At 69.0% G+C, this 114,327-nt stretch carries 104 protein-coding genes (2 of these 104 running past the window's edge); 41 read left to right on the forward strand and 63 right to left on the reverse strand.

Annotated elements, in window-relative coordinates:
• A protein-coding gene (lhgO, locus tag AB0E69_RS08310) for an L-2-hydroxyglutarate oxidase (RefSeq protein WP_360141635.1) crosses the window boundary here: on the reverse strand, positions 1-286 show its beginning. It extends 926 nt beyond the left edge of the window; only the first 286 of its 1,212 coding nucleotides appear in the window; it begins with the start codon at positions 284-286; the stop codon falls past the left edge of the window.
• Between the two features lie 67 nt (positions 287-353).
• Here lhgO and AB0E69_RS08315 point away from each other — a divergent pair, with 67 nt between their 5' ends.
• Complete coding sequence (locus tag AB0E69_RS08315; protein WP_360141637.1) at positions 354-1,922, forward strand: DUF4139 domain-containing protein; 1,569 nt, start codon at positions 354-356, stop codon at positions 1,920-1,922.
• A gap of 69 nt (positions 1,923-1,991) precedes the next feature.
• Here the strand turns inward: AB0E69_RS08315 and AB0E69_RS08320 are convergent, their stop codons facing one another.
• The 3 genes from AB0E69_RS08320 to AB0E69_RS08330 all read right to left on the reverse strand — a co-directional run bounded on the left by AB0E69_RS08320 (position 1,992) and on the right by AB0E69_RS08330 (position 4,051).
• Entirely contained in the window at positions 1,992-2,303 is a 312-nt protein-coding gene (locus AB0E69_RS08320; RefSeq protein WP_360141639.1) for a hypothetical protein, read from the reverse strand.
• Positions 2,304-2,381: 78 nt separating this feature from the next.
• Positions 2,382-3,236 carry an alpha/beta hydrolase gene (locus AB0E69_RS08325; RefSeq protein ID WP_360141641.1) on the reverse strand — a complete coding sequence of 285 codons (855 nt, stop codon included), beginning with the start codon at positions 3,234-3,236 and terminating at the stop codon, positions 2,382-2,384.
• Positions 3,237-3,262: 26 nt separating this feature from the next.
• Complete coding sequence (locus AB0E69_RS08330) at positions 3,263-4,051, reverse strand: SDR family oxidoreductase (RefSeq protein ID WP_360141643.1); 789 nt, start codon at positions 4,049-4,051, stop codon at positions 3,263-3,265.
• Between the two features lie 124 nt (positions 4,052-4,175).
• Here AB0E69_RS08330 and AB0E69_RS08335 point away from each other — a divergent pair, with 124 nt between their 5' ends.
• The gene (locus AB0E69_RS08335; protein ID WP_360141645.1) at positions 4,176-5,303 is read left to right on the forward strand and encodes a LuxR C-terminal-related transcriptional regulator; all 1,128 of its coding nucleotides are present in this window, start codon (positions 4,176-4,178) and stop codon (positions 5,301-5,303) included.
• Between the two features lie 17 nt (positions 5,304-5,320).
• Here AB0E69_RS08335 and AB0E69_RS08340 read toward each other — a convergent pair whose 3' ends face one another.
• Positions 5,321-6,148 (reverse strand): GAF and ANTAR domain-containing protein, encoded by an 828-nt coding sequence (locus tag AB0E69_RS08340; protein WP_360141647.1) that lies wholly within the window; start codon positions 6,146-6,148, stop codon positions 5,321-5,323.
• Positions 6,149-6,164: 16 nt separating this feature from the next.
• On the opposite strand from AB0E69_RS08340, the gene AB0E69_RS08345 reads away from it, so the two are divergent.
• Positions 6,165-6,605, forward strand: a complete 441-nt coding sequence (locus tag AB0E69_RS08345; protein WP_360141649.1) for an RpiB/LacA/LacB family sugar-phosphate isomerase — start codon at positions 6,165-6,167, stop codon at positions 6,603-6,605.
• A gap of 9 nt (positions 6,606-6,614) precedes the next feature.
• Here the strand turns inward: AB0E69_RS08345 and AB0E69_RS08350 are convergent, their stop codons facing one another.
• The gene (locus AB0E69_RS08350) at positions 6,615-7,106 is read right to left on the reverse strand and encodes a hypothetical protein (protein WP_360141651.1); all 492 of its coding nucleotides are present in this window, start codon (positions 7,104-7,106) and stop codon (positions 6,615-6,617) included.
• Positions 7,103-9,541: a nitrate reductase gene (locus AB0E69_RS08355; protein WP_360141653.1), complete on the reverse strand. Its 2,439-nt coding sequence runs from the start codon at positions 9,539-9,541 to the stop codon at positions 7,103-7,105. Before AB0E69_RS08355 ends, AB0E69_RS08350 begins: the two co-directional genes overlap by 4 nt.
• A gap of 76 nt (positions 9,542-9,617) precedes the next feature.
• Between AB0E69_RS08355 and AB0E69_RS08360 the strand changes: the two genes are divergently transcribed.
• From AB0E69_RS08360 to AB0E69_RS08380, 5 genes are all read left to right on the forward strand, one after another.
• Positions 9,618-10,040, forward strand: coding sequence for an SRPBCC domain-containing protein (locus AB0E69_RS08360; RefSeq protein WP_360141655.1), 423 nt, complete (start codon positions 9,618-9,620; stop codon positions 10,038-10,040).
• Positions 10,041-10,130: 90 nt separating this feature from the next.
• Complete coding sequence (locus AB0E69_RS08365; RefSeq protein WP_360141657.1) at positions 10,131-10,763, forward strand: VOC family protein; 633 nt, start codon at positions 10,131-10,133, stop codon at positions 10,761-10,763.
• Positions 10,764-10,896: 133 nt separating this feature from the next.
• Positions 10,897-11,355, forward strand: coding sequence for a hemerythrin domain-containing protein (locus AB0E69_RS08370; protein WP_360141659.1), 459 nt, complete (start codon positions 10,897-10,899; stop codon positions 11,353-11,355).
• 8 nt (positions 11,356-11,363) lie between these two features.
• Complete coding sequence (locus AB0E69_RS08375; RefSeq protein WP_360141661.1) at positions 11,364-11,987, forward strand: hypothetical protein; 624 nt, start codon at positions 11,364-11,366, stop codon at positions 11,985-11,987.
• A 9-nt stretch (positions 11,988-11,996) separates the two neighbouring features.
• Positions 11,997-12,839, forward strand: coding sequence for a sigma-70 family RNA polymerase sigma factor (locus tag AB0E69_RS08380; protein WP_360141663.1), 843 nt, complete (start codon positions 11,997-11,999; stop codon positions 12,837-12,839).
• Positions 12,840-12,866: 27 nt separating this feature from the next.
• Here the strand turns inward: AB0E69_RS08380 and AB0E69_RS08385 are convergent, their stop codons facing one another.
• From AB0E69_RS08385 to AB0E69_RS08405, 5 genes are all read right to left on the reverse strand, one after another.
• Positions 12,867-13,190: a hypothetical protein gene (locus AB0E69_RS08385; protein ID WP_360141665.1), complete on the reverse strand. Its 324-nt coding sequence runs from the start codon at positions 13,188-13,190 to the stop codon at positions 12,867-12,869.
• A complete protein-coding gene (locus tag AB0E69_RS08390) occupies positions 13,177-13,473 on the reverse strand; it encodes a hypothetical protein (protein WP_360141667.1) in 297 nt (98 codons plus the stop codon). The genes AB0E69_RS08385 and AB0E69_RS08390 overlap by 14 nt, the downstream gene beginning before the upstream one ends.
• A 2-nt stretch (positions 13,474-13,475) precedes the next feature.
• Complete coding sequence (locus tag AB0E69_RS08395; RefSeq protein ID WP_360141669.1) at positions 13,476-14,705, reverse strand: divalent metal cation transporter; 1,230 nt, start codon at positions 14,703-14,705, stop codon at positions 13,476-13,478.
• Positions 14,702-15,133 carry a hypothetical protein gene (locus AB0E69_RS08400; RefSeq protein ID WP_360141671.1) on the reverse strand — a complete coding sequence of 144 codons (432 nt, stop codon included), beginning with the start codon at positions 15,131-15,133 and terminating at the stop codon, positions 14,702-14,704. The genes AB0E69_RS08395 and AB0E69_RS08400 overlap by 4 nt, the downstream gene beginning before the upstream one ends.
• Before the next feature lie 62 nt (positions 15,134-15,195).
• Complete coding sequence (locus AB0E69_RS08405; protein WP_360141673.1) at positions 15,196-16,212, reverse strand: DNA topoisomerase IB; 1,017 nt, start codon at positions 16,210-16,212, stop codon at positions 15,196-15,198.
• 43 nt (positions 16,213-16,255) lie between these two features.
• Between AB0E69_RS08405 and AB0E69_RS08410 the strand changes: the two genes are divergently transcribed.
• Complete coding sequence (locus AB0E69_RS08410) at positions 16,256-16,630, forward strand: VOC family protein (RefSeq protein ID WP_360141675.1); 375 nt, start codon at positions 16,256-16,258, stop codon at positions 16,628-16,630.
• Here the strand turns inward: AB0E69_RS08410 and AB0E69_RS08415 are convergent.
• Entirely contained in the window at positions 16,627-17,379 is a 753-nt protein-coding gene (locus tag AB0E69_RS08415; protein WP_360141677.1) for a ChbG/HpnK family deacetylase, read from the reverse strand. The genes AB0E69_RS08410 and AB0E69_RS08415 overlap by 4 nt on opposite strands.
• Positions 17,380-17,529: 150 nt before the next feature.
• Here AB0E69_RS08415 and AB0E69_RS08420 point away from each other — a divergent pair, with 150 nt between their 5' ends.
• A complete protein-coding gene (locus AB0E69_RS08420; protein ID WP_360141679.1) occupies positions 17,530-18,006 on the forward strand; it encodes a MarR family transcriptional regulator in 477 nt (158 codons plus the stop codon).
• 12 nt (positions 18,007-18,018) lie between these two features.
• On the opposite strand, the gene AB0E69_RS08425 is transcribed toward AB0E69_RS08420, so the two are convergent.
• Complete coding sequence (locus AB0E69_RS08425) at positions 18,019-18,642, reverse strand: hypothetical protein (protein ID WP_360141681.1); 624 nt, start codon at positions 18,640-18,642, stop codon at positions 18,019-18,021.
• 25 nt (positions 18,643-18,667) lie between these two features.
• Here AB0E69_RS08425 and AB0E69_RS08430 point away from each other — a divergent pair, with 25 nt between their 5' ends.
• A complete protein-coding gene (locus AB0E69_RS08430) occupies positions 18,668-19,585 on the forward strand; it encodes an LLM class flavin-dependent oxidoreductase (protein WP_360141683.1) in 918 nt (305 codons plus the stop codon).
• A 12-nt stretch (positions 19,586-19,597) separates the two neighbouring features.
• Here the strand turns inward: AB0E69_RS08430 and AB0E69_RS08435 are convergent, their stop codons facing one another.
• Positions 19,598-20,416 carry a M55 family metallopeptidase gene (locus AB0E69_RS08435; RefSeq protein ID WP_360141685.1) on the reverse strand — a complete coding sequence of 273 codons (819 nt, stop codon included), beginning with the start codon at positions 20,414-20,416 and terminating at the stop codon, positions 19,598-19,600.
• Positions 20,417-20,571: 155 nt separating this feature from the next.
• On the opposite strand from AB0E69_RS08435, the gene AB0E69_RS08440 reads away from it, so the two are divergent.
• Positions 20,572-21,507 (forward strand): hypothetical protein, encoded by a 936-nt coding sequence (locus tag AB0E69_RS08440; protein ID WP_360141687.1) that lies wholly within the window; start codon positions 20,572-20,574, stop codon positions 21,505-21,507.
• Between the two features lie 122 nt (positions 21,508-21,629).
• Here AB0E69_RS08440 and AB0E69_RS08445 read toward each other — a convergent pair whose 3' ends face one another.
• On the reverse strand, positions 21,630-22,157 hold the full coding sequence (locus AB0E69_RS08445; protein ID WP_360141689.1) for a patatin-like phospholipase family protein: 528 nt from the start codon (positions 22,155-22,157) through the stop codon (positions 21,630-21,632).
• A gap of 111 nt (positions 22,158-22,268) precedes the next feature.
• Here AB0E69_RS08445 and AB0E69_RS08450 point away from each other — a divergent pair, with 111 nt between their 5' ends.
• Both AB0E69_RS08450 and AB0E69_RS08455 read left to right on the forward strand, forming a co-directional pair.
• Entirely contained in the window at positions 22,269-23,225 is a 957-nt protein-coding gene (locus AB0E69_RS08450) for a DMT family transporter (RefSeq protein WP_360141691.1), read from the forward strand.
• A gap of 31 nt (positions 23,226-23,256) precedes the next feature.
• Positions 23,257-25,602, forward strand: a complete 2,346-nt coding sequence (locus tag AB0E69_RS08455) for an FUSC family protein (RefSeq protein WP_360141693.1) — start codon at positions 23,257-23,259, stop codon at positions 25,600-25,602.
• 13 nt (positions 25,603-25,615) lie between these two features.
• Here AB0E69_RS08455 and AB0E69_RS08460 read toward each other — a convergent pair whose 3' ends face one another.
• Positions 25,616-26,278, reverse strand: a complete 663-nt coding sequence (locus AB0E69_RS08460; RefSeq protein ID WP_360141695.1) for an alpha/beta fold hydrolase — start codon at positions 26,276-26,278, stop codon at positions 25,616-25,618.
• A 55-nt stretch (positions 26,279-26,333) separates the two neighbouring features.
• Here AB0E69_RS08460 and AB0E69_RS08465 point away from each other — a divergent pair, with 55 nt between their 5' ends.
• A complete protein-coding gene (locus AB0E69_RS08465; RefSeq protein ID WP_360141697.1) occupies positions 26,334-27,095 on the forward strand; it encodes a helix-turn-helix transcriptional regulator in 762 nt (253 codons plus the stop codon).
• Between the two features lies 1 nt (position 27,096).
• Here AB0E69_RS08465 and AB0E69_RS08470 read toward each other — a convergent pair whose 3' ends face one another.
• The 3 genes from AB0E69_RS08470 to AB0E69_RS08480 all read right to left on the reverse strand — a co-directional run bounded on the left by AB0E69_RS08470 (position 27,097) and on the right by AB0E69_RS08480 (position 32,586).
• Positions 27,097-29,304 carry a discoidin domain-containing protein gene (locus AB0E69_RS08470; protein ID WP_360141699.1) on the reverse strand — a complete coding sequence of 736 codons (2,208 nt, stop codon included), beginning with the start codon at positions 29,302-29,304 and terminating at the stop codon, positions 27,097-27,099.
• A gap of 100 nt (positions 29,305-29,404) precedes the next feature.
• Entirely contained in the window at positions 29,405-30,430 is a 1,026-nt protein-coding gene (locus tag AB0E69_RS08475) for a LacI family DNA-binding transcriptional regulator (protein WP_360141701.1), read from the reverse strand.
• A gap of 11 nt (positions 30,431-30,441) precedes the next feature.
• On the reverse strand, positions 30,442-32,586 hold the full coding sequence (locus AB0E69_RS08480; RefSeq protein ID WP_360141703.1) for a discoidin domain-containing protein: 2,145 nt from the start codon (positions 32,584-32,586) through the stop codon (positions 30,442-30,444).
• 247 nt (positions 32,587-32,833) lie between these two features.
• Here AB0E69_RS08480 and AB0E69_RS08485 point away from each other — a divergent pair, with 247 nt between their 5' ends.
• Both AB0E69_RS08485 and AB0E69_RS08490 read left to right on the forward strand, forming a co-directional pair.
• The gene (locus AB0E69_RS08485) at positions 32,834-33,778 is read left to right on the forward strand and encodes a DUF1996 domain-containing protein (RefSeq protein ID WP_360143006.1); all 945 of its coding nucleotides are present in this window, start codon (positions 32,834-32,836) and stop codon (positions 33,776-33,778) included.
• A gap of 67 nt (positions 33,779-33,845) precedes the next feature.
• Positions 33,846-34,406: a DUF305 domain-containing protein gene (locus AB0E69_RS08490; protein WP_360141705.1), complete on the forward strand. Its 561-nt coding sequence runs from the start codon at positions 33,846-33,848 to the stop codon at positions 34,404-34,406.
• Here AB0E69_RS08490 and AB0E69_RS08495 read toward each other — a convergent pair.
• The 4 genes from AB0E69_RS08495 to AB0E69_RS08510 all read right to left on the reverse strand — a co-directional run bounded on the left by AB0E69_RS08495 (position 34,393) and on the right by AB0E69_RS08510 (position 38,888).
• Positions 34,393-36,111: a sodium:proton antiporter gene (locus AB0E69_RS08495; protein WP_360141707.1), complete on the reverse strand. Its 1,719-nt coding sequence runs from the start codon at positions 36,109-36,111 to the stop codon at positions 34,393-34,395. The two genes, AB0E69_RS08490 and AB0E69_RS08495, sit on opposite strands and share 14 nt — an antisense overlap.
• 61 nt (positions 36,112-36,172) lie before the next feature.
• Positions 36,173-36,571: a DUF3224 domain-containing protein gene (locus tag AB0E69_RS08500; RefSeq protein ID WP_360141709.1), complete on the reverse strand. Its 399-nt coding sequence runs from the start codon at positions 36,569-36,571 to the stop codon at positions 36,173-36,175.
• A complete protein-coding gene (locus AB0E69_RS08505) occupies positions 36,568-38,151 on the reverse strand; it encodes an MFS transporter (protein WP_360141711.1) in 1,584 nt (527 codons plus the stop codon). The genes AB0E69_RS08500 and AB0E69_RS08505 overlap by 4 nt, the downstream gene beginning before the upstream one ends.
• The gene (locus AB0E69_RS08510; protein WP_360141713.1) at positions 38,151-38,888 is read right to left on the reverse strand and encodes a type 1 glutamine amidotransferase domain-containing protein; all 738 of its coding nucleotides are present in this window, start codon (positions 38,886-38,888) and stop codon (positions 38,151-38,153) included. The genes AB0E69_RS08505 and AB0E69_RS08510 overlap by 1 nt, the downstream gene beginning before the upstream one ends.
• Positions 38,889-39,054: 166 nt before the next feature.
• Here AB0E69_RS08510 and AB0E69_RS08515 point away from each other — a divergent pair, with 166 nt between their 5' ends.
• The 3 genes from AB0E69_RS08515 to AB0E69_RS08525 all read left to right on the forward strand — a co-directional run bounded on the left by AB0E69_RS08515 (position 39,055) and on the right by AB0E69_RS08525 (position 42,892).
• A complete protein-coding gene (locus tag AB0E69_RS08515) occupies positions 39,055-39,897 on the forward strand; it encodes an AraC family transcriptional regulator (protein WP_360141714.1) in 843 nt (280 codons plus the stop codon).
• A gap of 21 nt (positions 39,898-39,918) precedes the next feature.
• Positions 39,919-41,634 carry a CDGSH iron-sulfur domain-containing protein gene (locus tag AB0E69_RS08520; RefSeq protein ID WP_360141716.1) on the forward strand — a complete coding sequence of 572 codons (1,716 nt, stop codon included), beginning with the start codon at positions 39,919-39,921 and terminating at the stop codon, positions 41,632-41,634.
• Between the two features lie 94 nt (positions 41,635-41,728).
• Positions 41,729-42,892, forward strand: a complete 1,164-nt coding sequence (locus AB0E69_RS08525; protein ID WP_360141718.1) for an MFS transporter — start codon at positions 41,729-41,731, stop codon at positions 42,890-42,892.
• A 14-nt stretch (positions 42,893-42,906) separates the two neighbouring features.
• On the opposite strand, the gene AB0E69_RS08530 is transcribed toward AB0E69_RS08525, so the two are convergent.
• The 8 genes from AB0E69_RS08530 to AB0E69_RS08565 all read right to left on the reverse strand — a co-directional run bounded on the left by AB0E69_RS08530 (position 42,907) and on the right by AB0E69_RS08565 (position 50,082).
• A complete protein-coding gene (locus tag AB0E69_RS08530) occupies positions 42,907-43,578 on the reverse strand; it encodes a GAF and ANTAR domain-containing protein (RefSeq protein WP_360141720.1) in 672 nt (223 codons plus the stop codon).
• A gap of 56 nt (positions 43,579-43,634) precedes the next feature.
• Positions 43,635-43,808, reverse strand: coding sequence for a CsbD family protein (locus AB0E69_RS08535; protein ID WP_360141721.1), 174 nt, complete (start codon positions 43,806-43,808; stop codon positions 43,635-43,637).
• Positions 43,801-44,256, reverse strand: a complete 456-nt coding sequence (locus tag AB0E69_RS08540) for an SRPBCC family protein (protein ID WP_360141723.1) — start codon at positions 44,254-44,256, stop codon at positions 43,801-43,803. Before AB0E69_RS08540 ends, AB0E69_RS08535 begins: the two co-directional genes overlap by 8 nt.
• Positions 44,257-44,314: 58 nt before the next feature.
• Positions 44,315-45,994 (reverse strand): alpha-amylase family protein, encoded by a 1,680-nt coding sequence (locus tag AB0E69_RS08545; protein ID WP_360141724.1) that lies wholly within the window; start codon positions 45,992-45,994, stop codon positions 44,315-44,317.
• A 14-nt stretch (positions 45,995-46,008) separates the two neighbouring features.
• Positions 46,009-46,344: an ester cyclase gene (locus AB0E69_RS08550; protein ID WP_360141726.1), complete on the reverse strand. Its 336-nt coding sequence runs from the start codon at positions 46,342-46,344 to the stop codon at positions 46,009-46,011.
• Positions 46,341-47,513 (reverse strand): alcohol dehydrogenase catalytic domain-containing protein, encoded by a 1,173-nt coding sequence (locus tag AB0E69_RS08555; protein ID WP_360141728.1) that lies wholly within the window; start codon positions 47,511-47,513, stop codon positions 46,341-46,343. Before AB0E69_RS08555 ends, AB0E69_RS08550 begins: the two co-directional genes overlap by 4 nt.
• A 3-nt stretch (positions 47,514-47,516) precedes the next feature.
• Positions 47,517-48,074: a hemerythrin domain-containing protein gene (locus tag AB0E69_RS08560; RefSeq protein WP_360141730.1), complete on the reverse strand. Its 558-nt coding sequence runs from the start codon at positions 48,072-48,074 to the stop codon at positions 47,517-47,519.
• Positions 48,075-48,165: 91 nt separating this feature from the next.
• Positions 48,166-50,082 (reverse strand): acyl-CoA dehydrogenase family protein, encoded by a 1,917-nt coding sequence (locus AB0E69_RS08565; protein WP_360141732.1) that lies wholly within the window; start codon positions 50,080-50,082, stop codon positions 48,166-48,168.
• Positions 50,083-50,205: 123 nt separating this feature from the next.
• On the opposite strand from AB0E69_RS08565, the gene AB0E69_RS08570 reads away from it, so the two are divergent.
• Together AB0E69_RS08570 and AB0E69_RS08575 are read left to right on the forward strand one after the other, a co-directional pair.
• Positions 50,206-50,742 (forward strand): RNA polymerase sigma factor, encoded by a 537-nt coding sequence (locus tag AB0E69_RS08570; RefSeq protein ID WP_360141734.1) that lies wholly within the window; start codon positions 50,206-50,208, stop codon positions 50,740-50,742.
• Positions 50,739-51,503: a hypothetical protein gene (locus AB0E69_RS08575; RefSeq protein WP_360141736.1), complete on the forward strand. Its 765-nt coding sequence runs from the start codon at positions 50,739-50,741 to the stop codon at positions 51,501-51,503. Before AB0E69_RS08570 ends, AB0E69_RS08575 begins: the two co-directional genes overlap by 4 nt.
• A gap of 3 nt (positions 51,504-51,506) precedes the next feature.
• On the opposite strand, the gene AB0E69_RS08580 is transcribed toward AB0E69_RS08575, so the two are convergent.
• Complete coding sequence (locus AB0E69_RS08580; RefSeq protein WP_360141738.1) at positions 51,507-51,929, reverse strand: PRC-barrel domain-containing protein; 423 nt, start codon at positions 51,927-51,929, stop codon at positions 51,507-51,509.
• A 28-nt stretch (positions 51,930-51,957) separates the two neighbouring features.
• A complete protein-coding gene (locus tag AB0E69_RS08585) occupies positions 51,958-52,251 on the reverse strand; it encodes a hypothetical protein (RefSeq protein WP_360141740.1) in 294 nt (97 codons plus the stop codon).
• A gap of 266 nt (positions 52,252-52,517) precedes the next feature.
• Between AB0E69_RS08585 and AB0E69_RS08590 the strand changes: the two genes are divergently transcribed.
• Positions 52,518-53,288, forward strand: a complete 771-nt coding sequence (locus tag AB0E69_RS08590) for an NPP1 family protein (RefSeq protein WP_360141741.1) — start codon at positions 52,518-52,520, stop codon at positions 53,286-53,288.
• Positions 53,289-53,312: 24 nt separating this feature from the next.
• Here AB0E69_RS08590 and AB0E69_RS08595 read toward each other — a convergent pair whose 3' ends face one another.
• The 12 genes from AB0E69_RS08595 to AB0E69_RS08650 all read right to left on the reverse strand — a co-directional run bounded on the left by AB0E69_RS08595 (position 53,313) and on the right by AB0E69_RS08650 (position 69,839).
• On the reverse strand, positions 53,313-53,909 hold the full coding sequence (locus AB0E69_RS08595; RefSeq protein WP_360141743.1) for a helix-turn-helix domain-containing protein: 597 nt from the start codon (positions 53,907-53,909) through the stop codon (positions 53,313-53,315).
• Positions 53,906-54,829 (reverse strand): GTP-binding protein LepA, encoded by a 924-nt coding sequence (locus AB0E69_RS08600; protein WP_360141745.1) that lies wholly within the window; start codon positions 54,827-54,829, stop codon positions 53,906-53,908. Before AB0E69_RS08600 ends, AB0E69_RS08595 begins: the two co-directional genes overlap by 4 nt.
• A gap of 235 nt (positions 54,830-55,064) precedes the next feature.
• Entirely contained in the window at positions 55,065-57,539 is a 2,475-nt protein-coding gene (locus AB0E69_RS08605; RefSeq protein ID WP_360141747.1) for a X2-like carbohydrate binding domain-containing protein, read from the reverse strand.
• Positions 57,540-57,636: 97 nt separating this feature from the next.
• Positions 57,637-59,067, reverse strand: coding sequence for a glucose-6-phosphate dehydrogenase (locus AB0E69_RS08610; protein ID WP_360141749.1), 1,431 nt, complete (start codon positions 59,065-59,067; stop codon positions 57,637-57,639).
• 73 nt (positions 59,068-59,140) lie between these two features.
• Complete coding sequence (locus AB0E69_RS08615) at positions 59,141-60,406, reverse strand: hypothetical protein (protein ID WP_360141751.1); 1,266 nt, start codon at positions 60,404-60,406, stop codon at positions 59,141-59,143.
• A gap of 37 nt (positions 60,407-60,443) precedes the next feature.
• Positions 60,444-62,480 carry an AAA family ATPase gene (locus tag AB0E69_RS08620; protein WP_360141753.1) on the reverse strand — a complete coding sequence of 679 codons (2,037 nt, stop codon included), beginning with the start codon at positions 62,478-62,480 and terminating at the stop codon, positions 60,444-60,446.
• Between the two features lie 121 nt (positions 62,481-62,601).
• Positions 62,602-62,985, reverse strand: coding sequence for an immunity protein YezG family protein (locus AB0E69_RS08625; protein ID WP_360141755.1), 384 nt, complete (start codon positions 62,983-62,985; stop codon positions 62,602-62,604).
• Positions 62,982-63,638, reverse strand: a complete 657-nt coding sequence (locus AB0E69_RS08630; protein WP_360141757.1) for a DNA/RNA non-specific endonuclease — start codon at positions 63,636-63,638, stop codon at positions 62,982-62,984. Before AB0E69_RS08630 ends, AB0E69_RS08625 begins: the two co-directional genes overlap by 4 nt.
• 18 nt (positions 63,639-63,656) lie before the next feature.
• Positions 63,657-66,323: an alkaline phosphatase family protein gene (locus tag AB0E69_RS08635; protein WP_360141759.1), complete on the reverse strand. Its 2,667-nt coding sequence runs from the start codon at positions 66,321-66,323 to the stop codon at positions 63,657-63,659.
• A 96-nt stretch (positions 66,324-66,419) separates the two neighbouring features.
• Complete coding sequence (locus AB0E69_RS08640) at positions 66,420-67,769, reverse strand: ABC transporter permease (RefSeq protein WP_360141761.1); 1,350 nt, start codon at positions 67,767-67,769, stop codon at positions 66,420-66,422.
• Complete coding sequence (locus AB0E69_RS08645) at positions 67,766-68,722, reverse strand: ABC transporter ATP-binding protein (protein WP_360141763.1); 957 nt, start codon at positions 68,720-68,722, stop codon at positions 67,766-67,768. The genes AB0E69_RS08640 and AB0E69_RS08645 overlap by 4 nt, the downstream gene beginning before the upstream one ends.
• 100 nt (positions 68,723-68,822) lie before the next feature.
• Positions 68,823-69,839, reverse strand: coding sequence for a ferritin-like protein (locus AB0E69_RS08650; RefSeq protein WP_360141765.1), 1,017 nt, complete (start codon positions 69,837-69,839; stop codon positions 68,823-68,825).
• 94 nt (positions 69,840-69,933) lie between these two features.
• Between AB0E69_RS08650 and AB0E69_RS08655 the strand changes: the two genes are divergently transcribed.
• Positions 69,934-70,344 carry a cupin domain-containing protein gene (locus AB0E69_RS08655; RefSeq protein ID WP_360141767.1) on the forward strand — a complete coding sequence of 137 codons (411 nt, stop codon included), beginning with the start codon at positions 69,934-69,936 and terminating at the stop codon, positions 70,342-70,344.
• Here AB0E69_RS08655 and AB0E69_RS08660 read toward each other — a convergent pair.
• From AB0E69_RS08660 to AB0E69_RS08675, 4 genes are all read right to left on the reverse strand, one after another.
• A complete protein-coding gene (locus AB0E69_RS08660; protein WP_360141769.1) occupies positions 70,341-72,122 on the reverse strand; it encodes an ABC transporter ATP-binding protein in 1,782 nt (593 codons plus the stop codon). The genes AB0E69_RS08655 and AB0E69_RS08660 overlap by 4 nt on opposite strands.
• On the reverse strand, positions 72,115-73,866 hold the full coding sequence (locus tag AB0E69_RS08665) for an ABC transporter ATP-binding protein (protein ID WP_360141771.1): 1,752 nt from the start codon (positions 73,864-73,866) through the stop codon (positions 72,115-72,117). The genes AB0E69_RS08660 and AB0E69_RS08665 overlap by 8 nt, the downstream gene beginning before the upstream one ends.
• Positions 73,867-73,992: 126 nt before the next feature.
• Complete coding sequence (locus tag AB0E69_RS08670) at positions 73,993-75,039, reverse strand: M4 family metallopeptidase (protein WP_360141773.1); 1,047 nt, start codon at positions 75,037-75,039, stop codon at positions 73,993-73,995.
• Positions 75,040-75,114: 75 nt separating this feature from the next.
• Positions 75,115-75,567: a nuclear transport factor 2 family protein gene (locus AB0E69_RS08675; RefSeq protein WP_360141775.1), complete on the reverse strand. Its 453-nt coding sequence runs from the start codon at positions 75,565-75,567 to the stop codon at positions 75,115-75,117.
• Between the two features lie 74 nt (positions 75,568-75,641).
• Here AB0E69_RS08675 and AB0E69_RS08680 point away from each other — a divergent pair, with 74 nt between their 5' ends.
• Entirely contained in the window at positions 75,642-76,145 is a 504-nt protein-coding gene (locus AB0E69_RS08680; RefSeq protein WP_360141777.1) for a helix-turn-helix domain-containing protein, read from the forward strand.
• Here AB0E69_RS08680 and AB0E69_RS08685 read toward each other — a convergent pair.
• Genes AB0E69_RS08685 through AB0E69_RS08695 form a run of 3 tightly spaced genes read right to left on the reverse strand, consistent with a single transcriptional unit; the run spans position 76,110 to position 78,132 of the window.
• Complete coding sequence (locus AB0E69_RS08685; protein WP_360141779.1) at positions 76,110-76,526, reverse strand: hypothetical protein; 417 nt, start codon at positions 76,524-76,526, stop codon at positions 76,110-76,112. The genes AB0E69_RS08680 and AB0E69_RS08685 overlap by 36 nt on opposite strands.
• Positions 76,527-76,544: 18 nt before the next feature.
• Positions 76,545-76,904 carry a VOC family protein gene (locus AB0E69_RS08690; RefSeq protein WP_360141781.1) on the reverse strand — a complete coding sequence of 120 codons (360 nt, stop codon included), beginning with the start codon at positions 76,902-76,904 and terminating at the stop codon, positions 76,545-76,547.
• 43 nt (positions 76,905-76,947) lie between these two features.
• Positions 76,948-78,132, reverse strand: a complete 1,185-nt coding sequence (locus AB0E69_RS08695; RefSeq protein WP_360141783.1) for an ROK family transcriptional regulator — start codon at positions 78,130-78,132, stop codon at positions 76,948-76,950.
• Between the two features lie 189 nt (positions 78,133-78,321).
• Between AB0E69_RS08695 and AB0E69_RS08700 the strand changes: the two genes are divergently transcribed.
• The 7 genes from AB0E69_RS08700 (at position 78,322) to AB0E69_RS08730 (ending at position 86,697) form a co-directional block, all read left to right on the forward strand.
• The gene (locus tag AB0E69_RS08700) at positions 78,322-79,257 is read left to right on the forward strand and encodes an ROK family protein (protein WP_360141785.1); all 936 of its coding nucleotides are present in this window, start codon (positions 78,322-78,324) and stop codon (positions 79,255-79,257) included.
• A 51-nt stretch (positions 79,258-79,308) separates the two neighbouring features.
• Positions 79,309-81,030, forward strand: coding sequence for an ABC transporter substrate-binding protein (locus tag AB0E69_RS08705; protein WP_360141787.1), 1,722 nt, complete (start codon positions 79,309-79,311; stop codon positions 81,028-81,030).
• Between the two features lie 36 nt (positions 81,031-81,066).
• Positions 81,067-82,065 carry an ABC transporter permease gene (locus AB0E69_RS08710; protein WP_360141788.1) on the forward strand — a complete coding sequence of 333 codons (999 nt, stop codon included), beginning with the start codon at positions 81,067-81,069 and terminating at the stop codon, positions 82,063-82,065.
• A 4-nt stretch (positions 82,066-82,069) separates the two neighbouring features.
• Complete coding sequence (locus AB0E69_RS08715; RefSeq protein ID WP_360141789.1) at positions 82,070-82,999, forward strand: ABC transporter permease; 930 nt, start codon at positions 82,070-82,072, stop codon at positions 82,997-82,999.
• A complete protein-coding gene (locus AB0E69_RS08720) occupies positions 82,983-83,978 on the forward strand; it encodes an ABC transporter ATP-binding protein (RefSeq protein ID WP_360141791.1) in 996 nt (331 codons plus the stop codon). Before AB0E69_RS08715 ends, AB0E69_RS08720 begins: the two co-directional genes overlap by 17 nt.
• Positions 83,975-85,012, forward strand: coding sequence for an ABC transporter ATP-binding protein (locus AB0E69_RS08725; RefSeq protein WP_360141793.1), 1,038 nt, complete (start codon positions 83,975-83,977; stop codon positions 85,010-85,012). Before AB0E69_RS08720 ends, AB0E69_RS08725 begins: the two co-directional genes overlap by 4 nt.
• Positions 85,013-85,320: 308 nt before the next feature.
• Complete coding sequence (locus AB0E69_RS08730; RefSeq protein ID WP_360141795.1) at positions 85,321-86,697, forward strand: glycoside hydrolase family 9 protein; 1,377 nt, start codon at positions 85,321-85,323, stop codon at positions 86,695-86,697.
• Positions 86,698-86,715: 18 nt separating this feature from the next.
• Here AB0E69_RS08730 and AB0E69_RS08735 read toward each other — a convergent pair whose 3' ends face one another.
• Positions 86,716-90,309: a GH116 family glycosyl hydrolase gene (locus AB0E69_RS08735; protein ID WP_360141797.1), complete on the reverse strand. Its 3,594-nt coding sequence runs from the start codon at positions 90,307-90,309 to the stop codon at positions 86,716-86,718.
• A 129-nt stretch (positions 90,310-90,438) separates the two neighbouring features.
• On the opposite strand from AB0E69_RS08735, the gene AB0E69_RS08740 reads away from it, so the two are divergent.
• Entirely contained in the window at positions 90,439-91,896 is a 1,458-nt protein-coding gene (locus AB0E69_RS08740; protein ID WP_360141799.1) for an MFS transporter, read from the forward strand.
• Positions 91,875-93,839 (forward strand): heparinase II/III family protein, encoded by a 1,965-nt coding sequence (locus AB0E69_RS08745; RefSeq protein WP_360141801.1) that lies wholly within the window; start codon positions 91,875-91,877, stop codon positions 93,837-93,839. The genes AB0E69_RS08740 and AB0E69_RS08745 overlap by 22 nt, the downstream gene beginning before the upstream one ends.
• A gap of 3 nt (positions 93,840-93,842) precedes the next feature.
• Here the strand turns inward: AB0E69_RS08745 and AB0E69_RS08750 are convergent, their stop codons facing one another.
• Positions 93,843-94,304 carry a nitroreductase/quinone reductase family protein gene (locus tag AB0E69_RS08750; RefSeq protein WP_360141803.1) on the reverse strand — a complete coding sequence of 154 codons (462 nt, stop codon included), beginning with the start codon at positions 94,302-94,304 and terminating at the stop codon, positions 93,843-93,845.
• A gap of 148 nt (positions 94,305-94,452) precedes the next feature.
• Here AB0E69_RS08750 and AB0E69_RS08755 point away from each other — a divergent pair, with 148 nt between their 5' ends.
• Positions 94,453-95,760, forward strand: a complete 1,308-nt coding sequence (locus tag AB0E69_RS08755) for a peroxidase family protein (RefSeq protein WP_360141805.1) — start codon at positions 94,453-94,455, stop codon at positions 95,758-95,760.
• Here AB0E69_RS08755 and AB0E69_RS08760 read toward each other — a convergent pair.
• Complete coding sequence (locus AB0E69_RS08760) at positions 95,738-97,114, reverse strand: FAD-dependent oxidoreductase (protein ID WP_360141807.1); 1,377 nt, start codon at positions 97,112-97,114, stop codon at positions 95,738-95,740. The genes AB0E69_RS08755 and AB0E69_RS08760 overlap by 23 nt on opposite strands.
• A gap of 177 nt (positions 97,115-97,291) precedes the next feature.
• On the opposite strand from AB0E69_RS08760, the gene AB0E69_RS08765 reads away from it, so the two are divergent.
• Both AB0E69_RS08765 and AB0E69_RS08770 read left to right on the forward strand, forming a co-directional pair.
• Entirely contained in the window at positions 97,292-98,050 is a 759-nt protein-coding gene (locus tag AB0E69_RS08765; protein ID WP_360143008.1) for a class I SAM-dependent methyltransferase, read from the forward strand.
• 151 nt (positions 98,051-98,201) lie between these two features.
• Positions 98,202-101,264 (forward strand): S8 family serine peptidase, encoded by a 3,063-nt coding sequence (locus AB0E69_RS08770; RefSeq protein ID WP_360141809.1) that lies wholly within the window; start codon positions 98,202-98,204, stop codon positions 101,262-101,264.
• On the opposite strand, the gene AB0E69_RS08775 is transcribed toward AB0E69_RS08770, so the two are convergent.
• On the reverse strand, positions 101,236-102,117 hold the full coding sequence (locus tag AB0E69_RS08775) for a LysR family transcriptional regulator (RefSeq protein ID WP_360141811.1): 882 nt from the start codon (positions 102,115-102,117) through the stop codon (positions 101,236-101,238). The genes AB0E69_RS08770 and AB0E69_RS08775 overlap by 29 nt on opposite strands.
• 83 nt (positions 102,118-102,200) lie before the next feature.
• Between AB0E69_RS08775 and AB0E69_RS08780 the strand changes: the two genes are divergently transcribed.
• Positions 102,201-103,085, forward strand: a complete 885-nt coding sequence (locus AB0E69_RS08780; protein WP_360141813.1) for an EamA family transporter — start codon at positions 102,201-102,203, stop codon at positions 103,083-103,085.
• A 122-nt stretch (positions 103,086-103,207) separates the two neighbouring features.
• Positions 103,208-103,570 (forward strand): MmpS family transport accessory protein, encoded by a 363-nt coding sequence (locus AB0E69_RS08785; protein WP_360141815.1) that lies wholly within the window; start codon positions 103,208-103,210, stop codon positions 103,568-103,570.
• A gap of 35 nt (positions 103,571-103,605) precedes the next feature.
• Here AB0E69_RS08785 and AB0E69_RS08790 read toward each other — a convergent pair whose 3' ends face one another.
• From AB0E69_RS08790 to AB0E69_RS08805, 4 genes are read right to left on the reverse strand one after another with little or no spacing between them, the layout of a single operon-like run.
• A complete protein-coding gene (locus AB0E69_RS08790; protein WP_360141817.1) occupies positions 103,606-105,690 on the reverse strand; it encodes an alpha-galactosidase in 2,085 nt (694 codons plus the stop codon).
• A complete protein-coding gene (locus tag AB0E69_RS08795) occupies positions 105,687-106,499 on the reverse strand; it encodes a carbohydrate ABC transporter permease (protein ID WP_360141819.1) in 813 nt (270 codons plus the stop codon). The genes AB0E69_RS08790 and AB0E69_RS08795 overlap by 4 nt, the downstream gene beginning before the upstream one ends.
• A complete protein-coding gene (locus tag AB0E69_RS08800) occupies positions 106,496-107,347 on the reverse strand; it encodes a sugar ABC transporter permease (protein ID WP_360141821.1) in 852 nt (283 codons plus the stop codon). The genes AB0E69_RS08795 and AB0E69_RS08800 overlap by 4 nt, the downstream gene beginning before the upstream one ends.
• The gene (locus AB0E69_RS08805; RefSeq protein WP_360141823.1) at positions 107,331-108,623 is read right to left on the reverse strand and encodes an extracellular solute-binding protein; all 1,293 of its coding nucleotides are present in this window, start codon (positions 108,621-108,623) and stop codon (positions 107,331-107,333) included. Before AB0E69_RS08805 ends, AB0E69_RS08800 begins: the two co-directional genes overlap by 17 nt.
• Before the next feature lie 86 nt (positions 108,624-108,709).
• On the opposite strand from AB0E69_RS08805, the gene AB0E69_RS08810 reads away from it, so the two are divergent.
• Both AB0E69_RS08810 and AB0E69_RS08815 read left to right on the forward strand, forming a co-directional pair.
• Positions 108,710-109,918, forward strand: coding sequence for an ROK family protein (locus AB0E69_RS08810; RefSeq protein WP_360141825.1), 1,209 nt, complete (start codon positions 108,710-108,712; stop codon positions 109,916-109,918).
• Positions 109,919-110,009: 91 nt separating this feature from the next.
• The gene (locus AB0E69_RS08815) at positions 110,010-112,847 is read left to right on the forward strand and encodes a discoidin domain-containing protein (RefSeq protein ID WP_360141827.1); all 2,838 of its coding nucleotides are present in this window, start codon (positions 110,010-110,012) and stop codon (positions 112,845-112,847) included.
• An 11-nt stretch (positions 112,848-112,858) separates the two neighbouring features.
• Here AB0E69_RS08815 and AB0E69_RS08820 read toward each other — a convergent pair whose 3' ends face one another.
• A complete protein-coding gene (locus tag AB0E69_RS08820) occupies positions 112,859-113,527 on the reverse strand; it encodes an NAD(P)-binding domain-containing protein (protein ID WP_360141829.1) in 669 nt (222 codons plus the stop codon).
• Positions 113,524-114,327, reverse strand: partial view of an LLM class flavin-dependent oxidoreductase gene (locus AB0E69_RS08825; protein ID WP_360141831.1) — the 3' portion only. It continues 237 nt past the right edge of the window; the window shows 804 of its 1,041 coding nt (coding positions 238-1,041); its start codon lies off the right edge, out of view; it ends in the stop codon at positions 113,524-113,526. Before AB0E69_RS08825 ends, AB0E69_RS08820 begins: the two co-directional genes overlap by 4 nt.

The following is a 114,327-nucleotide window of genomic DNA, read 5'->3' on the forward strand; positions in this document are numbered from 1 at the left end:
CGGTGGTGGCGACGACGAGCTTGCCGGGGACGTCGAGCGGGATGCCCTTGCTCTCGCAGTACTCCCGGAGCGCGGCGCCACCGGCGACCGCGAAGCGTGCCTTGAGCGAGCCGGGCCGGTAGTACAGCCCGGAGTGCACGACTCCGGAGTTGTGCCCGGTCTGGTGGGCCGCCACCGACGGTTCCTTCTCCAGGACGATCACCGGCGTACCGGGGTCGCGCCGCTGCAGCGCCCGCGCCACGGCCAGCCCGACAATCCCGCCACCAACGACTACCGCAGTTCCCATCGACTCTCCTCAATGCTCGTCCAAGAGAGCCGGAAGCCGGCCCGGAAATACAGCTACTGTCGGGGGCATGGCCCAACTCGTCGTGGATGCTCCCATCGTCGCCGTGTCTGTGTACCCGGATCGAGCCAGGGTCACCCGGCGCGGCACCCTCACCGTGCCGGCCGGCGACCAGACCGTGTACGTCGAGCCGCTGCCGCTCGCGCTGCAGGACGACTCGGTCCGCGTCGCGGGCCGTGGACCGGCGACCGTGCTCGGGGTGGAGCTGGCCATCCAGCAGCACGCGCAGGCGCCGGACGAGACCGTGGCCGACCTGGAGCGGCAGCGCCGGGAGGCGGAGGCGGAGGTCGCCGAGCTCGCGGATGCCGACGACGTCCAGTCGCAGCTGGACGCGTTCTTGGCCCAGCTGGCTCGACGCGCCGGTGGGACGTTCGCCCGGACGCTGGCGGGTGGTGAGGCCGAGGCGGAGCTGGGCGGGTTCACGGAGTCGCTCGCTGCCCGGCTCACCGCCGTACGGTCGGCTCGGCGTGATCTGACCGGGCGGCGTCGCGATGCCGACGATCGTCTGGCCGCGGCTGAGCGGCGGCTTGCGGCCGTGTCGCAGCAGCGGCAGCCGGATCGGCGGTCCGCCGCGGTGTCCCTCGTGCTGGAGGCCGAGGCTGAGGTGGAGATCGAGATCTCGTACGTCGTGGCAGGGGCCGGGTGGACCAGCTCGTACGACGTGCGGCTGAATGGCGACCGGCTGACGCTGAACTGGTACGGGCTGGTCACCCAGCACACCGGTGAGGACTGGCCGGAGTGCGACCTCACGCTGTCGACGGCCCGTCCGACGGTGAACGCGAAGGTCCCCGAGCTCGATCCGTGGTACCTCGATCGCTTCCGCCCGCCGGTCCCGCTGGCCGCCGCCGCACCTGCAGGCATTCCGTCGGCCGCGCCGATGATGGCGGGCCGCGGCCGAGCGGACGCGGTCGTCCACGAGCAGGCGGCCTTCAAAGAGTCCGCCGCCACGGTTGAGCAAGGCGTGGCCGCGGCGACGTACACCCCGCCGCGGCCGATCGCCGTCCCCGCCGACGGTGCCTCGCACCGGGCGACGATCGCGGCGATCGACCTCGAGGCCAAGCTCGACTACGTGACCGCGCCGGTGCGGTCGACCGACGTACACCTGCGCGCCACCGTGGTGAACTCGTCGGAGCACACGCTGCCCGCCGGGAAGGCGTCGGTGTTCCACGAGGCAGAGTTCGTCGGCTCGGCGGTGCAGCCGGTGTGGGCGCCGGGCGAGGACGTCGAGCTGGCGCTCGGCGTCGACGACCGGATCCGGGTGGAGCGCAAGCTGGTACGCCGTACGGCGACCAAGGCGACGCTCGGATCCACGCGCCGGCGCGAGGTCGAGTACGAGACGAAGGTCGAGAACCACACGCCCCGCGCGGCCCGGATCACGGTCCTCGACCAGCTCCCGGTCTCCCGCGACCACGAGATCACCGTGAAACCGTTCGCGACGGACCCCGACCCGGCCGAGACCACGGAGCTCGGGGTCGTCACCTGGAAACTCGACCTGGCTCCGGGCGCGGAACGCACGATCAAGCTCGGCTTCCGGGTCGAGACCGGCAAGACCGTCGACCTCGCCGGCTGGCGCGAGTAGCCCCGAGTATCCCCCAGCGGCTCAGTCGATCGAGACCAGGAGCCGGAGCGTGCGCAGCAGGTTGAGGGGTCAGGAGCGGTCGTAGTGGCTCGGCGGGAACGGGTGCCGGTCCGTCAGCGGGTAGATCTCGCCCTCCGACTCCTCGCGCCGTACCTCGGCCTCGACCTCCTGGTACTCCTCCGACTCGGTCACGTCCGTCGGCACCGGGTCATCGGTAGCCGGCGGTAGGTCGTCCGGGTCGTAGTCGTCGACCCCAGCCTCGACCCGCTCCTGCTCGGTCCGGCGCGCCAGCGCGTCGTCGTCCGGGCTCTGCGGAGCGCCACCGTGCTCGCGCCGGTCCCGTCGCGCGTCTTCGGACGTCTCGAACGGCTCTTCGCTCATCGCTCCTCCTCAGCCGGCGCACTCCGATCGCCCACCACAGTACTCACTCGAAACTCACTCGAACCGCCGGTCAGGTGATCACTTCACAAACCGCTGGATGAAGTCGAGGGCGGTCTGCGCGACCTCCTGCCAGCCGCTGTCGATGGTCAGGGAGTGACCGCGGCCCGGGATCTCGGTGATCTCGGTGACGGAGTGCGTGTTCTTCTGCTGCCGGTGGTACGTCGCGTTCGCGATCGCCCACGGGACCTGGTGGTCGTGCTCGCCGGAGATGATCAGCATCGGGCCGCGGTCCGGGTTCTCGGCGTCGGCCTGCAGCTCGGTGCGCGGGTTGAAGTTCGCGAACGCCGCCTGGAACACCGGCACTCCCGAACCGGCCACGTGGAACTCGTCGTACAGCGCCCGCGCCTCGTCCTCGTCGACGGCGTTCGCGAACCCGTACCGGAACTGCTCGAACGTCAGTGCCACCGCCCGGTGCCGGTTCGCCGGGTTGAGCAGCACCGCCGACGACGCCTTCAGCGCGGACAACGGCAGCGGCAGCACGCCGCGCGACGGCGCCGGGTCGATCGCCACGGTCGCCGCCGCCAGCCCGCGGCCGGCCAGGATCTCGACCAGCAGCCCACCGAACGAGTGCCCGACGAGTGCCGGCTTCTTCTCCAGCCGCTCGATCACCGACTGCTGGTACGCCGCGACGTCGCCGATGCTCTTCCCGGCGAACACGTCCGGCTCGACCCGAGCTTCGCCCACGGTGGCCGGGTCATCCGGCCAGCCCGGCGTGACCGCGGCATACCCGTGCTCCTCGAAGAAGGCCGCCCACCGGTCCCAGCTGGTGTCGAGCAGCCACAGCCCGTGGACGAAGACGACAGGCGTCTTCCCGGACCGGTTGGCGGCTTCGACCTCGGCGAGTTCCTTCGCGGTCGGTGCGTAGGTAGACATGGGTGGTTCCCCTCCAGAGTGATGGTTCAGACGGTGGTGATGAGGCCGCCGTCGATGACGAAGTCGCTGCCGTTGACGTTGCCGGCGCGTTCGCCGGCCAGCAGCAGAACGATGTCGGCGACCTCCTGCGGAGTGGTGAACCGGCCAGTCGGGCTGTCGGCGGCCGCACCGGCCGCGACGTCCTCCGGCTTCACTCCCTGCGCGCGGGCGATGGTCTGCGCGACGCCGTCGGCGCCGAGCCAGAGATCGGTCTGCACGGGTCCCGGACTGATGGTGTTGATCCGGACCCCCCGGGGACCGAACTCCTTGGACAGCGACTTGCACAGGTTGCTCAACGCACCCTTGGCCGCGCTGTAGTCGACGACCGGCGGATCGGGCAGCCGGGCGTTCACCGAGCTGATCGTCACGATGCTCGGGTTCGGACGGCCCATCAGGTGCGGCAAGGCGGCCCGGATGCTGCGGACGGCGGCGAGGAAGTTGATGGTGAGCGTCGCGTCCCAGTCGTCGTCGGTGATCGCGAGGAACCCGTCCAGCCGGGGCCGGACCGCACCGACGTTGTTGACGAGGACGTCGAGCACCCCGTGCCGCGCGACCGCCTCGTCGATCAGGTACTGCGGTCCGCCCGCCTCGGTCAGGTCCACCTTGACCACCTGCACCGGGAAGCGGTCCGCGAGCAGGTCGAGCTCCTCGCTCCCGTGCAGTGCGCCGGCGACGACAACGGCCCCCTCTTCGGCCAGCGACCGGGTGATCGCGAGGCCGATGCCCTTGCTGGCGCCGGTGACCACGGCAACCTTGCCGGACAGGTGCAGCTCCATGACCGACTCCCTTCGTCGGCTCGAACGCTAGGCGACGGCGGCCCGGCGTACCCCACGTGAATGCGTAGTTCGCTTGCGACCCGCCTCCCCAGCAACGACCATGAGGGCGAGGTGGAGGGCGCACATGGGAGATGCGGGTGCCGTGCAGCACGTGCTGGACCGGCTCGAGGACGGCGGCCACGGTCCGGGAACCGTCTCCGACGCGATCCAGCTGTCCTGGCGGCGTTCCGCCGACGCCGGGCTACCGCCCGATCACGTGGCGGTGCCGTTCGACCCGGACGTCGACAACGAGAGCCGCCTGCGATGGGCGGCAGCGCCCGCGCTCTCCACGGTCAGCGCGGACCTGTCCGACGTACCGGTCGCGCTGCTGCTGAGTGACGGCAGCGGACACCTCGTCGAGCGCTGGGCGGGGTCAATTAGGACCTCGGACCAGATGGACGGCATCGGCGCTGCACCCGGCTACCTCTGCCGCGAGGAGCTGGTCGGCACCAACTCGATCGGCCTGTCCCTGCTGACCGCCGCACCGACGGTCGTTCTCGGCCACGAGCACTACGCCGACAACCTGACCGGTGTCTCGTGCGCCTCCAGTGCAGTGATCCACCCCGCCACCGGCAAGCTGCTCGGCGTCATCAACGCCACCTGTCCCGCCGACGCCTACCACCCGTTCCTGCCCGCACTGGTCGGCCGCGTGGTCGCCGAGACCCGCCAGCGGCTCCTCGACGACGGTCCGGTGCCGTCACCCGCTCTCCGCGCGGCCTTCGTCACCGCGCGACGCAGAGCCAAGGGTCCGCTGGCCGCGGTCAGCGCGAACACGATGTTCTTCAACACCGCCGCCGGACCGATCCTCACCGCGCCCGGAGATCGCGCGCTGTTGTGGGAGTGGGCCGAGCGGGCGATCCATCAGCACGACGGGAGGCTGCAGGCCGTCGTCACGTTCAGCTCCGGCCCCCGGACGACGTACTGCGAACCCGTGTACGAAGGCATGGTCCTCGCCGGCGCCCTGGTGCGCCTCGGCCCGGCGACCGCGAGCACCGCGAGCGGCTCGCTCCAGACCGACTTCGGCTGGTCGAAGCTCACCGACTCCGAGCGGAGCATCGCCGCACAGGTCGCTCGCGGACTCACCAACCGCGAGACGGCCGCCCTGCTGTTCATCTCGCCGCACACCGTCGACTACCACCTCCGCCAGATCTTCCGCACCCTCGGCGTGCAGTCCCGCGTCGAGCTGGCCCGCATCGTCGAGCGCAACCGCTGACGAGTGCCTCCCGGGAATCAGCCGAGGCTGAGGCCGTACTTGCGGAGCGCGGGGGCGAGGTTGCCGGCGTTCTGCGCCTCGACGAGCTCGAGGGCGAGCTGCCGGAGCTTGATGTTCTGGTCCTGCGAGCCGCGCTTCAGGACGTCGAGGGCGACGTCGGAGGTGATGCTGTAGCGGTGCATCAGTACGCCGGCCGCCTGGCCGATCACGACCCGGGTCGACAGCGCGGTCCGCAGCTGGTCGACGAGGGTCCGGCTGTCGTTGAAGAGCTGCACATTGTCGAAGGCCACGCCGGCGTGCAGCGCGAACAGCAGCACGACGTCGTACGACGTACTGTCGAAGGCGCCGGCCGATCCCGAGAACAGGCCGAAGGCGGCCGCTTCGGTCGCGGCCGGCAACGGGAGGAACAGGCAGCTGCGGTACCCCGCGTCCGCCGCCGCGGACGAGAACTTGGGCCAGCGGCCGTCCGACGCCAGATCGCCGATCCGGCGCGGTTCGCCGTACGCGAGCGTGTCGTGCAACGGCCCCTCGGCCGCCGACAGTTGCTCGTCGAGCACAGCCCGCAACGCCTCGGCGCCCTCCCGGCCGGAGAACCGCTCGAAGCGGGACGCGATCTCGGTCGTCTGCGCTGTCTGCACAGCGATCAGCGCGGCGTCGCACTCGGGCACCGTATTCACCACGCGCTCGACGAAGCGACCGAGCGTCGTCGCGACGTCGTCGTCCTCGACGAGCCGGCTCACCTCGGCAAGTTCGCGCGCCAGATCGAGAATCATCGCGTCCATGCGCACATCATCCGTCCAGGACCGACCGGCTGCCACCTCCGGCACGCACTCGGCGTAAGTCATCGGGTTAGGGTCGAGTATGCGGATCTCCGTCTCGTCGGACATGGACGCGCCAGTGGCTCAGGCACTGGTGACCGAGCTGCGCACGCGCGGCCACGACGTCATCACCCACGGTGCGTTGAGCCCTGGTGACGACCCACAATGGGCTGTCTGCTCCGAGAAGGCTGCCCGTGACATCCAAGCGGGTACGGCGGACCAGGCCGTGGTCTGCTGCTGGACCGGCACCGGTGCGTCCATCGCCGCCAACAAGGTGCCAGGTGTCCGCGCAGCTCTGTGCACCGACGCCTACACCGCCGACGGCGCCCGCCGCTGGAACGACGCGAACGTCCTGGCGCTCAGCCTCCGTCTGACGTCCGAGCCGCTGCTGACCGAGATCCTCGATGCCTGGTTCGCCGGCGAGCCCAGCCAGGACGCCACCGACCGCGAGAACGTCGCCCGCGTCAACGGGCCGCAGGCCTAGCACACCAGCTCAGGGCGTGACCATGATCTGGGCGGCGTGGATCTTCAGCGAGGCGTTGGCCCAGCGTAGCTGCCGGAGCGTCTGCGGATGCGAGGTCTTGGTCAGCTCCAGAAGCTCTTGATCCTTGAGCGCCTGCGCGGTCTGGGCAAGGATCTCCCAGTCCAGCGAGACGCCGGCCGCCTTGAGGTGGATCTCCCGGAGGTCCTTCAGCAGCAGCAATGACGGGTCGTGGTGTCCGTCGAGCAGCTCGGCGCCCTTCTGCCGCATGGCGGCGATCGGACCCGGCTCCTCCGCGGGCTCGGCGTCCAGGTCGACGCCGTAGTTGCTGCCGTGCTCGGCAAGCTGCCGGACATGCTCCTGCGACCACTTCGCCAGGTCCCGTCCGAGGTAGAACAGGTCGTGGTCGGTCTGGTGCCGGTCCGATGCCCTCAGCAGCGCGGCAGCGAGCTCGTTCTCCGACCGGTGCAGCTCGCGGATCGCCAATCCGACTTTGTTGCTCATCGCGGCCCCATCCACTCCTCGTGCACGACAGCGTCGGGACCGCCAACGGTTTCCGGTACGCCGGCCGGCACCGGCTTCGATCCCGTGGTCGTTGGTGCCCCCGACGGTCCGGCCGCGGCGCTGATCCGGTCGACCCGGGCGGCCGCCGTCTTGAACAGCGGCTGTTTCGACGCCGGATCCCAGTCGGTGACGGTCAACTCGTTCGCCGCCCGGTGCTGGTCGCCGTCCGGCGCGTCCCAGTACCCGTAGTGGAACGGCAGGAACAGCGTCGACCGGCGGATCCCACTGATCCGCAGGTGTGCCTCGACCACGCCGCGCGGCGTCGAGACGCGGAGCAGGTCACCCTCGTTCCAGCCCTCGCGCTCCGCGTCGTACGCCGACAGCTCCACCCACACGTCCGGCGCCGCCTTCTGCAACTGCGGTACACGACCCGTCTTGGTCCGGGTGTGGAAGTGGTACAGCGTCCGCCCGGTCGTGAGGGTGTACGGGTACTCCGGCGACGGCTGCTCGTGCGGCGGCAGGTACTCCGCCGCCTTCAGGACCGCCTTCCCCGAGGGGTTCATCGCCTTGTACTCGACCGGATCCAGCGGCGCACCTGTCACCAGGTCCTTGCCGTAGTCCTCGCAGTACGACGGCATGCTCCAGAACTCGCCGTTCTGGTAGAGCCGCTCGGTCCCGTCCGGGTGCTCCTCGTTGCACGGCCACTGGATCCCGCTGCCGCCGCGGAGCTTCTGGTACGACAAGCCGCTGTAGTCGCACGGACGGCCCTTGCTGCAGGCTTTCCAGCCCTCGAACGCGCCCTCGGCGTCCGTCCACTTCACCAGCGGCTCACCGTCCTTGTCCTTCAGCCCCAGCCGATGCGCGTAGTCGATGAAGATGTCGAGATCGGGTCGCGCGTCCCCGGGCGGCTCGACCGCCTTCTCGGACAGATGGACCGTCCGGTCGGCGTTGGTAAACGTGCCGGTCTTCTCACCCCACGCGGCGGCCGGCAGGACGACGTCGGCGAGCTGCGCGGTCTCGGACAGGAAGATGTCCTGCACGACCAGGAACAGCCGCTCCTGGGACAGGATGTTCCGGATCCGGTGCAACTCCGGCAACGACACTGCCGGGTTCGTGCCGCTCACGTAGAGGAACCGGATCGACCCGTCCTCGACGTACCGCAGCATCTGCATCAGGTGCGTCGGCGGTGCGTAGTGCGGGATCTGCGCCGGCTCGAGGTTCCAGACGCGGGCCAGGTCCTGCACGTGCTCGTCGTTCGCCCAGTTGCGGAAGCCGGGCAGGTCGCCGTCGGCGCCGCACTCGCGGGTGTTCTGTGCGGTCGGCTGCCCGTTCATCTGCAGGATTCCGCAGCCGGGTTTGCCGAGCATGCCCCGGATCACGTTCAGGTTGTTGACCTGGACCGCCGCCGCCGTCGCCTGGTGCGACTGGTAGAACCCCTGCAGCACGGTCGACAGCAGCGCCTCGGCCTCGCCGAGCAGCCGTCCGGCCGCGCGGATGTCGCCGGCCGGTACGTCGCAGATCCCGGCCGCCCAGTCCGGGTCGCAGCCGACGACCTGCTTCGCGAGCTCGTCGTACCCGACGGTGTGCTGGTCGACGTAGTCCTGGTCGATCCAGTCGTGCTCGATCACCTCGTGCAGCAAGGCATTCATCAGCGCGACGTTCGTCCCGGGCCGCGGCGCGAGGTGGATCGTCGCGGCCTCGGCGACCGGCGTACGGCGTGGGTCCACGCAGAGGATGCGCGGTGGGTTCGGGCCGGCGAGACGATCCAGGATGCGGGTCCACAGCACGGTCTGGGTCTCGGCCATGTTGTGGCCGAAGAGGGCGATCACGTCGGCGTGGTCGATGTCGGTGTACGAGCCCGGCTGACCGTCGCTGGCGAAGGTCTCCTTGAGCGCCTCGGCCGCCGTCGCCGTACAGAGCCGGGTGTTGCCGTCCAGGTGGTTGGTCCCGATGCCGCCGTGGGCGATCATGGCGAGCGTGTAGTACTCCTCCAGGAACAGCTGGCCCGTCGTGTAGAAGCCGACCGAGCTCGGGCCGCGCTCCTTCAGCAGCTCCTTGGTCCGGCCGGCGACCAGCGCCATCGCGGTCTCCCAGTCGGACTCGACCAGCTTCCCGTCCCGGCGGACCAGCGGGGTCGTCAGCCGGTCCGGCGAGTGGTTCGCCTGATACCCGAACAGATCCTTCGGCCCGAGCCGGCCGTGGTTGACCCGGTCGACGGCGCGACCCCGGACGCCGACCATGCGTCCGTCCTTGACCGCGATGTCGAGACCGTCGCCGTTGGAGTGCAGGACGGCCGCGGACTGCACCCAGCGGTCGACGTCGGCCTCGCTGACCCCGTCGTCGAGCCGGGTGTCGACCCGGACCGGCCAACTCTGCCCTTTCCCGTACGGCGTACGGCTCCCCCACGGTTCCGCGATCCGGTCGACGGTTCTCATGGGTTTGCGGTACCCGTGACCTGGGGAGACTAACTAGCCCGATTTGCGAGGTGGCTCCTGGGGAACCTGCCCCGGTATGGCGACCAAACAGCACAGAACACGTGCGGCCAGAGCGCCGCAGCTGAGGTATATCCGGACACTGGCCTGTGACGCCGACCGCCTCTGGAAGCTCCTCACCCGGCCGGAGTTGCTCGGCGAGTGGCTCGGAACGACCGTGCTGAGCGATACGCAGTACGGCGGGTTCACGGTGGCGACCGACGCCGGCAGGCAGCACACCGGCATTGTCACGACCTGCGAGCCCCCGCACTACTTCCAGGCCAGCTGGGACGACCCGCCGCACCCGCCGAGCACCCTGCTGGTCGACGTTGTCCCCGGCCGGCAGGACACGCACCTCATCCTCACCCAGGCAGGTCTGCGGCCCGCGCTCGTGGGCGACCACGACAGGCTGTGGAAGCGCGCTCTGGACCGGTTGACGCAGTACGTCACCAGGCAGGGGTGATCCGCGGGACCAGGGAATCTCACTGGTGTAAAGCCGGGCAAAACCCGGCAGAGTCGGTGGCACAGAACGAAAACCCCTCTGGAGGCACCGATGAGCACCCCCGTGGACCTCAAGTTCGAGGCCGTCGTGATCCCGGTCGCGGACGTGGACCGCGCCAAAGACTTCTACGCCGGCCTGGGCTGGCGGCTGGACGCGGACTTCGCGTTCGACAACGGTTTCCGCGTCGTCCAGCTCACGCCGCCGGGCTCACCGGCGTCGGTCCAGTTCGGCACCAACATCACCTCGGCGGAGCCTGGCACCGCGCAGGGTCTCTACCTGGTCGTCTCCGACGCGCAGGCGGCCCGCGACGACCTCGCCGGACGCGGCGCGAAGGTGAGCGAGGTCTTCCACCCGGGCGCACCGGGTGCCCAGTTCGAGGTGGCCGACCCGAGCTCGCGCGTGCCCGGCGTGGACGACAGCCACTCCAGCTACGGCTCGTTCGCGACCTTCGCCGACCCGGACGGCAACACCTGGCTGCTGCAGGAGGTCACCAAACGGCTCCCCGGCCGCGTGGACCCCGAGTCGACCTACTCCTCCGCCAAGGACCTCGAAGAGGCGCTGAAGCGTGCGGCCACCGCGCACGGTGAGCACGAGGCCCGCACCGGCGAGGCCGACGCCAACTGGCCCGAGTGGTACGCCGCCTACATGGTCGCCGAGCGCACCGGCACCGAGCTCCCGCAGTAAGACTCACCGAAAGACTCACCGAGGCCCGCCGGCTCCGGCGGGCCTCAGCGCTGGACGAGCGGTTCAGGTGAACCGTTTTACCGCGCCGCCGGACGGGTACCGAGGTGATTGATCGGGGGGTCGAGGAGGAGCTGTGGCAACTTTTGCGCCCGGCAACCAGGACGACCTGATCAGCGTGATCATTCGGGGCCATCGAGCGGCCGAGCAGGCCTTCCTCGAGCTGGCCTCGGGCCACGGTACGCCGCAGCACCGACGCGACCTGGCCGACCGGGTGACCACCGAGCTCACCCGGCACTCGGCCGCCAAGGCGCTGTACCTCTACCCGTCCGCGCGGAAGCTCCTGCCGGACGGCGACCAGCTCGCGGACGACGATCTCGCCGGGCACGCCGAGCTCGAACGTTCGCTCGAGAACCTGGCCGGCGTCGAGGCCACGAACCCGGCCTTCGCCGGTCTTCTCGGCACCGTGATCGCGGCCGCCCGGCACCACATCGACGAAGAGGAGCAGCAACTCCTTCCCCGCCTGCAGCAGGCCTGCGACGACGACGAACTGCTGGCTCTGGGCCGCCGATTCACTGCCCGCAACCACAGCTGACGAGCAGCATGCCGGGCGTTGCCCGGGCGATCCAGCCGGACGGCTCGATCGCCGAGGACGGCGTCCGGCGGGTGATCGACGCCGTGCACCGGGCGGCGACCGCGGCGCGCGATCTCCACGTTGACCGGCTCTACGCCTGTGCCACCTCGGCGATCCGCGATGCCTCCAATGCGACCGATGTCGCGCTCCGGCTGACCAACGAGACCGGTGTCCAGCCGCGGTTCCTGACCGGTGAGGACGAGGCCCGGCTGACTTACCTTGCCGTCCGCCGCTGGTACGGCTGGTCGGCGGGCCGGCTGCTGGTACTCGACATCGGCGGCGGTTCGATGGAGATCGCGCTCGGCCGGGACGCGCAGCCCGACTTCGCGGTGTCGCTTCCGCTCGGCGCCGGCCGCCTGACCAGGGCTTTCCTGCCCGAGGACCGGCCTGGACATCAAGTGCATCGAGGTGTCCCCGTGGGCGCTCCGCGAAGGCATCCTGCTGCACCACCTGGCGACGGTCACCAACCTGGAGCAGCCGCTCACCGTCGAGTCCTTCCAGCCGGTCGCCACGGTCGCGCCCGATCCTGCGGTGGTCACCAGCATCAACCGCTGAGTGAGTTTGGAGCGGTGAAGGTGGGTACCCGGAGGTGAGTCCGGTTCGTGGTCGAACATCCTGCCGCGCATCGCCGGACTGATGGCAGGCAGGACACCGCGGACATGCTGAGTGTTCCAGGACGCACCGAACGGACCGACAGAGCTGACGAGGCCGCGACGCTGGAGCGCTTGCTCCGGACCGCGCACGCGGCGAGCGGGCCAGAACGCACGAAGTACGTCGAGCAGGCGATCGTGGCCGGCGTACCACTCGCCCAGACGCTCGCGCGGCGCTACCGCCGCCGCGGGGTGGATCTCGAGGATCTCGAGCAGATCGCTTTCGAGCACCTGGTGAAGGCCGTGCACAACTACCGACCGACCGAGGGCTCCGACTTCCGGTCGTACGCCATACCGACGATTCGCGGCGGGATCCGGCACCACTTCCGGGACAACGCGTGGGCGGTCAAGCTCCCCCGCCGGCTCCAGGAGACGCAGGCCCGGGTGAACGCGATCTCGGCCGACCTCGCCGCCGAGCTGCAGCACTGGCCGACCCACGACGAGCTGGCCGCGGCACTCGGGGTCGAGACGCGCGAGATCACCGAGGCCGAGCAGGCGCGTGGTTGCTTCCAGCCCACATCCCTGGACACACCGCTGCACCGGGCGGGCGACGATCGCACCCTCGGCCACCAGGTCGCCGATCCGAGCGACACGTACGCGCTGATCGACCAGGTGCACTCGCTCCGGCCGGTGGTGAACGGGCTGCCGGAGCGCGACCGGTTCATCCTGCACCGCCGGTTCGTCGACCACTGCACGCAGGCCGAGATCGGTGCCGAGATCGGCGTCAGCCAGATGCAGGTCTCCCGCCTGCTCCGCGACATCATGGCCCAGCTCCAGCTGGCCCTCTCGGCCTGACGGGGGTCGGAGGGTCAGCTGGCGGGATCAGTACCGCGCCATCTCCTCGAGCCGTTTCAGGTCCGACCGGCTGGAGCGGATCATGACGTGACCGTCGGTGATCCGGTCGACGTCGGACCACGGGAGGAACCAGACTTCACCGAGCCGGGAGTGGACCAGGCGCCGGAGCAGCGCGGGACCGACGTGGCGCTCGTACCCGAACAGCCTGGTCGCGCGGTTCTCCACCAGGATCAGGCCGTCGACGCGCAGGACGCCGGGGGCCTCCTGGACCAGGCGTACGTCGGCGACGCCGCCGATGTCGTTGCCGTCGCGGTCGTGGACGCGGTGACCAAGGAGCTCATTCAGTCGCATCGCCGGCTCCGGGGATCTTGTCGATCACGTGCTTCTCGATCCAGTCGTCGTAGTAGTCGAGGTCGAGGCCCTCGGCATCGATCGTCACCGCCGAGTCGATCTCGGTGATCCGGTCGGCGGTGATCCGCTCGCGGCCGGACACCAGCGCGACCACGAACGGCGGGTCGGCGTCGAGGTCGAGCTCGACGTCGTCGACCTTGCCGGCCAGGTGGCCGTCCGCCCGGTCGATCAGCTGCCGGTCGAGGAGGTGCAGCTGCGCGTGGAGTACTCGTTCGTCCGGCATGGCTACTTCCCCGCTTTCGTGATGATCATCAGCGGAATGGCCGCGGCCGACGCCACCGTCAGCAGCGCGAGGTAGAACAGCGAGATGCCGTTCCGGATCCGTCCGTTCGTCTCCTTGCCGACGTAGTCCGGATCGTTGGCCACGATCAGGATCGGGAAGTAGGTCAACGGCAGCGCCATCGCGGCGAACACGACGGAGTACTCCGTCACCAGCACCGGGTCCACCGCCGTCAGCAGAGTGAGCACCGCCAGCACCAGGCAGACGATGATCACGACGTGGAACCGGGATGCCTCGCGTGGCCGGACGAACTTGCCCCACTGCCAACCGCGGTACTGCGCGATCGTGTAGCCGCACGACAACGCGGTCTCGAGCGCCGCGCCGAACGTGGCCGCGAACACCCCGAGCAGCACGATCGCGAGCCCGATCTTGCCCAGGGCAACGGCCACCGGGAGGGCGACCTGGCCGAGGGTTCCGACCTGGATGCCGGCCGGCAGGAACAGCACCGCCGCACAGCCCATGATCGCCAGCGACAGCAGCCCACCGAGCGGGAAACCGATGAACACGTTCGCCCGCTCGGTCCCGAGATCCTTCCGGTCCCACTTCTCCTCGACCCCGCCGGAGGAGAAGAAGAACACCTCGTACGGCGTCATCGCGGCGCCGAACAGTGCGATCCCGTAGTACGCGTACGTCGCCCAGCCCTCGTGACCGGTCGGGTGCGGCGCGGTTGCCTGGTGCAACAGCTGTCCCCAGTCCGGACCGAGCTTGAACAGCGCGACCGCGAAGACGATCAGCAGCAGGCCGAGTAACCCGAAGACCTGCTCCAGCCGGGAGAACTTGACCAGCCAGATCACCAGCCACACCGCGAACGCGACGAACGGCATCCAGAGCAGGTAGCTCACGCCGCTGGCCAGCTCGAACGCGAGCGCGACGCCGCCGACCTCGGCGATCAGCGTCAGCAGCGTGACGAGAAACGACGCGACGAGCGCCACCAGACCGGTCTTCGGGCCGAGCCGTTCCCGGATCAGGTCGAACACGGGCCGGCCGGACATCGCCACGACCCGGCCCGACATCTCGGCGTACAGGCAGATCCCGACGACGCCGAGCACGACCACCCAGGCCAGGTGCATGCCGAACCGGGCGCCGACGAGCGCGTTGGTGACCAGGTCCCCGATGTCGACGAACCCACCGATCGCGGTCAGGATCCCGAGCGTCACCCCAAGGACTTTCTTCACTTGGCCAGCTCCCCGATCCGCTCGAGATCCGTTCCCGACGTCCGCAGCGGGTCGAGCTGCCGCTCGGCGGCGGCGAGGTCGTCGTTCCCGAGCGCGATCCGGACCGCGGTCACCGCGTCCTCGGCATCGCCCAGCGCCTTGGTCGTCTGCTCGTAGAGCCGGGTCGACTCCCCGGTCGTGGGTTGCTGGGACGAGAACCCGCTCGCTGCCTTCCCCAGGCTCTTCTCGGCGTCCTTCACGATCTGCCCGGCCGGCTGCGGCCAGAGCCGGTGCGACCGCAGCTGCTCAACCGCCAGCCGGGTCGTGTTCACCTCGGACAGCGCCTCGCGCGCCGTCTGCGCAGCGTTGTCCCGCAACTTCTGGTCCGGGCTGCCGCAACCGGCCAGCACGAGCACCATCAGCAGTCCGCCAGCCATCCACCGACGCACGTTCACCACCTTGGTCCGATTACCGTACGAACCCCCGGTGCCCTTGACCATTCATGCCCGGGTCATGCCCGGGCGTCCTGGTCCAGCACCCGGTTGACAGCGCGCTCCAGGGCGGCGCGGGTCTTCTCGTTGTCCAGGTCCGAGCCGACGCGGTCGACCGCGGCCGCGATCGTGTGGCCGTGCTCGTACTGCTCGACCACCCGCGGATCGACGTACGAGCGGCGCGCGACCGCCGGGGTGTTGCCGAGGTGGTCGGAGACCTCCTCGAGCATGTCCTTCACGGCCGCGTTGAGCGCCTTCTTCGTGGTCGGCGGGTCCGCGTTCGCGAGCTCGATCGCGGCGTGCACGGTCGCGGTCCAGGTGCGCAGGTCCTTCACCGTGTACTCGTCCCCGACGAGCTCCTGGAACCGCTCGTTGACCATCGCGGCATCGATCTCGTGGTACTTCCGGCCCTCCCGGTAGACGAGCAGCCGCGGGCTGTGACTCCGTCCGCGCTTGAGTGCTTGGACCGCGGAGACGAGCCGTTTGTCGTCCAGCTCGATCCGCCGGTCCAGTCCACCCTTCGCGACGAAGTCGAACACCAGCTTCCCCTTGCTGATCCGTACGTCGTCGCGCAGCAAGGTGGCCGCACCACGGCTGCCGTGCTCCTCGGCGTACACCGTGTTGCCGGTCCGGAAGACGCCGTAGTCGAGCATCCGCAACGCGACCGCCAGCACCCGCCGCCGGTCGAGGCCGCGCAGGCACAGGTCCTTGTCGACCGCCTCGCGGAACGCCGGTAGCTTCCGCGCCAGCAGCCGGACCCGGTCGTGCTTGTCCGCGTCCTGCGACGTCCGCCAGTCGTCGTGGTACAGGTACTGCCGCCGCCCGGCCTCGTCCGTGCCCATCGCCTGGATGTGGCCGTTCGGGTACGGGCAGATCCACACGTCGGTCCAGGCCGGCGGGATCGCCAGCGTCCGGATCCGCTCGAGTACGTCGGTGTTCCGGATCGCCTTGCCCTTGGTGTCCAGGTAGCTGAACCCCTGCCCCCGGCGCCGCCGTGAGTACCCGGGCTCGTCGGTCTTGCTTCGCCGCAGTCGCACGCCCCGTCGGTACCCAGGTCCTACTCATGGCTACGCTTCGACCATGTACCCGGTGATTGCGGCGCTGGCCATCGACTGCCTGGATCCGGCGCGGGTTGCCGCGTTCTGGCAAGCATTGCTCGGCGGTGAGCTGCGGCGGAACCCGAGCCAGGACGACGTGCTGTACGAGTTGCGCGGAGGCGCGATCCGGCTGGACTTCGCCGGCGTCTCGGAGGGCAAGCAGACCGTGAAGAACCGGCTCCACCTGGACCTCTACGTGCGGCCCGAGACCAAGGAGCAGGCGATCGACACCGCGCTCGAGCTCGGCGCCTCCCGGGCCGACGACATCTACGACGGGCCGCTCTGGCAGGTCATGCGGGACCCGGAAGGCAACGAGTTCTGCTTCGTCTGGGGCGCTGAGGGTTCAGCCGAGGGCTAGAACGCCGCGCGGACCGTGGTCAACTCGATGCCGTGGGCCTCGATCGCCGCGCGGATCTCCGGGTCGGTGACGATCGCCTGGTCGGAGAGGCGGTACTCCTCGGCCCAGCGGTACGTGTAGTTGCCGGGGCGATGCAATGCGGCCAGCTCCGGCTGCGCCGCGGCACAGTGGGTGACCAGCAGGTGCACGCCCGGCGTGAGCTTGTCGAGGTAGTCGAGCACCCACGGCTTCTTCTCGGCCGCGTCCCGGTCGCTCAGCGTATTGATCGACGCGAGCCGCTTGGACTCCTCCGGTCCGTAGATGAACGGCTTCCCGACCGCCGCCGACACCTCGTCGTACGCCGAGGGTGCCGACTGGCCCATGTGCACGTCGAGGTAGTCGATCTCCACTCCCTCCGCCGCGAACTTCGCCACCTGGGCGGACAGCTCCGCGACCGCGTCCGCGTGCGTCACCGACGCCTTCGCCTCGTCGATCGTCCGGTAGAACGTCCCGTCCGGCCCGACCAGCGACGTACCGTCCGTCAACGGCCGCCAGCGCAGGAAGTCCCACTCACAGGTCAACGTCTGATGCACGCCCAACGGCAACCCCACTTCCCGCGCCAGCGCCGCGGCCTCGGTGAACCACGGACACGCCGCCATCGTCGACGCCTGCGTCAGGATCCCGTCCCGGAACGCCTCGACGGTCCCGACGTTCACCGCGTGAATCATCCCGAAGTCGTCACCCTGCACGATCAGCTTGACCTCAGCCACACCCAGCTCCCAACCATCAGCCGACAGAGACCCCCGACTGCGACCGTACCCCGGGAACCCCAACGACAGACCCGCGCGCCCGGTCGAACGTCCGGTCCTTGTCGATCGGTAGAGTGATAGTCACGATTCTTGACAGGCGGGAGGCTTGACTTGGTCAGCCGGGCGGAGCGGAACGCGACGGATCCCGACCTCGGGGTGCTGTCCGGTCGACTGCTGTTCGCCGTGCAGCAGGAGCTGTTCACCACGCTGTCCGCGCAAGGGTTCGACGACCTGAAGCCGCGGCACGGCGGTGTCCTGGCGTACCTCGATCCCGGCGGCGTCCGCGCGACCGAACTGTCCCGGCTCTCCGGGCTGCACAAACAGATCATCGGCACGCTGATCGACGAGCTCGAAGCCCTCGGGTACGTCGTCCGCGAGCCGGACCCGGCCGACCGGCGGGCCAAGCTCGTCTGCCCCACCCCGCGCGGGCTGAACCAGATGCGCGCCGCGGACAAGGTGATGGCGGCGATCCAGCGTCGGCACGCACGGCGGCTCGGGCAGCAGAACTACCAGCAGTTCAAGGTGATGTTCCGTGACATCGCCGAACACCAGCGCCAGGCGGTCACTCCGTCAGCTGACGGCACCTGACCTCCGGGCCCTTCAGCGGCGCACCAGCTTGCGGCCGAGGTCCTGCTGCAGGTGCACCTCGATGAACACCCGCAGGTAGGGATCCTTCGCCATCGACTCGAACCCGGCCGCCAGCTCGGGATCGGGAGCGTCGGTCAGCAGGACGATCCGCCACAGGTTGAGCGGGTCATCCTCGGGACCGGCGACGGAGTGTTCGACGTGGAAGAGCGGCTGTCCTGTGCCGGCGGTGAACACCCGTCCGTCCGGCGCCTCGAACCGCTCGGCGCCGACGAAGAACGCCTGCCGCTTCTCGTGGTCGAGCCGCACGTGCTCGATGACCAGCTCGTAACGGTCGGGGTCGGCCCACAGCCGCTGCTCGGAGATCCGGGTGAAGTCTTCGTAGTGACCGTGGCGCTCACTCGCGAACTTCTCGGCGCTGCCCGGCTTCACGACGGTCGGGATGTACTTGTCCGGCGCGGCAGCCTTGCGCGACTCCATGTCCCACAGCTGCGCACCGGTGTACGCGAACGGCGGCTGGACGTCGTACCGCTCCCGCAGTACTTCGTTGACACGGACCGGCGGGAGCTCGAGCTTGGTCGTCCGCGGATCGGCCCAGGCCTGCTCGAGAACCGTTTGGTGATCAATCTTGATAGTCATGATTCATGACTATACGCTGACCGGCATGGATCTTGACCGAGGAGTACAGATGCACGAGCTGCGGTTCGGGGTCTCGCTGACGCCGACCACCGACGTCGAAGCCAACCGGGCGTTCGCGGTGGCGGCCGAGGACGGTGGTCTGGACCTGATCGGGATCCAGGACCACCCGTACGTCGCCGGCTTCCTCGACACCTTCGTCGTGGCCGGCGACGTTCTGGCGAACACCAGCCGGATCAGCGTCTTCCCCGACGTGGCCAACCTGCCGTTGCGTCCGCCGGCAGTGCTCGCCAAGACCGCCGCCGCGCTCGACATCATCTCCGGGGGCCGGTTCGAGCTCGCGCTGGGCGCCGGCGGCTACTGGGACGCGATCACCCGCATGGGCGTCCCGAAGCGCACCTCGCGGGAGGCCAACCTGGCCCTCCGGGAAGCGGTCACGATCCTGCGGTCGCTCTGGACTCCCGGTCCGCGCTCGGTTGACGTCGACGGCGAGTACTACCAGGTCTCGCACCTCCAGCCTGGCCCGATCCCGGCCCACCCGATCGAGATCTGGTCCGGCGCCCAGGGCCCGAAGGCCCTGCAACTCGCCGGCGAGATCGCCGACGGCTGGGCCGCCCCGATCCCGTCGTACCTCCCGTACGAGCAGTGGCCCGAAGCCAACCGCATCCTCGACGAAGCGGCCACGGCTGCCGGTCGCGACCCGTCCGCAGTACGCCGGATCGCGCAGGTCGTCGGCACCGTCACCGACGCGCCCGGGCAGATCGCAGTAGCGAACGGCGACGCCCCGGTCCGTGGCACGGCCGACCAGTGGGCCAACGTGCTCGCCGACCTCGGCAGCAAGCAGCCGTTCACCACGTTCGTGTTCTGGCCGGAGCAGCAGACCACCGAGCAGGTCACCGCGTTCGCGGAGGGCGTCGTACCCGAGGTTCGTCGTCACCTCGGGTGACGTACTGCGAGCTTATTCGCTGACGCCGCGGCTGAGGAAGACGGCGGCGATGAAGGTCCGGTACAGCTCCAGCGGATCGTCATTGCTGATGGCAACCACCTTCTCCTCCCGGCGCTCGACGTGCTTCAGCGACTCGGCGAGGTCCGCGAAGGCGCGGTGGTGGTACCGGACCGTCAGCTCGGTGGCGGGCGTCGGCAGCGGGCTGCCGTCGAGCCGTCCCAGCGCGCGGCGCGCACCCTCGTGGATCAGCTCGCGCGCCCGCTCCGGGTGGATCGAGAGCGCGGCGTTGTGCGAGATCGAGTCCTTCACGACCACCGACTCGGTGGCGTGACAGAACGGTTCCGCCTCGTCGATCGTCACCTGGTCGCCGGAGATGAGCACGACGGGTACGCCGTACGACAACGCGACCAGCGCGTTCACGCCGGCCTCGCCGGTGATCACGCCGTCGAGGCGGACCTCGGCGATCGCGCGGGGGTTGTAGGTGTGCGGGAGGACGGACCGCGACGAGCTCGCCGAGCCGTGGTAGGAGATGAAGAAGACGGCGTCGAACGACGCGTCCAGGCCCTCCATCATGTACATCGGCTTGTGCTTGCCGGACAGGTAGCTCGCCTGGCCGTGCAGCTCGTCCGGCCGCAGGTTCTGCATCGTCGAGTGCGAGTCGTTGACCAGGAACTCGGTGGCACCGGCCACGATCGCGCCGTCGATGGCGGCGTTCACCTCGGCCTGCAGCTGGCCGCGGTAGTACTCGTACTCCGGCCCCGGCCCGCGGCACTGGCTCCAGTCGACGACCCCCGCCGTACCCTCCATGTCGGTCGACAAGAACACCTTCATCCTGCGACTCCTCTGCTCGATTCCTGCGCGTTTCGGTTCGTGCACAGCTTCGCAGGTCTCGCTTCGGACACGGTCGTCAACTTTTCGGCCCTGGCCGCGATCCAAGCCGGTGACGAAGACCAGAGGGGGTCTTCGACCAGGGGAGGACGGTCCAGATGTTCCGAAAGACCGCAAGTCTGGCTTCGGCCGGCGCGCTCGCTTTGACGCTCGGCGCGGCCGCGGTTGCGCCGGCCCGGGCTGCGCAGTCCGCCGGCACCACCGAGTCGGCCACCAGCGCGACCTGCGCACTCCGGCTCGGCTCGGTGACCAGCACGGGGGCACACACCAGCAGGATGATCAACGCAACCGCACCCATCACCATCGGGGGCGTCCGCGGGACGGCCGGGGTGTTCCCGGCCGGCGCGGTGCAGCACACCAGCACCTTCTTCGGTACGCCGCTGGGCAGCGAGGAGTCCCGGTCCGGACTGGTGGTGACCGGCGGGACGCTGTTCTCGAGGTCGTACGTCGTCGACGGTCAGGTGCAGGTCGACCCGAAGTACCCGAACAACACGCTCCGCGTCGGTGGCGGCTGGGCCGGCTACCGGTGGATCGAGCAGTCGATCAAGCCGGCCAGTGCGGGTTCGCCGGCACGGACGCTGCTGTACGGGCAGGAGACCAACGGGCTGCTGCGGCGCTGGGAGTCCAACGGGTCCGGCTGGCGCTCGACGGGTGGCGTCGGTGGGTTCAGCCAGGTGAAGTCGATGACGCTGATCAGCCGGGGCGCGGGGTACGAAACGTTCCTCGCCAACACCCGGACCGGGATGCTCGAGACGATCACCTGGCCGACCGGCTACCTGGCCGTCCCGAAGCACGCTCTGGTGCGTGGTGACACGTGGCAGGGCTTCGAGCAGCTGATCGCCACCAGCTGCGGCGCGAACGGCACCTTGCTGCTCGGCATCGACCGCGACACCAAGTCCGGGTACCTCTACGCGGTCGGCCACGCGGCCAACGCGAAGACGGTGATCCGGAGCCTCGGCAAGGTCCCGATGACCTTCTCCGACCCGCAGTACTTCCGCTGGGCCCCCAAGAACGACACTCTCAACGGCGCCTGACCTCACCAGCCGCCACCCGCGCCTCGCTCGGCAACTGCCGAGCGGGCGCGGTCACGTCCGAGGTCAGCTCTGACTCACGACCTCGCCCAGGAGCGCGGCTTCGGCCGTGCGGCGGCCGGTTTCTACTGCTGCTTGGAGTGGGATCGGGCGGCGTTCGGTGCGGGTGATGGTGACGTTGCCGGCCGGGGGTCGGATGACGAGCGCGGCTGGGTGTTCAGCCAGCAGCCGCTCCTCCTCGGCGCGGATCTCGACCCGCCGCAGCCACGGATCGAGCGCGCCGGGTCGTGCCGCAGGAACCACCGCGTCGTCACCAACCGCTCGGCCCGCGACGGCGCCGCCGGCACCTCGTCCATCCGGCGAGTCCGAAGCGGCACGACGTGCGTCGCACCCTGCGCCAGCGCCGTACGGATCGGCGTACCTTCACTCACCCCTGCATCGACGTACCGCCGACCGTCGATCTCCACCGGCTCGCCCGCCAGCAACGGCATCGCCGCCGACGCCCGCAACGCCGCCTGCAGACTCGCCTGATCATGGATGTGCGGATGCAGATCGACGCCCTTCCCGGTCAGAGCGTCCGTGGCCACCGGATGGATCGAGACCGGATTCTCCAGCACCTCCTGGAACCCCATCGGCATGATCTCGGTATACACGGTGTGACGTTCTCGTTCACGTGAAGAACGTACAAGACTTGGCGCGGTTGCACAGCTGATCATCAGAGGTATCTCCCCAGGCGTTTGCCTCTGACAACGATCAGGAATCACATGTCCGACCAGTCCGCCGACGGCGCCACGCCGTACGTCTATCTCCTGCTCACGATGATGCTGTTCGGTACGGCGTTCACCAGCTCGAAGGTCGTCGTCGCCGAGCTCCCCCACCAGGTCGCCGCCGCTCTGCGCTTCGGGGGCGCGGCCGTCGCGCTGATCCTGTTCCTGCTGATCCGGTCCCGGGGTTCCTGGACGTTCGTACGACGTGAAGTGGTAGTCGCGGGTGGTGCCGGCCTGGTCGGCGTGTTCGCGTACAACCTGTTCTTCTTTTGGGCCATCGCCCACGCGCCGGCCATCGACGGCAGCCTCATCGTCCCCGTGCTCAGCCCGGTCCTGACCACGGTCGCCATGCTCGTCGCCGGCCGCGACAAGGCCACCAGCCGCCGGATTGCCGGACTCACGATCGGCGTCGTCGGCGCGGCCGTCTTCTTCCTCGGTATCGGCGGCGGCGGTGAGGTGAGCGGCGCCCGCCTCGCCGGTGACTTCGTCTACCTGGGCGCTGCCGCGTGCTGGGCGGCGTACAGCATCATGTCGAAGAAGATCCTCGCCGGCATGGACCCGCTCCGCGCCACCACCTACGCGACCACCGCCGGCGCGCTGGCCCTCGCGATCACCGCGATCCCGTCCGTCCAATCGACACACTGGGACGCCGTCAGCAGCACGACCTGGGCGAACGTCAGCTTCCTCGCGATCGGCCCGACCGCCATCGCCTACCTCTTCTACTTCCGCGGCCTGCGCGCGGTCAGCCCGGTCACCGCCACCATCACGATGTTCACCGTCCCGGTCTTCGGCAGCATCTCCTCGATCGTCTTCCTGCACGAATCCTTCACACCGCTCCAGCTCACCGGCGCCGTGATCACCACCGCAGGCGCCCTCCTGGCCGTCGTCGTCGCTCCCACCCGCCGCGGTAAAGCGGGCCCGCGAGGACGCACGCCGATTCTCTCAACTCGGTGAGATCCGCCTCGCGGCGTGGCATGCTTCGGGGGTGAGTTCTGGAAGCGACCAGGCGACGGTCGAGGACCAGGGAACGCAGCGGCCACCGAGGCGGTCCCCCGACCTGCACCCGCGGCGCATCGCGGCCTGGCTACGGCGGCGCGACCAAGGCTTCGCTGCAACCAGGCGAGCCGCCCGCACGGCGCTCGTCATGCCGTCACTCTTCGCGATCTGCGCGGGCGTCTTCCACGCGCCCGTCGTTGCGACCTTCGCCGCGTTCGGCTCGTTCGCGATGCTGCTGCTCGTCGACTTCACCGGCAGTACCGTCCAGCGACTCCGCGCCCACCTTGCGCTCGCGGTCGCCTGGCTGGTCCTCGTCTCGCTCGGTACGCTCGCCGGTCAGTCGGTCTGGACAGCTGTCGCGGCGACCGTCGTCGTCGCGTTCGTGATCCTGTTCGCCGGCGTCGTCAGCTCGGTCCTCGCCGGCGCCAGTACGTCGCTTCTCCTGGCCTTCATCCTCTCGGTTTCGACGCCCGCGCCGGTCTCGGCCATTCCCCAGCGCCTCGCCGGCGTCGGCATCGCGGCGATCGTCGCCATGCTGGCCGTCTGGCTCCTCTGGCCGCGGGCTTCCACCGATCCGCTCATCGCGCCGGCCGCCAAGGTCTGTCGAGCCGCGGCGCTCCAACTCCGCCTCGACGCCGAGCACTTCGCCGCCACCACGGGCGGTCCGACCGTCACCACCTGTCGTCTGCACGCGAACGACACCGCGGCCGCGACCGACGCCCTCCGCAGTACCTTCACGGCCACGCCGTACCGCCCGACCGGGCTCTCCACCGAGTCCCGTTCGCTCGTGCGGCTGGTCGACGAACTCACCTGGCTGAGCACGATCCTGGCCGGATCCGGACCGACGGCCGAAATGGAACACCTCAGGGACCCGGATTCGTCCGCCGTCCGATTTGCCGCCGCGACACTCCTGGAGCTCTGCGCCGACGCTCTGGAGAACCCGCGGTTGAGCCTCGACCAGCTCCAGGCCGCGGCGACGGAGCTCCGGACGTCCGTGTCGACGCTCGAAGAGAGTGCGGTGGCGCGGCTCCCACCGCTGGATGCGACGGATCCTGATCTGCACCAGTTCTTCGGCCGCCTGAACGTTTCGTTCCGGGCCCAGGAGATCGCGTTCGGTGCGCTCCTGATCGCCCAGAACATCGGAGCGTTCCGGATGGCCGGCCAACGCAGCTGGCCGGATCGCCTCCTCGGCCGGGAACCCGGATCGCTGACCAAACCGCTGTCCAGCGCCGTCGAGCGCGCCACCGCTCACCTCGAACCGCACTCGGTCTGGCTGCACAACAGCATCCGCGGTGCCATCGGTCTCGCAATCGCCGTCGGCCTGGCCGATCTCACCGGCGTCGAGCACTCGTTCTGGGTCGTTCTCGGAGCTCTGTCGGTCCTGCGTTCCAACGCGCTCAACACCGGGCAGAACGCGTTCCGGGCGCTCGGCGGCACGGTCGCCGGCTCGATCGTCGGCGCCCTCCTGCTCCAGCTGATCGGTCACAACACCACGCTGCTCTGGGTCCTGTTGCCGATCGCGGTCCTGATCGCCGGGATCGTTCCGGCCGCGATCTCGTTCGCGACCGGCCAGGCCGCGTTCACGGTGACGCTGGTGATCCTGTTCAACATCGCGCAGCCCGAGGGCTGGTCGCTGATCCTGTTCCGGATCGAGGACATCGCGCTCGGGTGCGCCGTCAGCCTGCTCGTCGGCCTGTTCTTCTGGCCGCGCGGTGCGTCGTCAGCGATCGACAAGGCCCTCGCGGAGGCGTACGCCGACAGCGCGCAATACCTGCTGAACGCGGTCGACTACGCCGTTTCCTGCTGCGCACCCGGGATCCCGATCAGTCCACAGAACGGTCGCCGGGCGGCCGCGGCGGCTCGCCGGCTGGACGATGCGTTCAGAACGTACCTGGCCGAGCGGGGCGCGAAGTCGGTTCCGCTCAGCGAGATGACCACGCTCGTCACCGGCGTCGTCGCGGTGCGCATCGCGGCCGACGCCGTACTCGAGTTGTGGGAGCAGTTCACCGACGATCAGCTCCCGCTCAACGACCGCGCAGCGGCTCACAGTCAGCTTGTCGCGCTGGCCGAACGCGTGCGCCAGTGGTACGCGACGCTCGCCGGCTCGTTCGAGCAGCACAGTCAGGCGCCCGATCCGCTCACGCCCGATCACACGATCAAGGCGCAGCTGATCGAGGCCGTACGCCGCGACCTCCACGACTCCGCCGGCCGCGCGACCCCGACCGCCATCCGCATCCTCTGGACCAGCGATCACCTCGAGGTACTCCGCCGCCTCCAACCGACCCTCGCCACCGCCGCCCGCCGCACCCGCGCCGGCGCCCCGTCTGCCTCGTAGGCCCGCCCGTCCCCTAGTGGGTGAGGATCGCGAGCAGCTTGTCCGGCGCTTCGAGCATGACGTTGTGTGCCGTCGGCAGCTCATGGACCTCCCACGCCGGGTCGACGCGCAGCCGTTCGTACTGGCCCCGGAATGGCGTCTCCTCCCACGCCGACGCGTAGATCAGTGTGCGCCGCTCGACCCGATCGAGGCCGTCTCCCAGCTCCAGCCGCTGGAGGAACGACGCGACTGGATGCGGCCTGGTCCGCGGGTCCGCGCCGACGCGCGGAGCGACTGTCCGTCCGTCGGCTTCGGCTCCGGCGATGATCCGCTGCCGGTACTGGTCGTTCGCCAGCGCCCACCACGAGTCGCCGTCGGCAGGCACGAACGCATCGCAGAAGACCAGCCGCTCGATCGTCCGCGCCGACCTGTCGGCAGCCCCCGCGACGACGAACCCCGCGTAGCTGTGACCGCACAACGTGATCGGGCCGGGTCCGCACTCTTCCAGCGCCGCCAATGCCCGATCGATATGGGTGTCCAGGTTCGCGGTCGCGCTGCCCGGTGCCGGCTCCTCCTCCAGACCGTCCAAGGTCACCGCCACCGCCTGGTGCCCACGAGCACGCAGGCCCTCGGCGATCTCGTCCCACACCCACCCGCCATGCCAGCCGCCCGGCAGCAACACGTAAGTCATCGTCATGCGCACCACTGTCACCGAGGCGTCCGGTGACTGGCTACCGATAGAATGCCAACTTATGCCCGCTCGCCGCCAAGCTCCGCGCTCCGCTGAGCTGTTTCCGACCGGTGGCGTGCACCTCTGGCCGTCCGGTGGGACGAGTACGACGTACGTCCACGACCGCGGCCATCTCGTGTACGCCGCTCGCGGGGTGCTCTCGGTGCACACCGAGAGCGGGATCTCGATGATCCCGGCCAACCGGGTCGGCTGGACGCCTGCCGGTTTCTCGCACTACCACCGCGCCCACGGGAACACGGACATGCGGATCCTGTTCCTCCCCGCGTCGCTCTCCCGGCTGATGCCCACGCATCCCGCTGTTCTCACCGCCAGTGGTCTGGCCCGCGAGGCGTTCCTCACGCTGACCACGAATCGCCGGCAGACCGCGGCGATGAATCGCGTCCGCCGCGTCCTCGTCGACGAGCTGCACGACGCTCCCGAGCAACCGCTGCATCTGCCGGAGCCGAGCGACGACCGGCTGCAGGCCATCGCCCGGCTGCTCCACGAGAACCCGGCGGACAACGCCACCCTCGCCCAGCTCGCCCGGCAGTCCGGTGCGAGTGCTCGCACCCTCAGCCGCCTGTTCCACGACGAGCTGGGCATGACCTTCTACGAGTGGCGCACGCAGCTCCGGATCTACCACGCGCTGGTACTACTCGCCGCCGGCCACGACGCGACCCGGGTCGCGAACGCCTGCGGCTGGGCCAACCCCAGCCACTTCATCACCGCGTTCACGAACCTGATCGGCACCACCCCGGGCCGCTACCGGGCCGGCTACGGGTAACTCACGGGTAACTCACCACGTACCGCTGCTGGTTGGCGGCGTTCGCCGTACCGCCGGTGTTGTTGATGACGTTCGAGATCGTGCCCACGCCGCCGAGCGAAACCGAGACGAGGTCGTGGAAACGCACGCCGGCCGTGTCCGGGACCTCGAACGAGCGCGACGCCACGATCGAGGTGTTCGGGCTGAAGAAGCAGTAGCTGCCGACGCCCCACGCCTCGTGGCTAGTCACGGAGTTCGCGACCTTGTACGCCGCCCAGCCCTGGGTCCCGCCGCCGCTCGACCACGATCCCTGGTCGGGAACGTCGTACGGGAACTCGTTCTGGAAGAAGTACGTGCGGCCGCCGTTGCCGTTCCAGAGCACCTCGTACTGCTGGTAGTGCTCGACGAACAACCCGTACATCGTCACGTTGTTGCCGTTGACCACCAGACCGTTGGCGGCGGTGTTCACGTTCCACCCGACACCGTCGCCGTGGTCACCACGCCACAGCCAGAGGTGGTCACCGATCACGTCGTTGCTGTTCACCTGCAGGCTGACGGTCGCCTTGCCGACGTGCGCGCCGCCGACCCGGACGTAGACGTCGTGCAGCGAGGTCGGGTTCGCCGCGTGGCTGGTCGTCGATCCCGGCGTACCGACCTGGATCAAGACCGGCGAGTTGATCGCGCCGGCGTCGACCAGCAGACCGGCGAGCTTCACGCCGTCGACGTCGGCCACGGTGATCGCGGCCTGTCCGTTGTCCGGGATCAGGGTCGCCAGACCGAGTCCGAGTACGACGGTGTTCGGCTTGGTCACGCGGATCGTGTCGCTCAGGTGGTAGACACCGGGCGTGAACAGCAGGTGCTTGCCCTGGTCGAGCGCCGCGTTGATGGTCTCGATCGGGGAGCTCGGTTTGACCAGGTAGAAGTCCGCGAGGCTGATCGAGGATCCGGCGGCGGCGCCGTGCGACCAGCTGGTTCCGGACGAGTTGCTCCGGAGCGCGGGGACGAAGACGTTGTACTTGCCGGCGGCATCGACGTACAGGAACGGCTTCTCCCGGACCTTCGGGGTCTGGGCGACGACCGTGTGCGAGGGGTTCGGGAAGTGCTGCGGCGGCGCGCCGGTGGTTCCGGTGAACACCATGTTCCAGACCGAACCGTTCCACCCGCCGAACTCCGAGTTGCGGGAGAACCACTGCTGCTGCGATCCGGAAACGACCGTGTTGTCGATCTTGGTGTCCGCGAAGAGCCCGCCGCTGGCCCAGCCGTCGCCGCCGTTCCAGAGCTGGATCTCCGGAGCGCCCTTGAGGTGCATCCGGCGGTACGACGCCGCCTGCGACACGGCCCACCGCTCGATCTGGCCGGCCGGAGGGGTGACCGCGAGGTTCTCGGCGGCACGCCAGAAGTTCTGGGTCGCGTTGCCCTTGTTGTTCGGGTTGTCGCCCTGCTGGAGCCAGTCGGCCTCGACCCGGACGTGGCCGTTGAGGTTGACGTCGTCCGGGGAGAGTCCGAGGCCGGCGGCCTGGGTGTAGAAGCCGAGGTTCACGTCGGCCGTGTAGGTGCCGGGCTTCCACAGCACGGCGTACCGCTGGGTGCCGAACTGGTTGGTATGCATCTCCGCGGCGATCTGGTTCAGGCGGTTCTGCATGTCGGCCTGCGGCGTGCTCGGGGTGAACACCGAGACGTTCGGGCCGAAGTCGGGGTCGGCCGGGTCCGTGGGCGGGACCACCGGACCGGTGCCGCCGTCCGAGGTGCGCACCGAGACCTCCCAGAGCGAGTAACCGTAGCCGGTGCCCCGCTGCGTGCCGGTGATCCGGAGGTACCGGCCGCTGCCGGAAACGTCGAGATTCTGCGTCCCGCCGGTACCGGTGGTGGTCGAGTAGAGCGGCCGCCAGTCGGTCGCATTGTCGGAGAGCTCGATCCGGAACGCCTTCCCGTACGCCGCTTCCCAGGTCAGGCCGACCTGGCAGACGGAAACGCTCGCGCCGAGGTCGACCTGCCACCACTGCGGATCGGAGAACGCGCTCCCCCAGCGTGTTCCCGGGTTCCCGTCCACTGCCGCGGACGCCGGCAGACCGGCGTTCTCGACCGACGACGCGGTGGCGGGGCGGTTCACCGCGACGTTCGCCGACCCACAGGCCGCGACGGCCGTAGTGGCAGCCGCAGCGCCCCCCGCACCGATACCACCCGAGACCAGCAGGAGCACAACGAAGTACCGCAACATCTTCCAGGACATGGGCGAGACCAATCAGTAGGGGCGGGTGCTGAGAGAGCGCTCTCCCTGCAGGGTGATCGCGCTCTCATGGCAAGTCAACCCGCTGCCGCTTCCGGAACTTCTAGGCGGACTCGCGGACGACCAGTTCGGGTTCGAAGATGACCGACGTCAGCTCGCCGGTGGGCGTGCTGATCCGGTCCAGCAGGATCGCGGCCATCCGCGCGGCCATTTCCTCGACCGGCTGGGCCACAGTCGTCAACCGCGGTCGTGAGAGCCGGGCAGGCTCGCTGTCGTCAAAGCCCACCAGCGCAACGTCATCGGGCACTGCCCGGCCGTGTTCGTGCAGCACCCGAAGGGCGCCGACAGCCATCAGATCGTTCGCCGCGAAGACGCCGTCCAGGTCCGGGGCCGCATCCAGCAGCTGCTGCATGGCGTGCTCGCCGCTCTCGGTGGTGAAGTTGCCGCGAGCAACTTCCACGTAGGGGACGCCGCGACGTTCCATCGCGCGCTGGAAGCCCGCCAGGCGGTCGGTCGCCGCCGGCAGGTCGGCCGGACCGGCAATGGTTGCCACCCGCCGGCAGCCGCGATCGGCGAGGTGCCGGGCCGCCAGCGCGGCACCGGCCTCGTGGTCGAGGTCGACGAAGCTGATCGGCACCGGGACACCCGGCCGGGCGAAGAGCACGGCCGGGATCCCGGCATCGACGAACAACCGCGGCAACGGGTCGTCGGAGTGCGTCGAGACCAGCAACGCGCCGTCGGCGTTCCCGCGGCGGACGAAGTCGAGCGCCACCTGGCGGGCGGCGTCGGAGTCCGCGAGCAGCAACGTCGGGTGTACCGACTCCGCGCGTAGGTGCTGCAGGACTCCCCCGGTGATCCGCCCGAAGAACGGATCCCGGAAGAGCTGGTCCGCGGACCCGTCCGAGCCGGAGATCACCAGCGCGACCGTCCCGGTTCGGCGGTTGACCAGTGAGCGGGCCGCCGCGTTCGGGACGTAGCCGGTGGTTTCTATCGCTGCTGCCACGGTGGCGCGGAGCTGTGGATCGACGGTGGACTTCCCGTTGACGACCCGAGACACGGTCGCGCGTGACACCCCCGCCGCTCTGGCGACGTCTTCCAGAGTAGGAGTTCGGGATCGCAGCTCGGACAACGGAAGACCTTTCAGCGTTTGTAGATTCCGAATTCGTACAGGGAGTAGCCGTAGCCGGTGCCGCGTTGGGTGCCGGTCAGGCGGACGTAGCGGCCCGAGCCACCCGTGACATCATCCACGTCGCCGTTTCCATCAGTGGTCGCGTAGATCTGTCGCCAGTTGCTGCCGTCATCGGAGACCTCGACGCGATAGGCGCGGGCGTAGGCCGACTCCCAGATCAGCTGGATGCGATCGAAGGCGGTGACCTGGCCGAGGTCGACCTGGATCCACTGCGGGTCCGACCAATCGCTCGCCCACCGGGTCGTCGGGTTGCCGTCGGTCACGTTCGAGGGTGGGTACGGCGCTCCGTTGCCGACCTGCTGGTACGACGACGCTGTCACAGGCTTGCCGCGCGCGACGTTCGTACCCTCGACCGGCGGCGCGACCACGCGGAAGGACCGCGTCTCGATCGACACGTTCCCGTGCCCGTCGCGGACGTAGTCGTACAGCTTCCACACGCCCAGCCGCTGCGGCACGGTGACCGTGAACGGCCCGTTCCCGCTCGACGGTGTGGTGACCAGCGCCCCGCTCCCGTCGACGTACTTCCCGCCGACCTTGAACTCGTGCGACAGCGCGTCCCCGTTCGGGTCGCTGACCGCGACGTTCACCGAGATCGTGCCGCCGGCCGGAACGTCCGTGGTCCGGCTCAGCGTCATCCCGGAGATCACCGGCGGCGTGTTGCCCCCGGACGGACCGCCGTACGCCTGCCGGATCGCGTACCACGCGAGGCTCTTCTCGTTGCCGGGCGTGATGTTGAACCAGACCGCGCCGAAGTCGTTCTCGGACCCGTAGTGGAACAGCGTCGCGCCGAGCGCGACCCCGGTGTGGCTCATCAGGCAGTTCCACGCATTCGTGTAGCCGTCGCGTTTCTGGACGTCGGTCGGCTGGTTGGGTACGCCGTTCGCGTCGTTCGGGACCTCCCACTCGCCGGCCGGTCCGCCTTCGGTGAGGATGTACGGCTTGGTGTAGTGCCCGTTGATCCAGTCCTGCTTGACCTGGCACACGCTGCCGTAGGAGTTCACCGCGAGCAGGTCGAGATCCGGTGCGTACTGCGCGAAGTACGGCCAGGCACCCGTCCACGCGTCGGTCGAGGTGACCGGATGGTTCGGGTCGATGGCGTGGATCGCCTTCGCCGCGTCGTTCACGAACGTCGCGTACGCGATCCGCTGCTGCTCGAGCTCGGCGCCGGAGAAACAGTTCTGCATACCGAGCACGGACTCGTTGCCGACGTCCCAGATCAGCACGCCCTGGTTGTCCTTGTACTCCGTGGTCCAGCGGCGGATCTCGCCGAGCATCGTGGTCTTGTAGTTCGTGTCGGTGACGTAGTTGACGCAACCGCCGCTACCGGGACCTCCACCAGGCTGGAGCCAGTAGCCCGCCACGACCCGCATCCCGTTCGCCGCCGCGGCGTCGAATAGCGGCTTGGAGCTCGCGTCGGTTCCCCAGGTGCGGACGGTGTTCACGCCGATCGACTTCAGTTCGGGCAGCCGTTGCGCGGCTTCCGTTGCCGGCGGCCCCCAGGTTAGACCCTTCACGACCCAGGGCGCGTTGTTCACCAGGAGCTGCCAGTTTCCTTGACTCCCGGCAACGCGGACCGTGCCGTTTCCTTGCGGCGGGCCGCCGTCTCCCGCGGTCCCGTACACCTGGAACTCCCAGAGCGAGTAACCGTACCCGCCGACGCGCTGCGTTCCGTAGAAGCGCACATACCGGCCGGATCCGTTCACTGCAAGGGTTTCGGTGCCACCGTGCCCGGTGGTGGTGCTGTAGAGCTGGTTCCACTGCTGGCCGTCGGCCGACACCTCGATCCGGTAGCCGGTCGCGTACGCCGCTTCCCAGCGCAGCACGACCTGGTCGACGGTCGCCGTCGTCCCCAGGTCGACCTGCAGCCACTGCGGGTCCTCGAACTTGCTCGACCACCGGGTGCCGAGATCACCGTCGACGGCGGCGATGGCCGGCGTACCAGCACCCTCGGCGGACGACGCGGTCACCGGTTTGCCTTGGGACAGCAAGGTCCCGGTCGCCGCGGCAGCCGCCGGTGTGGGTGGTGCGAGCAGGCCAAGGCTGCCCAGCAGTAACAGACCTGCCGTGGCCACAGCCGTGAACGAGAAGAGCTTCATCGGGGCGGACTCCTTCGGGGAGAGAGATGAGAGAGCGCTCTCTCGCCGCCCCGATAGTCCCCACCCGCCGGAGCGTTGTCAATGCCTCGCGCACGCTCAGGAGGTTCCGGAACCGGCAGAGGGTTGACACCGTTCCGGGGCCGGATCATGGTTTCTCAGAGAGCGCTCTCCCGCGATGTCCAACCGCGGGCTGCCCGATCCACCGCCCCCGCGGAATCTCTTCGACCGGAGGAGTTCCGTGTCCACGATGTCATTCAGCATGTTCACCAGAAAGAAGAGAGTCCTGCTCGCCGGCACCACCGCCGCAGGTATCGTCACGGCCCTACTGACCGGGCCGGCCGGTTCGTCCGCGCACGCCGACGACCTGGTCACGCACCACGAGTTCCAGGTCAACTGCACCGTCCACCACCGCGCACCCGACGACCCGATCGTGTTCCCGAACCTGCCGGGCGCCTCCCACGAGCACAGCTTCGTCGGCAACACCACGACGAACGCCGCCACGACGCTCGCCAGCCTGAACGCGGCCGGCGCCTACTCGACCACCTGCCTGAACCCCGACGACCTGTCCGCCTACTGGTGGCCGACGATGTTCCGCGGCGACCAGCCGGTGATCCAGACCTGGGCGCAGGTCATCTACTACAAGTCCGGGATCCTGAACTACCAGGACGTGCGGCCGTTCCCGCCCGGTCTCCGGTTCGTGGTCGGCAGCCCGGCCGCGACGCAGGACGCGTTCCGCACGGCTCCCGGTGCCGTCGAAGGCTGGGAATGTGGAGACAGCTTCCACAACTGGGATTTCCCGGCGAACTGCCCGGCCGGAACGCAGCTGAACATCCGCTACCAGGCACCGAGCTGCTGGAACGGGCATGATCTCGACAGCGCCGACCACAAGAGCCACATGGCGTACCCGGTGAACGGCGTCTGCCCGGCGTCGCACCCGAACCCGGTCCCGATGCTCGAGTTCAAGATCGCGTTTCCCGCCGACGGTGACATGACCGGAATCCACCTGGCGAGCGGGCGCGGGTACTCCTGGCACTACGACTTCTTCAACGCCTGGGATCCGCCGACGCTGGCTGCCCTGGTGAGCCACTGCATCAACGGCGGACTCCAGTGCAACTCGAAGGGGTTCGACCTCTACAAACCCGACCGCGGCCAGGTCCTGGGCGACAACTACCGCCTCCCCGGACGGCCCTGACCCATTCCCCCTGCGGTGCCGGGCCCGGGCAGATCCCGGCACCGCAGGCTCACTCCCGGGAAGCCCCATGCCGAAGTCGTTCCTCGCCGCTGGCCTGCTCGTCGCAGCGCTGACCGCGTGCGGCTCGCAAGTAGCCGCTCAGCAAACCCCACCCAGCACACCACCCGGCATCCAGGCCGCCTTCAACCCCACCGACGCCGCCTGGCTCGAGCTGATGATCCCGATGGACGAACAGTTCCTCCAGATCCTCGCCCTGGCTCCCACCCACTCGGCGAACCCCGCCGTACGCCGCTTGGCCGCATCCCTCACCGCCGCCCACCAGGCCGAGCTGACCCAACTCAAGGCCATCCGCACCGAAGCCGGGCTCCCGACGACCAATCCGCACGAAGGCCACGACATGCCAGGCATGATGACCGCCGACGATCTCCTTGCCCTGAGCAACCTCCACGGCGCCGCCTTCGACCGTACGTTCGAGACGGAGGCGAAGGATCATCTCGCGCAGTCCGCGCTGGTCACTCGCAGCGTCCTCGCCGCCGGCCAGGCACCGGCGGTCAAACACGTCGCCGCCCAGATCCAGCAGGCGCGCACTGAGCAAACCACCAGCTTGACGACGCTCAGGCAGGGGTGAAGCGTTGCTCCAAGGTGTCGAAGAGGGCTTCCAGCTGGCGGTAGGTTTCGGAGCTGTAGGCGCCGATGCTGCGTTCGGTGATCAAGGCGTCCCGCATGGCGTCGAGGTAGCGGCGGGTGATGACGAACATCTGATCGCGGTTGTCCGGTCGGGCATCGCGGGCCTGCTGGCTGCCGGAGACCAGGCCGGGGACGATGCGGTCCTTCAGGGTCCTCACCACCTCGGGGTCGAGTGGTGCGCCGTCGACAGTCTGTTCTTCCAGCGGGCCGAGGGCGTCGATGGCGGCCGCGCCAACGCGGCGCATCAGGGCGTGGACGGAGTCGCGTTTGTCCTCGGCGCTCTCGGCCTCGAACTTCATCCGCGCGATCACCATCGGCAACGTGAGCCCGAACAGGACCAGCGTGATGAGCGCGACCAGGAACGCCGCGAGTACGACGGTGGCCACGTGCGGGGTGTCTCCTGGGATGGTCTGCACCGCGGCGACCGTGACGACGCCGCGCATCCCGGCCCAGCCGAGGACCAGGAAATCGCGGGCGGTGATCGGTTCCCGCTCCTCGAAGTCCACGTCGGCCTGACTTCGGGCCAGTCGCTTGCGCGCCCAGGCCAGCCGGTTCTCCTCGCGTTCACCGGACGGTGACATCGAGTCGAGCCGTCCCGAGGCCGCGTCCAGTCTGGCCCGCAGTTGATCGGCCCGGTCCAACGGTCCGAACCGGCCCACGAGCGCGGGCCAGAGCAGGCCGAGGAACCGCAGTACGACGAGCAGCGCGACCACGATCAGCACGAGGCCCGTGATCTCACCGATGGTCGTTTCCGCGCGGGCCGCGTCCACCAACTCCGGGAGCTGGTAGCCCATGGCAAGGAAGACGGCGCTCTCCAGGATGAAGCTGATCGTCGTCCAGGTGGTGGCCTGTGTCGCGCGGTCCCGGGCCGAGAACCGTTTCCCGCCGAGAGAACCGGTGACCAGGCCGGCCAGCACGACGGCGAGAACGCCGGACGCGTGGACCTCCTCGGCCGGGAAGTAGGCGAGAAACGGGATCGCGAACGAGATCGTCGTGTTGAGGACCGGATCATCCAGGCGTTGCCGGAGAAGTACGGTCAGCCAGCCCACTGCGCCACCGATCAGCACGGCGCCGACGACGGCCCAGGCGAAGTCGAGCAACGTGTGGCCCAGGTGGAACCCGGCGGTTGTCGCGGCGATGGCGGCGATCGCCGTCCGCAGCACGACCAGCGCCGACGCGTCATTGACCAGACTCTCTCCCTCGAGCACAGTCATCACGCGGGGCGGCAGGCCGACCCGGTGCCCGATCGCCGTCGCCGCCACGGCGTCCGTTGGGCTCACCACCGCACCCAGCGCGGTCGCCAACGCGAACGAGATGCTCGGGAACAGCGCGTGCACCACCGCCCCGATCGCCAGCGCCGACACGATCACCATCACGATCGACAACCACGAGATCAGCGACAGGTTCCGCCGTACGTCGAGCACCGGGAGCTGCACCGCCGACGAGTACAGCAGCGGCGGGAGCACGCCGGCCAGGATCAGCTCCGGCGCGATGTGGATCTCCGGCGTGCTCGGCAGATAACTGGCCCCGATCCCGAGCGCCACCAGCAGCAACGGCGCCGCGACCCCGGTCCGGCGAGCGAACACGGAGGCCGTGATCATGATCGCGAGCCCAGCCCCGGCCACAAGAACAAACTGATGGTCCACGCCCACGGAGTCTAGGAGGGCGTCCCCGCCCGGACCCGCACCCCGCAGGCGCGTCGCCTCCTCACTCGAACCAGTAGTCCACCTCGATCGTGGCGTCGGCGCCCAGGTTCGCCCGAAAGCCGCCGGTGCCGCGCAGCCCGGCCAGCTCACCCGTCCCCGACCCCGGTACGACGAACCACGAACCGTCCACCACCCCGTCCGCCACTGTCCCCGCGTCCTGCAGTACGAACGTGCCCTCCTTCCCCGCGACGCTCCCCCGAACCCGCTCCACGCCGACAAAGCTCGCCGCACCGTCGGCCTGCGCCGTCTGCAGGAAGGTCGCCGTACCAGTTCCGACGATGTCGCCGGCGAAACTCTCCTCCACGTGGACCCGGACCAGGTCGGGCCCGCCGGCGACAGTGTCGTAGGCCTCGGGCGAATACGTGTGCACAGTGATCGTGCCGACAGCCTTGGTAGTCATCGGGTGGGTCCTTTCGATGGGGAGAGGGAGCGGAAGTGGTGGCCGAGGAAGCGGTGGGTTCGGGGTGGTTCGGCGCCTGTGTGGTAGCGGGTGGCGAGGGTGAGGGCCGGGCCATCGGAGACGACGCCGCGGCTGGAGAGGCGTTCGAATTCGGCCCATGAGGAGACCAGGTAGTTCTCGATGTGAACGTCGGGGTCGCTGAGGCTCTGGAAGATGCCCCAGTGCATCGCGCCGTCGCGTTCGCGGATCGAGCGGACCGCGCGCATCGCCTCCCGGAACCCCGCTTCGTCCTCGACCCGGTACTCGACGGTGACGAACACCGGCCCGTCGTCCGGATCGATCCGGGCGTCGACGTACGGCGTCTCGGCGTACAGCGGCGCGCTGTCGACCGACTCGGCCACCGACAACCGCAGCAGCCGGCCGAGCAGCAGGTTCACGACCATGCCGGCCGCCGCCGCGACCAGTGTCGTGGTGAGACCGAACCGCCCGGCCACGAATCCCCAGACCGCCGAACCGGCCGCCATCGCGACCGCGAACACCAACTGGTAGACCGCGAGCCCACGCCCCCGCACCCAGTTCGGCAGCACGGTCTGCGCCGCGATGTTGAACGTCGACATCGTCGTCATCCCGGCGAACCCAGCCACCGCGAGCACCAGGAAGCCGACCCACAACACCTGCAACTGCGACAGCGCCAGCAAGACCACCGCATAGAGCGCCAGCGCAACCATCACCAGATGCTCATGGTCGAACCGCCGCCGCAACCGCGGCAGCAGCAATGACCCCACGACGCCGCCGACGCCCAGACTCCCCAGCAACAGCCCGAACTGCCCGGCATCCGCGCCCAGCCGCGTCCGGCTGACCACAGCCAGCAACGCCGGCACGACCGTGAAGCACAGCGCATAACCGGCGCACCGAGCGAGTACGACGTTCAACGCCGGCGCATGCCGCACATACCGCAGCCCCGACCGCATCGCCCCCACCACATGCTCGGCGGGCAGACCGGCAACCGGCGGCGTACGACGCCACCAGAACGCGACCGCGACCAGTCCGAGGAACGAGACCGCGTTGAAAGCAAAGGCCGAACCAGGGCCGAAGACCGCGACCAGCAAGCCACCCAGCGCCGGCCCGACTGCCTGCGACAGCGTGAACGACGTCGAGTTGAGCGCGATTGCCGACGGCAACAGCTCCCGACCGACCAGATCCGGAGTGATTGCCTGCAGCACCGGAGCGCCCAGCGACGAACCGACCGACAGCAGCAGGGTCAGAAGCAGCAGTCCACTCGGCCGCGCATGCCCGGAGAACGCCAGCCCCGCCAGGACGGCGGCCACCACAGCCTGCAGTGCCTGCGTCACCACGATCAGCCGACGCCGATCGACTACATCCGCCAACGCGCCGGCGGGCAACGAGAGCAGGAACGTCGGCACCGAAGCCGCCGTCAGCAGCAACGCCACCGGCGCAGCCGACGACGTCAGCGACGTCATCAGCCACCCGGCCGCGACCAGATGGATCCAGGACCCGAGGTTCGAGAACAGCCCGGCGATCCAGAACGCCCGGAACGCCGGAGCACGCAGTGGACTCATCAGCGACCGAGCGCCTCGATCACCAGCCGCGCGGCCGCGGCGCCGGAGTACTGTTGCTGGCCGGTCACCAGCAACCCGTCCCGGACGGCGTGCGCGCGGAAACGGCCCTGGACGATGAAGTTGGTGTCCGGCAGCGCCTTGGCCTCGTCCTCGATCCGGAACGGCTGGATCCGCTGCCCGACGAAGTCGTCCGCGAAGTCCTCCTCCGAGTTCGCGAACCCGGTCCAGGTCTTGTCCTTGACCAGCAGCTCGCCGGTCGAGAGCCGTGTCTTGAGCAGCACACAGGTCGCGTGACAGACGATGGCCGTCACCTTGCCCGCCTCGTAGAACGCCGCGACCACGTCGTGTACGCGCTTGTCGTCGGCGAACGTGTACATCGGACCTTGCCCACCGACCAGGAAGATCGCGTCGTAGTCGTCGACCGAGACCGCCGCCAACGGCTTGGTGTCGGCGATCAACGCGGCATGCTCCGGCGAGCTCACGAACCCGAGCGAGATCAGGTCGGCAGCGGAGTACTTCGAGTCGTCCCGCGGATCGCTCCACGAGTCCGCCGCCAGCGCGCCGCCGTCCGGGCTGACCACCTCGACCTCGTACCCGAGCTCGGTGAACTCCCACCAGGCATGCGTGAGCTCCGCCCACCAGAACCCGATCGGCCATCCCGTCTGCTCGGACGCAGCGGGGTTCGAGCACACCATCAGGACCTTCTTGCTGGTCAACCGGTCGACCTCAGCGGTCATTTCTTGATCCCTCCCAGGAACGAGTCACCGCACGATAGGCACCCCCGGCGGGCGCCGTAATGTACGTTCTTGCGCCGTCCCGCCCGTCAAGCCTTTTCACCTGTGAGCAAAACCGGCCCCCACCGGAGTTACCGTCGGTATGACAGGTCCGATGGGAGGGACGCCCATGCCCGTGAACGCGCACGGCCAACTGCTGAACGGCGTCTTCCTGGAGTCGTACAGCTACCCACCGGGACCGGCCGGGACCACGCCGAGCCATTCGCACGACGAGTACCAACTCTGCGTCGGCGACCCACCGAACCGCTATCGCTACCGCGGCGGTTGGCACGTCGTCCCGCCCGCGACCCTGTCGGTGCTGATGCCTGGCGAGGTCCACCTGGCCGTCGAGACCGCGGACCGCACCGAGACCAGCGGCTACCAGGTCCTGTACGCCGACGCCCGGCGGGTGGAGGACCTGGCCGCCGAGCTCGGTCCGGGCCGGGGCGGGTCGCCGGACTTCGCCGACGTGGCGCTGTCCGACCGGGACATCGTCGCCTGCTTCCGCCGTCTGCACCACTGCTTCGCGCACTCCTCCACCCAGCTGCGGCTCGACTCCGAGGTGCTCTCCTTGTTCTTCCGGCTGATCGCCCGGCACACCCGTCACTCGGTCGAGGACGAGCCGCCCGTCGGCCCGCGCGGCGCCGTACAACTGGTGCGGTCGTACCTGGAGGAGAACTTCGCCGCGAACGTCTCGCTGGAGGAGCTCGCCGCGCTGTCGAACCTCAGCCCGTTCCACCTCGCGCGGGTGTTTCGGCAGGAGGTCGGGATGCCGCCGCACGCCTACCAGCTGCAGGTGCGGCTCACCCGCGCCAAGCGGTTGCTGCTGCAAGGAATGAGCGTCAGCGCGGTCGCCACCGAGACCGGGTTCTTCGATCTCAGCCACTTCACCCGGCACTTCAAACGCCACGTCGGGGTGTCACCGGGCAGCTACGTCGCGGGAGCGCAAGAACGTACATTACGGCCGTCGTAGCCGGCGCCTACGCTGACCGGCGTGGGTCCGACACCAGAACAGTTGACCGAGCTGCACGACGCCGTACTCAACCTCCGCGACAAACTGACCGGCTCCGAGACGGCCGAGGCGCTGACCAACTCGGTCCTGCGTCCGTTGCAAGAGCTGATCCCTGACCGGTCGGCACCGACAGCTGCCGCAGGCACGCTGTGGGAGCTGACGCTCAAAGCCACGCAGCTGCGCGTGCTCCCGGGAGCGCCAGCTCAGTTGCTCGAGGCCACGGCCGGCCTCCAGACGCTGGCATGCGCCGAGGACAGCGACCGCGTTGCCGAACTCCAGCGGATCCAGGCGGACCTCCCCGGCGAGATCCGGACCGCCACCAACGGCCCGTACCTCGTCACCAACGTCGGCCAGCTCCGCGACTACCTCGGCTACCCGATCGCTCCGCAGCCGCAACTGGCGCTGTGCCGGTGCGGCGCGTCGAAGACCAAGCCGTACTGCGACGGCGCGCACGCCGAGACCGGGTTCGTCGACGCGAAGAGCCCGGACCGCGTGCCGGACCGCCGGGACGCCTACGTCGGGCTGCAGGTGGAGGTGTTCGACAACCGCGGGATCTGTCAGCACTCGGGCCTGTGCACGGATCGGCTGGCGACCGTGTTCCGGCAGGGCAAGGAGCCGTTCGTCGCGCCGAGCGGCGGCCGGATGGACGAGATCGTCCGGGCGGTCCGCGACTGTCCGTCGGGTGCGCTCAGCTACGGGATCGACGGCGTCGAGGCCCGCGACGAGGTCGACCGGCACGGGACCCGCGAGCCGGCGATCGAGGTCACGAAGGACGGACCGTACCGGATCACCGGCGGCGTACCGTTGCACGACAACGACGGTGACGACGTACCGCGGAACGAAGGCGCGTCGCTCGAGCACTATGCGCTGTGCCGGTGCGGGCACTCGCAGAACAAGCCGTTCTGCAGCGGTATGCACTGGTACGTCGACTTCCACGACCCGCTGCCGTCCGACGAGCCGACGATCTTCGAGTGGTGCGGCGGGCTGCCGGCGCTGACCCGGATGGCGCGGTTGTTCTACGAGAAGCACGTTCCGCAGGACCCGTTGCTGGCACCGTTGTTTGGGTCGATGTCCGCGGACCACCCGCAACGCGTCGCGGCCTGGCTCGGCGAGGTCTTCGGCGGACCGAAGGCGTACAGCGGTCCGTACGGCGGGTACTCGCGGATGGTCAACGAACACGTGGGCAAGGGCATCAGCGAGGAGCAGCGGGCCCGCTGGGTCCAGCTACTGTTGCTCTCGGCAACCGAAGCCGGCTTGCCGAACGACCCCGAGTTCCGGGCCGCGTTCAGTTCCTACGTCGAGTGGGGCTCGCGGCTCGCGGTCGAGAACTCGCAGGCGAACTCGCGCCCACCCCAGCACATGCCGATGCCCAACTGGCACTGGACCACCGCCGCCGGCCCACCCGGTAGCCGCATCTCCGCCCTCCCCTCCGACGAGCCGGCCGAGAAGCACACCCCCGTCCTCCCCGCCGCCGACGAACCGGTCAGCTTCGAGCACCACATCCGCACCCTCTTCCGCCCCTTCGACCGCAAGTCCATGAGCTTCGCCTTCGACCTCTGGTCCTACGACGACGTCCGAGCCCACGCCGACGCCATCCACACCCGCCTCCAAGCCGGCACCATGCCCTGCGACACCCCCTGGCCCCCCGAGTACGTCGCCACCTACGAGCGCTGGCTGGCGACCGGCACCCGGCCGTAAGCATCCAAGGGGTGGAACGGTCCTGCTGTTGAGGGGGTGGGGAGCCTAGGGTTCGGGGGTGATGCTGGAGAGGCATGAGTCTGTGGTTGGGCTTGTGTTTCGGTCCCGGTTCTATCGGGCGGCGTTCCTGTCGTTGCTGGTGGCTGGGATCGGGCTTTCGGCGGCTACTCCGCAGCTGACCCTGTCTCTGGTTCGGGATCTCGGCGCTCCGCTTCCGGTCGCCGGGTTGTACTACGTCACCAACCTGGCCGCGCCCGTGGCCGGGTACTTGGTCGGGCGGTGGTCGGACCGGAGTCCGGACCGCTTGTTGTGGTTCCGGATCTGTTCGGTGGTGGGCGCCGCCGGATGGCTGGTGATGGCCTCGGCGCACGCGGTGTGGGTTCCGTTCGTGGTGAGCGCGGTGGCCCTCAGCATCGCGGGTGGGTCGATGGCGCAACTGTTCGCGGCCGTCCGGGACGAGTTGAGCCGGCGCCCGACCAAGGCCGAGAACCGCGTCATCGCCACGATCCGGATGGCGTTCACCGCGGGCTGGATTCTCGGGCCGGTGTTCGGCAGCTGGTTCGGTGGCGTGTTCGGGCTCCGCGCGCTGCTGGTCGCGACCGCGAGCTGCGTGTTCCTCCAGATGCTCCCGCTCGGCCGCCAACGCGTCGAGCGGTACGACGTACCGCAGGACGACCACCACGAGCGCCGGCACGGGCTGGACCACATGATGCCGCTGCTGATCTTCACCGCGGTCTGTGTGCTCGCGATGACCGGCGACACGATCAAGTTCGGCTACCTGCCGATCTACATGGCCGAGCAGCTGCACGTCTCCGACTCGGTCCGGGGTCTGGTCATCGGCATCCAGCCGCTCCTCGAGCTGATGCTGCTGCCCGTGGTCGCCCGGTTCGCCGATCGGTTCGGCCCGATCCGCGCGATGACCGTGGGCGCCGTACTCGGCCTGTCCGGAAACGTCGCCTACGCCCTCAGCACCTCGGTCGCCGGCCTCTTCCTCGGCCAGGCGCTCACCGCCGGCCTCTGGGCCTGCGTCGGCGCACTCGGCGTCTCGATCGCGCAGAGTCTGTACCCCGAGGGCGTCGGTACGGCGTCCGGTGTCTACCTCAGCGCGATCCCGCTCGGCTCGGCGATCGGCGGCACCATCGGCAGCATCGGCGTCGCTGCCATTGGTCTCCCCCACGTGTTCTTCATCCCGGCATCGCTGACCGCACTCGCGATCGTTGCCTTCATCATCCTCGGCAACCGAACCGCCCGAGCCTGAAGACCAGCCGCGCCTCAGTCTCCGCTGGTGATGATGCGCTCCGCAACGTCCCGGAGCTTGACGTTACCGTCCTGGGACACGCGGGTGAGGAACGCGAAAGCACGGTCGTCGGACAGCTTGTACCGCTCCATCACGATCCCGACCGCGGTACCGATCCGGCCGCGGGTGCGGACCGCCTCCTGCAGGTTCTGGATCTCGCGGGCGTAGTCGATCGCCATCGTCGCCTGGTGCCGGAAGAGCTGACCGAGCGCGCCGAGATCGGCGAACGAGCCGGCCTCGCGCGAGTAGAGGTTCAGCGCACCCCGCGACCTAGGCGCTTCGAACAGCCTGATCCCGACCTGCGCCTCGATCCCGGCGGCCACCGCGGTCGCGGCGTACCGCCGGAACCGCTCGTCCTTGGCGAGGTACGGCGAGGCGATGTGTACGTCGTCCGCCGCGGCCTGGTAGCAAGGCCCTTCGCGAAGCTCGTACTGCGCGGCGTCGACGCCCCACAGCAGGTCGTCGGTCGGCGCGACCGTCTCCAGCCGGCCGTCCTCGTGCAGCACGGTGATGCTCGCGTAGTCGACGTCGGGAAGCGCCTCGACGGCGGCCTCCGTGATCCGCGCCAGCGTATGGTCGAGGTCGCCGGACGTTAGCGTCCGCGCCAGCCGGCCGGCCAGCTCGAGCAACTTGTCGTCAGCAGTCATTTCAGCCCGGTACCCGGGCGGTGCGCGTCGCATCCGCCCGGGTCTCCACTCGGTGGTCAGTCCTTGAACGCGTCCTTGACCTTTTCGCCGGCCTGCTTCAGGTCGGCCTTGGTCTTCTCCGCCTGGCCCTCGGCCTGCAGGTCGCGGTTGTCGGTCGCGTCGCCGGTCTTCTCCTTGAGCTTGCCCTTGGCCGACGCGGCCGCGTTCTGCAGCTTGTCCTTGTTATCCATTGGGTGTCCCTTCCCTGTGCCGACGCTCGGCCAGCACCTTCAGCCGGCTCAGCGTCTCGCGGTTCCGTGGCCAGAGCATCAGGTCCGCCACGGCTTTCGGTACCAGCGACCACGGGCCGCTGGTGGCTTGCTCGGTCATCACCACCCGGCATCCGTCCGGTGCCTCCTCGGCCCGGAACTCGACCTCACCGTGGCCGGCCGGCCAGATCCGGATCCGGAGCTTCATCCGGCGCAGCGGCTCGTAGTCGAGCACGGAGGTGGTGTCGTTGACGAGGAGCGGCCAGGCCCCGACCGAGTGGTGGATCCGGCCGCCTGGCTCCGGCCAGGGCGGGTCGACGTCGCGGATCTTCGACGCGCCGACCACCCACGCGGAGTACAGCCAGCCATCGGTCAGGACCGCGAACACGTCCTTCGCGTCCGCCTCGATCAGGCACTCGTTCTCACTCACAGGCCGCCGGTACCCGGGACGCCCCGGATCACACCGGATCACGCCAGATCACACGAGATCACACCAGATAGCGGTCACCGGGCCGGACGATCCGGAGCCAGCGGCAGCCGTACCCAGCGAGGTCGAGCGACGCCACCCCGTCATCGCCGACGGCCGGCTCGTCCGCCGGGTTGACCAGCAGGTCGACGGCCCGGAGCCCGGCGCCGCTCTCGGCGACCGCCAGGCTGATCTTCACCGGCTCCGCGGAGAAGTTGTGTACGGCAACGATCGAGCCGCCCTCGTAGTCCGAGCGGTGTGCGAACACCGCCGGCGCGCCGGTCTCCAGGATCGTGCACGTCCCCCAGGACAGTTCGGGCGACTCGCGGTACCGCAGGATCAGCAGCTTCATCCAGTTGAAGAGCGAGTCGGGATCGCGGCGCTGAGCAGCCACGTTCACGTGCTCCGGACCGTACTCGCCACCCGGGAGCGGCGCGACCAGGTCGGCCGCCGGCGCGGTCGTGAAGCCGGCCTGCGGATCCGCGGACCACTGCATCGGCGTCCGTACGGCGCTGCGGCCCTCGACGTCGAGGTTCTCCCCCATGCCGATCTCCTCGCCGTAGAAGAGCACCGGCGTACCGGGCAACGAGAACAGCAGGCTGTAGACGAGCTTCAGGCGATGGATGTCGTTGCCCAGCATCGGCGGCAGCCGCCGGCGGAGGCCGCGACCGTACAGCTGCATGTTCTTGTCCGGCCCGAACGCGTCGAAGACCTCCTGCCGCTCCGCGTCGGACAGCTTGTCCAGCGTGAGCTCGTCGTGGTTGCGGACGAACGTGCCCCACTGGCCTTCCTCGGGCGGCTTCGGCCGTTGCCGCAGCGCCTTCACCAGCTCGGCGGGGTCGTTCCGCGCCAGCGACAGGAACAGCCGCTGCATCCCGATGAAGTCGAAGCACATCGTCAGCTCGTCGCCGTCCTCGTCGCCGAAGAACCGCCGGGTGTCCGGGTACGGCAGGTTGACCTCGCCGAGCAGCATCGCCTGGCCGGCCCGCCGGTCCAGGAAGCTCCGCAGATCCCGCAGGTAGTCGTGCGGGTCCGGCAGGTTGGCCGCGTCCGGCGCCCCGCCCGTGTCGAGCAGGAACGGTACGGCGTCCACCCGGAAACCGGACAGCCCGAGCTGCGCCCAGAACCCGATCACGCGCTGGATCTCGGCCCGGACATCGGCGTTCGCCACGTCGAGATCCGGCTGGAACTTGTAGAACCGATGCAGATAGTACTGCTTCGCGGCCTCGTCGTACTGCCAGAGACTCGTCTCCTGGTCCGGGAAGACCACGCCCTTGTCCGCGTCCGGCGGCGGCTCGTCGGCCCACACGTACCACCCGCGGTACGGCGACTCCCGCGACGCCCGCGCGCTCTGGAACCACGGGTGCTGGTCCGAGGTGTGGTTCACCACGAGATCCGCGATCACCCGGATCCCGCGGTCCCTGGCGAGCGTGATCAGCTCGACCAGGTCGCCGTGCGAGCCGAGCCGCGGGTCGACGCCGTAGAAGTCGGTGATGTCGTACCCGTCGTCCCGGTCCGGCGTCGGGTAGAACGGCATCAGCCACAAACAGGTGACGCCCAGCTCGGCCAGGTGGTCGATCCGCTGACAGACTCCGGTCAGATCCCCGCGCCCGTCACCGTCGCTGTCGAAGAACGTCTCGACGTCGAGGCAGTAGATCACCGCGTTCTTCCACCAGACATCCGCTGTTTCGGTCAGCCGCATCCCTTACTGCCCTCCTACAGAGCGTCGTGGTCGAGGTCTCCCCAGACGGCGGCGATCCGGCCGTCCGGGACGTGGTACATCGCGAATTCCCGGGTAGTGACCGCCCGGCCTTCGGAGGTCGTGCCGGTGTCGGTCAGCCGTACTGCGAGCCACTGGCCGTCGGCCAGGACCTGTTCCACGGTCCAATGGAAGTCGGGGAACTTGTCGACGACCTCCTGCAGTCCCTCGGCGTACCGCTGGAAGCCGTGCTGCTCGCCGTTCACCACGACGTCAGGCTCGACGAACTCGCTCAGGTCGTGGAACCGGTGCTCGTTGCAGCGGCCGATGTAGCGGCGGTAGAAGTCGTTCATGGGGTCAGCAGCACCTTCACCGCGCCGTCGTGCTTCTGCTGGAACATTCGATAGGCGGCCGGCCCGTCGGCAAGCGGGACGTGATGGGTCGCGAAACTGTCGACCTTCAACGGGTCCTCGTCGGTCAGCAGCGGCAGGATCTGGTCGGACCAGCGGCGCACGTTGGCCTGGCCCATCCGCAGCTGGAGCTGTTTGTCGAAGATGGTGAGCATCGGCAGCGGATCGGCCGCGCCGCCGTAGACGCCGATGATCGAGATCGTGCCACCACGCCGTACCGCGTCGACCGCCAGCAGGAGCGCGGCCAGGCGGTCGACGCCAGCTTTCTGCATGAAGGCGCGCTGGATCGCGTCGGGCAGGTAGCCGGACACCTGCTGGGCGATGCGGGCGGTCGGTGAGCCGTGGGCTTCCATCCCGACCGCCTCGATCACCGAGTCCGGTCCGCGGCCGTCGGTCAGGGTGCGGATCGCGTCCGCGACGTCGTCGCCGTACTCGAGCGTCTCCACGCCGTACGCACGAGCCCGGGCCAGGCGCTCCGGCACCAGGTCGACGCCGATCACCCGATGCCCGCGGTGCAACGCGATCCGGCAGGCCATGTCGCCGATCGGACCCAGCCCGAGCACCGCGACCGTGCCGCCGTCCGGGATCCCGGCGTACTCGACCGCCTGCCACGCCGTCGGCAGGACGTCGGACAGGTACACGAACCGGTCGTCCGGCGGCCCTTCGGGCACCTTGATCGGGCCGTACTGCGCCTGCGGCACGCGCAGGTACTCCGCCTGGCCGCCGGGCACCTGCCCGTAGAGCTTCGTGTAGCCGAACAGCGCCGCGCCCATCCCCTGCTCGCGGACCTGAGTCGTCTCGCACTGCGTCTGCAGACCCTGACCGCACATGTAGCAGGACCCACAGGCGATCTGGAACGGGATGACGACTCGATCGCCCGCCTTCAGCCCCGGTACCTCGGGACCGGTCTCCTCGACGATCCCGATCACCTCGTGGCCGAGGACGTCACCGGCGTCGAGGAACGGGCCCAGCACTTCGTACAGATGCAGGTCGGACCCGCAGATGCCGCTCGAGGTCACCCGCACGATCGCGTCCGTCGGCTGCTCGAGCTTCGGGTCCGCGACGTCGCCGTACTCGATCGTGCGTTTTCCCTGCCAGGTGAGAGCCTTCACCGGTCAGAGCTCTCCCTCGCTCTGGACCTTCTGCTGCAGCTCGTCCTTGGAGAGCCCGGACGTGCCGGAGATGCCGGCGTTCTGCGCCTGCTTCGCCAGCTCCTCGCGGGTCATGTCGCCCGGCTGCTCGCCCAGGTGTTGCTTGCGGCTGGCAACGAACGCCTCGCCGAGCTCGCTGCGGCGTTCCTCGGACAGGTGCGCCTTCATGCCGGGGAGGACCTTCGACTCCTCCTCGTCGACGTGGTGCGACACCGCGTCGATCAGGTTCTGCAGGACCTTGTCGAAGTCCGGCGACTCCGGATCGGTGCCGGCGAGCTTGGCGAGCAGCTGGTCCGCCTCGATGTGCTCCTGCTGGCTGTGCGAGACATCCTCCTTCTCGCCGGCCTCGGACGCCGCGACCGGGTAGACCTCGGCCTCCTCGGCGCGGCTGTGGGCCGTCAGCAGCGTGGTCAGGACCGGCAGCAGGGTGGGCCGCTTCTCCGGGTTCTCCTTCAACTCGTCGAACAGCCGCTCCACCTCGCGGTGGTCCTGCATGATCAGGTCGACAACGTCCATGCTCATTTCCCGTCCTTTCGGCTCTCAAGCGTGGTCGCCCGGTACCCCGATCCATGCGCTGTATCCACACTGGATCTGGGCCGGAGGACCCGCTCTCTCACCGGTAGCGACGGGAGACGTTCTCGGCCTTCGACTCACCCGGCTCCCACTCGGCGATCCACGGGCCGGTGCCCTCGGACACGTCGACGACGCCGTCCTCGAGCCAGGTGTAGGCGCCGTCGAGCACCCGGGACGCGAGCTGCCGATCGCTGTCGTCGGTGTTCGCCCACAGCCGGTCGAACAGCTGGTCGACGCGGAGCCGGGACTGCTCACAGAACACGCCGGCCAGCTCGTACGCCGCTTGGCCGCGGACCGCGTCCTCGCGCCGCAGCATCTCCGCGCGAGAGCACGCCGCGGCCATCGCGAACAGCTCCGCGCCGATGTCCACGATCCGCCCGAGGAAGCTCTGCCGGTACTCCAGCTTCGCCTGCCAGCGACCCATCCCGTAGAACGTCTGCCGGGCCAGCTTCCGGGACGCGCGCTCGACGTACCGCAGGTGCTTGCCGAGGGCACCGAACTCGCCGTACGAGCGCGGGTCGGAACCCTTGCCGACGGCAAGCTTCGGCAGCCACTTCGCGTAGAACCCGCTCGCGCCGACCGCGGCCTTCGCCTTGGCCTGCAGATCGGCGTCCGGCGAGGCCAGGTCGCCTGCGGCGGTCAGGTGCGCGTCGACCGCCTCGCGGGCAATCAGCAGGTGCATGATCTCGGTCGAGCCCTCGAAGATCCGGTTGATCCGCAGATCCCGGAGCACCTGCTCGGCCGGTACGGCGCGCTCGCCGCGCGCGGCCAGCGAGTCGGCGGTCTCGTACCCCCGGCCGCCGCGGATCTGCACCAGCTCGTCGGCGATCTTCCAGGCCATCTCACTCGCCCACAGCTTGGCCAGCGCGGCCTCGATCCGGATGTCCTTGCTGCCGGCGTCGGCCAGGTTCGCAGACAGCGTCAGCACCGACTCCAGGCCGAACGTGGTCGCGGCGATGAACGAGATCTTCTCCGCCACCGCGCCGTGCTTGCCGACCGGCCGGCCCCACTGAATCCGTTCGGCGGACCATTCCCGGGCGATCTTGAGACACCACTTCCCGGCCGCGGTACACGTCGCCGGGATCGAGAGCCGGCCCGTGTTCAGCGTGGTCAGCGCGATCTTGAGACCCTCCCCCTCGCGGCCGAGCCGGTTCCCGGCCGGCACCCGGACCTGGTGGAACCGGGTCACGCCGTTCTCTATCCCGCGCAGCCCCATGAACGCGTTCCGGTTCTCGACCGTGATCCCGGGGGAATCGGCCTCGACCACGAACGCACTGATCCCGCCGCGCTGCCCGTCGTGTTCCGGGACCCGCGCCATCACCACGACCAGCTCGGCGATCAACCCGTTGGTCGTCCAGAGCTTCACGCCGTCGAGCAGGTACGCCGTACCGTCCTCGGTCGGTGTCGCGGTCGACGCCAGGCGGGCCGGATCGGATCCGACGTCGGGCTCGGTGAGGAGGAACGCGGTCACGGCCCCGGCGGCGCAGCGCGGGAGGAAGCGCTCCTTCTGCTCGTCGGTCCCGAACTGCTTCACCGGCTCGGGTACGCCGATGGACTGGTGCGCGGACACGAGTGCGCTGAGGCTCGGGTGAACGGACGCGACCAGCATCAGCGCCTCGCCGTAGTACGACATCGGCAGGCCGAGGCCGCCGTACGCCGTCGGGATCTTGATGCCGAAGACGCCGAGCTCGGCGAGCCCGCTCAGGTACTCGTCCGGGATCTTCGCCTCGCGCTCGATCAGCAGCCCGTCGAGCGTCTCGCAGTACGCGCGGAGCTTGCCCAGGAACTCCTCGCCCCGGGCCAGGTCCTCGGCGCCGATGCTGTGCGGCTGCGGATGGATCAGTGAGAGATCGAAGTCCCCCAGATACAGCTTCTTGGCGAAGCTGGGCCGGGTCCACTCACTCTCCCGGGCCGCCTCCGCCACCGACCGCGCTTCCCGCTCACTGACATCCGGCACGCCGCTCCTCCGTCCAGAGGCAAAACCTTACCGACCAGTCTTACTCGCAAGTACCCGTCTGGCCAGGTCTCATGCGACCTGCTGCCGCGACACACTTGCCGTCGTGCTGGACAGGTACGGGCCATGAGCAACCAGTCGGAGGAACGGTTCGTCACCTTGTACGAGGCGACGTACGGCGAACTGTTGCGGTTCGCGCAACGGCGGGTGGCGGGGCCACAGGCCGAGGACGTCGTCGCCGAGACGTTCCTGGTCGCCTGGCGACGGACCGCCGACGTACCGGAAGACGCCGACGACGCGCGGGCGTGGTTGTTCGGGATCGCCCGGAACGTGCTGCTGAACAGTCATCGCGGGGCAAAACGCCGCCAGGCGCTCGCGGTACGGCTCGCCGCCGTGAGTCCGGCGGTCCGTACCGACGACGCGGAACTGATCAGCCGGCAGGTCGATCTCGCTGCCGCATGGGAGAACCTCTCAGCGGTCCACCAGGAGGCGCTCGCGCTCGCCGTCCTCGACGATCTCACGGCACCGGTCGCCGCGGCCGTGCTCGGCATCTCCCCCGTCGCCTTCCGCCCCCGGCTCAGCCGCGCCCGCCGCGCGCTCCGGGCGCTCCGGGCGCTGCTCGACCACCAGCCTGCTCGCACCACTGAAAGGCACCTGTCATGAACACGATTCTGGAAACCATCAAGTCCCTCGACCCCGCCGACCCCACAGCCGGCTCCCACACACCCCGAGCCCACGCCGACCTGCAGCGGATTCTCCACACGCCACGTGACCTCCCGGCGCGGCCTCGGGTGCGCAGGCGGCGGCTGGTTCTGGCTGGTGGGGTGGCGGTGGTGATGGCGGCCGGGGCGTTTGTGGTTCCGTCGGTGACCGGGGGCGACAAGGCCTTTGCGACCTGGACCGCGCAGCCGACCGGCATGGCTGCGGGCGAGCGCGCCGACGCGGCAGCCTCGTGTCGTAAACATCAAGCGTCCGGCAGCCCGGAGTACCGCGAGCAGGTGGCCGGCGCGACCGCCGCGATCGCGGAGCGCCGCGGCAACTGGACTTTGGTCGCGCTCGCCGGGCAGAACGGGTTCTCGGCGCTCTGCATCACCGACGATTCGCGGCCGATCTTCCGCAGCATGATCGGCTCGCTGGGCACCACGACCCACCAGCCGGGTCCGCGCGGGCTCACCGCGGTCAACCTGGGCATGGGCATGCTCAACAACCGCTCCCTGTCCGTCGCCGCAGGCTTTGCCGGGGCGGAGGTCGCGGCAGTCAGCTACCTGAGTCCCACCAAAGGAAAGGTCGCCGCGACTGTTTCCGCGGAACAGTTCGCCCTGTGGCTCCCGGGCAACGACCTCGACCACGCCAGCCGAACCGGCGTCCCACTCCAGGTCAGCTACCGGGACGGCACCACCGCAACAGTCACCGTCAAACTCTGAGTGTCACCGGAACGGGTAGCCCGGGTAGCGGTAGCCGGGGACCCAGAACGGCGTCATCCCGTAGTAGCCGTAGAGCTCGTCGAGGTTGTCGAGGGGCTCGATTTCCTTCAGGGTCGGGTCGTAGCCGGGGGCCTGGGCGATCTCCGCCCGGGTACGGCCGATGACGACCTTCCGGTCGGCGACGGACACCACGGCGTCGACCGGGATCAGGCGGTGCTCGGCGCCCAGGCCGAGCAGCCCGCCGGACTCGACGTCGAGCAACCGGACCCGGCGCTCGGGCTCGTCGACGTACAGGCTCGCGACCTTGCCGATCTCCTCGCCGTCGGAGCCGACGGCGGTGTCACCGCGGACGTCGTCCTCCATCCGCGCCAGGGTGAGATCCGTGTCGTCGATGCGTACCAGCCCGACAGGCTCTTCCTCGGTCATGCGGCACCGGTACCCCCGGCGGTGACTTTTACGCCTGCAAGGCGATCACCGTGAGCAGGCCGGCGACCGTGACGCTGCAGATGAACAGCAGCGCCGTGATCAGCAGCAACCGGCCGGCCGCCGGTGGCCCGGTGTCGCGCGGCGTGTGCGCCACGCGCCCGGAGCCGGGATCGGGACCCCAGCCGAAGGGCGACATCGGTGGCCCTCCGCCCGCGGTCCCCGGCAGCGGGTAGCGGTCGTAGGTCGGCATCGATCCGTCGGGCAACGCAGGCGGCGGCTGACGTCGTTCGTGGCGCAGCTCCGCCCGATCCTGAACAGGCACGTCGTTCCTCCCTAACGGCGGCGCCTTCCCCAGTCCTCACGGCGCAGCTGTCAGACGACTTGGCAGCACTCACTCTGCCGCACAATCCCGCGCACCGGAACCCTCCTGACCAACACCGGCCCAGTCCAGTCCCCGTCCGGTCCCGGCAATTCACGAAGCGTCAATCTGCCGGCACACGGCGTATAGGTTCCGGTGCCCAGGTGCTGGCATTCTCGTCTCGCTGTCGTTGTTTTCCGCCCCCCTTTGACGTTCCCGAAGGAGCATCGATGAGTCTTCGCCGTACCGTCGGCGTTGTCCTCGGCACCACCGCGCTGATGGTCACCTCGGCCGCCGTCGCGTTCGCCGCCCCGCCTCCCCACCTCCCACAGAACGCCAGCGGTTACGAGCAGTCGTTCTCGCCGGCCTACGACTACGACACCGATGGGTGCTACGCCGTCCCGGCCATCGGCCCGGACGGCACGCTCAACCCAGGCCTCAACCCGACCGGCGCGCTGAACGGCAACTGCCGCGACCAGTCCGACCTCGACAACTCCCAGACCTACTCCCGCGAGAAGTGCAACAACGGCTGGTGCGCGGTCGTGTACGCCAGCTACTTCGAGAAGGACCAGGCGTTGCCGGGCAGCAGCCTCGGCGGCCACCGGCATGACTTCGAGCACGTCATCTCGTGGATCAACCAGGCCTCGAACCAGGTCGAGTACGTGACCACGACCCAGCACTCCAGCCAGGTCACGTACCCGCGCGCGCAGGTTCGGTTCGACGGCACGCACCCGAAGGTCGTCTACCACAAGGACGGCGCGAGTACGCACTTCTTCCGGCTCGCCAACAGCAACGACGAGCCGCCGGAGAACCACTACCATGACTGGCGCTACCCGCCGCTGGTCGGCTACGACGGCTGGCCCAGCGCGACCCTGCGCACGACGCTGATGAACGCCGACTTCGGTGCGGCCACGATCAAGATCACCGACAAGGACGACCGGTTCCGCAACCTCCTGAACGCGTCCAAGCCTTCCGGGATCCCGTTCGACCCCTGGGCCTGAGCGCGACCGGCGCACGGCCCGGCCTCAGTCCGGGCCGTGCGCCTCGTCGTCAGGGGTCGTGAGTGACTTCGCGACCAGGTCGATCATCGCCGCGTGCCGTTTCGCCGCCGTCGCCGCCTCGCCGAGCGCGACCACGTCGAGGAACACCCGGCTGACGACCAGCTCCGCGGCCGCACGCACCTGCTCCGGGTCGACCACCACGTCGTCGGCATCCCGCAGTACGCCGGCCACCGTCGCCGACGCCTCCGCGAACAGCTCGGCCGCCCGGGTCGCGATCTCCGGCCGCGCCTGCGCCTCCCGGAAGATGATGATCCGGGCCGCCCGGTTGTCCTCGAGCTCCCTGGCCATCGCGACCACCATCGCCCGCAGCCGGCGCCGGACCGTGCGGCCGCGCCCGGCGGACCGCAGTACCTCGGCCGGCGTCGGACGCTCCTGCACGATCGCGAGCAGCAGGTCGAGCTTGGTGGCGAAGTGGTAGAACACCAGCCCGGACGGTACGCCGGCCTCGTGCGCGATCCGCGCCGTCGACGTCGCGTCGTACCCGTACTCCGCGAACAACCGCTCGGCGGTCTCCACGATCAGCTGCCGTTTGCTCGGCCGGGCGTGCGCGTCCGCGGTCATGAGCGAGCCCGGTCGTCACCCTTTCGCGCCGCCGCCAGCTCCGCCGCTCGCCGGAACGCCTTGAAGACGTAGTCCGGCACCCGCAGCCCACGCCGGTGGGCGAACATCAGCTCGAGCTCGGCCCGGCCGATCTGCCGCGCATGCTCGCGCAACGCCTCCTGGCCGCGGATGTCCAGCTGGTACAGCACGTCCCCCAGATCGGCTACCTGCCGCTTGTTGTAGGCGCCGACCACCTCGAAGGTCCGCTTCCGCAGCGCCCGGGTCAGCCACTTCTGCCAGCTCGACAACTGGTCCCAGAGCTGGTTCGCGGCCAACTGGTAGTACGCGAAGTGGCCCGGCTCCTGGCGCCGGATCGGCGCGACGACGGTCCGCGCGATCGCCCGCTCCCCCAGGTGCAACAGCCCGCTGTGCAACCGGTTGTACGCGAGGACGGCGGATCGCTCGGTGGCCAGACCGGTCAGGTAGTAGAGCATCCGGCTGATGTCCTGCACGCCGGGAATCTTCCCGAGCGCACCGAGGATCTTGAGGCTGAGGTCGATGTCGTCCAGGTTCGGCTGGGAGGCGTCGAGCCCGGCCTCCTGCTGGAGTTTGTCGAGGATCAGCCCGTGGTGGGTCTCCTGCGGCATCCAGACGTCGTTGTAGAAGTGCCGGTCGACCTCGGGCGCGTCCGGCAGCAGCAGGTTGAGCTCCAGCACGTTCCGCTCGACCTCGAGCTCGACCCGGGTCATGTACGCGACCACCGGACCGAACTGCTCGGCGAACGCCCGCGGGTCCTTGATCGTGTAGTCGACGCTGTCGAGCCGGATCGGCGGATGCTCCTCGCCGAGCCGGTCCACGTGGTCGGTCAGCTTCGAGTCCTCGCGCGGTGCGCGGCTCTTGCGCCGGAACCGGCGTGGGGCGGTCACTTCGGTCAACGACATCGCGGCACCTCGCTCCTCGACAGGGATGCCAGCTCGATCCCCCGACCCGATCGTAACAAGTACCTGACTGATCAGTCAGTCAGATTTCCTGTGACCCCGATGACAACAGGCTACGGCCGGGCGGCAAACATTCCGTGCTGACGCAACTGTTCGGAACCCATTCAACGGCAGATGGGTGGTGGCCGCAGGAGAGCGGCCACCACCCATCTCAGGGGGTGAGGGTTATTGGCTTTTACTAGGCGGTGGTGTACCGGATCACGTCGTTCCGCAGCGCGTCACCCGAGACCTTCACGATGCGCACGGTGTGCTGGGCGTTCCGCAAGCCGGTCGCGCTGAAGACCTGCTTGTTCGTCACCCGAGTGTCGTTGTGCAGGTTCACCCGCTTGATCAGCTTGCCGTCGATGTACACGTCGGCGTCGCCCTGGTCCGGACCGAGAGCGGTCAGCCACTCGATTGCCGTACCGGTGAAGGTGAAGTTGACCCCCGCGCCGTTCGCCGTGGTTGCGTGTACGTCGTCGCGGTAGTCGCCCCGGAAGCGGAAGTCGAGGGACGCGTTCCCGACCGGCAGCGTCGCGAGGTACGTCTTGCTGAGCGTCACGGTGTTGCCGGTCAGCGTGTAGTCCTTGCCGTTGACCAGGTCCACACCACCCTTCGAGATCCCGGCCAGCTCGCCCGGGTCGCGTCCGACCACGATGCTGACATCGGCCGGCGCGCCCTTGTCGAAGGCTGCGGTGTCCGGGTTGAGCAGGCTCTCCTGCCGGATGTTCAGCTTGTCCAGCAGCATGAACTGACCCGACTTCTTCACCGCACGGATCGTGTGGTTGCCGTTCGGCAGGTCCGAGATGCTGTAGACGACCTGCTGGGGCTTGTTGTGGCCCTGCGCCGGATCGAGGTACGTGCTCACGGTCTGCTTGAACTGGCCATCGATGTAGATGTCCACGTCACCCTGACCAGGATCGGTCTCGGTCACGTAATCGACGCCGTTGCCGACGAACGAGTACGAGAACGAGTCACCGTTGCCCTCGGTCCACTGCACGTCGTCCTGGTAGTCGCCGAGGCCACGGCCCGAGCTGTAGTTCCACGAGCCGCTGTAGGTGATCAGCGGGTTGTTGTTGTTGATCTCCACGGTCCGCGTCGCCAGGTCGGCGGCCCGGGCTGAAGTCCTGGCAGACTTCGCCGACGAGTCGGTGACACCGACCGTCAGGGCCTGCGTGGTGGCCGGTACTTCGTAGTTGTTGTTGCGCTGCCACGGGCCGTCGTACGTGACCCGCAGGTCGTCGTCGTTGACGCGGATCGACGAGTTCTTCTGCGGCGTCACCTTGAACAGCCGGACGCCGTGGATCGGCACGCTCTGCGCGGTGTAGCCGGCGGCGAACGTGCCCAGGTCCTTGCGGGCCCACAGGTCACGGACCTTCGCGGAGCCGTCCAGGCCGAGGTCGGACCAGTTCACCGTCATGTTCGCGTCGGTCTGGCCGAGGTTGAACAGCGCGACGGTGTAGCTGTTGTCGGGGTTGAGCGAGAACCACACCTGCCGGTTCGTCTTCATCGACAGCGGCTGCGCGGGCCGGCCGGCCTGGTTCACGCCGATGACCTCGGGGTTGGTCAGCAGGCTGAGGCCGTAGTCGTCCAGCCGGGTCAGGTCGTTGCCGACGTACATCGGTGCGGCCGAGACCGCCCACAGCGTGGCCGCCGTACGCCGCTCGTCCTTGGTCAGGCCGTCCATCGAGCCGTTGCCGACGTCGAGCGAGTCGAGGTCGTTCCAGCCGCCCGGACCGGCGTGCCGCCACCAGTCGGCCAGCTTCGGGAACAGCCGGTTCACGTTCTGCCACTGGGTCAGCGCGACGCCCGGGCAGTAGCACTCGACGTCCCACTCGATCCGCCAGCCGTTGGCGTACTGCTTCCAGGTGTCGGCGTAGTTGATGTCGAGCGCCCAGGACAGCTCGAGCCAGATCTTGTGCCGGGCCAGCGCCGACGACCAGGCCTTGACGTCGCCACGGGCGTCGACGGACAGGTCGCTGATCCCCGAGCCCGGCGTGACGCTGTCGAACTTCAGGAAGTCCAGGCCCCAGGAGCCGAACAGGTCGGCGATCGAGTCGATGTACTTCTGCGCGCACGGCTTGGCGAAGTCGATCTTGTAGCCGATCCCCCAGTAGTCCGCCTTCTGCAGCGGCTGCACCGGCAGGTCACCGGTCCTGCACTCCGGGGCGCCGTAGACCGGCAGGTTCGCGTCGATGACCTCCTTGCCGATGCCGGGGATCGCGTAGAGGCCGACCTTCTGCCCGTTGGCGTGGATGTGGTCGAACACCGTCTGCAGACCGTTCGGGTAGAGCTTCTTGCTCGGCACCGGCCGACCGTAGCCGTCGAACCCGTCGTTCCAGCCGGCGTCGATGTTGATGTTGCGGTACCCGGATGCCTGGAGCTTCTGGTGCATGGCGTCGGACTGCTTGATCAGCTGGTCCGCCGAGATCCAGTTCCCGGCCCCGTCGTACACCTGCATGCTGTAACTGCTCCACCCCAGGTACGGGTGCAGCGCGGCGTCCCCGGCCGGACCGGCAAGAACGTCGGTCGCGGCAGCGGGCGCCTGCGCGACGGTCCTGGGTGCTGCAGGTACGGCGGAAGACGTAGCAGTCAGTCCTGCCGGCAGCAGCCCGGCGACGACGAGCCCGGCAACCGCGGCTCGCAACACCCTGCTCCGAACGGATCTGGTCATGGCGGTGACCTCTCTGAGAAAACCGAATCGGATAGGATATTGGAACTATTTACTTAACCCTGTCAAGATTCTGGCTCAGATCCGTTCGGAGTGACGCTCAAACTCGCCAGTGCGCGGGGCCGTCGGAGCCGGCCTCGTACTCCTCCAAGGGGGTTTCGGCGGACCGCCAGGCCTCGAGAACCGGCTCGACGATCTCCCAGCAGCGCTCGGCGACGTCGCCGCGGACGGAGAGCAGCGGGTCACCGCGGAGGATGCCGCTGAGGACCTCGCCGTACGGGAGGACCGAAGACGACGGCAGCGTCGCGTCCAGGAAGACCTGGCCCATCGTGTACGGCCCGTCGACGCCGAGCGCCGGGACGGAGAGGGAGAGTTCGCCGGGGTTCAGGCCGATGCGGAGGGTCTCACCGTTGCGGCCGCCGTGGAGGCCCGAGGGCAGGTGACGGAGCGGCTTGAAGTGGACGACGATCTCCTTGCGGGCGACGCCGAGCGCCTTGCCCGAGCGGAGCGTGAACGGCACGCCGGCCCAGCGGTTCGTGTCGACCTCGACGGTCACCTCGGCGAGCGTCTCGGTCTCCCGCTCCGCGTCCACCCCGGCCTCGTCGGCGTACGACGGGACCACCCGATCGTTGGCGATCCCCGCGGTGTAGCGAGCGCGCCGACCCGCCTCGACCCCGGAGTTCCGGAGCAGGTGGGTACTGCGGAGCGCGCGAGCCATCTCGCTGCGTACCTCGACCGCGTCCATCGTGGCCGGCGCGTCCATCACCAGCAGGGCCAGCACCAGCAGCAGGTGGCTCTGGATCATGTCGACCAGCGCGCCCGCGTTGTCGTAGTACTGCGCGCGTCCCTCGAGCCCGAGAGTCTCGTCGTACACGATCTCGACGCTCTGGATGTGCTCGGCGCTCCACACCTGCTCGAACAGCCGGTTCGCGAACCGCAGGCCGATCAGGTTCAGGACCGCGGTCCGGCCGAGGAAGTGGTCGACGCGATGCACCCGGTCCTCGGGGACCAGCGAACCGACCAGCTTGTTCAGCTCCGCGGCCGACGCGGAGTCGGTGCCGAACGGCTTCTCGAACGCCAGCTCGGTCCCGTCCGGCAGCTTGACCTGACGCAATGTCTCGACGATCTTCGTCGACACCGCCGGCGGCAGGGAGAAGTACAGCACCGGAGCCGAACCGGCCAGCTCCAGCAGCCTCCGCAGGTGCGCGGGGTCCGTCGGGTCGCCCGCGACGTACTCCGTCGTAGCCAGCGTCTCGGCCGCGACCGGCCCGAGCTCGCCATGCACCTCGAACGCCGAGCGGACGCGGTCCGTCCACTCCTCGGCCGCAAGGTCCGACCGGCCGGTGCCGATGATCCGCACGCTGGTCGCGCGCGGGCCGGCCAGCAGGCTGCCCAGACCGGGGAGCAGCAACCGAGAGCTCAGGTCGCCGCTGGCCCCGAAGATGACCAGGGTTCGGTGGTCCGTTCCGGCCGGTCGGCCCTCGACCGGCAGCAGGGCCGCTTGCGTAGTGATGTTGCCTCCCAAGTCCATGCGTCCACGGTGGTCCATGTCGGGAACCACCCGGTGAATCTCAACCACACAACCGGGGAACCGCATTCCCGTCTCAGCGTGCGGACGTGCTGTCCAGCTGCGGGTACGGCGCGTCCGGCAGCCCGAGGTTCCGCCAGACGAACCGCGGGATCCGGGCCAGGAAGCCGCGCACGAACGCCGAGCAGTGCGCGATCGCCTGGTGGCTGTGCTCCCCCGGCGAGAACCACACCCAGTCCTCCTGGATCCGGAACGGCGCCGGCGGGTTGGCCATCAGGTACTCGAGCTGCCGCGGGTGCATCACGTCGTACGCGAACTTCTGGTCCTGCGCGCTGACCGCGAACCGCTCGTTGAACGCCGCGCTCTCGAAGCTGATCCCACGCCCGTTCCGAGCCACCTGCAGCCACGGCATCCGGATCGGCAACTGGAACCCGAGGATCTCCTCGCTGTGGCTGTCCTCTACGGTCCGGGTCTGGGTCCGGCCCTCGCTGTCGGTGGTGGTCTCGGTCCGGGTGGTCTTCCAGTGGTGGCGGAACGCGACGAACGGCGGACCGTCACCGTCGCGGCCGCGGACGAGCTCGCTGGTCCGGTGGGCGTGGCCGCTGCTGGTCACCGGGGTGTACTGCAGCACGCTGTCGTCGACGTCGATCCAGTGCCAGTCCGGATGGTGGTAGAAGCTCATCCGCGGCCCGAGCTCCGGCAGGATCCACCGGTCCAGCGGCGCAGCGTCGAACGCAGCCGCGACTCCGGCCAGCTGTTCGAGCCAGGGCGCGAGCAGCTCGGGGTCCTTGCGCGGTGGATCGAGGACGACGAGTTGGTCGCCGTCGATGTTGGCGTTCAGCCCGGGCAGGCCCGCGGTCATCGCGTTCAGCTGCGCGCCGACCTGCGCGGTCAGGGCCTCGGCAGCGAACGCCGGATCGGTCGCGCCGATCTGCCACCCCGGCCCGAGGTGTCCCGGCGCGGGGACGACGGAGGCCTCAACGCCGTACCGCGGTCGCGTCTCCCCAGCGGCCATCCACAGCTCGGGGAGGCGGCGCGACAGCGTCACCATCCCGACCCATCCGGACCACTGCTCGGCCTTGTACTCGATCACCTGGAACGGCCGGCCGGCGCTGGTCCGCCCGGTGATCTGGTCGTCCGGGGAACGCCGGAAGCCCAGCCCGAACGGCGGATTCTCCAGCCGGGCGATCGCATCGAACGACGGGCTGCCCACGAACGTCCAGCCACGGTCCCGCAGCGACCTGATGTACCGCTGCCGCTGGATCAGCGCAACGATCCCCCAGACGACACCGGCCGCGGCCAGCACGATCAGGGCGATCGCCCAGAGCCCAACCCCGTTCACACAGCCTCCTCAGCTCCCGCCCGACGATAGCTGCGGATCAGCTCAGCATTGACGGCAGCGGCTCGGCGTGGACGATGTGCAACCGGCTGACGGCGCGGGTGAGAACGACGTACAGGCGGTGCAGGCCGCGCGGCTCAGCGGCGACGATGCGGGCGGGTTCGGCGACGATGACCGCGTCGAACTCGAGGCCCTTGGCGAGGGTCGCCGGTACACAGACCAGCCGGGTGGTGTCGATCTCGTCCTCGGTCTCGCCGAGCAGGGCCGCCTCGAGACCCGCTGCCGTCAGCGCGTCCCGCAGTACGGCGACCTGGTCGTCGGCGGCGATCACGGCCACCGAGCCCTCGCCGGCGAGCGCGGCCCGGCAGCCCGCGACGACCTCGCCGACGAAGGACGGCTCGTCGGTCGCCACGATGCTCAGCGCGTCGGCGACGGTCCGGACGCCGCTCGGTGTCGACAGCGTCGGCGCGATCACCGGCAGCAGCTTCGCGGCGAAGTTGATGATCTGCGCCGGCACCCGGAAGCCTCGATCCAGCTCGGCCACCAGCCCGTCGGTCTTGTCCAGGTGCCCGAGCACGCGGTCCCAGGAACCGGCCGCCCACGGGGTCGTCGCCTGTGCCAGGTCGCCCAGCACCGTCGCGGAGCCGGTCCGGCAGCGGCGGCCCAGCGCGCGGAGCTGCATCGCGGACAGGTCCTGCGCCTCGTCCAGCACGAGGTGACCCAGCGAACCGGTCCGCCGCTCGATCAGGTCCTCGAGCTCGTCGAGCAGGACGGTGTCCGCGAACGACCACTTCGCCGACTTCCACGACCGCGGCGGCTTGGACCAGAGCAGCGCCGTACGCTCCTCCTCGGTCAGGTCCGCGGCGGCCTCGGCGAGGAAGTCGGCGTTGGAGAAGAGCCGGTGCAGGACCTGCTCGGGGACGACGCGTGGCCAGACAGAGTCGAGCACGTCCTTCACCGGCTTCGACCGGGCGACGGCGTTCTGCACGCGGTCGTCCGGAGACTCGGCCCGCTCCTCCATCCGGACCAGCACGACGTGCGCGATCCGCTGGGCGAGCGCGTTCCGGCCGGGCGCGTACCGGGTCGACTCGCGCAGGTCGGAGACGATGTCGACGACCTCGTAGTCGTGCACGCGGTAGCGCCGGGATCCCTTGCTGTACAGGACTCCCTCGGTCGGCGTACCGACGTACGACCACAACGCGCGACGCAGTACGCCGGCCATCCGCGCGTCGCCCTTGATCCCCGCCGACGTCGCCTCGTCGGCCGCGTCGGTGGGCCGGGTCAGCAGCTCGTCGATGGTGATCTGCCGGACGTCGACCTCGCCGAGCGCCGGCAGCACCTTGCGGATGTAGGACAGGAACGAGCGGTTCGGGCCGACGATCACGACGCCGCCGCGGCCGAGGCGCTCGCGCTCGGTGTAGAGCAGGTAGGCGACGCGGTGCAGGCCGACCGCGGTCTTACCGGTGCCGGGCGCGCCCTGGACGCAGACGCTCGGGTGCAGCGGCGCCCGGACCAGGTCGTCCTGCTCCGGCTGGATCGTGGCCACGATGTCGCGCATCGGGCCGGTGCGCGGGCGCTCGATCTCGGCCCGCAGGAACGCGTCAGCCTGGTCCACCTCGACCACGCCGGTGAGCGGCTCGTCCTCGAAACCGGTCAGCTCGGCCGCGTCCGAGAACCCGTAGCGGCGGCGCATCAGGACGCGCTGCCGGTCGCTCGCCGTCGCTCGGTAGAACGGCACGGAGACCGGCGCGCGCCAGTCGATGACGAGCGGTACGCCGGTCCCGTCGTGGACGTGCCGGCGGCCGATGTAGATCTGGTCGAGTCCGTCGATCCCCTCGATGGTGCCGTGCTCGTAGTCGAGCCGGCCGAAGAACAGCGGTACGTCGGGCAGGTCCAGGAGCGCGTGCGTGCGCATCTCCTTGGCCCGCTGGTTGGCCTCGTTGGTGAACCGTTCGTCGTTGTCCTCGCCGCCGATCACCTGGACGTCGCGGTCGACGACCTCGGCGTACATCCGGCGGAGCGCGGCGCGGGCGGTGGTCAGGAAGGCGCGTTCGGCCTCGAGTTCTGCTGCGGCCATGCGTAAGAGCCTCGAATCGTGAGCACTGGGTCCCGCCCCGGAGCAGATCCATCCGGTTCGATTCGATCCCGAAAAGACAGACCGGCGACGCTACCAGCAGCCCCAACCGCTCACAACCGAATTACGGGCGCATCCAGACCGGCACGTTCTCCGGGTCCCGGGTGAATGTCGAGAGGTCCTCGGTGTAGATGCGTTCGTCCACGGGCATCGACCAGTCCGGCACGCTGTCGTAGTCGAAGTCGGTGGCGAAGTGCCCGTCCGCGGTGATCGTGATCCGCGCGGTCAGCCAGGTGCCCTTGCCCGGCTGGTACATCTCGCGCCGCAGCTCCTCGAAGTCGTCCTCGAGCCCCTCCGGCAGCGGGTCGAGGTACCGACCGTCCACGGTGGCGTCGAGCTCGGCGTACGACGAGGCCGAGCGGTACACCCCGCGGACCTCCCGCCAGCCGGCCGGCAGCTCGGCCACCAACGCGCGCGCGATCCGGTCGATCGTGCCGATCTCACTCATTCGTATCCTCGGGACGGCTGCGGACTGGTCTCCCTGAAGATACGTCGCGGGGAGGGCTTCCCGTCGGACCGCGACACGACGGTGCGTTTCGACGGCCTTCGGGTGCGCAGGTTCGGGTGCGTGACGTCGATCGCCGCGTGCACCTGGATGCCGGCGGCCCGCAGCGCCTGCCAGCTCTCCTCCATCCGGCGCCAGTTCGAGCTGTCCTTCACCGCGCGGTTCTGGGTCCGCGACTGCGCGGTCAGGTTGACCGATTCCCCCGGTCCGTCGAACTTCGTCGCGAACAGGTGCCCGCCGTCGTCACTCGCCTGCCGGTCCGGCTCCCCGGCCTCCAGCTGCGCCTCGAGGTTCCGCCGTTCGACGTTCTCCTCGGCGGACAGCCAGCCCAGCCACCCCTCCGCGTGCTCGACCCGGCCGACGGGGTCAGTGACGTACACGTACCGCTCGTCGACCACGTAGACGGCCGACGGTTGCGGGTCCATCAGCCGCGGGTTCCAGACGTCTGCCCGCCCCGAGGTCTCCTTGTGGACCGGCATCCCGGCGTACCGCGCCGGCACCTGCGGGACGTCGTCCGGCCCGTAACCGACCGCGCGGACGTCGGCCGGATGAGCAGGTTGCTCGATCCGGACCGACGCCCGCGACGGATCAGTCATTTCCAGATGCTAGCCGTCTCAGCCGTCGTTCTCGCTGGACGGGATGACCGCACCCGGTACGTCGTTCGGGGCCACGATCTTGGACTCGCCCGGGTAGGGGGTCGCCCAGTTGTGTGCCTCGTACCAGTCGTAGTGGTTCATCTGGGCCGGGTTCGCGAAGTCGGCCTTGGCGTTCGGGCCGGTGGTCCGCTGCTGGTCCTTCCACGTCGACCAGGTCGTGGCCATCGCGGTCATGTTCGCCGGAACGGACGCCGTGGGTGCCGGCGCGACGTTCGGGTTCTGCGCCGCCGGAACGTCCGCGCCACAGGTCGGCAGCGGGTTCACGCCACCGGTCAGCGAGGTCCGGTTCGGCAGCGCGGTGAACGGTGCGAAGTTCGGCTTGTCGGTGAACGCGCCGAACATCGGGGTGGCCGCGGTGTCCTTCTGGTTCATCGGGTGGATCCCGAGGATCTGCTCGATGGTCCGCATCATCGTGATCTGGGTGTAGTAGTGGCTGTCCGTGACGCCGTGCTGCGCGTACGGGCTGATGATCTGGATCGGCGCCCGGTGCCCGTCGATGTGGTCGAGCCCGGCCTGCGAGTCGTCCTCGACGATGAAGATCGCCGAGTCCTTCCAGTACTTGCTGTGCGTGATCGCGTCCACGGTCCGGCCGACGGCCAGGTCGTTGTCGGCCACCTGCGCCGGGCCGTTCGCGGTCCCGCCGGTGTGGTCGTTGGAGTACCAGAACATGTTCAGGTTCGCCGGACCGTTCTTCTTGAAGTCCTTCTCCCAGACCTGTTCCTTGTAGATGTCCGGCACCGTGGTGTCGAACTGCGGGAAGCCCTGGACCGCGACGTTGTTCAGCGACGGGATCGCCGAGCCGACCTGGATCGGGTACTTCGTGTCCGCACCGGTCTGCATCTGCTTGGTGTCGCAGTACAGGTTCTGCCAGCTCGCACCGGTCGGCTTCTTCTCGATCGACAGGAACTCGCCGTAGTCCTTGACGGTCTTGCCGGCCGCCTGGGCACCGGTCCAGATGAACCCGCTGGCCTGGTGGCCGAGGGCATCGTTCTCGGTGTCGTAGCTGCGCAGGTACTCGCCGGCCGAGGACTCGGTGTACTCCGGGTTGTCGGCCTGCATCAGCCAGTTGTGACCCTCGGCGGAGTTCGTGCCGACGTCGTAGGTGTTGTCGTACAGCCCGAACTGCTTGGCCAGCGCGTGCTGGTTCGGCGTCACGTTCTCGCCGTACTGCGTCAGCGCCGGGTTGCCGTTGCCGGTCGGGATGTCGCCGTACACCTGGTCGTAGGTGCGGTTCTCCTTGACCAGCAGGAAGACGTGCTTGATCGTCGACGGGTCACCGAGCTTGGCCGGCACCGCGACCGGGGCGCGGTGCCCCTTGTCGGTGGCCAGCTGCGCCGAGTGCTTGGTCCAGCCGTTCTGCGCGAAGACCGTCGCGGTGTACTTCGAGATCGCGTGGTCGTCGGGCAGCTGGAACTTGGTCAGGCTGGACGTCGTGTCGTGCGTACCGTGGCCGGCGGCCGTGGTGTCGCGACGGGCGTCGACACCGCGGGTGTTCGAGACCACGATGTCCTTGCCGACCTGAGCGAGCTCGGCCGGGAAGTAGTCGGTCGGCAGCAGACCCACGTAGCTGACCGGCTCCAGCGCGTTCCGGAACTTGTACACCGCGACCGCGTTGGCGCGGCCGAGCGACACCAGCAGGTGGCCGTCGTCGGTCAGCGTGATGCCGTCCGGCTCGTAGCCGACCTTGGCCTCGGCCCACGGCTGGGTGGTGATGGTCTGGGCGACCTTGTCCCACTTGGTGTTGATCACCGAGACCGTGTTGCTGGAGGTGTTCGCGACGAACACGGTGCCGTTCTTCGCGTACACCGCGGTCGGGTGCAGCCCGACCGGGATGCTGCCGACGGCGGCGCCCGGGTTCGAGGTGTCGATCACGCTGACCGTACCGGTCGTGGTGATCGAGTTCTGGTTCGCGACGACCGGCGTGCCGTACGAGTCGAGCGTCGTGTCCCCGGCCTGCGCGGTCCGGCCGCCCTCGTTGCTCACGTACAGCTTGTTGCCGACCATCACGAGGTCGCGCGGCGCGTTGCCGGTCGCCCAGCTCCGCGCGATCGCGCCGGTGGCGGTGTCGATCGCGACGACCCGGTTCTGGCCGTTCACCGCGGCGTACGCCGTCTTGGAGTCCGCCGAGAAGACGACCTCGCTGGCGAGCGCGTGCTTGGCACCGTCGGCGGCGATCGTGACGAAGGTCGGGTTCGCGAGCGAGCCGTCCGCGTTCACGTCGAACCGGCGGTAGCCGTCGGTCTGACCCAGCCACAGCTGCTTGCCGTCCGGCGAGTACGTCGGGCCTTCCTGGCCGATGTCGTTGCCGGGGATCTTCAGGTCCGCGGCGGCGTTGTTGCCGACGTACTGCTGGACCTTCCAGTTCTTCAGGTCGACGATCGCGAGGGCCATCCCGCCGTCCGTCACGCCGGCGGCCAGGTGGCTGCCGTCCGGGCTCGTGGTGGACGACATGATCTTGCCCTTCTGGAGGACGAGACGGTCGCCGATCGGCTTGATGTACTGGTCGGACGAAACGACCTGACCCTTGTCCGTGACCTGGCCGACCTGGTCGTGACCGAATCCGGTCGTCGAGGCGACCGCGGTCCCGGCCAGGGCCACCGCGACGGCAGTAGTACCGGCTGTCACCAGTGGTACTCTGCGTCGCAGGGGGCTGGACGGACCCTTTTCGTCACGCCTGCGGCGGCGTGTTACCTGCATGGGATTGATCCCTTCGGGTTGGCCTTACTTGGCAGGTAGCAGTTCGATGTTGCCGTCGAACTGCCACAGTGGGTTCGGTTCGTCCCCGGACGGGGTCCGGACCAGGAAGAAGCCGTTCACTTCTTTCGGTCCGTCCCCGTCGGCTACGTACCGACCGAGCGGGTTGATGTCGATCTGGTAGATGGCCGATCCGGCCGCCTCGACACCAGGGAGATGCCACGTCACCACGCAGCGCCAGTCGTTGCCGGGCCCCTTGGCGGCGACCTGGTCGCCGCCCTTGGTGCACTCGGCCGAGCTCTGCAGCTGTGCTTCGGTGACCGCGGCGCGGTTCAGCTGCTTCGTCTGCAGCCGGTAGAGATGGGCGAACGACGTCGCCACCGACCGCTGCACCTTGTCCTGGTCGATCCCCGAACCGACGCCGGCGATCGGCGCCAGCACAGCGGTCGAGACCAGGAGCAGTACGACGAGGGGCAGCAAGCCGGCCGTGACCGCGCGGCGGCCGGAGCCGTCGTGCACCGGGTTGGTGAAATCACGGCGTACGAAGAGGAAGTAGGCGAGGCCGGTGGCGAGGATCGCCCAGACCAGGCTGACCGCTGTACCGATCAACAACGGACCGCGTTGTGTTGGAGCGGTGAAGAGGCCGTTCCAGCTGATGAACGCGTAACCGGGGAGCGCGTAGCGGAAGGCCACCGGGATCGGGAGCTGCTGGACGATCTGCATCGCCAGCGCCACGACCGCCGGCAACAGCAGACCCATCGGCGAGCGGCCGAGCGCGACCGAGCCGAGGAGGCCGATCGCGGCGAGCGCGAGGGTCGGGGCGAGCGCGCAGAGCCAGGCCAGCATGACCCGGCCGGCCGCGTCGCCCGGTGAGAGCACGTGCCCGTCCAGACCGATCAGCTCGCGGCTGCCGACGACAAGGATGCCGCTGAGCGTGCTGGACACGACCAGGCCGATCACCAGCACGAGGATGACGGTCAGGCTGGAGAGCGCCTTCGAGAGAAAGATCCGGCGGGGCGAGCGGACGGCGACCAGGAGGTGCCGCCAGGTGCCGAGGCGGTCCTCGGAGGCGAAGACGTCACCGGCGACCAGCGAAGTCAGCAGCGGCAGCGCCCACGATCCGGAGAAGCCGAGCAGGACCAGCGGTCCGGCCCAGCCGGTCGCGTGCATCCATCGGCCGAAGAGCGTGTCGACCGGGAGCGAGGCCTGCTGGCTGACCACCGCGATGAAGACAGCCGGCGCGAGCCAGCACGCGACGACGAGGACTCGGACTCGCCACTGGCTGAGCAGCTTGATGAGCTCGAACCGGTAGCCGCGGGCCACGGAAACACTGCGGGCCGGCGCGTTGGCGACCGGCTCGGTCAGGGTCGCGGTCATCCGTTGGACTCCTGCTGTTCGGTGAGGGCGAGGAAGGCTGCTTCGAGTGGTGACACGACCGGGGCGAGCTCGCGGACGGCGATGTCTTCTTGGACCAGCCGCTTCACGAATTCGTCCATCCCGGCGACCTGGCCGGAGACGATCAACAGGTGACCGGCGTTCTCGTCGTCTGGCTGTCCCTCTGCTGCTCCGCCGAGCTCGTCCACGACGCGGATGCCGCGGATCTCGCGGGCGAGGCGGCGAGCGGTCATCGGGTCCGAGGTGAGGACGCGGTAGTCGAGCTCGCGGTTCTCGGAGGCGAGCTTGCTGAGCGGGCCGGAGAAGGCGACCCGGCCGGTGGCGAGGATGGTGACCTCGGAGCACAGCGCCTCGACATCGTCCATCCGGTGGCTGGAGAGCATCACCGCCGTACCGTTCGCGGCCAGGCGCTTGAGTACGCCGTACACGTGCTTCTTGCCGGACGGGTCGAGGCCGTTGGAGGGCTCGTCGAGGACGAGCAGGCGGGGCTTGGTGAGGAGTGCCGCGGCGAGACCGAGGCGCTGGCGCATGCCGAGCGAGAAGCCGCGGACCCGGTCGTCGGCGACGTCGGTCAGGCCGACCTCGTCGATCGCCTCGTCGATCCCGAGGGTGTCGCCGCGGAGCGTGGCCAGGGCAGCCAGGTTCTGCCGGGCGGTCATCGACGGGTAGAGGCCGGGGCCGTCGACGAAGCCGGCGACTCCTTCGGGGACCGCGAGTGCGCGGCCGACCGGCGTACCGAGGATCTCGAGGGTGCCCTTGTCGGCGACGGCGAGGCCGAGCAGCAGACCGAGCAGCGTGGTCTTGCCGGCCCCGTTCGGTCCGACCAGGCCGTGGATCTGACCTGGTGCCACGTCGAGGTCGACGCCATCCAGGGCAACGACCTCGGCGAAGTACTTGCTGATGCCGCGGGCACGGACTGCGGGCGGTGCATCCATGGTGAATAGATTAGAAAGCAATGTACGGACACGTGAAGACCGAAGGTTAACTATTGGCCAACTGAAGGCGGATCCTTGAATCCGGCCACTCAGCCGGCTCTCAGGTCCGCTGGTCCGGTGCGACGTACCGGAAGGTGGGGCCGGCGGTGGTGCCGTCACCGTCGGTGAGCTGGAACAGCGCGACGGCCGTCGCCCTGAGCCCGAACATGGCGCGCACCGCGTCCCGCAGTTGCTGCGGGTCACCGGTGAAGGCTTGCTCGAGCAGGTACAGCAAGGTGCAGTAGGCGGTGTCGAACGCTTCCTGAGCATGCCGGATCTCGGGGTCACCGGAGCGGACCGGGTTCGGCCGCATCGGGAAGACGCCGGTGTAGTCCACCACGACCGGCTCACCGGTCGGGCCGGATTCCGGGGTGTCGCCACGCTGGAACCGGCGGCCGAGCTCGAGTTCGCGGAACCGGTAGTAGTGGGCGACCTCGTCGCGGTCCGGGTGGAAGATGTCGTGGTCGCCGTCCCAGACGACGCCACGGGCGGTACCTTCGCCCTGCTCGACGATCTCCTCCAGCGCGTGCAGAGCGGTGGCGAGATCGGTGACCGGCGCGACCAGGCCGGCGCTGTGGCGGAACGGACCGAAGGTCACCTGCCGGGCCGGGTCACCGCTGAACACCTTCTCCTCGCCCAGCTGCTCGGTCAGCGTTGTGAGCCCGTCCTCGATCGCGTCGTAGAACTGCGCGATCGTGTCGTACCCCTCTCCTTCCGGGACGGCACCCGGCGGCTCCGGCTTCTCGAGCTCGAGGAACATCTGCAGGGCTTCCGGACCGAACGGCAGCAACGACAACTCCGGATTCCCGTGCGGCAGCCGCAGCGGGTATCCAGGCAGCAGGTCGGGCGAGTCCAGCCGAGGCTCCCCCCCAACCGCATTCAACAGATTCGCCGCCAGCGAGAGGTGGATCATCTCCTCGACGAACACACTGCTCACCAACTCCACCGCATCCGGATTCTTCGCCGGGTCCAGCGAGTAGAGCGCCACCAGATACGGCGGCAACGTCGCATGCTCCAACTCAACCGCCCACTGCAGATGCTGCCGAAGACTTCCCAGGGTGTCGATACGTCGCGTCATACCTGGTGAGACAGCACAACGCGATCGCTTGTGACCGTCACAGCACCCGGCCGTGACCGGTCTTCCTCTGTAGACCAACGGAAAGGTGAGACCGATGACCGACACGACCGCACGATCCACCGCGTGGCAGACCGCGCTGACGATGCTGCAGGAGGTCGAGCCGCCATCCATCCCGCAGGGTGCGCACGTGATGACGGTGGTGATCGAGTATCCGCCTGGCGACCCGGGCGCTCCCCCGCACCGGCACTCCGGACCCGCCTTCGGGTATGTCGTCTCCGGCGAGATGGTGTTCGAGCTCGAAGGCGAACCGCCGCGGTTACTCAAGGCCGGAGAGGCGTTCTGGGAGCCGGGCGGTGACGTCATCCACTACCAGGACGGAAACAACCGGTCGGACGTCCCGGTGCGATTCACGGTGACCATGCTGTGTGCGCCGGACCAGGAGATGTTCGTGCTGGTGCCCGCGGACGAGCTCGAGCAGCGGAAGGACCGGCGAGCCAAGGGCTAGCGGTAGGCGCGGGCCTGGAGTTCGAAGAGTTCGGCGTAGCGGCCGCCGGCGGTGAGGAGGTCGGTGTGGGTGCCGAACTCTTCGACGCGGCCCTTGTGCATGACGACGATGAGATCCGCCATCCGGACGGTGGAGAAGCGGTGGGAGACGAGGACGGTGATACCGCCGGTCTCGGAGGCGGCGATCTTCGCGGCCTCGGCGTACTGCTCGTAGAGGCGGTGCTCGGCCTCAGGGTCGAGCGCGGCGGTCGGCTCGTCGAGGAGGAGCAGGAGTGGACGCTCGCGCATGAACGCCCGGGCGAGCGCCAGCCGCTGCCACTGGCCGCCGGAGAGCTCGACGCCGCCGGTGAACTTCTTGCCCAGCTGGGTGTCCAGCCCGTGCGGCAGTCCGGCAACGACCGACTCCGCGTCACCGCGGGCGACGGCGAGTCGTACGGCGTCCTCGTCGGCGGCTCGCCGTACGTCGCCGATCCCGACCACCTCGCGCGCGGTGAACTCGAACTTCACGAAGTCCTGGAAGCCTGCCGATAGTTGGGACCGCCAACTGTCGGGGCCGATCGTGGCGAGATCGGTCCCGTCGACCAGGATCCGCCCGGTGGTCGGGTCGTACATCCGCGCGAGCAGCTTCACCAGCGTGGTCTTGCCGGCCCCGTTCTCCCCCACCAGCGCAACCGCCGACCCGGCCGGCACGGTCAGGTTGATCCCGCTCAGCACCGCGGACTCCGAACCGGGGTAGGCGAATCCGACGTCCCGCAGCTCGATCCCGGACGTCAGCCGCGCCGGCGCGGGGGTCTTGCTGTCCTGCCACGCGTTCTGCTTCGCGTACTCGCGCAGCCAGTCGTACCGGCTGAAGCTCCGCACGATCTCGCCCACCCAGTACACGTTCTGCGCGATACCCCCGGTCATCTGATCCACCTGCGGAGCGAGCAGCAGCACGAGCACGACGTCCCCGGCCGTCTGCTCGCCGTGCCGGGCCCGCGCGACGACCCACACCACCGCCAGGGCGTAGACGACACCGAACACCAACCGCACCGAACCGTCCACCTTGCCGCTCCACCGCGCCGCCGCGACCCGCCGGTCGAACCGCTGGGTCTGCAGCGCGAAGATCCGCTCCAGCAGCACCTTGCTCAGCCCGAACACGCGCAGCTCCAGCCCGGTGCGCGGGTCCTTCGCGACCTCGATCAGCCGGTCGACCAGCCGGTCCTGCGGCAGCGACTCCTCCCACGCTTTCTGCTGCCGGTTGCTGCTCAGGTACGCCGACCAGATCCGCGCTGTCCCCAGCAGCGGAAGGATCAGGAGCACGGGATGCACCGAGCCGAGCAGCGTCAGCACGGTCACGGTGTTGGTCACGGTCGCGAACGCCCAGAGCAGGACCTCGGCCCCGACGCCCATCCGCCAGGCCCGCTCGCGCACCAGCTCCAACCGGTCCGCAACGTCCGGCCGCTCGTGGTGGGACAACCCCGGGATGCCGGTCGTCACGTCGAGCAGGTCGGCGTGCACCCGGCCGGCCATCTTCTCCTGCGCGGTGTCCTGCAGCCATCCGCTGGCCGTATCCGCGATGAACGAGACCGCCAGCCCGCCCACGATGATCGCAATCCCCAGCCAGATCGTCCGCGACCGATCGCTCGCGATCCCGTCGACGAGCCGGCTGATGCCGTACGTCGCGGTCGGCGCGGTCACCGCCCGCGCGGCGACGAGCACGGCCGAGAGCGACATCAGCACCGGCGCCGCGCGGAACGACGTGGCGAACCACAGCCAGAGAATCCGGAAACTACGCATCGACAGCCTCCGGCCCGGTCACGTACCGCTCCGCCTGCAGCCTGAACATCCCTGCATAAAGACCGTTTGCGGCGAGCAACTCCTCGTGGGTGCCGTCCTCGGCGATCCGGCCGTCGGCCAGTACGCAGATCCGGTTCGCGTTGCGCACGACGGAGAAACGGTGCGAGATGATCAGCGACGCGACTCCCGAGGTGAGCTCGAGATACCGCTCGACCAGCTCCGCCTCGGCCCGTACGTCGAGGGCCGCGGCCGGCTCGTCCAGCACCAGCACACCGGCGCCGGCGTGGACGGCGAACAGCGCCCGCGCCAGCGCGACCCGCTGCCACTCGCCGCCGGACAGGTCGACTCCGCCGGCGAACGACTTGTCCAGCACGGTGTCCCAGCCCTTGGGCAACCGCCGGACGACGTCGTCGATCCCCGACTCGCGCGCGACCCGGGCCAGCGTGGCTGCGTCGTCGGCGCGCTCGACCGCACCGAACACGACGTTGTCGGTCACCGACAGCGGGAACCGCAGGAAGTCCTGGACAATCGCGGCCACCCGGCGCTGCCACGCCCCGAGGTCGAGGTCCGCGAGATCCACACCGTCGACAGTGATCCGGCCCGAGGTCGGCTGGTACGCGCCGCCGAGCAGTTTCACCAGCGTGGACTTGCCCGCACCGTTCACGCCCACCAGCGCGAGTGCCTCGTGCGCGTGGATCGTGAGGTCGAGGTCACGCAGTACGTCGACGTCGGACCCCGGGTAGCGGAAGGTGACCTTCTCGAAGCGGATCTCGCGGGCGGGCATCGTCTCGACCCGGTGCGCACTGCTGGTCCCCAGCTCCGGGTGCCGCTCGGCAATGATCTCCGGCAGCTGCTGCATCGCCCGCAGTGCCGACAGCCCGCGGCGCACCTGGACGACCCCGAACCCGTTGCTGGACTGGCCGATCGCGAGGACCGCGGGCACGGTGGTCGCGACCTCGGTCAGCGCCACGTCACCGCGCAGCGCGGCGCGGCCGACGAGCAGGATCGCGAAACCGTTGACGAGCAGGTGCGCGGCGCCGGTGGCGGCCAGGCCCTTAGTGTTGCGCCGGCGGCGGGCCCAGACCGTCCGGAAGCCCGCGGTCCAGTCGTCGACGTACCGCTTGACCAGCCAGTCGTGCAGGCCGAAGACGCGGAGCTCCTTCGGCGCGTCGCGCATGCCGAGGTCGAAGAGGTACCCGGCTCGGCGCTGCTCCTCGGTGTTCCCCCACCAGACGTCGATCTCGCTCGCGATCAGGCGTCCGAAGTACCACTCCATCAACGCCGTCGAGCCGACCAGGAGCGCGGCGACCCACCAGGAGAACATCACGCCGACGAGCACCGCCGAACCGACCACGGTGACCCGGCTGGCGAGCAGCCACGGCAGGTGGGCGAGCCCCTGGGAGAGGTGGAAGCCGCCCTTGCCCTTGGCCCGGTCCTGCACGTCGAGCACCTCGGAGTCCTCGAGGTGGTGGATCCGGCGCGGGTCCAGCAACGGCGCGGTGATACCGGTCCCGATGGCCCGGCCGGCCCCCGCGTCCATGATCAGCGTCGCCACCTGGAACACCGCCGGCCGCATGCTGTCCAGGACGAACACCACCAGCAGCGCGCCCAGCAGCCAGCCGAAGGCGCCGACCGACATCGCCCCCGGGCGTCCGTCGACCACACCTGGCACCGCCCCCACGACCCGACCGGTCAGCAGCGTCACCGCGATTCCCAGCAACGATCCGAGAACCGCGAGTCCCATGGTCAGCAGGGTGCTCCCAGGTGCAACACGTACCCCATAACGAAGCAGAGTCAGCACCCGACCGACCGTAACCGCAGGCACCGACAGAATGCACCCGCTTTTCCGGACGGGTCCGGAAAAGCGTGGTCAGAGGATGCCGCGGGCCGCGAACGCCTGTTGGACGACGGCGGCTTGGCTTGCGCCGTACAGCGTTCGCGCGGTGGCCACGGTTTGGCGGGCCGCTGCTGCGAAGCTCGTGTCCGGGGCGAATCCGAACTGCGCGTCGATGATGATCCGGTCGGCCACCGCCGGTCCGAGTGCGGTCCGGACCTGGAACAGCGCCTGCGACCAGATCTCGCCGTCGGCATGCACCTCGCCGACCACGTCGGCCGGGTAGTGCTTGCCGCGGTCCAGCCGGCGCAGGCAGTGCGGCGACGTCGTGGTGTACGACGTGGAGTCCCAGTCCATCACGCAGGCCAGCGGCGCCTTGACCGGTACGCCGTACTGCTTCGCCACCCAGTCGCCGACCGTGACCGCGAAGTAGTCGCCGAACGCCTCGCCGATCGACCCGGCCTCCAGCGTGGACCCGAAGCCCGGGACCTGCGCGTCGTGTACGGCGTGACCGGTCTCGTGCACGATCACCTCGCCGTCCTCGGCGTCGTCCACGCCGCCCTTGCCAAGGGTGATCGTGTCGTGGTCGTCGCGGGAGAACGAGTTGTCCTGCCCGTACTGGTCGACCTTGTAGTCCTGGCTCTCCGCGTTCACCGGCGGCAGGTCGCGGCCGAAGCCGAGGGACTGCAGGTACTTCTGCGCCTGCGTTCCCCAGAAGTACGCCATCACCTGCTCGAACTGGTCGTCGTGGCGGTTGTAGAAGTAGGTGCCGTCGGTCGTGTACGCCGGAGTACCGGTCGAGCTGCGCACGTTCGCCCAGGTGCCCTTCAGGTAACCCGAGCCGTCGAGGTCGGTCAGCGTCACCTCGTAGTAGTCGCCCCGCGGGACAGCCGTCGCCGAGTCCTTCTGGTCGGTGAGCGATTCGTCACCACTCGACTGCACCGGGTTCGGGATGAAGACCAGGGCCTTGGCCGTGCTGGCACCCGTCGGTGGCTTCGCGGTTGCAGCGGGTGCGGTCACGCCGGCCACCAGGGCCAGCGCGGTGGCCGAGGTCAAGGCAACGATTCTGGTCTTCACCGGCATGGCTGACTCCGGGTCACTCGCAGGGGCAACAGTTCCCACACGCTAGATCGTTGCCCTCGCCTACGGAAGATTTCGTCAGCCGACAATGGGTTCGGCGTGCGCTTCGGCGTACCCGGCGGCGGCCAGGCGGTCGAGGGTGCGCTCCAGGACCGCGGTGTCCTCGAGCGTGCGGACCTCGGTGATCTTGCCCCAGCGGATGCGCAGGAACTGGTGCACGACGTTCTGGTACGTCGATCCGTCCACGACGCCGACGCGGACCGTGACCGCGGTCGCGACCTGGGTGTTCCACGGCCAGCCGCTGACGAGTACGTCGTTCACCTCGAACCGGCTGTCCGGCAGCAACCGGAAGACCCGCTCCCACCACCGGCGCAGCGCGTCGTGGGTACGGCGTTCACCGCCCAGCGCGTGGTCTCCGTAGAAGCGGTAGGTGAACTGCGGTGCCATCTCGGCCACCATCGCCTCCCAGTTGCCGGCAGTGATCTGTGCGAAGACGTTGCGCACCTTGCGCTCGACGATCCGGTGGTACATGACCCAGCTCCTCTCGACGGTGGTCCCACCGTAGTGAGGCTGAGTTCAATGACGCAACTGACTAGAGTGGTGGCATGCGGAACACCAGCTTCGCCTCGATGCACTGTTCGCTCGCCCAGTCGCTGGAGCTGATCGGCGACTGGTGGACGCCGCTCGTGCTGCGTGACCTCTACCTCGGGCTGGACCGCTTCGACCAGTTCGTCGGCGACCTCGGGATCAGCCGCAACCTCCTGACCGACCGGCTCGCGACGCTGATGGACGGCGGCCTTGTACGGCGGACGCCGTACCAGGAGAACCCGGTCCGGTACAGCTACGCGCTGACCGAGGCCGGGCAGGAGCTGGTGCCGATCCTGATGGCGCTGACGGCCTGGGGCGATCGCTGGGCCACTCCCCCGGCGGGTCAGCCGATCCGCTTCACCCATAGCACCTGCGGCAAGGTCACCACGCCGGCAGTGTGCTGCTCGGAGTGCCACGAGCCGCTGCGAACCGAGGACGTGATCGCGTCACCCGGTCCTGGCGGTCGGACCGCGCCCGGGACCGCCCTAATCGCTTCCGTGCTGGGGCATCCGAAGCCGTAGCAGATCCGCCATCGGGATCGACTCGCCGTCCCGGCCACCCTGACCGACGATCAGCGGCGGGTCGGACGGCAGCACCTTCACGCCGGACAGCCGCGCCTTCAGGCTGGCCGGTACGCCGAGGATGTAGAAGTTCGCGTCGACGTCCACGGCGAGCGACTTGTTGTTGCGCAGGTACCAGCCGGTGAGGTGGGTGCGGTAGCTGGCGGATGAGCCGACCACCTGCGCACGCAGCGGCTCCGGCTCGACACCTGCCTCCCGCATGTCCCGGACGAAGGCGAGCAGCAGTTCGCGAGCCTTGGCGCTCTCGAAGGCCTTCTTGCGCTCGAGCGCGGCCGCCTGCTCGGCGGCCGCCGCTCGCCGCTCTTCCTTCCAGCTGCTCACCCAGCGAGCTTAGGCGACTCAGTCCACGCAGAGGCAGAACGGGTGCCCGGCCGGGTCGAGGAACACGCGGAACGTCGTACCCGGTTGGTGCTCGGCCTTGGTCGCGCCGATCTCGAGCACCTCCTTCTCCCCTTCGTCCAGGTCCCGGACCATGACATCGAGGTGCATCTGCTGGGGCACGTCCTGCCCCGGCCAGACCGGCGCGGTGTAGTCCTTGACCTGCTGGAAGCAGATGCAGTTGCTCCCGTCCTCCGGCCGGACCTCACCCCACCCGTCGTCCACCTTCACCTGCCATCCGAGCAGCGCACCGTAGAAGTTCGCCAACGCCCCGGGATCCGGACAATCCATGACAAAACTCGGATACATCGCAATAGCCATACCGGCACGCTACTAGCAGTTCCGGACACTTTGCGTCCGGAAATCACACCCGGCCGGTGAGGTATTGCCAGGCTCGGTCCAGGCCGGAGGAGAGGCAGCCGGCGACTACGCTGTCGGCGCCCAGTTCGGTGACCTTGACCTCGGGCATGACCGGGGACATGCGGCGGAGTTGACGGGTGACGGCGGCGCCGAAGCCGGGGGCCTGGCCGATGCCGCCGCCGAGGACGATGAGTTCGGGGTCCACGACGGTGATCACCGTGCAGATGGCTTTGGCCACGAGCAGTGCTTCCTCGGTGACCACCTCGACAGCCAACGGATCGCCGGCGGCTGCGAGGGCGAAGACCTTGGCGGCGGTGGACGCGCCGCGCAACCCCCGGCGGCGAGCGGCGCGGACTACGGCGGCGGCCGAGGCCGAAGCGTCGAAGCCGCCGCGGCGACGGGCGTCGCGCGGATCGCTGCCGCTGCCTTCGGTGAAGGGGAGGTACCCGATCTCGCCCGCGACACCGTGCGACCCGTGCCGCAGCTTCCCGTCGAGCACGAGCCCCATACCGATACCGGTACCAACGTGGACGAAGGCGAAGCTGTCCACATCGCGACCGTGTCCGTGCACCCGCTCGGCCAGCGCCGCGGCGTCGACATCGTTCTCGATCAGCAGGGCCGGACCCAACCGATCGCGCAACGCGGCCAGCGTTGCCGGCGAGTCCCACCCCGACAGCCGCCCGGTCAGCGTCAGCGCGTCGAGCCCCGGATCGTAGACACCTGGGCTGCCCAGCACGGTCTGCGTCAACTGCCCGGCCTCGACCCCCGCCTCCGCGCCGAGGCTCGCGCCCAGATCCGTCAGCTCCTGGATGCGCGCCATCGCGTCGGCCGCCCTGGTCCGGATACTCATCCGGCTCCGCACGTTCCCGGCGAGATCCGAGATTGCCCCGCGCAGGAATTCCCGCCCGACATCCAGCCCGAGCACGAACCCCGCCTCCGGCCGTACGTCGTACAACACCGCCGCCGGACCCGGTACGCCGGTCCGCTGGCCGATCGCGTGCACGAGACCGGCCCGCTCCAGCGACGCCAGCGCGGCCGACACCGTCGGCTTCGAAAGACCCGACAGCCCGGCCAACTCGGTCCGTGACACCGGACCAGACCGCCTGATGTGGTCGAGCAGCACCTGTTCGTTGATCTCCCGAATCAGCTGTGGACGTGCCGCGGAACCACCACCGGCAACAACCGTCACGATTCGACCCCCTCGCTCGCCAAGTCCGGCGCAACCCGCGACACCCTGCCAACCACAACCTGCCGGCGAGCCAGGTCACAACCCTGGTAACAACTCGGCCGACAAGTCGGAGTTAACCCTTGTGGTGCGGTTGGTAGTTAAGTTAGTTTCCTATCGATTCTATTGCTCGGCACGTGGAGGTGCCAGCCCGTGATTTCCAAGCCGGTCGTGGCCGGACTCGACTTCGGTGGGACGAAGATCGCCGCTGCCGTCGGCGACCTCACCGGACGCCGGCTCGGCACCACGACCATCGACAGCCGCGTCGAGTCCGGCGGGGCTACCGAGGCGATGCGTCGCGGCCTGACCGCGGCGCGTGAACTCCTCGCCGAGGTGGCACCCGACCGCGAGCTCGCCGGTGTCGGTGCGGCCACGCTCGGCATCCCGTACGACGACCGCGTCGAACTCGCGCCGACGTACCCGGGCTGGGGCGAGCTCCCGTTCGGGCGGCTGATCCGCGAAGGCTTCCCCGGCGTACCGGTGCGGCTGGCAACGGACGTGAAGGCCGCCGCGGAAGCCGAGCTGCGCTGGGGCGCGCTCGTCGGCTGCGACCCGGGGCTGTACGTCAACCTCGGCACCGGGCTGGCTGTCGCAATAGTTGCCGGAGGCACCGTCATCACCGGCGCGCACGGTGCCTCCGGTGAGATCGGGTACAACCTCCGGGTGGCCGCGGACGTCGGCGTCGACGCCGCGGAGCGGACGATCCTGGAACACGTCGTCAGCGGTCAGGCGCTCGAGACCACCGGCAGCGCCCGGCTCGGCCGCCCGGTCACGGCCGCTGACGTCTTCACGATGGCGCGCACGCAACCGGACGCCGCCGTCCTCACCGACGAGTTCACCCAGGAGCTGGCGATGCACGTCGCCAACCTGGCCATCGCCCTCGACCCGGTCCGGATCGTCGTCGGTGGTGGGCTGGTCGGTTCCTGGGACCGGATCGAAGGCAGTCTGCGTCGCGCCCTCGACGTGGCCGTCCCCTTCCCACCAGAGCTGATGGTGGCCCGCTTTCCTTCGGACGCACCGCTGATCGGGGCGCTCGCCCTTGGCGTCGAGGCGGCGGGAGTCGTCCTCGGTGCAGAAGCATTCGCATAACCGCGGAAGTACACGCAGTACCGGAACTCCAGTAGCGAAAGGCAGAAGACGATGAGGGGCATCAAACGGATCGCCGGCGCCGCAGTGGTGGTCGGCGTACTGGCCGCCGCCGGGTGCGGCGGCGGCGACAAGCCGATCGGGGGCGCGGCGTCGTCGAGCAACCCGTCGTCCTCCACGAGCAGCAGCGGCGGTGCGGCCGGGCAGTACAAGAAGGGCGGCACGGTCACGATCGCGAACGTGGGCGGGCAGACCTGGCCGTGCCAGTTCAACCCGTTCAACCCGTCGGTCTACCAGGAGTCGCTCGGCTTCGTCTACGAGCCGCTGGTGTTCGTGAACGTGCTGAAGAGCGGCGCCAACACACCGATGCTGGCCAGCGACTTCACCTGGTCGCCGAAGAAGGACTCGATCGTCTTCACCATCCGCGACGGGGTGAAGTGGAGCGACGGGCAGCCGTTCACCGCCGACGATGTGGTCTACACCTTCAACCTGATGAAGCAGCAACCGGCCACCGACCTGTACGCGCTGTGGACCGGCGCCGGCCTGACCAGCGTCACCGCGGCCGGCAACAAGGTCACGCTGAAGTTCAAGGCCGCGGCCGAGCCGTACTTCTTCAACTTCGCCAACCAGGTCGGCATCGTGCCGAAGCACATCTGGTCGACCGGTGAGGCGGCCTCGAAGCCGGCCACCTTCGCGGACCCGAAGCCGGTCGGCACCGGGCCGTTCACGGTCGAGTCCTGCACCAGCAACAACATCTCGTACGCCGCCAACCCCGCCTACTGGCAGCCCGGCAAGCCGTACGTCGCCAAGGTGCAGTACCCGGCGTACCTGGACAACAACCCGGCGAACCTCGACCTGGCCAGCGGCAAGGCGCAGTGGGGTGGTCAGTACATCCCGAACATCGACAACTTCTACAAGAAGAAGTCGCCGGAGAACAACTACTGGTTCCCGCCGACCGCGAACGTCGCGCTGGTCCCGAACAACGACCCGTCGCGCCCGGCGACCAGCAAGCTGGCGGTCCGCCAGGCGCTCGCCTACGCGCTCGACCGGGAGCAGATCTCCAAGATCGGTGAGAGCGGCTACCAGCCGGCCGCGAACCAGACCGGCGTCGTGTCGCCGACCTTCGACAAGTACTTCGACAAGGACGCGCTGACCGCGGCCGGGTACGACAAGCCGAACCTGGACAAGGCCAAGCAGCTCCTGCAGTCCGCGGGCTACACGGACTCCAACCCGCTGAAGCTGAACGTCATCACGGTCACCGGGTACACCGACTGGGACGCGTCGCTGGCGGTCATCAAGCAGCAGCTGGCCAAGGTTGGCGTCCAGCTGACCATCCAGGACCTGCAGCAGCAGTCCTACAACCAGAAGCTGTTCGGCGGCGACTACGACCTCGCCTACTCCAGCCTCTCCGGCGGCCCGTCGCCGTACTACGAGCTGCGGCAGCTGCTGTACTCGAAGAACACCGCGCCGATCGGCAAGCAGGCCAGCAGTAACTACTCGCGCTACAGCAAGCCCGAGGTGGACAAGCTGTTCGACGAGTACGCCGCCGCGGACCCGGACACCCAGGTCAAGCTGATCAAGCAGATCTCGGGCTACATGATCAAGGACGTCCCGCTGATCCCGACCACCGAGTCCGTGGACTGGTACCAGTACAACACCAAGGACATCGACGGCTGGCCGACGCAGGAGAACCCGTACGCGCAGCCGGCGCCGTACAACATCCCCGACGTCGGGCAGGTGCTGACGAACCTGTACTCGAAGTCCGCGCAGAAGTAAGGAACGCATCGTGAGGAGAGTGGGCAGGAGGTTGTCGTGCGGTACCTGATCCGTCGTCTCGGGTTCTTCCTGCTCACTCTCTGGGCGGCGATGACGCTGAACTTCTTCATCCCCCGGCTGATGCCGGGGAGTCCGGAGGAGGCGCTCCGCGAGCGGCTCAGCAAGGGCGGCGCCGTGGTGACGCCCGAGCAGCTCCGGACGGTGCTGGCGGAGTTCGGCTTCGACCCGGACAAGAACCTGCTGGCGCAGTACCTGGAGTACCTGCGGTCGATGGTGACCGGGCACTGGGGCGTGTCGATCGGCAGCAGCCTCGGTGTCCCGGTGACGCAGCTGATCGGTGACGCCCTGCCGTGGACGCTCGGCCTGGTCGGCATCGCGACCGTGTTGGCGTTCGCGCTCGGCACGCTGATCGGTACGGTGGCCGGCTGGCGCCGCGGCGGGCTGATCGACGGCATCGTGCCGCCGGTGTTCATCGTCACCTCGGCGCTGCCGTACTTCTGGGTGGCGCTGCTGCTGATCTCGCTGTTCGCGATCGGCGACCACCCGGTGCTGCCGAACGACTTCAACTACGACCAGGGGCTGACACCGGCGTTCAGCGGCGAGTTCATCGGCAGCGTGCTGAAGCACGGCATCCTGCCGGCCTCGACGATCCTGGTCACCGCGGTCGGCGGGTGGATCCTGACCATGCGGAACAACATGATCACCACGCTGGCCGAGGACTACGTCCGGATGGCCCGGGCCAAGGGCATCCCGAACTCGAAGATCATGTTCGGGTACGCCGGCCGGAACGCGTTCCTGCCGAACCTGTCCGGGTTCGCGATGTCGCTCGGCTTCGTGATCTCCGGCACGATCCTGGTCGAGTACGTCTTCAACTACCCCGGCCTGGGTTACATGTTCTACAACGCCACGGTGAGCACCGACTACCCGTTGCTGCAGGCCCTCTTCCTGCTGGTCACGCTGGCCGTGCTGATCTGCGTCCTGATCTGCGACTTCGCGGTGTTCCTGCTGGACCCCCGCGCCCGGACGAAGGGGTGATGCCATGAGCGCAATCGTTGCTGGTACTGCGGCACCCACCACGGGTGCGACCCGGCGTCCCCGCGGCGGCCTGATCCGGGCCGTGCTGAGGAACCGCAAGGCCATGCTGGGGGCGGTCTTGCTGTTCCTCTTCATCCTGCTCGCCCTGTTCCCGGGGGTGTTCGTGCCGGGCGCGCACCACGATCCACAGGCGATCGGCGACCTGCCGCTGCAGCACCCGTCGGGCAGCCACTGGCTGGGCACGACGGGGCTCGGGCAGGACGTCTACGCGCAACTCGTCTACAGCACCCGGGAATCGCTCGTGATCGCGATCGTCGCGGGTCTGGGTGCCACCTTCTTGTCGGTCATCATCGGCGTCTCCGCGGCGTATCTGGGCGGGTTCGCCGACGACGGGCTGTCGATGCTGACCGACATCTTTCTCGTCCTGCCGACGTTCCCGCTGATCATCGTGCTCGCGACGTACGCCGGTAAGGGCAACCTGACCGTGATCGTGATCGTGCTGATCCTGACCGGTTGGTCGTACGGCGCGCGGCAGATGCGGGCGCAGGCGCTGTCGCTGCGCAACCGCGACTTCCTCGAGTCGGCCCGGGTCCGCGGCGAGCGACGCTCGTACATCATCGTGGTCGAGGTGCTGCCGACGATGATCTCGCTGATCGTCGCGAACTTCCTCGGTGCCGCGCTGTACTCCGTCCTCACCGCGGCCGGCCTGCAGTTCCTCGGCCTCGGCGACCCCAACTCGCTGAGCTGGGGCACGATGCTCTACTGGGCGCAGAACCAGGGCGCCCTGGTGAACGGCCTGCCCGCGTGGGCGCTCTCGCCAGGTCTGGCGGTGGCCCTGCTCGGCGTTTCGTTCGCCCTGCTCAACTACGCGTTCGACGAGATCAGTAACCCGGCGCTACGGCCGGTTCGGAGGCGACGTGCCAAGTCAGTCTGAAGGCCGGACCCTGCTCGAGGTCCGGGATCTGACGGTCGAGTACGACACCGGGGCGAGTCCGGTCGTCGCAGTCGACAAGGTCGATCTCACCGTCCACGCCGGCGAGTTCGTCGGCGTGGTCGGTGAGTCCGGCTGCGGCAAGTCGACGCTGCTGTTCGCGATCGCACAGCTGCTCAGCTCGCCGGCCGCGATCACCGGCGGCAGCGTCACGTTCCTCGGCCAGAACCTGGTCGCGATGAACGAGAAGAAGCTGTCGGCGCTGCGCTGGCGGGACTTCTCCGTGGTGATGCAGAGCGCGATGAACGCGCTGAACCCGGTGAAGAGCATCGGTGCGCAGTTCAAGGACACGATCATGGCGCACGACGAGCCCGTCGACGACGACCGGCCGGCCGAGGTACTGCGGCTGGTCGGCATCGACCCGATCCACCTGCAGAGCTACCCGCACCAGCTCAGCGGCGGGATGCGGCAGCGGGCGATGATCGCGATGGCGCTGCTGTTCACGCCGGACCTGATCATCATGGACGAGCCGACGTCGGCGCTGGACGTGGTCGCGCAGCGGTCGCTGATGGTGCAGATCAAGCAGCTCCAGCGGCAGCTCGGGTTCGCGGTCATCTTCGTCACCCACGACATGTCGCTGGTCAGCCATTTCAGCGACAAGCTCGTGGTGATGTACGCCGGGCAGGTGGTCGAGTTCGGCGACACGCGCGCGGTGTTCGACCACCCGGAGCATCCGTACAGCGAAGGGCTGCTGGACGCGTTCCCGTCGATCCGCGGGCCGAAGGTGCCGCTGACCGGGATCCCCGGGAGCCCACCCAACCTGGCCTCGCCACCGCCGGGCTGCCGGTTCCAGCCGCGCTGCCCGAAGGCGTTCGAGGACTGCCCGAAGATCGAGCCGGAGTTGTACCAGGTCGGGGCGGTGCAGGCGCGGTGCCTGCTGCATGCTCCGTCGGTGAAGCCGGTCAGTGAGGTGAAGTCATGACGTCGGTGGATGTGGACGCAACCGCAGCCGTCCAGGCGGAGTCGGGTCCGTTGCTCGAGACGAAGCAGCTCACCCGGCACTTCCGGGTCGGGCGTGGGTTCTCGCGGCAGCTGCTGCACGCGGTGGACGATGTCGACCTGACCATCGGGCGGCAGGAGATCGTCGCGCTGGCCGGTGAGAGCGGCAGCGGGAAGAGCACGATCGCGCGGTTGCTCGCGGGGGTCTACAAGCCGACGAGCGGCGACATCCTGTACCAGGGCCGGTCGCTGGCCGAGTTCCGGTCGCGGAAGCAGTACCTGTCGTACCGGGCCGAGGTACCGATGGTGTTCCAGGACCCGTTCAGCTCGCTGAACCCGGCGTTCCGGGTGTCGCACGGGATCCTGCGCAGCCTGAAGCTGCACCGGCGCGATCTCACCTCGCGCGACCAGCTGATGACCGAGGCGGAGCGGGTGGTCGAGGCGGTCGGGCTGTCCCCGGCCGGCGACGTCATGCACCGGTACCCGTACGAGCTGAGTGGTGGCCAGCGGCAACGAATCGGGTTCGCGCAGGCGCTCGCGCACAAGCCGAAGCTGATCCTGGCCGACGAGCCGGTGTCGATGCTGGACGTGTCGATCCGGATCGGGCTGCTCAACCTGATGGCGGAGCTGCGCCGCTCCGAAGGGGTGTCGTTCCTGTACATCACGCACGACATCGCGAGCGCACGGTACGTCGCCGACCGGTTGGCGATCATGTACGCCGGGCACATCGTCGAGTCCGGTCCGACCGAGGCGGTGCTCTCGAACCCGAAGCACCCCTACACGGACCTGCTCCTCGGCGCCGTCCCCGACCCGCGCGCACCGCTGACAGCCGCGGTCGAAGGCGACACCGGCGAACCGCCCAAGGTCATCGACCCGACCCCCGGCTGCCGCTTCCGCTGGCGCTGCCCCCTGGCCATCGACAAGTGCCACGAGGTCACGCCACTCCCCCGCCTCCTCGGCGAAAACCACAAAGCCGCCTGCCACGTCGCCGAACCCGACCCAGGCTTCACCCCCTGATGCACCTCCTCACCTCCCACCTCGGCCACAACACCGAGGCAGGCGGTGCTGTCGTGCTAGTAGCTGCCGAAGGCCCCATCACCGCACTCCTCGAGCGAACCAACCCAGACCCCGTGGAGGGAACGGGCCCAGAACTCCCGGAGGGAACAGACTCAAGACTCCCGGAGGGAACAGGCCCAGGATTCGCACCACTGCTTTTGAGTCCTGGGCCTGCGGTGCAGGTGCCTGGGTGGAGCATTCGTCCGTGCTCGCGCATTCCATTACCTGATGACCTCCCGCCCGGCACTTACACGGTCCGGGTAGGTTCAGTGCGCTCGGCCCCGTTCGTCGTACAGCCCGACCACCTCCAGCGCCGCACAATGCCCGACGTCCTCGCGTACTTCAAAGCCATGCGCTCCTCCGGCGAGATCGACCGCAAGGACCGAACCGCGCAGTTGTGGGACGACAAATCCGGTACGACGGTCGACGCCCGCGGCGGCTGGCTGGACGCGAGCGGCGACACGAGCAAGTTCCTCTCCCACCTGACCTACACGAAGACCATGAGCCCCCAGCAGATCCCGCTCTGCGCCTGGGCGATGCTCTCCGCCCGCGACCAGATCACCACTCACCACCCGGCGCTGACCCGCCTCCTGAGCACGAAACTCCGCGACGAGGCCCTCCACGGCGCCGACTTCCTGGTCCGCTTCCGCTCCCCCGACGGCTACTTCTACACCGGCATCTTCGACGCCCTCACCAAACAACTCGACGAGCGCTACATCACCGCCCCGCTCCAAAACTCCGTCCGCACTCCCCGCTACCAGGCCTCCTACCGCCACGGCGCAGGCCTGGCGATAGCCGCGCTGGCCCGCGCGTCGACAACGGACGACGACGGCGACTTCCCAAGATCCACCTACCTGTCGACTGCTGCGGACGCCTTCCAACACCTCGAACACCACAACCACGAGTACCTGTTCGACGGCACAGAAACAATCCTCGACGACTACTGCGCCCTCCTAGCTGCGGTCGAGTTGATTGCTGCCGGCTACCAACCGGCCGCCGAGGCTGCTCATCGGCGTGCGGCCGCTCTCGTTTCGAGATACTCGGGTGGCTGCTTTCGGGCGGATGGGGATGGGCGGCCGTTTGTGCATGCGGTTGAGCCTGGGTTGCCTGTGCTTGCGTTGCTTCGGTATGCGGAGGTGTTTCCGCAGGCGTCGGCTGCGCGGGAGACTGCTGTGCGAGCGATGGTCGACGTGGTGCGGCGTACGGCTGGTAATCCGTTCGGTTATCCCAGGAATGCCGCCGGCACGTTCTTCTTCCCGCATGAGAACGAGACCGGGTACTGGTGGCAGGGGGAGAACGCGGCGATCGCGAGCCTCTCGGCCGCCGCCAGTGCTTGTGCTCGGGTCAGTGCGGAGCATCGGGCGCAACTGCAGGTGTTCGCCGATGACCAACTGGCCTGGATCCTCGGTCGGAATCCGTTCGACGTTTGCATGTTGCAAGGCAGCGGCCGGAACAACGTGGACTACCACTCGGACTTCCCCAACCTCCCGGGCGGCATCGTGAACGGGATCACCTCAGGGTGGAGCGACGAGGACGACATCGCGTTCCTGCCGGCCGACGCGCCACCCGGTGAGGAGTGGCGCTGGGCCGAGCAGTGGATCCCGCACACGGGCTGGTTCCTGCTGGCGGCCGCGTCGGCCAGGTGAGCGTCGGCCAGGTGTCGGCTAGGTGAGCGTCACCTCCAAGTCTCGGTCCACGACCACCGCGCGGGACAGCGTGACGACGACCCGGTCGCCAGTGGCAACTAGTTGAGCAGGGACCCGGACGTGTCCGACGCGGACCTCGACGTGACGAGGTGGGCGGGCCGTCTCGAAGGAGAGCGTGTTCAGGCGAACCTGTCCGGAGCGAACCTCGAGCGAGGCGGTCAGCGAGTGCGAGGTACGACGCTGCCGGTAAAGCCCCCAGCCCTCAGCGGCCGTGAAGGCGCAGCGGAAGTCCTCCGGGTTGAGCCGAGGAGCAAAGCCCAGGTGACCGCGCGGGCCGTGGTACTCGTAGCCGCACGCGGCCAGGTACACCCCGAAGCCCATCATCGCTCGGGCGTAGTGGTCGCTGGCCTCGATCTCGTTGTAGGGATTGCGTTTGGTGGCGGAGTAGCGGTCGTACATGGCCCGGGTGACCGCGAGCGCCTCCATGGTCATGCCCTCGGAGAACAGGTGCGCGGCGAACTGGTACTCCTGCCCGGTCCACACCTCGTTGAAGTAGACCAGGCCGTGCGTCTCGTCCGATCCGCCGTGCGGCCAGGTCGCCATGATCACGCCGGACTCGTTCGCCGACGTGTACACCCGCCCCGGCCCGATGCCCGGCGGGTGGTACGTCCCCGGGTCCGCGCGGAAGTTCGACTCGTACAGCTTGCGCAGCGCCGTTCGCGCCTGGTCCGCCGGGAACACCCGCGGCAGCCCGAGCTGAGCGGCGTACGTCTGCCCGTACATCTGGTCGATGAACAGACCCCGGTTGCTGTTCTCCGCCGGGTGCGCCGGATCCACCTTCTGCACGTAGTACCCGTACTCCCGGTTGAACAGCGACGACGAGAGGTACGCCGACCCGCGATCGGCGATCCGCGCGTACCTGGCCGCGACCGGATCCCCCATCTCCGTGGCCATCGCCGCAGCTGCACGCAATGCGGCGACGTACAGACCGCTGATCCACGGGATCTCGCCGAACCACTCGGTGTCCAGCGTGTTCCATTGGGAGCCGCGGAAGATCCCGTCCTCGTCCAGCCCGTCCCGATGCGTGACCAGGAACTCCACGGCCGTCCGCACCCGCGGCCAGACCCGCTTCAGGAACGCGGAGTCCTTGCTCATCTGATGCTCGCGGTAGATTCGGAGCACCGTGCCCGGCTGGCCGTCCGCGAACGAGCTCGACGCGTCCCCGGATTCGCCCCGGTTCCCGATCTCGCCCGTTGGCCGGAACGCGATCCCGAGATCGACGCGTTCGCGGGTGTCCCGCTCCAGCTCGGGGAACAGCCGCGCGATGGCCTGCGCGTAGTTCCAGACGTGCTCGCAGGTCCCGGCGCAGCAGTACACGCCCTCCCACGCGTAGAACCGGCCGTCGTCCCACCGGTAGCAGGTACTCGTGGCCAACGTCGACGCCGTCGCCAGCGTCCGCTCCAGGAACCAGTGCGGAAGCGACGAGTCGTCGTACCACGTCTTCGCCCAGAGCTTCGTGTCCCGTTCGAGTCGATCGACCTCGCGGCTGACGTACGAGACCACGTCACGAGCTGACGAGAAACGTGTCGCGTAGTGCCGGCGGAAGGTCGCCGCGCCGACCAGCTCGGAGAACAACTCCCGCTCTGGATTCGGGAAGAACCAGCCGAACGCGAAGCGCACGGTCCGGGACTCACCGGGAGCCAGCGAGACAGTCGCCGAAACGGTGCCCGCCTGCGACTCGCCCGTCTCGACCGGCCCGGTCGGTGCGTCGAAGAGCTCGTCGACGTTCGTCCAGGAAGCGATCGACGGCCGCGACACCGCATCCGGCACCAGAGCGGCCAGCGCGAACGTGCCGCCATCGGGCCGCTCCACCACCGGCTGCCGGCGGATCGGCCGATCGCTGAAGATGATCCGGTCGACGTTCACATGACCCCAGCCGCCGGTGTTGGTATCGACGATCTGGATGTGCGCGGTCCGCCCCGCGTACTTGCCGACATCCATCGACACCGCAGTCAACGGCTCGATGTCCGTCCCGGCCGTACTCGCGACCACTACCCCGTCGACCACGACGTTCAGGCAGGTCTCGCCCAGGTGGTGGCCGCCGCCGACCCACGCCGTCACGAACCGTCGCTCGATCACGAAGTCCCGGCTGGTCAGCGACCCGGTGTACCTGTCGGGATCGCCGGTCCCGCGGAAGTTGTACGACGTGACGAACCGGCCGCTCACGTTCAGGTCCGTCCGCAGCCCGAACGCCCGCCGGAACCCGTCCGGCGTCTCGGCCGCGGTCACCGGCCCGGCACCGAACGCATCGCCGGTCACCGTCCAGCCGTCGTACGTCGTCCGGTCCCAGGTCTCGAACACGATGTCCGGCCGGTCGGTGAAGACGATCGCGTCGCAGTTGATGTGCCCCCACCCGCCGGTGGACGCGTCGACGATCTCGATCCGCGCGGTCCGGCCCAGGTAGGCACCGACATCCAGCATCTGCCCGACCAGCGGTTCGCTCTCCGCCCCGGTCGCGGAGGCCACGACGTTGCCGTCGACAACGACATTCACGCAGGTCTCGCCCGGGTGCGCCCCGCCGCCGACGCCGACCACGACGTACCGTCGCTCGATCGTGAACGATCGACTGGTCAGCTTCCCGATCGATCGATCACCAGCGGTCAGGTTGTACGACGTGACGAACCGGGTGCCGGAGACGTTGAGATCGCCGAACCGCTTCATCAGGTTCGGCAACTCGAACTGCCGGACCGGTCCGGCGCCGAACGCGTCGCCGGTAACCGTCCACCCCTCGTAGGTGTCCTTCTCCCAGTCCTCGAACAGGATGTCGCCCGGCCCGGTGTCCAGATCGTCGACCGCGCCGAACTCGATCCCGCCGCGGAACCCGCGCGCCCGCAGCTTGGTCGGCTGCCGCTCCCGGCTGTCGATGCAGACCGGGTTCTCGGAGTACCCGAGCAGCGTCGCCCGGACCCGGCTCGACGACGTGTTCCGCACCGTGAACGCCATGATCGTCGTCGGCAGCGTCGAGTCCAGCGTCGCCAGCGGCACGAACGGCGAGAACGCCTCGAGCGACACCTGCACCGGGCTCCTGGAGTCGGCGTACGAGACGCGTCCGATCGGGTACGACCCCGTGAACCGGACATCGTCGAAGCCGGCGGCGTCGATCGTCCGCGTCGTCGTCCGTCCCCAGGCCACGGTCCGCACCGCGAACCCCTGCCGGAACCGCCCGGCCCCCGGATCGTCGGCCGACAACGGAAACGCATAGTGGTGACCGGAGAAGTCGGCCCCACCCAGCGGGAACGACGACGGATTGAAGACGTCCCACGCCCACAACCGCCCATCCCCACTCAGATAGACCTGCCCGGTCGTCCCGCCGCCGACCGGCATCCCGATCCGCGCCAGCGAGGCTCCGGAGTATTCCGTCGGCTTGCCCCGCCCGTACAACACCCCGGTGTCCGGCACCACCGGAGCAGCCAACGCCCGGCCTTGCATCGCCAACGCCCCAACCGCGGACGCACTCAACGCGACGAAGGTCCGGCGGCTCAACGCGGCACGCGGACAGTCCCCCGCACAGGCCCGATTCGTACAGCCGGCGGGCAGCACACTGACATCCATGACGTTCTCCTCGAATGGGCGGTTACTGCAGGAGAAATCGATTTCCGACACCGTAAGCAGCGCCGGGCGCGAGGTCAATGGCTGAGATATTGTTCGACCTGGATCAAACAATGATCTAGAATGTGTTTCATGCCTGTCGAACATCGCCGATCGGTCGTCGCGCTCGCGCTCATCGCGTCGTTCATGGTCTTCGTCGACGGCACGATCGTGAACGTCACCGTGGCGCAGCTCGCCGCGCACCTGAACGCGACCCGGGCCGAGCTCGAGTGGTCGCTCAACGCCTACACGCTGTCGTTCGCGGCCCTGATGCTCGGCGCCGGCGCGATCGCCGACACGATCGGCGCGAAGCGAGCCTTCATCACCGGCCTGGTGGTCTTCACCGGGGCCTCAGCGGTCTGCGCAGCAGCCACCTCGATGCTGATGCTCAACCTGGCCCGCCTGGTCCAAGGCGCCGGCTCCGCACTCCTCCTCCCCAGCGCCCTCGTGCTCGCGACCGCGTCGGCGACGGACGAGCACGCACGGCAGCGTCTGGTCGGCTGGTGGGCAGCGGCCGGTGGCGCCGGCATGGCAGCGGGACCGCTGCTCGGCGGCGGCCTGGTCGCCCTCGCGAACTGGCGAGCCGTCTTCGCGGTCAACGTCGTCCTGGGCATCCCCGCCCTGATCTGGAGCCTGGTCTCGATGCCCGCCGTCGTACGCCGAGTCCGCCGCCTCGACCTGGCCGGTGTGGCCACCGCCACCGTCTTCATCGGCGGCCTGGTCTTCGCGCTGATCGAAGCCCCCGGTCGCGGCTGGCTCGACCCGGCGATCATCACCGCGGCCGGTCTCGCCATCGCCGGAGCAGCCGCCTTCATCGGCATCGAGCGCACGATCCGGCAGCCGCTGCTGCCGCTCCAGCTGTACGCCGACCGCGGATTCACCGCGGCCGCCGCCCAAGGCACCCTGCTCAACTTCGCCTTCTACGGCGTGCTGTTCACGATGAGCCTGCTGCTCCAGCAGGGCCGCGGCCTCAGCGCACTGACCACCGGCCTGTTGTTCCTCCCACTGACCGGCCTGATCTCGATCGCCAACCTCCTCTCCGCACCGATAACCCGCCGCATCGGGCGCCCGCGGCTCCTCGTCGTTGCCCAATCCGTCTTGATGCTGGCGCTCCTCGGCCTTGCCTGGGCCAGTACGGCGGCCGCGGTCTGGCCGATGATCCTCGCGCTGGTCCCGATCGGTATCAGCTCCGGCCTGCTCGTCCCGACCATGACCGCGCAGTCCATCGCCGCGGTCGAACCCGGCCTGCACGGCGCCGCCTCGGCGGCTTTCAACACCTCGCGCCAGATCGGCGGCGCCATCGGTGTCGCCACCTTCGGCCCGCTCCTCGGCACGGCGCAGAACCTGACCCGAGGCTTCATCACCTGCGCGCTGGTTGCCGCCGGGGCCAGTTTCCTCGGTCTGCTGGTGGCAGCTGCCAGGCTGAAAGCGGTGCCGGATGCAACTTTTCCGCCCCCAAGCGTCGTCTATGGTGAAGAGAGCTTGGGGCCGAGTGGGGGTAGTGAGTGTCGGCGCAGCAGCGAAGGCGGGTGGGCACGACCGTCGCACTGACGGTCGTCTGCGTCCTTGTCTGCGGTATCGCCTTCGCGGGCGCCGTCCGGGTCCTGATGCCGGGCCACCGCGACGCGGGTACGCCGGCCGCCGCCACCGGTCAGCCGGAACCGAGCGTCCCCAAGCCGAGCTCGACCGCCGCCAAGGCCGTCGCTCCCAGCGAGGATGAGCCGCTCCCCGGCGTCGACACCCCGGCGACTCCCCCGCCGGAGAAGCCGGTCGCCAACACCAACAGCTATGCGTGCACCGGCTACAGCGGGATCGAGTCCCGCGTGCCGGTGTCGATGATCTACCAGGACACGTTCGTCTGGGGCGACGATCCGCCGTACCAGGTCGGCGACGGGAACGGCGACGTCAACTGGAAGTCCGACCCGTACAAGAAGCCCAGCTGGTACATGTGGCTGCACTCGCTCCGCTGGCTCGGGCAGGGCATCCAGGCCGCCGAGCGCGGTGACCGTAAGGCGCTGACGCACGTGATGGCGATCATCCACGACTGGGTCCAGGACAACCCGTACTCCTGGAAGGTCGACGTCGGCGCCTGGGAGTCGACGATGCACCGGACCAACGTGCTGCTCTGCGCCCGCCAGGCCGTGCTGGCTGGGATGCACGTCAGCTCGCTGCCGTCGCAGTACGCCTGGCTCGACCAGGCGCTGGTCGACCATGCCCAGTTCATGATCGCGAACTGGAGCGGCCCGTCGAACCATGGCACCGACGAGAGCATCGCGATGTTCGGCGTCGGCTGCACGCTGCACCGGACGCCGCTGAAGCAGCTCGCCGTCGAGCGGCTCACGCAGGCGATCACGCAGGCCATCGACCCGCAGGGCTCGACCAACGAGCAGTCGATCGGGTACGCGATGTTCAACTACACGCTGTGGGGCCGCGCGGTCTCCACCCTGCAGCGCTGCGGCTGGGATCCCGGACCGGTGATCAACCAGCGCCGCGCCGCGCTCTCGGAGTGGCTGGCGCTGGCGACCAAGTCGACCGGCGACCTCAACCAGGTCGGCGACGCGGTCCGGCAGCGACCCGGCACGGCCGAGGGCACACCGCTGGAGTACGTCGCCAGCCTCGGGAAGAAGGGTCCGGAACCGGGGCGCCGGGCCGCGGTCTTCGACGCCGGGTACATCTTCGGCCGGACCGGGTGGGGCAAGTCGCGCCCGTTCACGCAGGAGTCGACGTACGCGATCCGCTTCGGCCCGTCGCGGCGGTACCACGGCCACGACGACCACATGTCGATCACGTACGCCTCGCACGGGCGGGACATCCTGATCGACCCCGGCCACTCCGGCTACCAGCTCGACAAGTGGCAGGCGTGGACGAAGAGCGCGACCGCGCACAACGTGATGACGATCCCGTCCGCGGCGACCACCCCAGTCGACACCCGCCTGGTCCGGGCCACGATCGCACCGACCTGGGAGTCGTACTCGTTGACCGACTCCCCCGCACCCGGCGTCAACCGCAGCCGCGACGTGCTGGTGCTGAAGGACCCCGACCTCGTCATCACGCTCGACCGCGGTCAGTCGGCGAGCGACCAACGGTACGAGACCCTCTGGCACCTCGCCCCGGACCAGAAGGTCACGGTCCAGTCGGGTACGACGGCCGTGGCCGCCAAGCCCGGCGACAAGTCCAAGACCTACCTGCTCCAGATCCCCTACCAGCACGAGCTCCCGGCCGACGCCATCAGCGTCGTACAGGCCCAGCAGGATCCCGTCCAGGGCTGGTACTACCCGGACATCTTCCACCGCGAGCCCGCACCGGTGGTCAAGTTCAACCGCAACGGCAGCTCGGCCTCGATCCTCTCCGCGATCGTCCCCACGGCCGCGACCGAGACCGCCACCTTCAGCACCCGCACCATCGGCGACATGTTCTTCGTCGACCTCCAGGTCGGCGCCAAGAAGGCGACGATCCGCATCCTCGCCGACGGCCGCATGACCCGGATCAAGTAGCCGTCACCGGGCGGTCAGGCGGATGATCGGGTACTCGCGATCGGACTTCTGCTGGTACTTCGCGTAGCGCGGCTGGGCGCTGGTGATGAGCTGCCAGGCGCGGGCGCGGTCCTCGCCGGTGAGGGTTTCGGCGACGGCCGGCTTCGCGTCCTCGCCGGGGAGCCCGACCTGCACCCGATCGGGGTGAGCGGCCAGGTTCGCGTGCCAGTCCGGGTGCTGGCTGCCGCCGCCCGAGGCCACCACCAGCCACCCGTCGCCGTCCGCGAAGCGGGCCAGCGGTGTCTCGCGGAGCTCGCCGCTGCGCCGTCCGACGGTCTTCAGGACGAGGAGGTCCATCCCCATCAGGCTCGCCTTGCCGCGGCGGATCTTGGCGCTGGTGCGCGCGTTCATCGTGCGCTGGAACCAGCGCGAGAGCGTCCCCGGCGTACCGGGCTTCCTGGTCTGCTGCTCCGAGGTTTTCGTCATACCCAGAACGCTACGAGCGGCGGCCCCGGGCACGCTTCTCGATTCCTGACCAGTCACAACTTGGGCGGCTGTGCTGTCCTTGTTCCTGGGTCCGAGACGACAGGAGAGCAACCGGATGAGTGCGCACCCCGCAGGGCAGGATCATTGCTTGAGCTTGGCGCGGTCCGTCGACCGGCCGACCGGCGGCGCGCGGTACGGGCGGATGTTCCGCGGGCTGCCGCCGCTGGGCACCGACCCGCACGTGCTGATGCGGGCGGGCGGCGACGGCGGGATCTGCGACGCCGCGGCGGAGCTGGACCTCGGCACCGGCGGCGACGACTCGACCGAGGCAGCCGGCTGGCCGTTCTTCGGGCAGCTGGTCGCGCACGACACCACCGCGGACCGGTCGCCGATCACCGGCGGCGTCGAGACCGAGGCCCTGCGGAACGCGCGGTCGCCGAAGCTCAACCTCGAGATGCTGTACGCCGACGGCCCGGTCGGTACGCCGTACCTCTTCGACCTCGACGACCCGGCCAAGTTCCTGCTCGGCCCGGACGGGTACGACGTACCGCGCAACCAGCAGGGGGTGGCGCTGATCGGTGACCCGCGCAACGACGTCCACCTGTTCTCGCTGACGCTGCACGTGGCGCTCCTGCGCGCGCACAACCGGATCGTCGACCACCTGCGGGCGCACGGCGTACCGGAGCAGGACGTGTTCGAGAAGGCGCGGATCACGCTGATCTGGCACTACCAGTGGATCGTGGTGCACGACTTCCTGCCGCGGCTGGTCGGGCAGCCGCTCGTCGACGACGTGCTCGCGAACGGCGGCCGGTGGTTCGCGCCGGGGCCGAACCAGGCGTTCATCCCGCTGGAGTTCGCGGATGCGGCGTACCGCTACGGGCACGGGCAGATCCGGCACACGTACCGGCTCGTCGAGGACGGTCCCGAGCTTCCGCTCTTCCCGGACCTGGTCGGCTTCGGTCCCCAACCGGCCGGCCGGCGGCTCGACCTCACCCAGGTGTTCGACGTACCGGGCCGTCCGGCCGCGCAACGGGCGAAGCGCCTCGACGGCCGGCTCGCGGCGAGCCTGATCGGCCTGCCCGAACGGGTCACCGGCGAGGTCGACGAAGCGGCGTACAAGTCGCTGGCCGTCCGCGACCTGCTCCGCGGCGACACGACCGGTCTGCCGAGTGGCGAGCAGGTGGCCGAACTGCTCGGCGTACCGCCGCTGGTCAAGGACACCTGGCCGGACGGTACGCCGTTGTGGTTCTACATCCTGAAGGAGTCCGAGCAGCTCGGCGACGGGACCCGGCTGGGCCCGGTCGGCGGGCGGATCGTGGCCGAGGTGCTGATCGGACTGCTCCGCGCCGACCCGGTCAGCTACCTCAGCCTGGAGCCCGACTGGCAGCCGGTCCTGCCTGCTGCGGGTCCGCGCTTCGACCTCACCGACCTACTCATCCCGGGTGGGTCACACTGAGCTTCTCCTCCACCTTCTCACCGGCCCTCTCATCAGCTTTCGTCACGCCGGCCGCGGACTGGAACGCCTCGCGCGGGCTCTGGACCGAGGCCAGCGAGACGATGTCGCGGCCGTAGAAGAACGACGCGACCCACACCAGGAACACCCGCACCTTGCGGTCCCAGGTCGGGACCGCAAGGACGTGGTAGCCGCGGTGCATCAGCCACGCCAGCACGCCCTTGATGACGAGCCCGCGGTACTGGAAGATCCCGGTGCCGAGCCCGAGCGTCGCGATCGCGCCGAGGCTGTGGTGCACGTAGTTCTTCGGCTCCTTGCCGCGCAGCGACCGCTTCAGGTTCTTCGCCAGCAGCTTCCCCTGCCGTACGGCGTTCTGCGCGTTCGGGACCGTGTACCCGGTCGGGCTCTCCGCCGAGAGGTCCGGCACGGCCGCGTCGTCGCCGGCGGCCCACGCGTCCGGCACGATCTCGTCCTCGGTACCGATCCGCAGGTCGGCGCGCACCTGGACCAGCCCGCGCGCGGTGTGCGGGAGGTCGGTGTGGTTCTTCAGCAGCCGGGTCGCCGCGTTGCCGGCCGTCCACACGATCAGCTCGGAGTCGAACTCGCTGCCGTCCGAGAGCACCACGTGCCCGTCGTCGGCCGACACCATCGTGGTGTTCAGGTGCACGACCGCACCGCGGCGCTCGAACATCCTCACCACCCACTCGCCGGGCTTGTCGCTCACCTCGGGCAGGATCCGCCCGGTCGCCTCGACCAGGTGGAACGCGAGGTCGCCCTCGGAGAGCTCCGGGTACTTCTTCACCAGCGCCGTGGCCAGCGAGAGCAGCTCCGCGCATCCCTCGACACCGGAGAACCCGCCGCCGACGAAGGTGATCGTCAGCAACCGCCGCCGCGCGGGCCCGGGCTCCAGCCCGGCCGCCTCGTCGAAGGCCGTGAGCAGCCGGTCCCGGATCGCGACCGCCTCCTCGACGTGCTTCATCCCGATCGCCCGCTCCGCCACCCCCGGTACGTCGAACGTCCGCGTGACCGCGCCCGCGGTCACCGCGATCACGTCGTACGTCATCGTGTAGTCGGGCCCCTGCGACGGGTGGATGGTGACGGTCTTGTCGGCGTGCGAGATGCCGGTGACCATGCCGGCGACGATCTTCGTCCGGCGCAGGTTGCGCCGCAGCGAGACGGCCGCGTGCCGCGCCTCGACCGAGCCGGCGACCACCTCGGGCAGGAACGGCTGGTAGGTCATGTACGGCCGCGGGTCGATCACGACCACCTCGGCCTCGTCCCGCCGCAGCTTCTTCTCCAGCCGCCATGCCGTGTAGAAACCGGCATACCCACCACCGACCACCAGGATCCTGCGCACCACGGTCCTCCGTCCCATCGCTCATCGCCCCCACAAGAGGCTAGAGCGCAACGCGATCCGGGTACAGGACCCGCGGCGTCTGGTCCGGACCGGGCGCTGGTAGCGGGCGAAGACTGGGCGGAGGCAAGCTGGAGGTCGGGTTGGGGCGTGGAGGTGGGCGTGGTGACTGCGGCGGCGATGGTGGCTGAGTTCGATGACGTTGCTGCTTGGACGGCTGAGGCGGTGGAGCACCTGGGGGGCGAGCACGCGATTCCGGCGGCCTGCCGGGGTAGCTCGAGTCCAGCCGCGTTGGCCTGGCTTGCGGAAGCTTGTGAATTGTCCGCCGGGGATCGGCTGCTGGATGTTGGGGCCGGATCGGGCGGGCCGGCGGCATGGGTGGCGAAGCACTTCGGGGTGAAACCGGTGCTGCTCGAGCCGATGCCGGCCGCCGGACGAGCCGCGGCTCGGCTCTTCGGCCTGCCGGTCGTGGCCGCCGCTGGCCACCAGATCCCGCTGCGATCGGAGTCCGTGGATGCCGCTTGGTGCCTGGGAGTGTTGTGCACGGTCGAGGACAAGCTGTCGATCCTCCGCGAGATCCATCGCGTGCTCGTCCCGGACGCGCCGCTCGGACTGCTCGTGGTGGTGGCCGACCATCCGGTCCTGCGGCCGCCGGACGGCAACTACTTCCCCACGCAGGACGAGCTGGTTGCGTTGCTCAACGACGCCGGGTTCGACCTGATCGAGCAGATCGAGCGGCCCGCGGGCGTGCCGCTGTCCTGGACCCGTCGGGCCGACGCGGTGACCGCGCTGGTGCAAGCGCGGTACCGCCGGCACCCGGCGTACTCGCTCGCCCTTCGCCAAGGCAGTCGACTGACCCAGCTCTTCGATCGAAAGAACATCTCTGTTCAACTGATCCACGCCGTCAAGATGCAACGTCCGGCACAGCTCGTCACGTAATCAGGGCGACCCACCCTGCTCGTCGTGGAGGTGCCCTGTGCCGGTTGCTCGTACCTGGTTGGCTTTGGTCGTAACGACGGCCCTGCTCATACCTGGAGTCCCAGCAGCAGCTGACCCGCCACCCACCCCGGGCCGGGCAGAGCCAAGGACGGTGACGAAGACGGTCACGCTGATCACCGGCGACCGGGTCTCGCTGACCGGTTCAGTGCCGTCGATCCAGCCTGGTCCGGGCCGGACGAAGCTGTCCTTCAGCGCAACCAAGGTGAAGGGCCGGCTCACCGTCATCCCGTCCGACGTCCGCCCGCTCGTCGACACCGGCCGCCTCGACCGCCTGCTGTTCGACGTGACCGGCCTGATCGAGTCCGGGTACGACGACGCGCACACGGCAGCCGTTCCGGTCATCATCGGCTACTCGAAGAGGAAGACGCGACCGGCGCTGAAGGCACTCACCACCACGCGATCGTTCACCTCGCTCAACGCCACGGCCGGCAAGGTGAGCAAGCAGTCGGCAGCCGCCTTCCTCAGCACGGTCGCGACCAGTCCCGCAGTACAGCACGTCTGGCTCGACGCGAAGCGCCATCTCCTGCTCGACCGGTCGACCAAGCAGATCGGCGCACCCGCGGCCTGGGCGGCCGGGTACACCGGCAAGGGCGTCCGGGTCGCCGTCATCGACAGCGGGATCGACAAGCACCCCGACCTGGCGCCACGGATCGCCGGCGTGAAGACGTTCGAGGGCGACGTACCCGGCGACCAGCTCGGCCACGGCACCCACGTCGCCTCGATCATCGCCGGCAGCGGCGCCGCCTCCGACGGTCTGTACCGCGGAGTCGCACCGGACGCGACGCTGTACGACGCGAAATCCTGCAGCGACGTCGTCTGCGACGACTCCAGCGTCCTGGCCGGGATGGAGTGGGCCGCCCGCGACATGCACGCCCAGGTCGTGAACATCAGCCTCGGCTTCCCCGGCGAGCGCCCGGACGACCCACTCGAGCAAGCGATCAACACGCTCACCGCGGAGACCGGCGTCCTCTTCGTCGTTGCCGCTGGCAACATAGGACCAACCGGCACGATCCTGTCGCCCGGCCGCGCCGCGGCGGCGCTCACCGTCGGCGCCGTGGACCGCGACGACACCCTCGCACCCTTCTCCAGCCGCGGTCCCGCGGGCGCAGAGCTCAAGCCCGACGTCACCGCACCCGGCGTCGGCATCGTGGCCGCGCGCTCGTCCGAAGGCACGTGGGGCGAGCCGGTCAACCAGTACTACACCCGCCTCTCGGGTACGTCGATGGCCGCGCCGCACGTCGCCGGCGCCGCCGCACTGCTGCTCCAGCAACACCCGGACTGGAAGGCACCCGAGCTCAAGAGCGCCCTGATGAACTCCGCCAAGCCGGGCCCTGACCAAGGCATCTTCGACCAGGGCGCCGGTCGCATCGACGTCGCTCGCGCGGTCGCGCAGCCCGTCATCGCGGGTCCCGCGAGCATCTCCTTCGGCTCGGCAAGCTTCCCGCACACCGACGACCAGCCGGTCACCCGAACCCTGACCTACCGCAATACCGGAACGACCCCGGTGACGCTTGCCGTCAGCACCGAGTTCACCGCCCCGAACGGTACGCCGGCGCCTGTCAGCGCGCTGACCGTCAGCGCCGGCCACCTCACCATCCCCGCCGGCGGATCGGCACCGCTCCAAGTCACCTCGAACACCAACCACAACGGCGCCGACGGTCGTTACGTCGGCCAGGTCGTTGCCACCTGGCCCGACGGCGGCAAGGTCCACGTCCCGGTGACCGTGGTCAAGGAGATCGAGGCCTACGACCTCACCGTGAACGTCACCGGTCCGGACGGCGCCCCGGCCAGCAGCCCGAGCGTGAACATCTGGCCGCTCGACGGCTCCACCCCGACGTACGTGCTCGCCGACAACGGCACCGCACGGGTCCGGCTCACGCCGGGCGACTACGCGGTCGACGCCATCATCGAAGGCGACGCGACGTACGGGCTGGTGCAGCCGACGGTCCACGTGACCGCAGACCACACCCTCACCTTCGACGCCCGCCAGGCCCGTAAGGTCGCCATCTCCGTACCGCAGCGCGGCCTCCATCGGTCGCTGCAGATGGCCGACTACATTCGCACGTCGCCGGACGGCGCAATCCGCATCGACCAGTACCTGGGCGCTTTCGACGGCAAGGACCTCTACACCCTCGGGCTCGGGCCGGCGCTGCCTGCGAACCAGTTCTCGTCGGTCATCGCCTCCGACTGGTACGGTCCGTCGACCGCGTACCACACGGCCGACAAGGTCGACGGCCGCTACCCGACCGGCTTCCAGCGCACGGTCCGCGACCAGGACCTCGCGACGATCACGACAACCCTCAACCGGGTCGGCGGCGACGGCTTCCAGCTGACCACGGCTCCGACGATCAACGACCACCAGCCCTTCACTCTGCCCAGCACGCTCGGCGCACCGGCGACGATCGTCCAGCACGTCGATGCCGGAACCGCGAAGTGGAACCAGCTCGTCGAGGAAACGACCGCCGGCGACCCGGTGACCGTGCTGACGTCCGCAGAACCGACGACCTACCGTGCCGGCCAGACCTACCGGGAGCGCTGGAACGCGGCGGTCCGCAGCATCGGCGCGGTATCGGCAACCCGTGCGGACGCTGACCTGCAGGTTTCGCTGACCAGGCTCGCGGATGCGGACGGGCACCTCGGCGACGCGGCCACCACAGCCGAGTCGGCGAAGCTCTACCGCAACGACACGCTCGTGACACAGTCCGACAACTACAGCCGCGTGGACGCCGACGGCCTGCCCCCGGAGCAAGCGACGTACCGTTTCGAGGCGTCGGCAACTCGGGTGGGCGGGCAGCAGCTCGACTACCGTGCCACCTTCAACTCGCAGGCTGGCAACGCGACCATCCCGTTGTGGGCGATCGGCTACCGACCGGCCGTCGACAACGCCAACACGGCGCAATGGACCCCGACGACGAGACTCCCGGTGCTCGCCACCGGCAGTACCTCGGCCGTGCGGTCCCTGAACGTCGAGTACTCCGGCGACGGCGGTACGACGTGGCACGCGGCCCGCGTCGACTGCGTCGGCGTACGCGCGTGCCAGGCGACCTTCCCGACACCGAAGGGATCGGTTTCGCTCCGGAGCACGATCACCGACGCGGCCGGGACGACCGCCACCGAGACGATCATCAACGCCTATGCCGTGACAGGAGGCTGAGCAGGAGCGCGAGGGGCGCCCATCCGCCCCGCCCGCGGCGGATGAGCGCATGCGCCCGCAGCCGCGGCTCGGGATCGCGCAACCGGCGTAGGGAGATGCCCGCCGTCTTCGGATAGGCGGCGGGCAGTAACGCGACGCCGAGGCCGGCGATGATCATCTGCAGCACCAGTTCGAGGCTGTCGGCCCGTTGGGTGACGCGCGGTTCGAAGCCGGCCAGCGCGGCGATCGTGCGGATCACCTGCTCGTCCGCGGTGTGCCGGGAGTTCACGATCCAGTCGCTCGTTGCGAACTCCGCGAACACGTCGACCGCCGGACCGGACACCCGGCGCGACGGCACCGCGAGACTCCACCCGGCCTCCCACAGCGCGGTGGCTTCGAACGCCGGATCGATCGCCGCCGGCGCGAGGTTGTAGTCGTAGCTCAGCACGAGATCGACCTGGTCGCGCTCCAGCAACGCGATCGCCTGCGGCGGCTCCTGCTCCTGAATCTCCAGCCGTACGGCGGGATACTCGACCGCCAGCTGGTGAACGACCGGCAGCAACGCGACCCGGATCGCGGTGTGAAACGCGGCGACCCGGACCGTCCCCGCAGGCTCGGCCGACGGATCCAGATCGGCCCGTGCCGCCTCGTGCGCGGCCAGGATGTGTACGGCGTGCGCCGCCAGCCGCTGCCCGGCGGGAGTGAGCCGGACCCGTCGGCCGTCCGGTTCCAGCAGCGGGGTCCCGACCTCTCTGGCCAACGCGGCGATCTGCTGCGAGACCGTCGACGTAGTCACGCCGAGCGCCTCGGACACCGCGCGCATCGAGCCCAGCCGGGACAGGGCCAGCAGCAACTCGAGACGTCGGGTGTCCACGAAGCCATTGTTCAGCTGGGATGAACGATATGTCCACGATTCTCACGTGGACCCGAAGAGATCCGCGAGCTTCACTGGACCGTATGCGTACCCGTACCGGCGTGACCTTCGCCGTCCTCTCGATGACGCTGGTCCAGCTCGGCCTGGCCGTCTCGGTCGGTCTCTTCGACCGGGTCGGCCCGGAAGGCGCCGCCTGGTTGCGGCTCGCGGCTGCCGGGATTCTCGCGCTGGTCCTGTTCCGGCCGCGGCCGAGCTCGTTCGACCGTGGATCGTTCCTGGCCGCCGCCGGTCTCGGCGTCGCGACCGGCGGGGTCACGTTGCTGTTCATGGCCGCAGCCGCGCGATTGCCGCTCGGTACGGCGAGTGCGCTCGAGTTCCTCGGTCCGCTGTCGGTCGCCGTACTGCGCAGTCGGGGCCGGCTGATCTGGCCCGCGCTGGCGTTCGCCGGAGTACTGCTGCTGACCCAACCGTGGCACGGTGCGGTCGACGGGCTCGGCGTCCTGTTCGCGCTCGGTGCGGGCGTCTGCTGGGCGGCGTACATCGTCCTGACTCAGCACGTCGGCGAGAACGTCACCGGTCTGCAAGGCATGGGTGTGTCGATGCCGGTGGCCGCACTGGTCGCGACCGCGGTGGCTGGGCCGAGCACGATCCCGGTGGTGACCTGGCAACTGGTCGTGATCGGGTTCGGTCTGGCGTTGCTGGTTCCGGTGGTGCCGTTCACGCTGGAGTACCTGGCGCTGCGGCGGCTGGACGCCGGCGTGTTCGGGACCTTGATGAGCCTCGAGCCGGCGATCGCACTACTAATCGGCTGGCTGCTGCTTGGTCAACCGCCGGGCTTGCTCGCCTGCCTCGGCATCGCCTCCGTCGTCGCGGCCGGCATCGGCGCCGAGCGCGCTGCGAACCATCGCGAACAAGAAGCTCAGAGTCACGAGCCCGCCGGCGCCGTACCGCTGCCGGCCGACGCCTAGCCCGATCGGGGCCGGCGGCACCTTTCGACCGTGCTCGAATCTCCTACTGCCTGACCCTCTGGACCCTCGATTCTGTTCGTCTTCCGGCCTAGTCCGGTCCGGATGCATTGAGGAGGGGAACGATGAGAACACGAGCGCTCGTGTCTTGTGCACTCGCCGCGGGCGTCGTCGTCACTGCAGGCTGCAGTGCGGACGCGACCGGGAGCAAGGAGCACACGGTGGTCTACAAGGTGAGCGGTACGTCGAAGAAGGCGGACCTGACCTACACCACGGACGGCGCGACCACGACCGAGCAGACGAACGACACGGCCATCCCCTGGACCAAGACGTTGAAGATCAAGACGGCGCTGCCGGTCTACCAGGTCTCGGCGCAGTCGAGCATCGGCCAGAAGGGGACCCTGACCTGTGTGATCGAGGTGGACGGCAAGCAGGTGAAGACCGCCACCGCGAAGGGCGAGGCAGCCATCGCCAGCTGCACCAGCTGACCCCCGGTGGGGCCGCCGGGTGATCCCGCGCGGCCCTACCGCCGACTCAGCCGAATCAGCCGGCTGGCGTAGTCGCCCGTCAACACCAGCGAGAGGCCGCTCGCCATCAACACCGAACCCGACAGCACCTCGCCCTCGACGTCATACGTGGCCTCGGCGTCGAGGCCTCGCAGGCGGAGCGGCCGGGGCGCGCTGTCATACTGCTGGGCCTCCTGATACGCCAGTACGACGGACTCTCCGTCAAGCACGTACTGCACGGCGGACAGCCCACGTCCCGGCTCACCCAGCCGGTACTGCGCGCCGAGCTGCACGACGTGCCGAAACTCCTTGTACTCGGCAACCAACGCCCGGGCCAGTGCGAGCTCGTCGGCCGTCCACTCGGTCAGGTCACCACCGATACCGAGCACGCCGGCCATCGCCACGTGGAAGCGGTACGTCAGCGGCACGGTCCGCTTGTTGATGAACGTCGGTACGTCGGTCACCCAGCAGGACATCGTCCGCGCCGGGTACAGCTGGCTGAACCCGTGCTGGATCGAGCGCCGGTCCAGCGCATCGGTGTTGTCGGACGTCCAGAACTGGTCGGTGCGCGCCATTATCCCGAGGTCGACCCGCCCGCCACCGCCGGAGCAGGCCTCGAACGCGACACCGGGGTGCTTCGCCCGCAGCGCGTCCAGGATCGCGTAAACCGCCGTCACGTGGTCGAACCAGATCCGGCTCTGGCGCGACGGCTCGGCCGGCCAACCGGTGTCGGCGAACGGGCGGTTCATGTCCCACTTCACGAACTGGATGTCGTTGGCCGTGAGCAGTTCGTCGAGCGTCTCCAGGACCCACTGCGCGACGTCCGGACGGGCTAGGTTGAGGACGAGCTGATTGCGACGCAGCGGCGGCTCGCGGCCCTCGAAGTGGTAGACCCATTCCGGGTGCGCGCGGTACAGGTCGGAGTCCGGGTTCACCATCTCCGGCTCGACCCAGAGGCCGAAGCCCATGCCGAGCGCGTGCACCTTGGAGATCAGCGGCTGCAACCCGTTCGGGAAGCGGTCCCGGTTGACCCACCAGTCGCCGAGTCCGGTCGTGTCGTCGACCCGGCCGCCGAACCACCCGTCGTCCAGCACGAACAGCTCGCAGCCCAGCTCGGCCGCCTGCGTCGCGAGCTCGACCTGACTCGCCTCGTCGACGGCGAACCCGGTCGCCTCCCACGAGTTGAACAGCACCGGCCGTACCTCGGTTGCCCGCGGCAACACCTCGCGCAACGCGTAGGCGTGCCAGGCGCGGCTCGCTGTACCAAAACCACCGGACGTGAACAGACCTGAGGACACCGGGGTGATCAGCTCCTCGCCCGGCTCGAGCGGACGCGGGCCGAAGTCCTCGTGGCCCCAGCCGAACAACGCCTGGACCGGCTCGTCGAGCTCGTGCTGCGCAAGCATCCGCCACGACCCGCTCCAGTGCAGGGCCGCGCTGTAGACCTCGCCGTACTCCTCGGTCGCTGTTCCGTCGTCGATTGCGAACCACGGGTTCACGTGATGGCTCGTGATCCCCCGCCGGCTCTCCAGCACGAACCGTCCCTCGGCCAGCTCGTGCCGGCGCAGGCGCGTCTCGGCCGCCCAGCGCCCGGTCAGCGTGGAGATCCGGTACGCCGCCTGCTCCGGCAACACCCAGGCCGCGGAATCGAGCCGATGTACGTCGACCGACGCCGTCGACTCGTTGCGCACCGAGACCCAGCGGTCGATCACATCGCTGCCCTCGTGGATCCGGTAATGCATGATCACTCGAACACCGCCCGCATCGAAGTGCAACGCAAGCTCGCGCTCATCCTTCGAATGATCAACAAACGACCAATCGGCACTCCGGACCTCGCCGACGGCCAGCGCCAACGCCGCCCGCCCGAACTGCAGCCCTCCCTCGAGCGGATACTCCTCATGACCGTTCGTCGCCGACCGGAAGCTCTCCCACTCCCTTGCCAACCGGTCGGCGGTCGTCCGGGCGAGGTACTGCGCGTCGGCCGGCGTGATCCGCGCACCCCAGTGGGTGTGGATCGGGATGTCGTCGTCGCCGAGGTACGCGGAGTACGACGTACCCGGTGTGCTGATCAGCAGGACCCGGTTCTCGAACGAGATGCTCACTTGACCGCCCCCGCCGTCAGCCCGGCGACGAACTGTTTCTGCAGCGCGACGAAGAACAGCAGCACCGGCAGCGAGGCCAGGAACGAGAACGCGTAGAGCGTCCCGAAGTTGGTCGAGTACTCCCCCACCGAGCGGTAGACGCCGACGGTGACCGTTGTCCCGGCCTCGGGGCCGAGCACGATCAGCGGGGTGAGGAAGTCGTTCCACACCCAGACGCCGAGGAAGATCATCACGCTGGCCGCCGCCGGGCGCAGCGTCGGGAACACCACCTGCCAGAACAGCCGGAACCGGCTCGCACCGTCGATACTCGCAGCCTCCTCCATCTCGACCGGGACACCACCGATGAACCCGGAGAACACGAACACGCCGAACGGCAGATAGTAAGCGACGTTCGCGCAGACCACGCCGACCACGGAATTCATCAGCCCGACCGCGCTCAGCACCTGCGTGATCGGCTGCAGGATGACGGCCGGCGGGATCATCAGACCGGCCAGCAGCATCAGCAGCGCCGGCCTGGTCCAGCGGGCCGGCGAGCGCACCAGGTAGTGCGCCAACATTGCCGAGAGCAACGTCAGCGCGACGACCGAGAGCACGGTGATCTGGACGCTGTTCAGCAACGCCGACCAGTAGAGCCCGTCATCCCGGCCGAGCACCGCGCTCAGGTTCGCACCGGTCGGCGGGACGGGCAGGCCGAGTGGCGACGACTGGATGTCCTTGACCGGCTTCAGCATCCCGGTCACGACGACGTACACCGGGAAGAAGAACACAGCGGCCAGGGCGATCGCGGCGATCGGCCGGAGGGTCCTCACAGCTGCACCTCTCGTCGTTGGAGCAGCCGCAGCACGATCCCGCTGAGCGCGACGATGATCGCGAGCATGACGGTCGCCTCGGCCGCGGCGTACCCGATCCGGTCGCCGCGGACGCCCTTCTCGATCACGTCGAACGCGATCGACGCGGTGGTGTTCCGGCCCGGGCCGCCGTTGGTCAGCACCAGGATGTGCTCGTAGACCTTGAAGCCGCTGATCAGCAGCATCACCGTGTTGATCGTGACCGAGGAGGCGATCATCGGCCAGGTGATCGACCCGAACCGCCGCCACCACCCGGCGCCGTCGACGATCGCGGCCTCGTAGAGCTCCCGCGGTACGCCGTTCAGCCCGGCCAGGTAGACGACGACGCAGAAGCCGAGCATCTGCCAGCAGAGGATCCCGGAGATCGTGTAGAGCGCCTTGCCGGGATCCGCCAGCCAATCCACGTTCCCGAGCCGCAGCACGCTCTGCCAGATGACGCTGACCACGATGCCGCTCAGGATCACCGGCGTGAAGAACACCGATCTCAGCAACCGGTAGAGCAGCGTGTTCCGGTTCAGCAGCAACGCGATCGCGAGCCCGAGAACGTTCGGGACCACGACCACGATCACGGTGACCACAAACGTGTTTCGCAGGACCAGCCAGAACTGGTCGTCGGTGAAGAGTCGGTGGAACTGGCCGGTCCCGACCCAGTGCGTCGCGGCCGCGAACCGGTTCCGGTCGGTGAACCCGAGCACGAAGGTCCAGCCGATCGGAACCAGCACGAGCACTGCGTAGAGGAACAGACCAGGGAGGGCGAAGCCGGAGAACTCCCGGATCGCCTGGACGGGCGGTCTACTTGAGCGACGCATATTCCTTGTTCAGTTTCGTGACCGCTGCCTTCGCATCGGACTTGCCGTTCAGGAGCTCGACCGCGATCTGCTGCACCGGGACCGTCATGTCCGCGGGCAGACCGTTGTCGCCCTGCTCGATCGACAGCGCCGGCGTGACCGTTCCGTCCTTCACCGCCTGGTTGTAGATCGCCAGCGTCTCCTTGAACAGCGGTCCCATGTCGGCCGGCGGCTGGTAGCCCTTGATCGTGTTGAACGTCCCGTCCGCCTTGGTGAACGCGTCGGACGTCTCCTTGTCCTTCGTCCACTCCAGCGCGAACTTCTTCGCCAGGTCCACGTTCTCGGCCTTCGCGCTGACGCTCAGCCCACCACCGGTCAGGTTCGGTACGACGGCCTTCCCGTCGTCGGACGGCCAGGCGAACACGCCGACGCCGAACTTGGGCTTGTCGTTGTCCGCCGACGTCGCGAACCACGACCCCATCGGGTACATGGCGGCCGATCCGGCCCGGAACGCCTTCTCGTGGTCGGCGTACGACCGGCTGGTGCCCTGTTTGTCCAGGTAGCCGAGCTTGGCGAGCTGCGCGACCTTGTCGGTCGCCTTCACGAACGCCGGGTCGTCGAACGTCTTCGACCCGTCGGTGATCTCCTTGGAGAACGTCGGATCGGACAGGTAGACGTCCGTGCCGACGGTGCCGACCCAGGTGTACATGCTGGCGAAGGTGTCCTGGCCGCCACCGCCGACCGCGATCGGCGTGATCCCGGCCGCCTTCAGCTTGGCGCAGGCGGCGAGGAACTCGGTCCACGTCTTCGGCGGCGCGCTGATCTTCGCCTTCGCGAAGTCGTCCTTGTTGTAGTAGAGCAGCGACTGCGGCTGCGCGTTCGTCGGCAGCTGGTAGATCTTGCCCTTGATCGCGCCCGAGGTCGGGTCGGCGAAGTCCTTCAGGTCGTCCTGGGTGAACTCGGCGAGCTGACCGCCCTCGGCGAAGCCCTGCGGGTTCACCGCGATCATTACGTCCGGCAGCTGACCGGAGCTGGCCAGCTGCTTGGCGTACGTCGTCCGGTCCACGTTCGGCGTGACCAGCTTCTTGATCTTGACGCCGGGGACCTTCTGCTCGACCCGGGCGATGGCGGCGTCCCAGAGTGTGGCCGGCAGGTTCGGGGTCTCGAAGGTGAGCATGGTCAGCTCGACCGTTCCGCCCGGACTTTGGCCGGTACTCGCCGCCTTGCCGCCTTGCGTACAGCCGGCGAGCGCTAACGTCAGAAGGGCCGCCAGGGTGACCGTCAACCGCGATCTCATCAGGGTTCCTCTCGACGGCGGTACGATGCGATGGAATATGCAGGCTAGTTAGCAATATCGGCGCGAGCATAAGGACGATTCGTCGGATGAGTCAAGATCGAGCGGCCGGTGGGCGGATGGGCGATTCGTCGCTGCTGCGCCGGCTCAACCTGGCGGCGGCTCTCGGCGCCTTCCTGGAAGCCGAGTCGCTGACGCTGCGTGAGCTCCGCGCAGTGGTCGGGGTGTCCCGCCCGACCGCCGAGGACCTGCTCGCCGAGTTGCTCACCGAAGGCCGGGTCGAGGAGACCGCGGCCCCGCGCAAGCCGTCGTCCTCGCGCGCCGCCGGGCGGCCGGCCCGGCACTTCCGCTTCCGGGCCGAGTCCGGGTACGTCGCGGGACTCGACATCGGGGCGCACAAGGCAATGGCCGTGATCACCGACCTCCGCGGCAACCCGCTGGCCACCCAGCGGGTCGAGCTCGACCCGGAACTCGAGGCGTCCGAGCGGGTGGCGGCCGCGATCGAGGTCGCGCGGAGCAGTTGGGCGCAGGCGAAGGTCGATCCGGCCGATATCAGCGGGATCGCGTGCGGGGTGACCGGAGCGCTGCGGGCTGCCGAGGGTGTGCACGACGTTCGCGAAGGGCCGGTCGGCTCGGCGTTGGCGCCGTACTCGCTGCCTGGGTTCACCGAGATCGACGTGGCCGGGGAACTCTCGGCGGGGTTGGAGAAACCGGTCGCGGTGGCGAACGACGTGAAGCTGGCCGCGCTGGCCGAGCACTGGAAGGGCGCGGCGCGGGAGCACCGCGACATCGTGTACATGTTCGCCGGCCACCGCGCGGGCGCCGGAGTCCTGATCGACGGCCAGGTCCACCAGGGCCGCCACGGCGCCGCCGGCGAGATCGGCGTCTTCCCGGCCCTCGGCTGGGCCGCGGCCATGGAGCGGCTGCACACCCGCGGCGCCGCCCTCGCCGCAGCCGAAGGGGTGGGTGCGGGCAAGGAGGGTGAGCTGGTGATTGCCTCGGCGGCTCGGCAGGATCCGGAGAGTCTCGAGGTCCTGATCGAGTTTGCGGAGGTGCTGGCCCGGGGGGCTGCGGTGCTGGCGTTGGCGGTGGACCCGGAGGTGGTTGTGCTCGGGGGCGGTATGTCGCGTGGCGGGGCGATCATCGCGGAGCCGTTCAAGCGGGAGTTGGCCAACTTGAGCCTGGTACCGGTCGAGGTGATCACCTCGACGATGGGCGCCGACTCGGTCGCGCTCGGCGCGGCCCGGATGGCGCTGGACACCGTACTCGCGGAGCTGTTGGCGGTCCCGGGGTCTTGACCAACCGGCGCGGGCGATGAAAGATCGGATCTCTGAATAGGCAAGCTAGTTGCCCTAATTCTGCCGCCCAGCGGAAGTGAGAGACCACCCGATGCCCTGGCCCATCCGGCGGCGGCTCGCCGTCGTCGCCCTCGTCCTGACCGTTCTCGCCGCCCTGATCGCGACCACCTCCGCCCGGGCCGAAGTGGAGAACCCCCGCCAACAGTGGTTGCGCGACTCCACCGCCGGCCTGTTCCTGCACTGGGGCATGTTCACCGCACCCCGGCATACCGACTGCGCCACCTGGGAGCACGACGTCACCGCGGGTGGCTGGGATCCGAACTACTGGGTCGACGAGGCCCTCAAGCTGCACGCGTCGTACCTCGTCCTCGCGACCTTCCACAGTCGCCTCGGGTACGCGCGGCCGTGGCCGTCGAAGATCCCCGGTAGTTGCGCGACGCAACGCGACTTCCTCGGCGAGCTGATCGCCGCAGGCAAGGCCAAGGGCGTACATGTGCTGCTCTACATGACCGACGACCCGCAGTGGCACAACGAGGTACCCGGCCTGGAGACGCTCGACTCGGCGGCGTACTCGGCGTACAAGGGTCAGCAGGTCGACCTGACCACGCGGAACGGGTTCGGCATGTACAGCTACGACCTGTTCCACGAGGTGATGGACAACTACCCGGACCTCTCCGGCTTCTGGATCGACAACGACAACGAGTACTGGGAGCAGCACGGGCTCTACGAGCAGATCCGGCAGCAACGGCCTTCGTGGTTGCTCAGCAACAACAACGAGGACACGCCGATCATGGACACAGTCAGCAACGAGCAGAAGACCGGCATGACCCCGGCGTACGACTATCCGGCCGCGACGTTCACGCCGATGCCGCGGCTGACCGAGGCGGACTACAAGCTGCCGACCTCCGGCCAGTGGTGGTACGACGGCAGCGACAGCAAGGTCGACTACGGGCTCAGCGTCGGACGGTACATCGCGAACGCCGGCTCGTCGATCAAGTCGCTGATGGCGGAGACCGCGATGGTGAACGGCACGTTCCCACCGCAGCAGACCGCCTTCAACAACTTCATGGCCGGGTGGCTGCCTCCGATCGCAGAGTCGCTGGCGAAGACGCAGGGCGGCGGCTACCTGTACGGCGGCATGCAGCCCGGCTTCTGGAACGACGGCGCGCATGGAGTGATCACCCTCTCCGGCAGCACGCAGTACGTCCACGTGCTGACCAAACCGGCCTCGCAAGATCTCGTCCGGCTCCGCGACAACGGCTATGTGGTCAAGTCGGTCACCGACGTCCGCACCGGCCAGCAGTTCGCCTTCAACCAGTCCGGCGGCTACCTCACGATTCTCGGCATCACCACCTGGGACACCTACGACACCGTCTTCAAGGTCACCACGGCTGGACAGTCCGGGATCTACCCGAACCGTCTCCTGAAGGCGTCAGCTTCGTCTGCTGCCCCGGGACATCCCGCTTCAGCATTGGTCGACGGCAGCTACCCCAGCTACTGGGACGCCGACGGCAAGTTCCCCGCCACGATGACGCTGGACCTCGGCCGGCCGCGCGCCGCGACGTACCTCGCGGTCAACCAGACCGAGTGGTCGCCCACCCACGCCCGTGAGTCGTTCGGCCGCCCGGAGGACTCGGCCCGGATCAAGGACTACAAGGTCTCGGTCAGCGTCGACGGCCGGCACTGGAAGCAGGTCCGCGCCGACGCGATGCCGAGCCGGCGCGGGGTCCAGTTCATTGACCTCGGCAACCAGTACGCGCGGTACCTCCGGCTCGACGTCCTCAACACCTGGGCCGGCGCGCAGTCCCCGACGTACTTCGGGAAACTCAAGATCGACGAGCTTCACGTCGGGTATGCCTATCCGCAGGCCCTTCACAATCGTCTCCCGCTGGAAGCCGAATCGGTTCCCGGGGCCCATGTCCGCAAATGCCTTGCGTGCTCAGGATCCGCTGCGGTGGTCGGTGGGGTGACCTATCGGAACGTGCAGGCACCGGCCGACGGATCTTACAAGTTGGAGCTGACCGCACTGCCGACCCGGGACCGGGTTGTAAAGGTGCGCATCAACGGCGGCGAGCCGGTGGGAGTCACGCTTGACCCGGGCAACCCGGACGTGCCGACGAGTATCGCTCTTCCGGTGCAGTTGCGGGCCGGCGCCAACGTCGTTCAGATCACGGGTGATTCGCCCGTCGACCGCATCAAGGTCGGCCCGCTGCCGCCCGCGTCGTACGTCCCGAAGACGACCATGACGGTAAAGCCTTCCGGCATCGTCTGGGTCGGTCCGGGTCAGCAATCGGTGACAGTCACCGCGACCCTCCGCCTCGACGAAGACGCGGTAGACAACGTGCGGATGGCCCCGACAGCCCCCGCGGGCTGGACGGTCACCGGTGAGCCGATCACGGCCAAGCGGCTCCGGCTGGGGCAGACCATCACCGGCACCTGGACCCTCACCGGATCATCAGCAGCGCAGGTCCCGGTCGACGTCACCTTCGACACCGTTGGTCTCCCCCACAAGATCACCAAGACGGTCCCGATCCAGGTCCGTCCCGCCGACCGCGTCTTCATGCGCGAGGCCGAGAGCTCGCTCAACCAGATCGGTTCCGCCGGTATCACCAGCTGCGGACCGTGCTCCGGCGGCCAGAAGGTCCGCAACCTGGGCGGCTCGCCCGACGCCCATGTCGTCGTCCCCGACGTCACCACCCCGACGGCGGGTCCACACACCCTCTATCTCGACTACACCGTCAACGGCACCAAGTCGTACTTCGTCTCCGTCAACAACGGCCCCGCCACCGAGGTCTCGGTCACGGACATCGGCAACAACACCGTCCGCACCACCCAGGTCCCGATCACCCTCGAGGCCGGCGCCAACACCATCCGCATCTTCAACGACGACGACGCGGCCCCGGACCTGGACCGCATCTCGATCAGCTAGGGCCGGGCTGGTCAGGAGGCTCGGGCTTGCGCCACTTCCTGACCGCGCACCGTCTCCGGGTACCGGGCGATCATCGCGCGGAGCCCTTCGGCGTCGACATTCGCACCGAAGGGCTCCGTGCCCGGCTCCAACTGCTTGCCATCGGCAAGCGAACCGAGCAGCACCGGATCGAAGCCGAACGCATCGACGATCTCCGCCACCCGCGCCGCGTCGGCGGGCGCGCCGGCGACCGCGATCGCCCGGCGGCCGGGGGCACCGGCAGGCCGGGCACCCTCGTCGAGGTCGTGGTACCCCATGTGGTTGAAGGCCTTCACCACGCGCGATTCCGGCAGGAAGGCCTGCACGATCTCGCTGGAGGACGTCCGCGGATCGGTGAGGTCGTCGCGGATCCCGTCGACCTCCCACCAGTAGTTCATCGCGTCGATCACCAGCTTGCCACGCAACGCCTCGACCGGGATGCTCTGGTGCTTGCCCAACGGCAGCGCCAGCACCACCACGTCGGCCTCGGCGACGGCTTCGGCCGCCGTCGTCGCGATCGCGCCCGGGGTGACCACCTCGACGATCAGGGCGATCTTCAACACGTCACCCGAGCCGGCGATCAGCACCCGGTAGCCGGCCGCGACCGCGAGCCGAGCCAGGACGGTGCCGACCTTCCCGGCGCCGAGAATCGCGATCGTCACTTGGACTCCTCGGCGAGGATCTCCCGGACCATCGGAATCACCTTCGTGCCGTACAGCTCGACAGCCCGCGTCCGCGCACTCACCGGCAACGCACCGCCGGAGTAGATCAGGTCGAAGCGGCCGACACCGAGCCTCTGGACCGCGGCGGCGATCCGGCGCGCCACGGTCTCCGGCGAACCGACGTACATCGAGCCGTGCAGGATCTCGGACTCGAACTCCTCCCGCTTCAGCGGCGGCCAGCCGCGCAGCGCGCCGATCCGGTCCCGCATCACCTTGTACGGCTCGTAGTAGATCTCCTTGGCCAGCTCGTCCGTGTCCGCGACGAAGCCCGGCGAGTGCATCCCGACCGGGTGCGCGACGGTCCCGAACTGCTCGGCCGCCCGCTTGTACAGATCGAGGTACGGCGCGAACCGGTCCGGCGCCCCGCCAATGATGGCGAGCATCAACGGCAACCCGTAGTACGCCGTCCGCACCACGGACTGCGGCGACCCGCCGACTCCGACCCAGGTCGTCAGCCGGCCGGACTCGGTCTTCGGGTACACGTCGGCGTTGTCGAGCGCGGCCCGGACCGTTCCCTCCCAGGTCACCGGCTTCTCGTCGAGCAGCCGCACGAACAGCTGCAGCTTCTCCTCGAAGAGCTTGTCGTAGTCCGCGAGGTCGTACCCGAACAGCGGGAAGGACTCGGTGAAGGACCCGCGGCCGAGGATCACCTCGGCGCGCCCGTTCGACAGCGCGTCGACGGTCGAGAACCGCTGGAACACCCGCACCGGGTCGTCCGAGCTCAGCACCGTGACGCCGGA

The sequence above is a fragment of the Kribbella sp. NPDC026611 genome, from assembly GCF_040638345.1.
Taxonomy (GTDB): Bacteria; Actinomycetota; Actinomycetes; order Propionibacteriales; family Kribbellaceae; genus Kribbella.

Excerpts from the sequence above, each read along its gene's own strand:
- AB0E69_RS08440 (WP_360141687.1), top strand. The coding sequence starts at position 20,572 with ATGTTCCGAAAGACCGCAAGTCTGGCTTCGGCCGGCGCGCTCGCTTTG.
- AB0E69_RS08450 (WP_360141691.1), top strand. The coding sequence starts at position 22,269 with ATGTCCGACCAGTCCGCCGACGGCGCCACGCCGTACGTCTATCTCCTG.
- AB0E69_RS08375 (WP_360141661.1), top strand. The coding sequence starts at position 11,364 with ATGCCGGGCGTTGCCCGGGCGATCCAGCCGGACGGCTCGATCGCCGAG.
- AB0E69_RS08580 (WP_360141738.1), bottom strand. The coding sequence starts at position 51,929 with ATGACCGAGGAAGAGCCTGTCGGGCTGGTACGCATCGACGACACGGAT.
- AB0E69_RS08660 (WP_360141769.1), bottom strand. The coding sequence starts at position 72,122 with ATGCGTAGTTTCCGGATTCTCTGGCTGTGGTTCGCCACGTCGTTCCGC.
- AB0E69_RS08675 (WP_360141775.1), bottom strand. The coding sequence starts at position 75,567 with ATGTACCACCGGATCGTCGAGCGCAAGGTGCGCAACGTCTTCGCACAG.
- AB0E69_RS08815 (WP_360141827.1), top strand. The coding sequence starts at position 110,010 with ATGCCCTGGCCCATCCGGCGGCGGCTCGCCGTCGTCGCCCTCGTCCTG.
- AB0E69_RS08385 (WP_360141665.1), bottom strand. The coding sequence starts at position 13,190 with ATGCGACTGAATGAGCTCCTTGGTCACCGCGTCCACGACCGCGACGGC.
- AB0E69_RS08680 (WP_360141777.1), top strand. The coding sequence starts at position 75,642 with ATGCGGAACACCAGCTTCGCCTCGATGCACTGTTCGCTCGCCCAGTCG.
- AB0E69_RS08670 (WP_360141773.1), bottom strand. The coding sequence starts at position 75,039 with ATGCCGGTGAAGACCAGAATCGTTGCCTTGACCTCGGCCACCGCGCTG.
- AB0E69_RS08560 (WP_360141730.1), bottom strand. The coding sequence starts at position 48,074 with ATGAGCATGGACGTTGTCGACCTGATCATGCAGGACCACCGCGAGGTG.
- AB0E69_RS08570 (WP_360141734.1), top strand. The coding sequence starts at position 50,206 with ATGAGCAACCAGTCGGAGGAACGGTTCGTCACCTTGTACGAGGCGACG.
- AB0E69_RS08595 (WP_360141743.1), bottom strand. The coding sequence starts at position 53,909 with ATGACCGCGGACGCGCACGCCCGGCCGAGCAAACGGCAGCTGATCGTG.
- AB0E69_RS08410 (WP_360141675.1), top strand. The coding sequence starts at position 16,256 with ATGTACCCGGTGATTGCGGCGCTGGCCATCGACTGCCTGGATCCGGCG.
- AB0E69_RS08690 (WP_360141781.1), bottom strand. The coding sequence starts at position 76,904 with ATGGCTATTGCGATGTATCCGAGTTTTGTCATGGATTGTCCGGATCCC.
- AB0E69_RS08485 (WP_360143006.1), top strand. The coding sequence starts at position 32,834 with ATGTCATTCAGCATGTTCACCAGAAAGAAGAGAGTCCTGCTCGCCGGC.
- AB0E69_RS08340 (WP_360141647.1), bottom strand. The coding sequence starts at position 6,148 with ATGACTTACGCCGAGTGCGTGCCGGAGGTGGCAGCCGGTCGGTCCTGG.
- AB0E69_RS08390 (WP_360141667.1), bottom strand. The coding sequence starts at position 13,473 with ATGCCGGACGAACGAGTACTCCACGCGCAGCTGCACCTCCTCGACCGG.
- AB0E69_RS08510 (WP_360141713.1), bottom strand. The coding sequence starts at position 38,888 with ATGACCGCTGAGGTCGACCGGTTGACCAGCAAGAAGGTCCTGATGGTG.
- AB0E69_RS08490 (WP_360141705.1), top strand. The coding sequence starts at position 33,846 with ATGCCGAAGTCGTTCCTCGCCGCTGGCCTGCTCGTCGCAGCGCTGACC.
- AB0E69_RS08630 (WP_360141757.1), bottom strand. The coding sequence starts at position 63,638 with ATGACTGATCCGTCGCGGGCGTCGGTCCGGATCGAGCAACCTGCTCAT.
- AB0E69_RS08765 (WP_360143008.1), top strand. The coding sequence starts at position 97,292 with ATGGTGGCTGAGTTCGATGACGTTGCTGCTTGGACGGCTGAGGCGGTG.
- AB0E69_RS08590 (WP_360141741.1), top strand. The coding sequence starts at position 52,518 with ATGAGTCTTCGCCGTACCGTCGGCGTTGTCCTCGGCACCACCGCGCTG.
- AB0E69_RS08800 (WP_360141821.1), bottom strand. The coding sequence starts at position 107,347 with ATGCGTCGCTCAAGTAGACCGCCCGTCCAGGCGATCCGGGAGTTCTCC.
- AB0E69_RS08645 (WP_360141763.1), bottom strand. The coding sequence starts at position 68,722 with ATGGATGCACCGCCCGCAGTCCGTGCCCGCGGCATCAGCAAGTACTTC.
- AB0E69_RS08315 (WP_360141637.1), top strand. The coding sequence starts at position 354 with ATGGCCCAACTCGTCGTGGATGCTCCCATCGTCGCCGTGTCTGTGTAC.
- AB0E69_RS08550 (WP_360141726.1), bottom strand. The coding sequence starts at position 46,344 with ATGAACGACTTCTACCGCCGCTACATCGGCCGCTGCAACGAGCACCGG.
- AB0E69_RS08625 (WP_360141755.1), bottom strand. The coding sequence starts at position 62,985 with ATGAGTGAGATCGGCACGATCGACCGGATCGCGCGCGCGTTGGTGGCC.
- AB0E69_RS08575 (WP_360141736.1), top strand. The coding sequence starts at position 50,739 with ATGAACACGATTCTGGAAACCATCAAGTCCCTCGACCCCGCCGACCCC.
- AB0E69_RS08805 (WP_360141823.1), bottom strand. The coding sequence starts at position 108,623 with ATGAGATCGCGGTTGACGGTCACCCTGGCGGCCCTTCTGACGTTAGCG.
- AB0E69_RS08355 (WP_360141653.1), bottom strand. The coding sequence starts at position 9,541 with ATGAGAACCGTCGACCGGATCGCGGAACCGTGGGGGAGCCGTACGCCG.
- AB0E69_RS08460 (WP_360141695.1), bottom strand. The coding sequence starts at position 26,278 with ATGACGATGACTTACGTGTTGCTGCCGGGCGGCTGGCATGGCGGGTGG.
- AB0E69_RS08705 (WP_360141787.1), top strand. The coding sequence starts at position 79,309 with ATGAGGGGCATCAAACGGATCGCCGGCGCCGCAGTGGTGGTCGGCGTA.
- AB0E69_RS08535 (WP_360141721.1), bottom strand. The coding sequence starts at position 43,808 with ATGGATAACAAGGACAAGCTGCAGAACGCGGCCGCGTCGGCCAAGGGC.
- AB0E69_RS08430 (WP_360141683.1), top strand. The coding sequence starts at position 18,668 with ATGGATCTTGACCGAGGAGTACAGATGCACGAGCTGCGGTTCGGGGTC.
- AB0E69_RS08325 (WP_360141641.1), bottom strand. The coding sequence starts at position 3,236 with ATGTCTACCTACGCACCGACCGCGAAGGAACTCGCCGAGGTCGAAGCC.
- AB0E69_RS08515 (WP_360141714.1), top strand. The coding sequence starts at position 39,055 with ATGCCCGTGAACGCGCACGGCCAACTGCTGAACGGCGTCTTCCTGGAG.
- AB0E69_RS08330 (WP_360141643.1), bottom strand. The coding sequence starts at position 4,051 with ATGGAGCTGCACCTGTCCGGCAAGGTTGCCGTGGTCACCGGCGCCAGC.
- AB0E69_RS08780 (WP_360141813.1), top strand. The coding sequence starts at position 102,201 with ATGCGTACCCGTACCGGCGTGACCTTCGCCGTCCTCTCGATGACGCTG.
- AB0E69_RS08610 (WP_360141749.1), bottom strand. The coding sequence starts at position 59,067 with ATGGACTTGGGAGGCAACATCACTACGCAAGCGGCCCTGCTGCCGGTC.
- AB0E69_RS08505 (WP_360141711.1), bottom strand. The coding sequence starts at position 38,151 with ATGAGTCCACTGCGTGCTCCGGCGTTCCGGGCGTTCTGGATCGCCGGG.
- AB0E69_RS08605 (WP_360141747.1), bottom strand. The coding sequence starts at position 57,539 with ATGACCAGATCCGTTCGGAGCAGGGTGTTGCGAGCCGCGGTTGCCGGG.
- AB0E69_RS08345 (WP_360141649.1), top strand. The coding sequence starts at position 6,165 with ATGCGGATCTCCGTCTCGTCGGACATGGACGCGCCAGTGGCTCAGGCA.
- AB0E69_RS08435 (WP_360141685.1), bottom strand. The coding sequence starts at position 20,416 with ATGAAGGTGTTCTTGTCGACCGACATGGAGGGTACGGCGGGGGTCGTC.
- AB0E69_RS08350 (WP_360141651.1), bottom strand. The coding sequence starts at position 7,106 with ATGAGCAACAAAGTCGGATTGGCGATCCGCGAGCTGCACCGGTCGGAG.
- AB0E69_RS08810 (WP_360141825.1), top strand. The coding sequence starts at position 108,710 with ATGAGTCAAGATCGAGCGGCCGGTGGGCGGATGGGCGATTCGTCGCTG.
- AB0E69_RS08785 (WP_360141815.1), top strand. The coding sequence starts at position 103,208 with ATGAGAACACGAGCGCTCGTGTCTTGTGCACTCGCCGCGGGCGTCGTC.
- AB0E69_RS08750 (WP_360141803.1), bottom strand. The coding sequence starts at position 94,304 with ATGACGAAAACCTCGGAGCAGCAGACCAGGAAGCCCGGTACGCCGGGG.
- AB0E69_RS08665 (WP_360141771.1), bottom strand. The coding sequence starts at position 73,866 with ATGGGACTCGCGGTTCTCGGATCGTTGCTGGGAATCGCGGTGACGCTG.
- AB0E69_RS08480 (WP_360141703.1), bottom strand. The coding sequence starts at position 32,586 with ATGAAGCTCTTCTCGTTCACGGCTGTGGCCACGGCAGGTCTGTTACTG.
- AB0E69_RS08725 (WP_360141793.1), top strand. The coding sequence starts at position 83,975 with ATGACGTCGGTGGATGTGGACGCAACCGCAGCCGTCCAGGCGGAGTCG.
- AB0E69_RS08640 (WP_360141761.1), bottom strand. The coding sequence starts at position 67,769 with ATGACCGCGACCCTGACCGAGCCGGTCGCCAACGCGCCGGCCCGCAGT.
- AB0E69_RS08620 (WP_360141753.1), bottom strand. The coding sequence starts at position 62,480 with ATGGCCGCAGCAGAACTCGAGGCCGAACGCGCCTTCCTGACCACCGCC.
- AB0E69_RS08365 (WP_360141657.1), top strand. The coding sequence starts at position 10,131 with ATGAGCACCCCCGTGGACCTCAAGTTCGAGGCCGTCGTGATCCCGGTC.
- AB0E69_RS08735 (WP_360141797.1), bottom strand. The coding sequence starts at position 90,309 with ATGGATGTCAGTGTGCTGCCCGCCGGCTGTACGAATCGGGCCTGTGCG.
- AB0E69_RS08470 (WP_360141699.1), bottom strand. The coding sequence starts at position 29,304 with ATGTCCTGGAAGATGTTGCGGTACTTCGTTGTGCTCCTGCTGGTCTCG.
- AB0E69_RS08320 (WP_360141639.1), bottom strand. The coding sequence starts at position 2,303 with ATGAGCGAAGAGCCGTTCGAGACGTCCGAAGACGCGCGACGGGACCGG.
- AB0E69_RS08465 (WP_360141697.1), top strand. The coding sequence starts at position 26,334 with ATGCCCGCTCGCCGCCAAGCTCCGCGCTCCGCTGAGCTGTTTCCGACC.
- AB0E69_RS08545 (WP_360141724.1), bottom strand. The coding sequence starts at position 45,994 with ATGCGGCTGACCGAAACAGCGGATGTCTGGTGGAAGAACGCGGTGATC.
- AB0E69_RS08360 (WP_360141655.1), top strand. The coding sequence starts at position 9,618 with ATGGCGACCAAACAGCACAGAACACGTGCGGCCAGAGCGCCGCAGCTG.
- AB0E69_RS08650 (WP_360141765.1), bottom strand. The coding sequence starts at position 69,839 with ATGACGCGACGTATCGACACCCTGGGAAGTCTTCGGCAGCATCTGCAG.
- AB0E69_RS08335 (WP_360141645.1), top strand. The coding sequence starts at position 4,176 with ATGGGAGATGCGGGTGCCGTGCAGCACGTGCTGGACCGGCTCGAGGAC.
- AB0E69_RS08600 (WP_360141745.1), bottom strand. The coding sequence starts at position 54,829 with ATGTCGTTGACCGAAGTGACCGCCCCACGCCGGTTCCGGCGCAAGAGC.
- AB0E69_RS08500 (WP_360141709.1), bottom strand. The coding sequence starts at position 36,571 with ATGACTACCAAGGCTGTCGGCACGATCACTGTGCACACGTATTCGCCC.
- AB0E69_RS08740 (WP_360141799.1), top strand. The coding sequence starts at position 90,439 with ATGCCTGTCGAACATCGCCGATCGGTCGTCGCGCTCGCGCTCATCGCG.
- AB0E69_RS08425 (WP_360141681.1), bottom strand. The coding sequence starts at position 18,642 with ATGACTATCAAGATTGATCACCAAACGGTTCTCGAGCAGGCCTGGGCC.
- AB0E69_RS08655 (WP_360141767.1), top strand. The coding sequence starts at position 69,934 with ATGACCGACACGACCGCACGATCCACCGCGTGGCAGACCGCGCTGACG.
- AB0E69_RS08715 (WP_360141789.1), top strand. The coding sequence starts at position 82,070 with ATGAGCGCAATCGTTGCTGGTACTGCGGCACCCACCACGGGTGCGACC.
- AB0E69_RS08530 (WP_360141720.1), bottom strand. The coding sequence starts at position 43,578 with ATGACTGCTGACGACAAGTTGCTCGAGCTGGCCGGCCGGCTGGCGCGG.